Source organism: Pseudomonas aylmerensis (assembly GCF_001702265.1).
GTDB classification, from domain to species: Bacteria; Pseudomonadota; Gammaproteobacteria; order Pseudomonadales; family Pseudomonadaceae; genus Aquipseudomonas; species Aquipseudomonas aylmerensis.
Window position 1 is genome coordinate 623,891 of the sequence record NZ_MAUE01000045.1, and the last position, 113,677, is coordinate 737,567.

Genomic DNA, 113,677 nt, shown 5'->3' on the forward strand with positions numbered 1-113,677 from the left:
GTTGCAGCAGGGGCTGATCTGGTACAGCGACGGGCAAGTGCTGTACGTCTATGACGCTGGCGAGGCCAAAAGCTCCGCGGTGACGTTACGGCACATTTCCATCGACAGGCTGCGCGCCCTGATGCGCCGCTCGGGTCTCGACGAGTCACGCTATCCGCTGCGCGCGAGTGGTGGGCGGACATTCTATGTGTCCGGACCACCGAGCTATGTCGACCAGGTGCTGCACCTGGCCCGGATGATGGATCGGCAAAGGGCTGACCTGCGTGTGGGGACCCAGGCATTCGGCGTGGTCCAGGTGCTCAACAGTGCGGTGGCGGACCGGCAGTACGGCTCCAGCGACCGGCCCGTCACCGTGCCGGGGATGGCGTCGATGATCGAGTCCGTGCTGTCCAGTGAACTGAAGGGGGCACTGGCAGACAAGAGCCTTGCCGTCATCGCGTACCCGGATACCAACAGCCTGCTGATCAAGGGCAAGCCTGCGCAGGTGAGCTTCATCCAGGCACTGGTGGCGGAACTGGACCTGCCCAAGCGGTCGATCGAGGTTTCGCTGTGGCTGGTGGACGTCGACCAGGATGAATTGAAAAAGCTCGGCCTGGCCGGGGATGACAACGCCAGGCCAATGACCACTCAACTCCTGAAGCCTTCGGATGATAACCGCTTGATGGCGCACATCGCGGCGCTGGAGCGTAAACGACGGGCGAGGGTGGTGACGTTGCCGGTGATGATGACCCAGGAGAATGTGCCGGCAGTGTTCCAGGACAACTACACGTTCTACCTGCCGGCCCCCGGTGAGGAAGAGGCGAGCTGGAAACCGGTGCGTTACGCCACCCAGGTCAGTGTCTTGCCACGTTTTGCCGAGGCCAACCAGATCGAGATGCTCATCGACATTGAGGACGGCCGCCCGATGACCGAAGCCGGACGGCACGCCAGGCCCACTGCGGTCGGGCAAGTGGGCGTGGGCAGTGTGGTGCGTGTCGAGCCAGGCAAACGGTTGTGGCTGGGCGTGTTTCGCCGCGATACCAGGGAGCAGGGGCGTGGTACGGGGCCGATGCGCAGGGCCGAAGTACGCCTGTTTGTCATTCAGGCGCAGGCCGTGGGCAGCGAGGTGAAGACGCTGGCAGGGGGTGTCGGGCCACCTCCGTTGACGGCGTCGCAATACGAGCGTGTGCGACGTGCTTTTGTGCGCCCGGGTCGTGATATCTCACCATGAATAAGGCGTTACCCCATGCATCTGGAAATCCTACTGCAGGAACAACTGATCAGCCGCAGGCGCCTGGCAGCGTTCGCCCCAGGGAAGGTGTTGCCCTTGGCGCCCGAGATCATTCACTGCGTGGAAGTACGGGTTAACGGCCAGTTACTGGCCTTGGGCGAATTGGTGCAATTGGAGGACAGGTTGGGGGTGGAGCTGCATGAGGTGTACCAGGAATGGGCGCCTGGTTGGACGGGATAGAGAAATGTCTGACGTGGAGGTTAGGAAAATCGCGGAATGTACGGGCTTTTTCCTAGCGTTAGCCATGAGGCAGGTTTTTATAGTCGTGCCGTGGGCGTAGGCGCCATTACTGGAAATAGGGACTTGAATGTCAGCTGTTGAATGCCGAGGTAGGTATGGCCGTCGTGGGTAATCAATTGACGAGGACTCCCCTGGTTTTCGCTCAATGGACCCTGCACGGCGATGGTCGTCTGACTGGCGAGCACGCGGATGTTCAGTTGCCGCCAAAGGAGTGGCACGTTTTGCGCCTGCTGCTGGCTTCCGGCGGCGTGTTGATGACCAAGGATCGCTTGTTGGAACTGGCATGGCCCCAGGGAGAGGTGGCCGAGGAGTCGCTGACCCGCTGCATTTATTCACTGCGCAAATACCTGGGGGCCGACAAGGGATTCATCAAGACGATCTACGGTCGCGGGTACCGCTTCACCTGTCCGGTCAGGCTTGAGGCGCAAGCTCCAGGCGGGATGGAGCAGGTGTGCTCGGCCTGCGGTCAAGTCAGCCCTGTGCAGTCAGGGCATGAGCGGATAAAACATGCTTAGGTTGTGCATCAAGGGCTTGCTGCTCGGCCTGTTGATGAGCAGCCATCGGGCCCTCGCCTATTGCTGGGAAGAAACGGCCAGTCGTTATGGTATCGAGCCGGAATTGCTGCAGGCTATCGCCGACGTGGAATCGGGTTACCGTGCGGACGTGATCAGCCCTGCCAACCGTAATGGCACTCGGGATATCGGGCTGATGCAGATCAACAGCATCCATTTGCCTCGCTTGCTCAAACAGGGGATTACCGAGGAGCGCTTGTTGAGTGAGCCATGCCTGTCAGTCGAGGTGGGGGCTTCGATTCTTGCCGAGTTCATCCAGCGCTTTGGCTACAACTGGACAGCCGTGGGTTCCTACAACGTGGGACCCGGGCCGGGGCCGCAGCGCGAGGCATTGCGCCTGCGCTATGCGGAAAAAATCTGGACGCGTTATGAAGCCCTGGTCACGCAGCGCTATTGATGTTTGGGCGGCATGCCTCGCGCGTAGCCCGTCACCCCGGCTATAATCGGCGCCACCTTTCGCCGCCATCCGAGTCTAGCCCGCCCATGTATACCCTGGCCCGCCAGCTGTTGTTCAAACTCTCCCCGGAAACCTCCCACGATCTGTCGCTGGACTTGATCGGTGCCGGTGGGCGTCTGGGGCTCAATGGCCTGGTATGCAAGGCTCCGGCGAAAATGCCGGTCTCGGTGATGGGCCTGGAGTTCCCCAACCCGGTCGGCTTGGCTGCTGGCCTGGACAAGAACGGCGCCGCCATCGATGGCTTTGCGCAGTTGGGTTTCGGCTTTGTCGAAATCGGCACTGTGACCCCACGGCCTCAGCCAGGTAACCCCAAGCCCCGAATTTTCCGCCTGCCGGAAGCCGAGGCGATCATCAACCGCATGGGCTTCAACAACCTCGGTGTCGATCATCTGCTGTCGCGAGTTCAAGCGGCGAAGTACAAGGGCATCCTGGGGATCAATATCGGCAAGAACTTCGATACCCCGGTAGAACGCGCGGTCGATGATTACCTGATCTGCCTGGACAAGGTCTACGCCCACGCCAGCTATGTCACCGTCAACGTCAGCTCGCCCAACACCCCGGGCCTGCGCAGCCTGCAGTTCGGCGACTCGCTCAAGCAATTGCTCGAAGCCCTGCGTCAGCGCCAGGAAGACCTGGCCGTGCGTCATGGCAAGCGCGTGCCGTTGGCAATCAAGATTGCCCCGGACATGAGCGATGAAGAAACCGTGCTGGTGGCCCAGGCCCTGGTTGATTCAGGCATGGACGCGGTAATCGCGACCAACACCACCTTGAGCCGTGTCGGTGTCGAAGGCCTGGCCCATGGGGATGAGGCGGGCGGCTTGTCGGGTGCGCCGGTGCGTGACAAGAGCACGCACATCGTCAAGGTGCTGGCTGCCGAGCTGGCCGGGCGCCTGCCGATCATCGCGGTAGGCGGTATTACCGAAGGCAAACACGCGGCCGAGAAAATCGCCGCTGGCGCAAGCCTGGTGCAACTCTACTCGGGCTTCATCTATAAAGGCCCGGCGCTGATCCGTGAGTCGGTGGACGCCATTGTGGCGAGCGGGCTTGCCCCGCGTTGGGCCGCGCAGCAGCCCCAATAAGCACAGAGATGCAGCGCCCGGTGTCCGGGCCTGCCGCGCAACCCAACACGCGGAAAGCCTGTTCGCGAGAATAAAAAAGGGCTCCTCAAAAGGAGCCCCCTGGGCCGAAGCCCGCCGCCTGGATAGGGCGTGCGTGGTTAAGTCGTTGCGTATTCGTGGTGATGTCGGAATTAAAAGCCCCTGATTAGCCGACGGCGTGAAGTTCGTTGAGTCTGTGGATGCCCGCAGTGCCAGTCATACCGTCCCAGTTGTCGCCACGTCCTTCTCGCCAGCCGTTGATCCAGGCTTGGCGTACCGACGGTAGAGTAAATGGGCAAAGCTCACGGGATTTGCCATGAACGCCATATTGATATCCGCGTAAAAATGCTCTTTCCAACGGATCACGCTTAAGTCTTCTCATAGGGTGTTTCCCTCACTTGTTGACTGTCTAGATATCCTTCGGCCTCGTCCGAGGCCGGGCAGAGTTTTTCTGCCGTTGGTGGGCTCGCTGCCGGCGTGGCGAGCCTATGTGTCGGCGTCGTTACGGCGCCAACCTGTGTTGAGTTCTAACCAATAGGTCACATGGATTCAATGATCGTTTTGTCATAAGCACGTAACGATAACGATGCTATAGCCATAAGCTGGGCTGGCTTTTCGCCCCATTTATTCGGCAAAGCCAGCTATGATGCACCCTGCAAAGAGGACAGGTTTAATCCTTTAGTGAGAATGCCCGGCCGTTGCAGTCGGTTATTATTCGACGAAGGGTCGGAATATTTCGTTTTGTTACTGCTTTGTTGTTTGGAAACTTCTCTCTGCCCCGTCGATAAAGGCTCAAGCGCCCGTCAGACGGGGTGGGACGGCACATTCGTGCCACGCGAGCACTCTTCAAGAAAAGTGCTTGATTGAAAACCGAACCGGCGATGCGTCGCCCGTTCATTTATTGCTGAAAAGCCTGGAATGCCCATGTCGGACCGTTTTGAACTCTTCCTCACTTGCCCCAAGGGCCTCGAAGGCCTGCTGATCGAGGAAGCCGTCGGGCTTGGCCTTGAGGAAGCCCGCGAGCACACCTCGGCCGTGCGCGGCATGGCCGACATGGAGACCGCCTACCGCCTGTGCCTCTGGTCGCGCCTCGCTAACCGCGTGCTGCTGGTGCTCAAGCGCTTCCCGATGAAGGACGCCGAAGACCTCTACCACGGCGTGCTGGATATCGAATGGGCCGACCACATGGTCCCGGACGGCACCCTGGCCGTGGAGTTCAGCGGTCACGGCTCGGGTATCGACAACACGCACTTCGGCGCCCTCAAGGTCAAGGATGCGATCGTCGACAAGCTGCGCACCCCGACCGGCGAGCGTCCCTCCATCGACAAGATCAACCCGGACCTGCGCATCCACCTGCGCCTGGACCGTGGCGAAGCCATCCTGTCCCTCGACCTCTCCGGCCACAGCTTGCACCAGCGCGGCTATCGCCTGCAGCAGGGCGCCGCGCCGTTGAAGGAAAACCTGGCCGCTGCGATCCTGATCCGTGCAGGCTGGCCGCGTATTGCTGCCGAAGGCGGCGCGTTGACGGACCCGATGTGCGGCGTGGGTACCTTCCTGGTGGAAGGCGCAATGATCGCCGCCGACATGGCGCCCAACCTGAACCGCGAGCTGTGGGGTTTCACCACCTGGCTCGGTCACGTCCCGGCGCTGTGGAAAAAACTGCACGCCGAAGCTGCCGAACGTGCGGCCATCGGCATGAACAAGCCGCCGTTGTGGGTGCGTGGCTATGAAGCCGATCCACGCCTGATCCAGCCTGCGCGCAACAACATCGAGCGCGCCGGGCTCAGCCACTGGATCAAGGTGTACCAGGGCGAAGTCGGTACCTTCGAGCCGCGTCCGGACCAGCACCAGAAAGGCCTGGTGATCTGCAACCCGCCGTACGGCGAGCGCCTGGGTGACGAAGCCAGCCTGCTGTACCTCTACCAGAACCTCGGCGAGCGTCTGCGCCAGGCGTGCATGGGGTGGGAGGCGGCAGTGTTCACCGGCGCGCCGGACCTCGGCAAGCGCATGGGCATCCGCAGCCACAAGCAGTACTCGTTCTGGAACGGCGCCTTGCCGTGCAAATTGCTGCTGATCAAAGTCAATCCGGATCAGTTCGTCACTGGCGAGCGCCGTACGCCAGAACAGCGCCAGGCCGAGCGTGAGCAAGCCGCCTACGACCAGGCCCCGGCCGAGCCGCAAGAGCGCCAGTACAACAAGAACGGTAACCCGATCAAGCCGGCCCCGGCCCCCGTGGTCGAGCAGGCGCGCCTGAGCGAAGGCGGGCAGATGTTCGCCAACCGCCTGCAGAAAAACCTCAAGCTGCTGGGCAAGTGGGCCAAGCGTGAAGGCGTGGATTGCTATCGGGTGTACGACGCCGACATGCCGGAATACTCGATGGCCATCGACCTGTACCACGATTGGGTGCACGTGCAGGAATACGCCGCGCCGAAGTCCATCGACCCGGAAAAAGCCTCGGCGCGCATGTTCGATGCCCTGGCCGCGATTCCCCAGGCGCTGAACATCGACAAGAGCCGCGTGGTGGTCAAGCGTCGCGAGCGTCAGAGCGGCACCAAGCAGTACGAGCGCCAAAGCGCCCAGGGCAAGTTCACCGAGGTCAGCGAAGGCGGCGTGAAGCTGCTGGTCAACCTCACCGACTACCTGGACACTGGCCTGTTCCTCGACCACCGCCCGATGCGCATGCGTATCCAGAAGGAAGCGGCCGGCAAGCGCTTCCTCAATCTGTACTGCTACACCGCCACCGCCAGTGTGCACGCCGCCAAGGGCGGCGCGCGCAGCACCACCAGCGTCGACCTGTCCAAGACCTACCTGGATTGGGCTCGTCGCAATTTCTCGCTCAACGGTTTCTCCGACAAGAACCGCCTGGAGCAGGGTGATGTGATGGCGTGGCTGGAGGCCAGCCGCGATGAGTTCGACCTGATCTTCATCGACCCGCCGACCTTCTCCAACTCCAAGCGCATGGAAGGCATCTTCGACGTGCAGCGTGACCACGTGCAGTTGCTCGACCTGGCCATGGCCCGCCTGGCACCGGGTGGCGTGCTGTACTTCTCGAACAACTTCCGCAAGTTCCAGCTCGAGGACAACCTCAGCGAACGCTACGCGGTCGAGGAAATCAGCGACAAGACCATCGACCCGGATTTTGCGCGTAATGCGAAGATCCATCGGGCGTGGAAAATCACCGCTCGCTGATGGTTGCACCAAAAAGCCGCAAGCCTTGAATATTCGGGACTTGCGGCTTTTTTATGCTGGTCAAATACCGGTCCCGTAGCTATAACTTAACGCCTAGCCAAAGTGACACCCCCGCACACTGGCGTTGTGAGTGTTGCCTATGCCGTTGAACGCCGTCCGCCCGAAAATCCTAGGCTTTATCAGTGAGCAGGCATCGGCTTGGCTGGTGGCATTGGTGGTGTTATTGGCAGGGTTCGCGCTGACCGCAATCGTCGCCTGGGCGGCTTCCGATCTCTATCAGCAACAGGTGCGCCAGCGCTTTCAGTTGCTGGTCAACGAACGGTATACCCGTCTGCAGGAGCGCTTCGAAGACCAGGAGCAGCGCCTGAACAGCCTGCGGCGTTTCTTCGTCAATTCCGATGATGTGTCGCGCGATGAGTTCGACGGTTTTGCCCAGCCCTTGTTGTTGCGCGCCCGTGCCTATTCCTGGGCGCCGCGGGTATTTCGCAAGCAGCGCCGGCAATTTGAACAAGAGGTGTCGCGCCTGCGCGGTACCCCGTTTGTTATCCGTGAGTTGAATTCGGCCGGCGAGTTGGCCCCGGCGCCCGAGCGCGACGAATACGTGCCGGTGCTCTACAGCCAGACTCAAAGCCTGTTGGGCGCACCGTTGGGTTTTGACCTGCTGGCCCAACCGCTGCGGCGCTCGGCGCTTGAGCGTGCGCAGTCGAGTGGCAAGCTGGCAGTGTCGCAACCGATGCAGTTGGTCGGTGTAGAACCGGGCTACTCAACCGGGGTATTGCTGGTGGCGCCGGTCAGCACCCCGGCGACTTCCGGGCAGTCGCAGAATGAGCCCTACGGCTACGTGATGGCGGTGATCAGCATGCGCCAGCTGGTCGCCGATGGGTTGCCCAAGCCGGACCGCGACAATCTGGTGATGCAGATTGTCGATACCTCCGATGTGCAAAAGCGCGTGCTTTTCGAGTCCGAGAATGCCGTGGGCGGCAGCGACCTCATCGGCGCGCGCCGCCTGACCCTGGGCGATCACGTGTACGCCTTGAGCCTGCGCCCGAGCCAGGTGTTCGACCAGGCCAACCATTCTTCACTGACCACGATCCTGAGTATGGGCGGCTTGCTCAGCCTGCTGCTCAGCAGCCTGCTCTATGTACTGGTGAGCCAGCGCCAGCGCGCGTTGAAACTGGTGGAGCAACGTACCGTGCAGTTGCGCCAGCGCGAGCAGGAACTGCGCGGGGCCCACGGTCAATTGCGCAGCGTGCTGAATGCCGCCACCCAGGTTGCGATCATCGCCACCGACCTGCGCGGGGTGATCAACACCTTTAACGCCGGGGCCGAGCAGATGCTGGGGTTCAAGGCCGACCAGGTCATGGGCACGCACACCCTCGAAAGCCTGCACCTGGCCTCGGAACTGGAAGCGCGCGCCAGCAGTTTGAGCGTGATGTTGGGCAAGCGCATCCCGGCGAGCCAGGCGATGCTGGTGGAAAGCCCCGACAACCTGCACGAAGCCCGCGAGTGGACATTGCTGCGCGAGGACGGCAGCCCATTGACCGTGAACATGTTGGCCACCGTGCTGCTGGATGACCATGGCCTGTGGATCGGTCACCTGGCCATTTACCTCGACGTGACCGAGCAGAAGCGCGCCTATGAGGCACTCGCTGCGCGCGACCGGCTGCTCAAGAAGCTCAGCGCGCATGTGCCCGGCGGCATCTTCCAGTTCACCCTGGAGCCGCAGGACAATTGGAAATTCATCTACGCCAGCGACGGCATGCGCGACATCTATGAGATCGAGCCTGGCGTGTTGCAACAGGATGCGACGAAGGTCTTCGAGCGGATCCATCCGCTGGATGCGGAGCGCGTGCGCACCTCGATTCGCCTGTCGGCGTTGCAGTTGAGCCATTGGCGCGAAGAGTACCGGGTGCTGTTGCCACAACGCGGCCTGCGCTGGATTCGCGGCGAAGCCACGCCAGAAGAATTACCCAGCGGCGGTACGCTGTGGCATGGCTACGTGTCGGATATTTCCGATCTCAAGCGAGTAGAAGAGGAACTGCGCGCGCTGTCCATCACCGATTCCCTCACCGGGATTCACAACCGACGCTACTTCCAGGATCGCCTCAAGGCCGAGATGGTCAGGCTCAACCGCGCTTCAGGGGCGTTGTCGGTGATCATGCTCGATGTCGACCACTTCAAGCGCATCAACGATCAGCATGGGCATGCGGTGGGCGACGGGGTGTTGCAGGAGTTGTGCAAACGCATCAGCCAGCGCCTGCGCCGTAGCGATGTGTTCTGCCGCCTGGGGGGCGAGGAGTTCATGGTGCTGTGCCCCAACACCCAGGGCGAGCAGGCTTACAGCCTGGCGCTGGAGCTGTGGCAATCGCTGCGCAATGCGCCGATGGCGCCGGTGGGCATCGTCACCGCCAGTTTTGGCGTGGCCAGCTGGCGGGTCGATGAAGGTATTGATGGGCTGCTGTTGCGTGCCGACTCGGCGGTGTATGTGGCCAAGCAGGCCGGCAGGGATCGAGTCGAAACGTGTGGCAGCGGGCTCGCCCGCGACAGCGGTCTATCAGCCACCGGGTACAGCGACTGATAGTGCCGAGCGCGGGCAAGCGCGCTTGTTGCGCGGTCTAGAGCACCGGTGCGGGCGCCGCCAGTTTCGGCTGGCGATACAGGTCCAGCAGCACTTGATCCAGCACCGACGAAGCGCCCCATGGTTTCGGATCGTTGAGGATCGCCACCACTGCCCAGGTGTTGCCGTTGTTGTCGCGGCTGAAGCCGGCGATGGCCCGCACGGTGTTCAGGGTGCCGGTCTTGACGTGGGCTTCGCCGCGCATGGCGGTGGTCTTCAAGCGTTTACGCATGGTGCCGTCGGTGCCGGCAATCGGCAGCGAGCTGATGTACTCCGCGGCGTAGGGGCTTTTCCACGCGGCTTGCAGCATGGCGGCCATCTCGCGGGCGCTGACGCGTTCGGCCCGTGACAGGCCGGAACCGTTCTCCATCACCAGGTGCGGCGCGGTGATGCCTTTCTTCGCCAGCCATTGGCGCACGACGCGTTGCGCGGCCTTGGCATCGTCGCCGTCGGCGTCGTTGCGAAACTGCGCGCCCAGGCTCAGGAACAACTGCTGGGCCATGGTGTTGTTACTGTATTTGTTGATGTCGCGGATGATCTCCGCCAGGTCCGGCGAAAACGCACGGGCGAGGACCTTGGCATCCTTGGGCACGGGTGCCTGGATGTCACGGCCCTGAATGGTGCCGCCCAGTTCCTGCCAGATCGCCCGCACCGCGCCGGCGGTGTAGGTCGCGTGGTCCAGCAATGACAGGTAGGTCTGCGAGCTGCAGCCGTCGGCCAGTTGGCCGCTGACGGTGACCGTCACGCTGCCATCTGCGGCGGTAACCGGGTTGTAGCGCACGTCGCCGGTGCACTGCTTGGCGTTGGACACCTTGACCTGGTTGTCGATGCGGATGCTGGCAATCGGCGGCTCGACCGACACCAGTACCCGGCCGGAATCGTTGCGGGTCACGAAGCGCAGGGCCTTGAGGTTGACCAGCAGGGCGTCGGGCTTGACCAGGAACGGCTTGTTCTCGTCGTTGCCATCATCATTGAATTCGGGCAATTGCGGCTGGTTGAAGAAGCTGCGGTCCAGCACCAGGTCGCCGGTGACTTGCTGCACGCCATTGGCGCGCAGGTCGCGCATCAGCAGCCAGAGCTTTTCCATGTTCAGCTTGGGGTCGCCACCGCCCTTGAGGTACAGGTTGCCGTGCAGCACGCCACCGCTGAGGGTGCCGTCGGTGTAGAACTCGGTCTTCCATTGATGGTTGGGACCGAGCATTTCCAGGGCCGCGTAGGTGGTGACCAGCTTCATGGTGGAGGCCGGGTTCACCGAGACATCGGCGTTGAAGACCGTGGGGGTGCCCGGGCCGTTCAGGGGGATCATCACCAGGGACAGCGCGGTGTTTTGCAGCTTGGCCTTGGCGAGTGCCTGCTGGACATTCGGGGGCAGGGTGTTGGTGGTCTGGGCAGCGGAGGTGGAAAAGGCCAGTGGCAGAAGAAAACCGGCAAGCACTACTGAACGCAACGATTTGATCATAAGAAATAAAACCCTACTGCTGAGGAGGGTGAAAAAGGCGAGGGGTAAATAAGAAAAATCCCTCAATGGTCATGAAAGTGTCGGCATTATGCCCCAAGGTGGATCCAGTTGTAGCTGAACGATAGCTGGTAATCGGCGTTTTTTTCACCGGCAATTTGCCGCCTGTCCCAGAGAGTCGGGCAATCGTCACCTTAAACTGCTAAAGTGCCGCCCGTTATTACTTATGAGGATTGTTCCAATGGCGACTAACCGTTCCCGGCGTCTGCGCAAAAAACTGTGCGTTGATGAATTTCAAGAGCTGGGTTTCGAACTGAACCTGGATTTCAAAGAAGGTTTGGATGATGAAGCGGTTGACGCGTTCCTCGAAGCATTCCTGACCGAAGCGATGGACGGCAATGGCCTGGACTACGTCGGCGGCGATGACTTCGGTCTGGTGTGCAAAGCCACTCGTGGTTCGGTCACCGAAGAGCAACGTGCAATCGTTGAAGCGTGGCTCAAGGCCCGCCCAGAGCTGACTCGCGTTGAAGTAAGCGCGCTGTTGGACGCCTGGCATCCAGAAAAGCCGATCAACCCGGCGGTCTGATGTCATGAAAAAAGCGACCCTGCGGGGTCGCTTTTTTGTTCCTGGCGTTTAAGCAATCAGGCCTTGCGCCAATTCAGGATCAGCAGCGTCAACACCCCCGCGACAATCCCCCAGAACGCCGAACCGATCGAAAACAACGTCAGCCCCGACGCGGTGACCATAAAGGTGATCAGCGCCGCTTCGCGTTCCTTCGGCTCATTCATGGCGATGCTCAAGCCGTTGATGATCGAGCCAAACAGCGCCAGGGCCGCAATCGACAGCACCAGCTCCTTGGGCAAGGCTGCAAACAATGCCGCCAGCGTCGCGCCGAATACCCCGGCAATCCCGTAGAACACACCACACCAAACCGCCGCCGTATAGCGCTTGTTGCGGTCTTCGTGGGCATGCGGCCCGGTGCAGATCGCCGCGCTGATCGCCGCCAGGTTGATGCCGTGGGAACCGAACGGTGCCAGCACCAGCGAGGCCAGGCCGGTTGCGGTGATCAGCGGCGAGGCCGGCACGTTGTAGCCGTCGGCGCGCAACACGGCGACGCCGGGCATGTTCTGCGAGGTCATCGCCACCACGAACAGCGGGATGCCGATACTGATCGTCGCCGCCAACGAGAAGTGCGGCGGGGTCCATACCGGCGTTGCCACTTCGAGATGAAAGCCGCTGAAATCCAGAAGTCCCATCAACCCGGAAAGCACGCTGCCGATCACCAGCGCGGCCAGCACCGCATAGCGTGGCGACAGGCGCTTGATGACCAGGTACGTGAAAAACATCCCCAATACCAGGCCGGTGCGGTGCTGCGCGGCGACGAAGATCTCGCTGCCGATCTTGAACAGGATGCCGGCGAGCAGGGCCGCTGCGAGTGACGCCGGGATGCGCTTGACGAGCTTTTCGAAGCTGCCCGTCAGCCCGCAGAGCGTCACCAGCACCGCGCAGGTGATGTAGGCACCGATGGCTTCGCCATAACTCACGCCGCCCAGGCTGGTGATCAGCAGCGCGGCGCCGGGGGTGGACCAGGCGATGGTGATCGGTGTGCGATAGCGCAGCGACAAGCCGATGCTGCACACCGCCATGCCAATGGAAATCGCCCATATCCACGAAGAAATCTGCGCCGTGGTCAAGCCGGCGGCCTGGCCGGCCTGGAACATCAGGACCAGGGAGCTGGTGTAGCCGGTCATCATGGCGATGAAGCCGGCGACGACGGCCGACGCAGAAGTGTCGGCCAGCGGGCGCAAAGGCGCTTGGGTGGCGTCGTTCATGGAAAGGTGATCCTTTTACCTGGGTTTTGCCGGTAACGGCACGGTTTCAAGCCTAAACTCAAACGTAATGTTTCATTGCAATACAGCCGCGACCGCAAACAGCCGTACAGTGTGTTGGCGCTGTGGGTTGTGTACAATGTGCCCTGTTTTTAGGTGATACTTGCCAGCGACCCGCTGTTGCCGTATTACCCTTAATTCGCCGCCGTTCTCCAAACCCGAGTGCCCATGAACGAACAGTTGCAACCTCTCAAGAAACAACCGCGAGCCGGCAAGGCCGGTCGCAGCGGAACCCAGGACGATATCGTCTACGCGCATATCTTCGAAGCGATCCTCGAACAACGCCTGGCGCCCGGAACCAAGTTGAGTGAAGAGGCACTGGGCGAAATCTTCGGCGTCAGCCGCACCATCATTCGCCGTGCACTCTCGCGCCTGGCCCATGAAGGCGTGGTGTTGCTGCGGCCCAATCGGGGTGCGGTGGTGGCCAGCCCCAGTGTCGAAGAAGCGCGCCAGGTGTTCCTGGCCCGGCGCCTGGTGGAGCGGGCGATTACCGAGCTGGCAGTGCAGCACGCCACGGCCGAACAATTGGCCGAGCTGCGTCAGATGGTCAACGACGAGCGCGACAGCTTCTCTCGTGGCGATCGCGGTGCCGGCATCCGCCTCTCCGGCGAATTCCACCTCAAGCTGGCCGAAGCGGCGAAGAATGCGCCACTGATCAGCTTCCAGCGCAGCCTGGTGTCCCAGACCTCGTTGATCATCGCCCAGTACGAAAGCGGCAACCGCTCGCACTGTTCCTATGATGAGCACACGCAGTTGATCGACGCGATCGAAGCGCGCGATGCAGGGTTGGCAGTGAATTTGATGATGCACCACATGGACCACATCGACAGCAAGCTCAACCTCGATGAGGAAAGCGCGTCGGATGATTTGCATGCGGTGTTTTCGCATTTGTTGCAGACCAAGAAGCCGGGGCGCTCTTCGGTCAAGCTCTGATGTGCCAAGCTCACCACTAACAAAATGTGGGAGCGGGCTTGCTCGCGAAAGCGGTGGATCAGTCAGCCTATCCAGGGACTGACACTCCGCCTTCGCGAGCAAGCCCGCTCCCACATTTGTTTTGCGGTGTGGTTAAGATCAGCGCTGATGCACCAGTTTGCCCGCCGCATACGTCTGCAACACCGTCCGATCGTCCCCCAGCGTCATCAGCACAAATAACGTCTCGGCAATGTTCTGGGCCTGCTTCAGGCGATAGCTGAGCAGCGGTGTGGCGTTGTAATCCAGCACCAGGAAATCCGCATCGGTGCCGGGCTGCAACGTGCCGATCTTGTCTTCCAGGCGCAGTGCCTTCGCGCCACCCAACGTGGCCAGGTACAGCGACTTGAACGGGCTCAAGCGTGCGCCTTGCAACTGCATGACCTTGTACGCTTCGTTCAAGGTCTGCAGCAGCGAGAAGCTGGTGCCGCCGCCCACGTCCGTGCCCAGGCCCACATTCAGGTTGTGCTTCTCCGCCATCGGCAGGTTGAACAGGCCGCTGCCGAGGAAGAAGTTCGAGGTCGGGCAGAACGCGACCGCCGAGCCCGTCTCCGCCAGCCGCGCACACTCGTCGTCACACAAGTGCACGCCGTGGGCAAACACCGAGCGCTCGCCGAGCAACTTGTAATGGTCGTACACATCCAGGTAGCCGTTGCGCTCCGGGAACAGCGCCTTCACCCACTCGATTTCCTGCTTGTTCTCACTGATGTGAGTCTGCATGTAGAGGTCCGGGTATTCGCTCAGCAACTGCCCTGCGAGGGTCAGCTGTTGCGGTGTACTGGTCGGTGCGAAACGTGGCGTCACTGCGTAGTGCAAACGGCCCTTGCCATGCCAGCGCTCGATCAGCGCCTTGCTTTCCTGGTAACCGGACTCGGCGGTGTCGGTCAGGTAGTCCGGGGCGTTGCGGTCCATCATCACCTTGCCGGCGATCATGCGCAGGTCGAGTTTCTCGGCGGCTTCGAAAAACGCATTCACTGACTGCGGGTGCACACTGCCGAACACCAGCGCGGTGGTGGTGCCGTTGCGCAGCAATTCCTTGATAAAGATATCCGCGACTTCTTCGGCGTGGGCCTTGTCGGCGAACTGGCTTTCGCACGGGAACGTGTAGGTGTTGAGCCAGTCGAGCAATTGCTCGCCATAGGCGCCGACCATGCCGGTCTGCGGCAGGTGGATATGGGTGTCGATCAGGCCCGGGGTGATCAGCGCGTCCTGGTAATGAGTGATTTCGATATCGGCGGGCAATGTCGGCAGCACGTCGCTGGCATGGCCAACTGCACTGATCCGACCGTTTTCAATCACCAGCAGGCCATCCTCGAAATACTCGTAGGAGGCTTCGATCCCAACGATAGCGGGGTCGGCGAGGCTGTGCAGAATGGCGGCACGGTAGGCTTTGCGAGTCAAAGGCATGGTCATCTCAATTCTTGGCAAAAGAAGTCAAAGCTTGGCTGCGGCGCGAGGCCGGCAGCAGTTTGGCAATCGGTTCGGCGCTCGCAGTGTGCTGGCCGAAGTTGGCGTTATAGGTGGCGATGATTTCGCCGGCGATGGAGATCGCGATCTCCACTGGCAATTTACCCTTCACCTCGGTGAGGCCCATCGGGCAATGCATACGCTGCAGTTGCGCGGTATCAAAACCGCGATCACGCAGGCGGTGTTCGAACTTGACGCGTTTGGTCTTCGAACCGATCAGGCCGAAGTAGGTGAAGTCATTGCGCTTGAGCAGGGCGGCGGTCAGTTCCAGGTCCAGCGCGTGATTGTGGGTCATGACGATGCAATAACTGCCCACCGGCAGGTCGGCAATTTCGTCGACCGGCTCTTCGCTGACGATTTTACGCACGCCTTCGGGGATATGTTCCGGAAACTCCTGGTCACGGGAGTCGATCCAGCGCACCCGGCACGGCAGGCTCGCCAGCAGGGGCACCAGCGCGCGGCCGACGTGGCCGGCGCCGAACACGGCGATCTGCGCCTGCACCTGGCCCATGGGTTCGAACAGCAGCACGGTCACGCCACCGCAGCACTGGCCGAGGCTTGCACCCAGACTGAAGCGTTCCAGATGGGTGTTCTGCTGGCCACGTACGAGCATGTCGCGGGCGATCTGCATCGCCTTGTATTCCAGGTGGCCGCCGCCGATGGTGTCGAAGGTCTGCGCGGCGCTGATGACCATCTTCGAGCCGGCATTGCGCGGCGTGGAGCCGAGCTCTTCGATGATGGTCACCAGTACGCAGGGTTCACCGCGGTTCTGCAGGTCGGCGAGGGCGCTGATCCAGTAGTTCATGATTACCTCAACATCTCTGTTGTCAGTCCGACCGCTATCGCGGGCAAGCCAGCTCCCACATTTGATTGGGTTCACACATCAACATGTGGGAGCCGGGCTTGCCCGCGATGGCAGCGCCTGGGTCTAAAGCGAAGCCAGCTCGGTTTGCGTTTCCACAGCTTTTGCAGCAGTCAATTGGCGCATTTGCTCACACCCCCACAACACGCGCTCCGGCGTCGCCGGCGCATCGATCTGCGGCTGATGGCGATAGTCACCCAGGCTCGCCACGGCGTCCTTGATCGCACACCACGAAGCAATCCCGAGCATGAACGGCGGCTCGCCCACGGCCTTGGAATGGAACACCGTGTCTTCCGGGTTCTTGCGGTTTTCCACCAGCTTCACGCGCAGGTCCAGCGGCATGTCGGCGACGGCCGGGATCTTGTAGCTGGCCGGGCCGTTGGTCATCAGCTTGCCCTTGTTGTTCCACACCAGCTCCTCCATGGTCAGCCAGCCCATGCCCTGGATAAAGCCGCCTTCGACCTGGCCGATGTCGATGGCCGGGTTCAGCGAGGCGCCCACGTCGTGGAGGATGTCGGTGCGCAGCATCTTGTACTCGCCGGTCAGGGTGTCGACGATCACTTCGCAACAGGCCGCGCCGAACGCGAAGTAGTAGAACGGCCGACCGCGCGCCTGGCTGCGGTCGTAGAAGATTTTCGGGGTCTTGTAGAAGCCCGTGCTCGACAGCGACACCTGGGCGAAATACGCCTGTTGGATCAGCGCCTCAAAGGTCAGGATCTGGTCACGCACGCGCACATGGCCGTTGTGGAATTCCACGTCCGCTTCGCTCACGTCGTACTTGCGCGCGGCGAATTCCACCAGGCGTTGCTTGATGGTTTCGGCGGCGTTCTGCGCAGCCTTGCCGTTCAGGTCGGCACCGCTGGAGGCGGCGGTCGGCGAGGTGTTGGGCACTTTGTCGGTGTTGGTGGCGGTGATCTGCACACGGTCGATTTCGACCTGGAACACTTCGGCCACCACTTGCGCGACCTTGGTGTTCAAGCCCTGGCCCATCTCGGTGCCGCCGTGGTTGAGGTGGATGCTGCCGTCGGTGTAGATATGGATCAACGCGCCGGCCTGGTTGAGGAAGCTTGCGGTAAACGAAATACCGAACTTGACCGGGGTCAGCGCCAGGCCTTTTTTCAGGATCGGGCTGTGGGCGTTGTACAGGCGAATCGCTTCGCGGCGCTCGGCGTATTGGCTGCTGGCTTCAAGCTCGGCGGTCATCTCTTCGAGCATGTTGTGCTCGACGGTCTGGTAGTAATGCGTGACGTTGCGCTCGGTCTTGCCGTAGTAGTTGGCCTTGCGCACGGCCAGCGGGTCCAGCGCCAGGTGACGGGCGATGGCGTCCATCACTTCCTCGATGGCGACCATCCCTTGCGGGCCGCCGAAACCGCGATAGGCGGTGTTGGACGCGGTGTTGGTCTTGCAGCGATGGCCGTTGACCGTGGCATCGCCCAGGTAGTACGAGTTGTCGGCGTGGAACATCGCGCGGTCGACGATCGAGTTCGACAGGTCCGGCGAGCAACCGCAGTTACCTGCCAGTTCCAGGTTGATCCCGTGCAGGCGTCCGCTGTCGTCGAAGCCCACGTCGTATTCGATATAGAACGGGTGGCGCTTGCCGGTCATCAGCATGTCTTCGACGCGCGGCAGGCGCATCTTGGTCGGCTGGCCGGTGAGGCGCGCGACTACGGCACACAGGCATGCCGGGCTGGCGGCCTGGGTTTCCTTGCCGCCGAAACCGCCACCCATGCGACGCATGTCGACGACGATTTTGTTCATCGACACGTCGAGTACTTCGGCCACCAGTTTCTGCACTTCGGTGGGGTTCTGCGTGGAGCAGTAGACGATCATGCCGCCGTCTTCGGTGGGCATCACCGAGGAGATCTGGGTTTCCAGGTAGAAGTGCTCCTGGCCGCCGATATGCAGGGTGCCCTGGATGCGGTTTTTGGCGGTCGCCAGGGCGCCCGTCGAATCACCGCGCTGGTGGGTGTGGCTGTCGAGCACGAAATGTTTTTTGCGAAAGGCTTCGACCACGTCCAGCACCGGTTCGAGGTCCTCGTATTCGATCACCGCCGCCATCGCCGCCTGGCGGGCGGTCTCCAGGTCACGCGCGGCCACGGCGAGTACCACCTGGCCGACGAACTGCACGGTGTCGATGGCCAGCAACGGGTCGCCGGGCATCAGCGGGCCGATGTCCTTCAGGCCGGGCACGTCTTCATGGGTGATGACTATGCGCACGCCGTCGAAGGCGTAGCAGGGCGCTGTATCGATGCTGACGATGCGGGCGTGGGCGCGGTCGGACATGCGTGCATACAGGTGCAACTGGTTGGGGAATTCCAGGCGGTCATCGATGTACTGCGCTTCACCGCTGACGTGCTTGGCGGCGCTGTCATGCTTGACGCTGCGGCCGACCCCGGAGGTGAGGTCCTGGGCAAACAGCTCGGCGAGTTCGGCCTGGGTTTTGACCACGACGTGATGGTTAGACATAAGCGGTCACCCGAGTCTCGATATGCGGCGTTTGCAGTTCGATGAAGTATTTGCGCAGCAGGTTCTGGGCGCTGAGCAGGCGGTATTCCTTGCTGGCGCGAAAGTCCGACAGCGGGGTGAAATCCTCGGCCAGGGCGGCGCAGGCTTTCTCCACCGTGGCGGCATTCCAGGTCGCGCCGACCAGCGCGGCTTCGCAGCTTTTCGCGCGTTTGGGCGTGGCGGCCATGCCCCCGAAGGCGGCACGTGCTTCGCTGATCACGCCGTTGTCGATCTTCAGATTGAAGGCGGCGCAGACGGCGGAAATATCATCGTCCAGGCGCTTGGACACCTTGTACGCGCGAAACAGTGCGTGGCCCTTGGGCACGATGATTTTCTCGATGAACTCACTGTCCTGGCGGGCAGTGACGCGGTAGTCGATGAAATAATCTTCCAGCGCCAGCGTGCGGCGCACATCGCCTTTGCACAACACGATCTGCGCGCCCAGCGCGATCAGCAGCGGCGGCGAATCACCAATTGGCGAGGCGTTGCCGATATTGCCGCCGAGGGTGCCCTGGTTGCGGATCTGCAACGAGGCGAAGCGGTGCAGCAGGTCGCCGAAATCCGGGTATTCGTGGTGCAGCGCGGTGTAGCAGTCGGAGAGGGCGGTGGCGGCGCCGATTTCCAGGCGATCGTCGAAGTCTTCGATACGCTTCATCTCTTCGATGTTGCCAACGTAGATCATCACCGGCAGCGTGCGGTGGAACTGCGTGACTTCCAGCGCCAGGTCGGTGCCGCCAGCCAGCAGGCGGGCTTGCGGGTAGGCGTCGTAGAGGTCGGCCAGGTCGGCGACGGTCAAAGGCACCAGGCAGCGTTTGTCGCCGCTGTTGAGTTCGCCGGTCTGCGTCGGCGCGATGGCTTTGAGGCGGGCGATGGTCTCGGCCTGGCGGCTGTCGAACTGGTCCACCGGCTTGTTGCAGCAGGCCTGTTCGGCGGCGGCCAGAATCGGCCGATAACCGGTGCAGCGGCACAGATTGCCGGCCAGCGCTTCATGGGCTTTCTGGCTGTCGGGTGCGTCGCTGTTTTTTTGCAGCGCGAACAGCGACATCACAAAGCCCGGGGTGCAAAAGCCGCATTGCGAACCGTGGCACTCCACCATGGCTTTTTGCACGCTGTGCAGTTGGCCTTGATGCTTGAGGTCTTCGACGCTGATCAGTTGTTTGCCGTGCAGCGACGAGACAAAGGTCAGGCACGAGTTGAGGCTGCGATAGCGGATCTGCTCGGCACCCTGGGCATCGCGGTGCAACTCGCCGACCACCACCGTGCACGCACCGCAGTCGCCGCTGGCGCAGCCTTCCTTGGTGCCGGATTTGCCCAGGTGCTCACGCAAGTAGTTGAGCACGGTCAGGTTGGGGTCCAGGGCGTGCTCGCTACGGAGTTCCTGGTTAAGTAAAAACTGGATCACGGAAGGCCTCGCAGACTCATTATTGTTGTTAACCGCTTTGCGCCGAATCTAGTCATGTCTGACTTTTCGGTCAACGATTTTCTGACCAGAAGGTCAAGAAATTGCGATCACAACACTTTCAATTATGGTCCAGTCTTCTGAAACCGGCGTTTTATGGGGCTTTTGCCTTTTCAGCGCTGCTTATTTCGTGCCAAATTCGCGCTTGTGGGCCCAGCGCCATCAGCCAGCATTTGCGCTACACTGCCGCGCTTGTACCGATAGAAGATTTTGAAGGGAAAACATGACGTTCAAGGCGCCGGACAGTCTCGCCGAGCAAATCGCTCACCACCTCGCCGAACGTATCATTCGCGGCGATCTCAAGCCTGGGGAACGGATCCAGGAACAGAAAGTCACGCTGGCGCTCAATGTCAGCCGTGGTTCCGTGCGTGAAGCCCTGCTGATCCTCGAGCGTCGCCACCTGATCGCGATCCTGCCGCGCCGGGGCGCCCACGTCACTGAACTCACTGCACACAAGGTCCAGAGCCTGTGCACGCTGATGGGCGAGCTGTACATCCTGCTCGGCAATGCAGTGGCCCAGGGCTGGCAGGTGCAGGCCGACATGGCGCCGTTCCTGCAGATCCAGCAACGCCTGATCTCCAGCTTCGAGCGCCAGGACATCCGCGCCTTCGTCGAAGAAAGCTTCAACGTGATGCGCGCCGCGTACCCCTTTGCCAACAACCCGTATCTGCAGGAAACCGTCGAGAACCTGCAGCCGGCGATGAACCGCGCCTATTACCTGGCGCTGGATCAACGCAAGGCCTCCATGAGTGAATACCTCGTGCTGTTCGAGCAACTGCTCGCCGCCGTGCTCGCCCGTGACCTGGCGCAGATTCGCCTGGTGCTGTCGGCCTACGGCCAGCGCAGTTGCTCGTTGGTCATCGCTGCGTTGGCGGACGCCTAAGCGTGCGGCTCAAGTGCATCAAACTGGCGGGGTTCAAATCCTTCGTCGACCCGACCACGGTGAACTTCCCCAGTAACATGGCGGCGGTGGTCGGGCCCAATGGCTGCGGCAAGTCGAACATCATCGACGCCGTACGCTGGGTGATGGGCGAGAGCTCGGCCAAGAACCTGCGTGGCGAGTCGATGACCGACGTCATCTTCAACGGCTCCACCAGCCGCAAGCCGGTGAGCCAGGCCAGCATCGAACTGGTGTTCGATAACTCCGATGGCACCCTGATCGGCGAGTACGCGGCCTACGCGGAAATCTCGATCCGCCGCAAAGTGACGCGCGACAGCCAGAACAGCTACTTCCTCAACGGCACCAAGTGCCGTCGCCGCGACATTACCGACATCTTCCTCGGCACCGGCCTGGGCCCGCGCAGCTACTCGATCATCGAGCAGGGCATGATCTCCAAGCTGATCGAAGCCAAGCCCGAAGACCTGCGCAACTTTATCGAAGAGGCGGCCGGCATCTCCAAGTACAAGGAGCGCCGCCGCGAGACCGAAAACCGCATCCGCCGCACCCACGAAAACCTCGCCCGCCTGACCGACCTGCGCGAAGAGCTGGAGCGCCAGTTGGAGCGCCTGCACCGCCAGGCCCAGGCGGCCGAGAAGTATCAGGAATACAAGGGCGAGGAGCGTCAGCTCAAGGCGCAACTCTCGGCCCTGCGTTGGCAGGCGCTGAATGATCAGGTCGGCCAGCGCGAAGCGATCATCGGCACCCAGGAAATCAGCTTCGAAGCGCTGGTGGCCGAGCAGCGCAATGCCGATGCGAGCATCGAGCGCCTGCGCGATGGCCACCATGACTTGTCCGAGCGCTTCAATCTGGTGCAGGGGCGCTTCTACTCGGTGGGGGGCGACATTGCACGCGTCGAGCAGAGCATCCAGCACGGCCAGCAGCGTCTGCGCCAGTTGCAGGACGATCTGAAGGAAGCCGAACGCGCGCGCCTGGAAACCGAATCGCACCTGGGTCATGACCGCACGTTGCTGCTGACCCTCGGCGAAGAGCTGGACATGCTCACCCCCGAGCAGGAAATCACCAACGCCGCCGCCGAAGAAGCTGCCGCCGCGCTGGAAGACTCCGAAACCACCATGCACGGCTGGCAGGAGCAGTGGGACACGTTCAACCTGCAATCCGCCGAGCCGCGCCGCCAGGCAGAGGTGCAGCAGTCGCGCATCCAGCAGCTGGAAACCAGCATGGAGCGCCTGGCCGAGCGCCAGCGTCGCCTGCAGGAAGAGCGCGTGCTGCTCGCCGCCGATCCGGAAGACGCGGCGATCATGGAGCTCAGCGAGCAACTCGCCGAAAGCGAGATGACCCTCGAAGAGCTGGAAGCCAGCGAAGAGCAACAAGTGGAGCGCCTGGAGCAATTGCGTCAGCAACTGCAACAGGCGACCCAGGCCCAGCAGCAGGCCCAGGGCGATTTGCAGCGGCTCAACGGCCGGCTCGCCTCGCTCGAAGCCTTGCAGCAGGCCGCGCTGGACCCAGGCACCGGCACCGCCGAGTGGCTGCGCGACCAGCATCTGGCCGAGCGCCCGCGCCTGGCCGAAGGCTTGAAGGTCGAAGCCGGTTGGGAGCTGGCGGTGGAAACCGTGCTCGGTGCCGACCTGCAGGCGGTGCTGGTAGATGATTTTGGCGGTTTCGACCTGGCCGGGTTTGCCCAGGGTGATCTGCGCCTGCTCAGCCCCGCCGCCGATGGCACACGGGTGCCAGGCAGTTTGCTGGATAAGGTCGAGGCGGCGATTGATCTGTCGCCGTGGCTGGGGCAGGTCAAGCCGGTTGAATCCCTTGAGCAGGCCTTGGCGCAGCGCGGTCAACTGGCGGCCGGCGAAAGCCTGATCAGCCGCGACGGCTATTGGGTTGGCCGGCATTTTTTGCGTGTGCGCCGCGCCAGTGAAGCGGAAAGCGGCGTATTGGCCCGTGGCCAGGAAATCGTCAACCTGATCGCCGAGCGTGAAGAGCGCGAGGCCACCCTGGAAAGCCTCGAGACCGAACTGCAAACCCTGCGCGCCACCCAGCGCCAGCAAGAGACCGGCCGCGAACACCTGCGCCGGCTGTTGCAGGACGAAGCGCGCCAGCAGGGCGAATTGAAAGCCCAGCTGTCGGCGAGCAAGGCCAAGGTCGAACAACTGACCCTGCGCCGCACCCGTCTTGACGAAGAAGTCGCCGAGATGGGCGAGCAGCGCGCCCTCGAACACGAACAGATCGGCGAAGCGCGCCTGCAACTGCAGGAAGCCCTCGACAGCATGGCGCTGGACACCGAACAGCGCGAACTGCTGCTGGCCCAGCGCGACAGCCTGCGCGAGCGCCTCGACCGCGTACGCCAGGAAGCCCGGCAGCACAAGGATCACGCGCATCAATTGGCGGTGCGCCTCGGCTCGCTGCGCGCCCAGCACGCGTCGACGGCCCAGGCCCTTGAGCGCCTGGAGATGCAGTCCGAACGCCTCACCGAAAAGCGCGAGCAACTGAGCCTCAACCTCGAAGAGGGCGAAGCGCCGCTGGAAGAGTTGCGGCTCAAGCTGGAAGAGTTGCTCGACAAGCGCATGACCGTCGACGAAGAGCTCAAGACCGCGCAGATCGCCCTCGAGGACGCCGACCGCGAACTGCGCGACGCCGAAAAGCGCCGGACTCAGGCCGAGCAGCAATCCCAGCTGATTCGCGGCCAACTCGAACAACAGCGCATGGAATGGCAAGCCCTGACCGTGCGCCGCAAGACCCTGCAAGACCAATTGCTCGAAGACGGCTATGACCTGCACGGCGTGCTCAACACCCTGACCGCCCAGGCCAACGAAAAAGAAGCCGAAGAGGAACTTGAACGCATTGCCGCGCGTATCCAGCGACTCGGCGCGATCAACCTCGCGGCCATCGACGAATACCAGCAACAGTCCGAGCGCAAACGTTATCTGGATGCCCAGGACGCCGACCTGGTCGAAGCCCTGGACACTCTGGAAAACGTGATCCGCAAGATCGACAAGGAAACCCGAAATCGATTCAAAGATACCTTTGATCAGATTAATGGCGGTTTACAGGCGTTATTCCCGAAAGTTTTCGGTGGTGGCAGCGCTTACTTGGAACTGACGGGCGAAGATCTACTCGATACAGGGGTAACGATCATGGCGCGGCCACCGGGCAAGAAGAACAGCACCATCCATTTGTTGTCCGGCGGCGAGAAAGCCCTGACCGCATTGGCCCTGGTATTTGCCATCTTCAAGTTGAATCCGGCGCCGTTCTGCATGCTCGATGAAGTTGACGCCCCGCTGGATGACGCTAACGTTGGACGTTACGCACGACTGGTCAAGGAAATGTCCCAGACGGTGCAGTTCATCTATATCACCCACAACAAGATCGCCATGGAAATGGCCGATCAGTTGATGGGCGTGACGATGCACGAACCCGGTTGTTCGCGATTGGTCGCGGTGGATGTGGAAGAGGCGATGGCGATGGTGGACGCCTAGCGGCGAGTTGCTAGTTGTCAGCGGCTGGCGGCAAGTACTTGAGGCTTGAGGCTTGAGGCTTGAGGCTTATAGCGTGCAGCTTGTAGCTCACAGTTGGCGGCGGGTGTAAGAGGTCGATCGGCGTGTCGAAAGATGGCAAATCGACACATTTCGCGCCAACTGTGTAAAGTTATCTTTGGTCGTGCTAGTTTAATGTCAATTTTTCGTATGCGTGGGCAAAACGTCAGTCAGAACATAGAGTTGGCGCCACGTTTTAAAGCGGTTTGCACGGTGCTAAACCCCTTATTTTTCAGCATTTTTTATTAGAGGCACGGGATTACATGGAAATCGGTCTGCGCGAGTGGCTGATCGTCATCGGCATTATTGTCATTGCCGGTATTCTTTTTGATGGCTGGCGCCGCATGCGCGGTGGCAAGGGCAAGCTCAAATTCCGTCTGGATCGCAACCTGTCCAACTTGCCCGACGACGACGGCGGCGCCGAGCTGCTGGGGCCGCCCCGTGTGCTGGATACCCATAAAGAACCGCAACTGGACGAGCATGACTTGCCGTCGATGAGCGCGCCGGTGCGTGAAGCCCGCGAGCCGTCCTCCAAGCGTGGCAAGCGCGCCAACCCTGCCGTGGCCGAGCCACATCAGGGCGACCTCAACCTGGATGTGGACGAAGGCCCGAGCTTCAGCAGCCGCGACGACGACTTCCCGGACGAAAACGTGGGCAAGAATGCCCCGCGCCAATCGGTCAACGATCAGCCGGCCGCCGAAGAAGTGCTGGTGATCAGCGTGATCTGCCGCGACGCCGCTGGCTTCAAGGGGCCGGCGCTGCTGCAGAACATCCTCGAAAGCGGCCTGCGTTTCGGCGAGATGGACATCTTCCACCGTCACGAAAGCATGGCCGGTAACGGCGAAGTGCTGTTCTCCATGGCCAATGCGGTCAAGCCGGGCACCTTCGACCTGGATGATATCGACCTGTTCAGCACGCCGGCCGTGAGCTTCTTCCTCGGCCTGCCGGGTCCGCGTCACCCTAAACAGGCGTTCGATGTGATGGTGGCCGCCGCCCGCAAGCTGTCCCAGGAACTCAACGGCGAGCTCAAGGACGACCAGCGCAGCGTCCTGACCGCCCAGACCATCGAACACTACCGTCAGCGCATCGTCGAGTTCGAGCGTCGTGCACTGACACAGAAACGCTGAGGATTGGTCCTCAGCGTTGTCAGTAGAATAAGCGCACTAACATATTGAGCAGCTTCGGCTGCTCTTTTGCTTTCTGAGAGAACACCCATGACCGCCGCCCCTACCCGCATCCTCGAACTGCGCGCTGAACTGGATCAGCACAACTACCGTTACCACGTCCTCGACGAGCCGAGCATTCCGGACGCCGAATACGACCGGCTGTTCCACGAGCTCAAGGCCCTGGAGGCCGAGCACCCGGAGCTGGTCACGCGTGATTCGCCGACGCAGCGGGTCGGCAGCGCGGCACTCTCGGCCTTTACCCAGGTGCGCCACGAAATTCCGATGCTCAGCCTGGGCAACGCCTTCGATGAAACCACCATGCTCGAATTCGATCGGCGGGTCACCGAAGGGCTCGACCTGCCGGTGGGCGATCTGTTTGGGGGCGGCGCGGCGGTGGAGTACAGCTGCGAGCCGAAGCTGGACGGGCTGGCGGTCAGCCTGCTGTACCAGGATGGCGAGTTGGTGCGCGGCGCCACGCGCGGCGACGGTACGACCGGCGAGGACATCAGCGTCAACGTGCGCACCGTGCGCAATATCCCGCTGAAACTGCACGGCAGCGGCTGGCCGGCGACGCTCGAAGTGCGCGGTGAAGTGTTCATGTCCAAGGCCGGTTTCGAACGGCTCAATGCCTCGCAGCTGGAAGTCGGCGGCAAGACCTTCGCCAACCCGCGCAACGCCGCGGCCGGCAGCCTGCGCCAGCTGGATTCGAAGATTACCGCCAGCCGCCCGCTGGAATTCTGCTGCTATGGCATTGGCCAGGTGACGGCGGATATCAGCGACACCCATATCGGCAACCTCAAGCAGTTGCAGAAATGGGGCATGCCCATCAGCCATGAGTTGAAACTGGCCAAGGGCATCCAGGAATGCCTGGCGTACTACCACGACATTGGTGAGCGGCGTAACAGCCTGGCGTACGAAATCGACGGTGTGGTGTTCAAGGTCAACAGCATTGCTGCCCAGCGTGAACTGGGCTTTCGCGCGCGTGAGCCGCGATGGGCGATCGCGCATAAATTCCCGGCCATGGAAGAGCTGACCGAGTTGCTCGATGTGGAATTCCAGGTCGGTCGCACCGGCGCCGTGACCCCGGTGGCGCGCTTGAAGCCGGTCAAGGTTGCGGGCGTCACTGTGTCGAACGCCACTCTGCACAACATGGACGAGGTTGCGCGCCTGGGCCTGATGATCGGTGACACGGTGATCATCCGCCGTGCCGGTGACGTGATTCCGCAGGTGGTCTCGGTGGTGCCCGAGCGCCGCCCGGAAAACGCCCGCGCGGTGCAGATCCCCGAAAGCTGTCCGGTGTGTGGCTCGCATGTGGAGCGCACGCAGCTGGTCAAGCGCAGCAAAGGCAAGGAAACCGTCAGCGAAGGCGCGGTGTACCGCTGCGTCGGGCGCCTGGCCTGCGGGGCGCAGCTCAAGCAGGCGATTATCCATTTTGTCTCGCGCCGCGCCATGGACATCGACGGTCTGGGCGACAAGACCATCGAGCAATTGGTGGATGAAAAACTGATCGGTTCGCCGGCCGACCTCTACAAGCTCAAATACGAGCAGATCATCGACCTGGAAGGCTTTGCCGATATCTCCAGCAAGAAGCTGATCACCGCCATCGAAAACAGCAAGTCGCCGACCCTGGCGCGCTTTATCTACGCGCTGGGCATTCCCGACGTGGGCGAGGAGACCGCCAAGGTGCTGGCACGCTCGCTGGCGTCCCTTGAGCGGGTGCAGAAGGCCTTGCCGGAAGTGCTGACGTACTTGCCGGACGTCGGCCTGGAAGTGGCGCACGAGATCCACAGCTTCTTCGAGGACAGCCACAACCAGGATGTCATCGGCGCGCTGCTGTCGCCGGATGAATGCGGCCTGCAACTGCAGGATCAAGGCGAGCTGAGCGCCGAGTTCGCCGCCAGCACCACGCTGGGTGGTCTGCTCGACAAGCTGCATGTGCCGAGTGTGGGCCCGGGCGCCGCGCAGAAACTCGCGGACAAGTTCGGCAGCCTCGAAGGCGTGATCAAGGCCGACTGGCTCGACATGCGCCAGGCGCTGCCCGAGAAGCAGGCCAAGGCGGTGCGCGAGTTCTTCGACAACGAAGACAACGCCAAACGCGCCCTGGCCATCGAGCAGCAGCTCAAGGACTTCGGCATGCACTGGCAGAGCGAGAAAAAGGTAGTCGAAGGCTTGCCAGAAGCCGGTCACACCTGGGTGCTCACCGGCTCCCTGGAGCTGATGAGCCGTGACGTGGCCAAGGACAAGCTCGAAAGCCTGGGCGCCAAGGTCGCCGGTTCCGTGTCGGCGAAAACCCACTGCGTGGTGGCAGGGCCGGGCGCCGGATCGAAACTGGCCAAGGCCAGCGAGCTGGGCCTGAAGGTCCTGGACGAAGAGGCCTTTGTAGCCTTCCTGGCCAAGCACAACATCACTGTCGACTGACACCCCTCCACTGCAGGAGCCCGGCTTGCCGGCGATAGCGCCTTCACGTGCGCCATCGCCGGCAAGCCGAGCTCCTGCAGGATATGGTTATATTTTCGGAACGTTCTTCGGCGCGAATTGATCTAGTCTTCGTCACCCAGGGAGAGACCGCCATGTTCCGCTACTTCGAGCAACTCAGTTCGCGCATCGCCGCGCCGTTCATGCCGGGCTCATCGCGCGATAGCAAGGTGTGGCAATGCCGTTGCGGGCAATCGCTGTTCTTTCGCAACAGCCAATGCCTGGCCTGCCAGGCCGTGCTCGGTTACCAGCCGCAGCAAAGCCGCTTGTCCTCCCTGCAACCCGGCCCCGTCGCCGGCACGTGGCTGCAGGATGACAACCTTGACGCCGGCGCCTTCCGCCGCTGCGCCAACCTCGACACGCCGGCTGCCTGCAACTGGCTGATCCCTGCTCACAGCACCGCGCCACTGTGCGTGGCCTGCAGCCTCAACCGCACCATCCCGGACCTTTCTGTCGCGGAAAATCCCGAGCGCTGGCGCAAGGTCGAGACCGCCAAGCGCCGCCTGGTGGCGCAATTGATCAGCCTCGGCCTGCGCGTGGTGCCCAAGAGTGAGGATGAGGACAACGGCCTGGCCTTCGACTTCGTCGGCATCGACCTGGAAGGCAATGCGCCGATGACCGGCCATGCCAACGGCCTGATCACCCTCGACATCAAGGAGGCCGACGACGCCCACCGCGAGAAAATCCGCGTGCAGATGCGTGAACCGTATCGCACGCTGCTCGGTCATTTTCGCCACGAGGTCGGCCATTATTATTGGGATCGCCTGATCGCCAATAGCCACTGGCTTGAGCCTTTTCGCCACCTGTTCGGCGACGAACGCGCCAGTTACGCGGATGCCCTCGACCAGCACTACCAGAACGGCCCGCGCCCCGACTGGCAGCAAACCTGCGTCAGTGCCTACGCCACCATGCACCCCTGGGAAGACTGGGCCGAAACCTGGGCTCACTACCTGCACATGATGGACGCCGTCGACACCGCCCTGGGCTTCGGCATGAGCGCCCGCGAGATGGACCTGGATTATCAGCCATTCCCGCTCTCCACCCTGTACGACCCCGAGCATCCCGGCGGCGTGGCGTTCCTGTCGTTCGTCAACGCCTGGATCGAACTGGCCGGCATGCTCAACGAACTGTCGCGCAGCATGGGGCAGCCGGATTTCTATCCCTTCGTGCTACCCCCCGCGGTGATCGCCAAGCTGCACTTCATTCACCTGGTCATCCAGGAAGAGGGCGGCCGCGCTGACGACGCGGTGATCCTGTAGGCGCCGGCAAGCCAGCTCCTACGGGTGGACACAAGTGCTTGAACCATCGAATATTTTTAATCCGGCACCAACGGTTGTAACTTCCGATGAGATCGGTACAATGGCGCGGCTTGCCGAGAGGCAAGCGTCGTTATGGTGACCCCATCGGTCCCCCCGCAACGATTACCCGTGAACCTGGTCAGAGCCGGAAGGCAGCAGCCACAGCGGGAACATTGTGTGCCGGGGTGTGGCTGGTGGGGTTGCCTCCATAACGCTCTTCCGCAACACCCCTCAAAAATCCTTTCAGTTCCAATCGCCATTGGCGAATCGATGTCTGCTGCGCGCTTTATGGCCGATACAGTGGAAAGGCCTTGAACGTCGGCACCAATTCCGCGCCCATCTTTTGCGTGCTCTCTACCGGGTCATCCGGTGTGGGAATATTCCGGGCGAAGTGAAAGATGATGATCTGGTCGGTGGCGCTGTCCTTGTAGTACTTGAAGAAGCTGATTTCAGAGAACTGCCCATCCTTGCGCAGTGACTTGGGGAAGAACAGCATCAGGTACAAGACCCCGGTCCTGTTGTCCGTCGTCAGGATCGCCGGCATGTTCGGGTTTTCCTGCTGGTGGAGTTGCACGGTGCGTTTGCCCAGGTCGAGCGGCTCGAAGCGGTTCTGATCGCGTGGGACGACGGTGAAGTCGAGCATTTCACTCCAGGCATCGACGCTTTCCTGCGGCGGGAAAAACTCCCACAGCCCCGGTTTGCGGAATTTGAGTACAAACGTCTTGCCGGCGAACTGCACCGACTGCGTGTCGGCGATGGAGGGGCGTGACAGGTCGGGCGTCGGTGTGGAGGCGCAGCCGGCCAGCAGGGCTACGAGCGACACGATAAGCAGGGTGGCTTTCATTTCAATCCTTGAATGTTTTCAGGTACGAGCCTCATGCGCCCGTGACAGTAGCCGAATGCGCCGGCAAATACCTCGCTTAATGGTCATTGCACGGTTTAACGGCACCCTGGTGAGGGCTCTTTCACAGGTTTTAATACTCACTCTGGACAACCCAAAACCACCTTGCTAGTTTGCGCCGGCTACTTGTTTCAGATTATGACAAGAGCACGCAATGATATTGAAGTGCTATCACTTCTTTAACTCACAAGGATGTCTGTGATGAAAAGCCTGCAAGGGTTGCCCCGTCTTATCAGTGCTTCGGTAGGTGCTCCCGGTAAAGCCCGTAACTTGCCCGCCGATGTTCAGTGCATCCAGTATCTATTCAACTTGATCATTCCCAAGATGGGCTTTCCACTGGCCGAAAATGGCAAGTGTGACGGCCAGTTGGTGCAGTGCATCAGCCAGTATCAGTTTCGCCACCTTAAATATGCCCACCCCGATGGCGTGATCGACCCCACCGGCCGGACCTTCAACAGTCTGATCGAAGAGGCGGTGAAGGTGCCGGTCAAAGCCTTCCCGACCCTGCGCATCCCCAGCTTCTTGAATGCGTTCGGCAATAACCAGGGCGATGCCGTGCAGGCGACGGTCAATGTGTACCTGGACCGCGTTCGCGCGACGATCGAGGCCGAGCGGCGTAACCGGCAACTGATGATGCAGGCCACGTGCGACGGGGGCATGACGCTCAGCGATACAGACTTCCAGAACGCCGCCACGCAGTTGGGCAACGGTATTTCGGTGAATGTGATCAAGGCTTTCGCGACCATCGAGTCTGGCGGGCGCTTTGGGTTCGGGCCGGCCAAGTTGCCGATCATCGCCTTCGAAGGCCACCACTTTCGCAAGTACACCAATCATATCTACGACCAGGCGCACCCGCTGCTGTCTTACCGCTACAAGAGAAAAGCCGGGCCCCAGTGGCAGGTCAACAACAAGGACCAGGTCAAGGCCTGGGAAACCATGGCGACCGCCTTCGCCCTCGATCAGGAAGCGGCGTTGATGTCGGCGTCCTGGGGGATGTTTCAGGTCATGGGCTTCAACTTCGGATCGTGCGGTTACAAGACCGTGTTTGAATTCGTCGCGGCATTAAAGGTGAATGCCGGCAACCAACTTAAAGCGTACTTGAGTTTTTGCAGCAAGAGCCCGGCGCTGATGAAGGCAATGAAGGCCAAGGATTTTACCGCCATGGCCTACAACTATAACGGCGAGGACTACGGCAACTATGACGTCCTTATGAAAAAAGCCTACGAAGAATTTGAAAGGAAGAAATAAGATGATCCGTTTTCTTGCTGTTGGTGTGTTGTCATTGTGCGCGGTTGCCCCTGCGTTTGCTGGCACCCCTGCGTTGCATTCGGGCAAGTACGAGGGCCTGATGTTGGCAGTGACGCCTGACCATCAAGTCGAAGGTTTCTACGCCGAGGAACTGGGCGAGGGCGTGACCCGCAGTTGCGCGTTTTACCTGCAAGGCCAGCCCGGCGCACTGACCACCTGGCACGACGAAGCCTACCCCGGCAGCGTGGCCCCGTCGTCCGACGGCGTTACCCTGACGGTGGAGCAGGGCCGCCAGCATCCCGGCTGCATGAACGTGCTGATGCCGGAGATTGCCACCGGCCTGGAGCTGACCCGGACCGCCAGCAAAAACTGGATCGGCCTGGTCACGGTGGCCGCCGACAAGGCGTATTTGCAGAAAACCCCTGGCGCCAAGGCCGCCAAGCGCCCGTATATCGTCAAGGGTGATGTGGTGGGCGTGCTGGCCGTCAAGGATGGCTGGGCCCAGGTCGAGTTCATCACTGCCCAGGACCGTTCGTTCAGCGGCTGGATCAGCCAGGGCCAATACAGCCGTCTCGCGCCGCCGCGCTGAGACCTCCCGAACGCCGCTGCGTGCCTGGCACGCAGCGGCGTTTTTGTGTCCGGGTTTCAGGCCTTGTTGCGGTTGAACAGCTTGCGCACACCGGCGAGCAGCGCCACGACGCCGATCACCAGAAACTTCTTCGCCGCCAGCAGGAAGATGCCGATCTTGGCGAACAAGCCGGCCTTGGCGGCAATCCCGCCGGCTACCAATGCCGCGAGGCCGTAAGTGGCCAGCTTGTCGGTTTTCGGGTTGAAGTCGGTGTAGAGGTTGCCGTCGGTGAAGTTGGTGAAGGCCAGGACCTTGGGCATTTCCTGCTTGATCGTGGACAGGTCGGCCATCGCGGCGACGGCGTTGAGTTCCAGCACGCCTTCACGGCCCAGCACACGGATGCTGTAGTTGAGGGTGGTTTGCTCGGCGTCGTCGGCCTTCAGTTCGCGGGCCCAGTACATCTTGTGGGTGGTGTCGTCGTAGCGCGGCGGCTCGGCCCAGCCCAGCAGGTGCAGGCCCGCGTAGCCTTGTTTCTGGCGTTCCTGGTTCTCGGCTTCGTCTTCTTCCTGCATTTGCTTGAGCAGGTCGGCGTAGTCGATTTTCGCGGCATCCTCGTCGGAAATGTGCCCGTCGGCCTTGTAGCTGACGATCACGCCCCAGCCGCGCTCCGACAGCGGGCTGACGGCTTTCGGCACGATCATGCCCAGGGTCTTGAAGCCCGGCGGGTTGCCCCAGCCATCGGTCAGCAGACGCTCGGTGTCGGCCGGGTCGAGGTAGTAGAACTCGTCGTTAAGCTTGAGCGTGGCGATGCCACTGGGCAGGCTGATGGTGCCGGTCTTCTGCTTGAGTGATGCAAGAAAGTGCTCAGCCGTTTCCGCGGGGGCGCTGGCTTCTACGGGGGCAGGTGGGGCGGCTGCGAAAGCGGGGGCGACAGGCAGGCTCAGGGCGGCCGCCGCCAGCAACAGGCGGAAGTAATTCATGGTAGTCCCTTACATTTTGAATTAATTTCGCGGGAGGATAATACGAAATAGCTGCTACGGGTTAGCCAAACGTCTCGCGCAGCAGCCCGGCGAAGGCGTCCCGTGCCAGGTGCCGCTGGGTGTCCTTATGCCAGAACAGCAGGTTGTCCACGGCCTGCAGTTCCTCGAACCGGTACGATGCCAACTGGTTGGCCTGCTCATAGCGGGCCAGGATGCCTTCGGGCGCGAGTGCCACACCAATCCCGGCGCTGACGCAGCCGATAATCGTGCCCCAGCTGGCGTAACTGGCGATGGTCGGCTTGAAGTCATGGGGCTTGACCCAATTTTCGAGTGCCGCGCGGTAGGGGCAGCCGGGTGGCCAGACCAGCAAGGTGCGGCCGGCCAGGTCCTGGGCACTCTGGATGGGGGCGCTGGAGGCACTGGCGATCAGCACCAGGCGCTCGCTGTAGACCACGCTGTGTTCCAGCTTCGCGCGTTTATTGCCCGAGGCCACCAGTGCCACGTCCAGGCGGTGGTGCTGCAGGTCATCGAGCAGCTGGCCCCAGGCACCGGTCACCAGTTCCAGGCTGACCTCCGGGTAGCGTCGATGATATTCCGCCAGCAGCGGCGGCAAGCGGCCGCTGGCGCTGGACTCCACCGCCCCGATCCGCAAGGTCCCACGCGGGATGGCATTCGCATCCACGGCGCGTTTGGACTCATCCACCAGGGCGAGGATGCGCTCGCAGTAATCGAGGAAGATCTCACCGGCCGCGCTGATCGCCAGCCCACGCCCGGCGCGGATGAACAGCGGGGTGCCCAGCTCGCTCTCCAGTTGCTTGATGCGCGTGGTGATATTGGACGGCACGCAGTGCAATTGCAGGGCGGCCTGGGCCACGCTGCCGGTTTGCGCCACGGCTCGCACCATTTTCAGTTGGGCCAGTTCCATCGCTCAGTTCCAGTGATTTCAGAAGTCAGAAACGGTTAATTGTCCTGCGCCTTGGCCGGGCCAAGACTGACGGCATTCCTTCTCAGTCCGGACGCCGTCGATGAATACCCCGTCACCCGTAAAGCTTACGCTAGTCATCGCCAGCGTCATCCTCTGTTGGGCCTATTCGCCGATTGGCGTGCACATGGGGCTGCACAGCTACAGCCCCGGCCAGTTGGCGCTGCTGCGGTTCTTGATTGCCTCGGTGTTCATGGGCGCTGTAGCCCTGGTGCTGGGCATCGGCCGGCCGCGCCTGCGGGATGTGCCGTGGTTGCTGGTGCTGGGGTTCTTCGGGGTGTTCCTGCACCACACTAGCCTCAATTATGGGCAGCAATGGGTGACGGCGGCAGCCTCCAGTGTGCTGGCGCAGTCGGCGCCATTGTTCAGCGTGCTGATCGCGTTTGTCTGTCTCAAGGAGCGGGTCAGCCTGTGGCGTTGGAGCTGCGTCTTGCTGGGATTGCTCGGCGTGCTGGTGGTGATCTGGGGTGACCAGGGCGTGAGCGATATCGACCCGCGAGGCTTGCTGATACTGCTCGCTGCAGTGTCGTGGAGCGTGTATTTCGCCATCCAGAAACACTATGCCCACCGCTACAGCCCGTTGACCATGGCGTGCTACATGGTGTGGGCCGGCACGCTGATGCTCTGCGTGAACCTGCCGGGCCTGCCCGCCGCCGTGGCGCAGGCACCGTTGGCGGAAAACCTGGCGGTGCTGGTCCTGGGTATCTTCCCCAGCGCCCTGGCCTACCTGGCCTGGGGCTACGTGTTGAAGCATGTCGAGGTCAGCCGTGCGTCGGTGGCGATGTACCTGATTCCACCGGTCGCCATGGTGCTGGCCGCGACGCTGCTGGGCGAGCACATTGCCGTGCAAGTGATGCTCGGCGCGGTGATCGTGCTGGCCAGTGTCGCGGCCATCAGCCTGGAAGGGCGCTGGCGCTCAGTCGTTCAGGCTGAACGCACGCAGGCGGTGGCCGTCGAGGTCCTGGGCGACAAAGGTGTAGCCGAAATCCACGGCGGTCGGTGATTGAATGATCGTCGCGCCACGTTCGACCCACACGTCGTGCAACGCGTCCACGGCGCCGGTGTCGGGCAACGAGAAGCCCACTTCACCACCGCCGCCGGTCAACTGCGCTGCCGGCGCCACGGTATGACGCGACCACAGCCCAAGTTTCACGCCGTTGCCCAGAATGAACAGGGCAAACGTCGGGTTGAGCTCCACCGGCGGCTGGTCCAGCAGGCGGCTATAGAAGTTGGCGCTGGTGGCCGGGCTGTCAACGTACAGCAGGAAGTAATGAGCGACGGTGTGCATGCTGGCTCCTTGAGGACGGGCGTTTGAGTGGGGCCAGTCTATAAGGCGGTACTGTCAGTTCCTGTCAGGAGTGTGCAGGGGCTGCGCGCCTTCCCCGGTGTACAGCTGGATGATGTCATCGATCTCGCCCGACATCTTCATCCGCAGCAGCGTGCGCAGGATGCGCTGCACCGGCACGTCCGGGTCATTGCGCACGGTGCAGCCGAGGTTCTGCTCATCGATCACCGCGACCTTGTGCAGCTTTTGGCCGATCGGCATGCGCTGGTTGAACCGGTCGAGAATCCATTCGTTGATCACCGCGAACTTGAAGCGCCCGGCCACCAGTTTGTGCAGCACCTGTTCTTCGCTGCGCGCATCGTCGCGGGTGAGTTGGCCGCTGGCAAACAGCGGGTCGAGCGTGGCATAGCGATAGTTGAGCACCGTGCCGATCGATTGCGCCGGCAATTGCTTCACATGGACCGGTTGCGCGGGCACCTGGGTGCTGACCAGCAGGTTGCGCTGCACCATCAGCGGGATGCTCCAGGTGTAATCACCGGACAGGTTGTCGAACCAGGCCTGGGTGACATAACAGCGCACGTCGATCTCGCCGTGTTCCATGGCCGCCGAGATACGCGCCCGTGCCAGCACATGGAATTGCGCCGGCCGACCGACCTGGGTGGCCAGGCTCAACATCAAGTCATACAAAATCCCCTGGGTGGGCCGGCCGTCCTCCAGTTGCACCATGGGCATCGCCCAGCTGTCGGAAACCGAGAAGCGCAGCGGTGCGGGCGCCGCCAGGCTGGCCGAGGCAATCATCCATAAAGCGCCCAGGACTACGCGCATAGACTCTCCGGGTTCAGGCCTTTTCGGGGCCAATCAGCAGAGCTTAGTCAGATTAGACGAGCGTGCCGGATGCAATTTCCCCCTTGCTCCGCTAGCATTACCGGCTCCCGCTTCCCAGTTGCGACGGTTTTCGATGAGTTATCAGGTTCTTGCACGTAAATGGCGTCCGCGCTCGTTCCGCGAAATGGTCGGCCAGACCCATGTGCTCAAGGCTCTGATCAATGCCTTGGACAGCCAACGGCTGCACCACGCCTACCTGTTCACCGGTACTCGCGGGGTGGGCAAGACCACCATTGCGCGCATCATCGCCAAATGCCTGAACTGTGAAACCGGTATCACTTCCACGCCCTGTGGCACGTGTTCGGTGTGCCGGGAAATCGACGAAGGGCGTTTTGTCGACCTGATCGAGATCGACGCCGCGAGCCGCACCAAGGTCGAAGACACCCGCGAGCTGCTCGACAACGTGCAGTACGCGCCGAGCCGTGGTCGCTTCAAGGTCTACCTGATCGACGAAGTGCACATGCTTTCCAGCCACTCTTTCAACGCCCTGTTGAAGACGCTGGAAGAGCCGCCGCCCTACGTCAAGTTCATCCTGGCCACCACCGATCCGCAGAAACTCCCTGCAACGATTCTGTCGCGGTGCCTGCAGTTCTCCCTGAAAAACATGACCCCCGAGCGCGTGGTCGAGCATCTGACCCACGTGCTGGGCGTCGAGAACGTGCCGTTCGAAGACGACGCACTGTGGCTGCTCGGCCGTGCGGCGGACGGTTCGATGCGCGACGCCATGAGCCTCACCGACCAGGCCATCGCCTTTGGTGAAGGCAAGGTCATGGCCGCCGATGTTCGCGCCATGCTCGGTACCCTGGATCACGGCCAGGTGTTCGACGTGCTGCACGCGCTGATCGAAGGCGACGCCAAGGCGTTGCTCGAAGCCGTGCGCCACTTGTCGGAGCAAGGCCCGGACTGGAACGGCGTGCTCTCGGAAATCCTCAATGTGTTGCACCGCGTCGCCATCGCCCAGGCGTTGCCGGAAGGTGTCGACAACGGCCATGGCGACCGCGACCGCGTGTTGGCCCTGGCCCAGGCGCTGCCGGCCGAAGACGTGCAGTTCTACTACCAGATGGGCCTGATCGGGCGCCGCGACCTGCCGCTGGCGCCGGACCCGCGAGGGGGCTTCGAGATGGTCATGCTGCGAATGCTGGCCTTCCGGCCCGCTGACTCGGCGGACGCACCGAGACAGCCGCTAAAGCCAGTGGGGATCAGCCAGGCCACAGTTGATTCCGCCAAACCAGTGGCTGGCGCGGCGGTGGTTGCGCCAGTGGTTGCCGCACCTGTTGCGCCGGCGCCTGAGCCTGCGCCCGTCGTGGCAGCGCCGGTGGTTACGCCGCCTCCGGTGGTCGAGCCCGAGCCTGCGCCTGTTGTCGACCTGCCCTGGAATGATCCGGTAGAGCCTGAAGTCGAGCCCGAACTGCAGCCTGCGGTGGAGCCCGTGCTGGAAACGGCCGGCGAGCAGCCGGAACTGACGCCGATGCCCACGCCGACCCCTGACAGCGTGGTGCCGGATGCGCCGGAGTGGGTCGCCGCGCCTGTGCCGGAACCGACCGTCGCTCAGGTCGAGGCCGCCGTTCCAGGGATCGACCTGGATGACGAGCCGCCGCTGGACGAAGACTATATCGAGCCGGACATGGATTCGGCCTACAGCTACCTGGACGACCTGGCCAGCGAGCACACCGCCGAGCCGGCCCCGGAGCCCGAGGCCGAGCCTGCTGCGGCGCCGGCCACCGGCCTGGCCCTGCAATGGCTGGAGCTGTTCCCGAAGTTGCCGATCTCCGGCATGACCGGCAGTATTGCCGCCAACTGCACCCTGATTTCCATCGAGGGCGACCACTGGCTGTTGCACCTGGACCCGGCACACAGCGCCCTGTTCAACGCGACCCAGCAACGTCGCCTCAACGATGCCCTGAACCAGTACCATGAGCGCACGCTGACCGTCGCCATCGAGCTGATCAAGCCTGAGCAGGAAACCCCGGCCCAGGCCGCGACCCGCCGGCGCATCAACCGCCAGCGCGAAGCCGAGGACTCGATCCAGGCTGATCCGCTCATCCAGCAAATGATGCAACAGTTCGGCGCCGTCGTTCGCCACGATACAATTGAACCTGTCGAAGCCCCGGTGCCCCAAGCGTCCTGATACCGGGCTACTAAATTGATCCACGTACTTTGAGGTGATTCCCATGATGAAAGGTGGCATGGCCGGCCTGATGAAGCAGGCGCAGCAGATGCAGGAAAAGATGGCCAAGATGCAGGAAGAACTGGCCAACGCCGAAGTCACCGGTAAAGCCGGTGGCGATATGGTCAGCGTGGTGATGACCGGTCGTCACGACATCAAGCGCGTGAGCATCGACCCAAGCGTGTTGCCAGGCGTGGGCGAAGATGACCTGGAAATGCTCGAGGCGCTGTTCGCCGCGGCCGTCAACGACGCCGTGCGCAAGATCGAAGCCAACAGCCAGGACAAAATGTCCGGCGTGACCGCTGGCATGCAATTGCCACCGGGCATGAAGCTGCCGTTCTGATCGGCGAGCTTTAGCTAGACTCCAGTGCCAGGCCTCGTGCCTGGCATTTTTTTTGGGTGTGACGTCGGTTTGCCACGCCGCTGCGATGCACACGCGACGGGGCGATAGACGAAACATCGAACCGCAAGCGCTCTATCATGGTCTGCACCCTATACCGATGAATTCGATAAAGGAGCCCCCTGATGCCTCAAGAACCGATTCTTAACCAGCGCATCGTCCTGGTCTCACGCCCGCAGGGCGCCCCGACCCCGGAAAATTTCCGCCTGGAACGCGTGAACCTGCCGGAGTTGGCAGATGGCCAGGTTCTCCTGAAAACCCTGTACCTGTCCCTCGACCCCTACATGCGTGGTCGCATGAGCGATGCACCGTCCTACGCCGCGCCGGTGGAAATCGACGAGGTGATGACCGGTGGCGCTGTCAGCCGTGTCGAGCAGTCGCGTAATCCGAAATTTGAAGTGGGCGACCTCGTCGTCGGTTCCACCGGCTGGCAGAGCCACAGCATTTCCGATGGCCGCAACCTGATGCCGGTGCCCAAGGGCCTGGCCAGCCCGTCCATGGCCCTTGGGGTACTGGGCATGCCGGGCATGACCGCGTACATGGGCCTCACGGACATCGGCCAGCCACAGGCCGGCGAAACCCTGGTGGTGGCGGCAGCGTCCGGCGCCGTGGGCTCGGTGGTGGGGCAGGTGGCCAAGCTCAAGGGCTTGCGTGTGGTGGGTGTGGCGGGAGGCGCGGACAAGTGCCGCTACGTGGTCGAAGAGTTGGGCTTTGATGCCTGCATTGACCACAAGAGCGCGGATTTTGCCAACGAGTTGGCCCTGGCGTGCTTCAAAGGCGTGGACATCTATTTCGAGAACGTCGGCGGCAAGGTGTTTGACGCGGTCGTGCCGCTGCTCAACCCCAAGGCGCGGATTCCGCTGTGTGGGCTGATTGCCGGTTATAACGCGCATGAACTGCCGAGTGGTCCTGACCGTCTGCCGGCGCTGCAGCGGACCTTGCTGACCAAGCGGGTGCGTATCCAGGGCTTTATCGTGTTCGACGACTACGGTGATCGCCATCCGGAGTTCATCAGTGCCATGGCGCCATGGGTGCGCGAGGGCAAAGTGAAATTTCGCGAAGACGTGGTCGATGGCCTGGAGCAGGCGCCCGAAGCGTTTATCGGTTTGCTGGAGGGACGCAACTTCGGCAAGTTGGTGGTACGTGTCGCGCAGGATTGAGGATTTGACGCTCATCCGGGGCGCGGGTATAAACCGCGTCTCGTTGTTTTGTCGGACCATTGCCCCATGAGCTTCAGCCCTCTGATTCGCCAACTGATCGACGCCTTGCGCACATTGCCAGGCGTTGGCCAGAAAACCGCCCAACGCATGGCGCTGCAGCTGCTGGAGCGTGACCGCAGCGGCGGCACCCGGCTGGCCCAGGCCCTGAGCCAGGCCATGACTGGCGTGGGCCATTGCCGCCAGTGCCGCACCCTCACCGAAGAAGAACTTTGCCCGCAATGCGCCGACCCGCGCCGCGACGACACCCTGCTGTGCGTGGTGGAAGGGCCGATGGATGTGTACGCGGTGGAACAGACCGGCTATCGCGGGCGCTACTTTGTGCTCAAGGGCCATCTGTCGCCGCTGGACGGCCTGGGCCCGGAGGCCATCGGCATTCCGCAACTGGTGGCGCGCATTGAAGAGCAGGGCACCTTTACCGAGGTGATCCTGGCCACCAACCCTACGGTGGAAGGTGAAGCGACGGCGCATTACATCGCGCAGCTGTTGACCAACAAAGGCCTGATCACCTCGCGCATCGCCCACGGCGTGCCGCTGGGTGGCGAGCTGGAGCTGGTGGATGGCGGGACGCTGGCTCACTCGTTCGCAGGTCGCAAGCCGATCGCGCTGTAAAAAACACCGCAGCTCAAAATGTGGGAGCGGGCTTGCTCGCGAAAGCCGTCTGTCAGTGCCAAATGCACTGACTGTTCCACTGCTTTCGCGAGCAAGCCCGCTCCCACATTGGTTTTGTATTGTCAGCAGAATGTGCGCATAACTTGATAACCAAGCAAGCGCTTGGTAAGTTCGCTCCACCTCACCGTGGAGCTTGCCGATGTCTGCCTACCAGGACTACTTCGACCCCAGCCACCAAATGGTCCGCGACAGCGTGCGCCGTTTTGTCGAGCGCGAAATGCTGTCGGACATCGAGCAATGGGAGGAGGCCCACAGCTTTCCCCGTGAGCTGTACCTCAAGGCCGGTGCGGCGGGAATCCTGGGGATTGGTTATCCCGAGGGCCTCGGCGGTAGCCATGAAGGAGACCTGTTCGCCAAGGTGGCCGCCAGTGAGGAGCTGATGCGCTGCGGTTCCGGCGGGGTAGTGGCGGGCTTGGGGTCGTTGGATATCGGCTTGCCGCCGATAGTCAAATGGGCGCTGCCATCGGTGCGCGACCGGGTGGCACCCCAGGTGCTGTCGGGCGAGAAGATCATCGCCCTGGCGGTGACCGAGCCGGGCGGCGGCTCCGATGTGGCCAGCCTGCAGACCCGCGCCATTCGGGAGGGCGAGCATTACCGCGTCAGCGGCAGCAAGACCTTTATCACCAGCGGCAGCCGTGCCGACTTCTACACCGTTGCCGTGCGCACCGGCGGGCCGGGCTTTGCCGGTATCAGCCTGCTGCTGATCGAGAAAAACACCGCCGGTTTCACCGTTGGCCAGCCCCTGAAGAAAATGGGCTGGTGGGCGTCGGACACCGCTGAATTATTCTTCGACGATTGCCGCGTGCCCGTAGGCAACCTGATTGGCGCTGAGAACATGGGCTTCGCCTGCATCATGGGCAACTTTCAGAGCGAACGCCTGGCGCTGGCATTGATGGCCAACATGACTGCGCAGATGGCGCTGGAGGAAAGCCTCAAGTGGGCTTCCCAGCGCGAAGCATTCGGCAAACCCATCGGCAAGTTCCAGGTGCTCAAGCATCGCCTGGCGGAAATGGCTACCGCTGTGGAGGTGTCCCGCGAGTTCACCTACCGCCAGGCAGCGAAGATGGCGGACGGCAAAAGTGTGATCAAGGAAATCTCCATGGCCAAGAACCTCGCCACCGACACCGCCGACCGCGTCACCTATGACGCTGTGCAAATCCTCGGCGGCCAGGGCTACATGCGCGGCAACCTGGTGGAACGGCTGTACCGCGACAACCGCATCCTGTCCATCGGCGGGGGCACCCGCGAGGTGATGAATGAGATCATCAGCAAGCAGATGGGGTTGTGATCATGGGTGCTCTTTCGAGCGCTATCGCTGGCAAGCCAGCGCCTACGGGTAGGCGCATGCCAACGTGGGAGCCGGGCTTGCCCGCGATGGGGCCGGTGCAGGCAGCGATTAACGTTCGTTCAACGCGAACTGCGTCAGGCAGAAGGTCGGGATACCCATGTCTTCCAGACGTTGCGACCCACCCAGCTCCGGCAGGTCGATGATCGCCGCCGCTTCGAAGATCTTCGCCCCCATGCGCCGCACCAGGTTGGCCGCCGCAATCAGGGTGCCACCGGTGGCGATCAGGTCATCGAACATCAGTACCGAGTCGCCCTCGCAGAGGCTGTCGGCGTGGACTTCCAGGAAGGCTTCGCCGTATTCCGTCTGGTAACCCTCGGCCAGGACGTCAGCCGGCAGCTTGCCCTGCTTGCGGAACAGGATCAGCGGTTTGTTCAGTTGATAGGCGATGATCGAACCGATCAGGAAGCCCCGCGCATCCATCGCGCCGATATGGCTGAAGTCGGCCTCGACATAACGGTGTGCAAAGGTGTCAGCCACCAGGCGCAGGGCCTTGGGCGATTGGAACAAGGGCGTGATGTCACGAAAGATCACCCCAGGCTTGGGGAAGTCGATGACGGGACGGATCAGGGATTTGATGTCGAACGAATCGAAGGTCATCGGCGCAGAGTCCTGGGCGTGGAAAACGGACGCCAAGTATACCTGCGGCCTTGCCAATTGGCGCGGCCGCAGGCGTCTGCCTCAGGTCTCCAGGGAGCCACCGGCGAGTGCGCACAGCTGGATCGGATCGAGGATATGCACTTCCTTGCCTTCGGCGGCGATCAGCTCGTTCTGCTGGAAGCGGGTAAACACGCGGGACACGGTTTCCACGGCGAGACCCAGGTAGTTGCCGATTTCATTGCGCGACATGCTCAGGCGGAACTGGTTGGCCGAGAAACCCCTGGCGCGAAAACGTGCCGACAGGTTGACCAGGAACGTGGCGATACGCTCGTCGGCGGTTTTCTTCGACAACAGCAGCATCATTTGCTGGTCGTCGCGAATCTCGCGGCTCATCACGCGCATCAGCTGGCGGCGCAGTTGCGGCAACTGCAGGGCCAGTTCGTCGAGGCGTTCGAAGGGAATTTCGCACACCGACGTCGTCTCCAGCGCCTGGGCCGACACCGGGTGGATCTCGGTGTCCATGCCCGACAAACCGACCAGTTCGCTGGGCAGGTGGAAACCGGTGATCTGTTCCTCGCCGCCGTCGCTCAGGCTGAACGTCTTCAGGGCGCCCGACCGTACTGCATAGACGGAGTCGAACTTGTCGCCCTGGCGAAACAGAAACTCGCCTTTTTTCAGTGGGCGACCGCGTTTAACGATCTCGTCCAGCGCATCCATGTCTTCCAGATTCAGCGAAAGTGGCAGGCAGAGGGGGGCCAGGCTGCAATCCTTGCAATGAGCCTGGCTGTGAGCGCGCAGTTTAACTGGCTCGGACATTTCTTAAATCCTTGTGGGAAAACACACATAAGACGTAAGGGTAACGCACTGGGGGGCGCCGAGGCCAGCCTGTACAAAAAACCGGCAGCGGTATAAAGGTTTTTGTAACAGGGTCGATACAGTGGTGTACCTCCATGAGCCGGAGCTCAGAACATGTCCGTTATCGCTGCCAACAACCCTGCCATCCGCCTGCCGATCGTGCCGGATACGAAACCTGCCGCAGTGGTCGATGAAAAGGCCGAAGCCCCCGCGCCTGCTGCTGAAACCAAGGCGGTCGAGGGTGTGGCGGTGAAGATTTCCAGTGCCGGTTTCCAGGCTGCCAAAGCCGATTCCAACAAGGACATCGACGACAGCAACCTGAAGGACAGCATCAAGCAACTGCTGAAAATGATTCGTGAGCTGAAGAAGCAAATTGCCGACAAGATGGCCGAAATCGCGGCAGCTTCGGCGGATAACTCCTTGACCCCCGAGGCGCGCCAGGCGCGGGTGGGTAACCTGCAGGCCTCGCTGGCGGCCTTGCAAAGCGGCCTGACAATGGCCCAGATGCAACTGGGCAAGGCCTTGAAGGACGAGCCAGCCGACGCGCAGATGCAAGCCATGAGCCTGGCATCGAAGTAGCGCCCGCTCAGATCACCCGCGAAAATCGCTGCCTGTTCTGATGTTCCAGATAGGCATCGAACACCATGCACACTGAGCGTACCAACAGCCTGCCAGCCGGCAGCACGCGGATGCCCTGCGCGTCCAGTTCGATCAGGCCGTCCTGCGCCATGGTCTCGAGTTGGGGCCAGACGTCGTCAAAATACCCGCGAAAATCAATGTTGAAAGCCTGCTCGACCCGATCAAAGGCCAGGCTGAAATTGCAGATCAATTGCTGAATCACCTCGCGTCGCAGCCGATCATCGGTGGTGCACAGCAAGCCACGGCTGGTGGCCAGTTGAGCGCCGGCGAGGGTGTTTTGGTAGCCATTGAGGTCGCTGGTGTTCTGGCAGTACAGGTCACCGATCTGGCTGATGGCGGACACGCCGAGCCCGATCAGGTCGCAGTGCCCATGGGTGGTGTAGCCCTGGAAGTTGCGCTGCAGGGTGCCTTCTTCCTGGGCGACGGCGAGTTCGTCGTCCGGCAGGGCGAAGTGGTCCATGCCGATGTAGCGATAGCCGGCCTGGGTCAGTTGTTCGATGGTGGTTTGCAGCATCAGCAACTTGGACGCCGGTGACGGCAGTTCGTCGGTGTTGATCCGCCGCTGGGGCATGAAGCGCTCAGGCAGGTGGGCATAGTTGAATACCGACAGGCGGTCCGGTTGCAGCCTGATCACTTCCTCCACGGTGCGCGCGAAATTGATCGGCGTCTGCTTGGGCAGGCCGTAGATCAGGTCGATATTGATCGAGCGAAACTGCAGGGTGCGCGCCGCATCGATCACCGCGCGGGTCTCTTCCAGGCTTTGCAGGCGGTTGACCGCGCGCTGCACGTCCGGGTCGAGGTCCTGCACGCCGATGCTGACGCGGTTGAAGCCCAGTTCGCGCAGCAGGCCCATGGTCGCCCAGTCGGCCTCGCGCGGGTCAATCTCGATGCCGTAGTCGCCGGAGTCATCGTCAAGCAGATTGAAGTGCTGGCGCAGGCTGCCCATGACCTGGCGCAGTTCGTCGTGGCTGAGAAAGGTCGGCGTGCCGCCGCCCAGGTGCAGTTGTTCCACCGGCTGCTTGGGGTCGAGGTGGCAGGCCACCAGTTGGATCTCCTGTTCCAGGCGCTGCAGGTACGCCTGGGCGCGGCCACGGTCCTTGGTGATCACCTTGTTGCAGGCGCAGTAGTAGCAAATGTTCGCGCAGAACGGCACATGCACATACAGCGACAGCGGGCGCACAGCCTTGCGGCTGTCGCGCAGGGCGTGGAGCAGGTCGAAAGTGCCGACCTGGCTGTCGAATTGTACGGCGGTGGGGTAGGACGTGTAGCGCGGTCCCGCCAGGTCGTAGCGGTGAATCAGATCGGTGTCCCAACGAATGGCGTCGAGCATGCGGGCGTTCCCCCGGATAGGCTAGTGGGCCGAGTCTAGGGGTGTGACCTGGAGGGCATGTTGATTTGCATCAACGGGGAGCGGCGCTATGCCACATGGCCTTTTAATGGCCCATTAGCCAGTGCTGATGCGGACCGGGCAATGTCCAGACGCCGAAGAGGATCACCATCAAGCCGCCGGCCACGCGCACACTGCGTTTGCGCAATAACGCCGTGACCCGCTCCGCTGCCAGGCCGGTGGCCAGCAGCACTGGCCAGGTGCCCAAGCCGAATGCCAGCATCAGCGACGCGCTGTCCAGCGCATTGCCCTGGCTCGCCGCCCACAGCAGGGTGCTGTAGACCAACCCGCAGGGCAACCAGCCCCACAGCGCGCCCAGCAGCAATGCGCGGGGCAGGCTGGACACCGGCAGCAAACGGTTCGCCACCGGCTGTATATAGCGCCACAGGCCGCGTCCGAGGCTTTCGATGCGCGTCAGGCCGCTCCACCAGCCGGCCAGGTACAACCCCATGCTGATCAACAGTAACCCGGCGATTACACGCATGAACATCGCCGCCGGGCTGTTGGCCACGGCCCAGCCGGCCAGACCGATCAACAACCCCGCCGTGGCATAGCTGAGGATGCGCCCCAGGTTGTACGCCAGCAGCAGGCGAAAGCGGCGGCTGCGTTGCTCCTTGGGAATCGCCAGGGTCAGCGCGCCCATCAGCCCGCCGCACATGCCCAGGCAGTGGCCGCCGCCCAGCAGGCCGAGAATCAGCGCGGAGACCAGCAGCGGCGCGAGTTCAAGCATGGGGCGGATCTTTGGGCGCGGGCGGCTGCTCGGGGCCGTTGGCCTCGTCGATGGCGGCCAGGTGGTTGGGGTCCTGATCGTCGAACAGCACGCTGTGGGCCGGGCCGTCGAGGTCATCGTACTGGCCGCTGTCCACCGCCCAGAAGAAGATGTAGATAGCGACACCGACTAACAGCAGCGCCGCCGGAATCATCACGTATAGAGCTGGCATCTGCACTCCATGCCCGCGCGGCTCAAGCCGGCAGCGGGCGGGTTACTGAAGGGGCGCTGTGGGCCGGCGCGCTCGGCAGGCGAGTCAGGCGCAGGGCGTTGAGCACCACGGTCAACGAACTGAGGGACATGCCGATCGCCGCCCAGATCGGGGTGATCCAACCGAGGGCGGCAAACGGCAGCATCAGGCCATTGTACAGCCCGGCCCACAGCAGGTTCTCAATGATTACCCGGCGGGTGCGCCGCGCCAGGCTGAAGGCTTGCACCAGCGCGTCGAGGCGGTTGGACAGCAGCACCGCATCGGCGCTGGTCTTGGCCAGATCAGTGGCCGAGCCCATGGCCACGCTGATATCGGCAGCGGCGAGTACCGGCACATCGTTGACGCCATCGCCGAGCATCAACACCGTGCGGCCTTGCTGGTGCAAGCGTTGCAACACCTGCAGTTTGTCGTCGGGGCGCAGGCCGCCGTGGGCTTCGTCGATGCCCAGCTCAGCGGCGACACTCGCGACCATCGGCGAGGTGTCCCCCGACAGCAGCAGCGTGCGCCAGCCACGCGCCTTGCACGCGGCCAGCAACGCGGGTGCGTCGCTGCGCAGGCGGTCGTCCAGCACGAACCAGGCGAGGGCGCCGTCACGGTCACCGAGCAGCAGCCATTGGCCGGCTTCGTTCGGCGAGGCCGGCATCGGGCAGCCACTGAGTTCGCAGACAAACCCCGGCTGGCCGATGCGCAGCAGGCGTTCACCGACGCGGCCTTCCAGGCCGAGCCCGGGGAAACTCAGCACTTCATCGGCGGCCATGGGCGCGCGGCCAAACGCGCGGGCAATCGGGTGTTCGGAGCGATTTTCGAGGGCGGCGGCGAGGGCCAGGCACAAGTCGCTGCTGGTGGCGCCCAAGGTGCGGATGGCTTTGAGTGCCAGGCGGCCTTCAGTGAGGGTGCCGGTCTTGTCGAAAATCACCGTGTCGATCTGGTTCAAGCCTTCGAGCACGTGGCCCCGGGTCAGCAGCAGGCCGAGTTTGTGCAGGGTGCCGGTGGCGGCGGTGAGGGCGGTCGGCGTGGCCAGGGACAGCGCGCACGGGCAGGTCGCAACCAGCATCGCCAGCACGATCCAGAACGCCCGCGACGCATCCAGCTCCCACCACACCAGGCCGATCACCGCCGCGGCGATCAGCGAGCACAACAGGAACCACTGCGCGGCGCGGTCGGCGATCTGCGCCAGGCGCGGTTTCTCGGCCTGGGCCCGCTCCAGCAGGCGCACGATGGCGGACAGGCGCGTGTCATGGCCCAAGGCCCGCACCTCGACCTTCAGGGCGCCCTCGACATTCAGGGTGCCGGCAGTCACCGCATCGCCCGCGCGCCGCGGTTGCGGCAGGTATTCGCCGGTGAGCAGCGATTCATCGATGCTCGATTGACCGTCGAGGATCACCCCGTCCGCAGGCAGTACCGCGCCGGGATGCACCAGCACCCGGTCGCCCACCGCCAGTTCGCTCAAGAGGATGCGCTCGCTCTGGCCATCCCCCTTCAGGCGCAGGCACGAGGCCGGCAGCAGGTTGACCAATTGCGCGGTGGCCGCCGCCGTCCGCTCGCGTGCGCGGCGCTCCAGGTAACGGCCGGCGAGCAGGAACAGGGCGAACATGCCGACGGCGTCGAAGTACAACTCGCCGACCCCGGTAATCGCCGTCCAGATACCGGCCAGATAGGCCCCGCCAATCGCCAGGGATACCGACACATCCATGGTCAGGTGGCGGGTGCGCAGATCGCGCAGGGCGCCTTTGAAAAACGGCGCACAGCTGTAGAACACGATGGGTGTTGTCAGAAACATCGCCACCCAACGCAGGATCACGTGCAGCTCGGGGCTCAGGTCGATATTGAATTCCGGCCAGGTGGCCATGGTCGCCATCATCGCCTGGAACCACAGCAAGCCGGCCACGCCCAATTGGCGCAGGGCCAGGCGGTTTTCGCTGGCCAATTGCTCGGCGGCACGGTCGGCCTGATACGGGTGCGCGGCGTAGCCGATGTGGCGCAGTTCGCTGAGCAGTTGGCTCAACGGCAACTGGCCATCGGCCCAGCGCACCTGCAGGCGATGGTTGGACAGGTTCAACCGCGCCTCGGCGACGGCGGGCAGGCTGCGCAGGTGTTTTTCGATCAGCCAGCCACAGGCCGCGCAGCTGATGCCTTCCATCAGCAGTGTCGCTTCGGCGAGATCGCCGTCGTGGCGCACGAAGGGTTTTTGCACGTCGGCGCGGTCATACAGCGCCAGTTCGTCGACCAGTTGCACGGGCAGCGCCTCGGGGTTGGCCGAGGCTTCGCTGCGGTGCTGGTAATAGCTTTCCAGGCCCCCGGCCACGATGGCTTCGGCCACGGCCTGGCAGCCGGGGCAGCACAGCTCGCGGCGCTCGCCGAGGATCACCGCCGTGAAGCGGCTGCCGGGCGGGACGGGGAGGGCGCAGTGGTAGCAGGGGGTTGGGCTGGTCATGGGTAGGGATTCTAGCCGGCTGGGAGGGCCGCATCGCCGGCAAGCCGGCTCCTGCAGGGTAACGCGTCAGGCCTGCAGGCGCCGGCTTGCCGACGATGCGCGAAGCGCAGGTGGATTATTTTTTCAGGTCTTCGGCACCCTGCAGTGGCTCATCACCCAGCAGCAAGTCCTTGTCGTGGCTGACCTGTTCTTCTTCGAACATGCGCCAGGTGCGGTCACCTTCCACGCCGAGCAACTCGACGAAACGACGGCCTTCGACTTTGTCGGTGACCTGGCCGATGTAGCGGCCGGCTTCGCTGTCGCTGCGGGCCAGGTTGATTCTGCGATCCTTTTCCGGCTGGGTCGGGGAGATCAGGTTCAGTTCCAGGGTCGCCGGGTTGCTGTTGCCGGTCAGGTGCACGTCGACTTCGCCGGTCAGTTCGTCCAGGTGCACCTTGGCGCGCAGTTGCAGGGTCTGGGCCAGCAGTTCGCGGTCCAGAGAGCGGTTGATGCCTTTGCCGGCCTCGTAGTAGTTGTCGTTGACCAGGTTGTCCGGGTTGTTCACCGCGATGGTCACCATGGACAAGGTCAAGGTCACCGAGCAGGCCAGGATCCCAATGATGATCCAGGGCCAGAGGTGCTTGTACCAGGGGCTTGCGGCAGTAGCTACGGACATTCTCATGCTCTCTGTTTAACGGACTTGTGGGCCGATGAATCGGCTCTTGGCTTCGATCTGGACGCTGGTGTCATCGGCATCGCGCAGGATGAAGGTCACCTCGTTGGTGCTCGACGGCAACTGCTCCGGCGCACTCGACAGCTCCACCGGCATGCTGACGATATCGCCGGCGGCCACCTTGATTTCGCGCCGGCCCTGCAGCTTGAGATCCGGCAGGCCGGCGGCGTCGAGCACGTAGGTGTGGTCGCGCTGGTCCTTGTTCATGATCTTCAGGCTGTAGACGTTTTCGATCCGGCCCTCGGCGTTTTCGCGGTACAGCACGCGATCTTTGCTGACGTCGAAACCCACCAGCGAGCGCATGAAAAATGCCCCGACCAGCAGCCCTATCATCGCCAGCAACACCAGCGCGTAACCAATCAGGCGCGGGCGCAATTTGTGGGTCTTCTGCCCGGACAGGTTGTGCTCGGTGGTGTAGCTGATCAGGCCGCGCGGGTACTCCATCTTGTCCATGATGTTGTCGCAGGCATCGATGCAGGCGGCGCAACCGATGCACTCGATTTGCAGGCCGTCGCGGATGTCGATGCCGGTGGGGCAGACCTGCACGCACATCGTGCAGTCGATGCAATCGCCGAGGCCCTGGGCCTTGTAGTCGACACCCTTTTTACGCGGGCCACGCACTTCGCCACGGCGGGGGTCATAGGAGACGATCAGGGTGTCCTTGTCGAACATCACGCTCTGGAAGCGCGCATACGGGCACATGTAGATACACACCTGTTCGCGCAGCCAGCCGGCATTGCCGTAGGTGGCGAGGGTGAAGAACCCGACCCAGAAATACGACCAGCCGTCGGCCTGGCCGGTGAAGAAGTCGAACACCAGTTCGCGGATCGGCGAGAAGTAGCCGACAAAGGTCATGCCCGTGACAAACCCGATCAACAGCCACAGGGTGTGCTTGCTGAATTTGCGCAGGAACTTGTTGATGCCCATGGGCGCTTTATCGAGCTTGATGCGCTGGTTGCGGTCGCCTTCGGTGACTTTTTCGCACCACATGAAGATCCACGTCCACACGCTTTGCGGGCAGGTATACCCACACCACACGCGGCCGGCGTACACCGTGATGAAGAACAGGCCAAACGCCGCCACGATGAGGATGCCCGAGAGCAGGATGAAGTCCTGGGGCCAGAAGGTTGCGCCAAAAATGAAGAACTTGCGCTCCGGCAGGTTCCACCACACTGCCTGGTGTCCGCCCCAGTTCAGCCACACCGTGCCGAAGTAGAGCAGGAACAGGCCGGCGCCACCGAGCATGCGCAAGTTGCGGAACAGGCCGGTGAAGGCGCGGGTGTAGATTTTCTCTCGCGACGCATAAAGGTCGACGGATTGACTGGCGTTTTTGGCAGGCGGGGTAACGTCATGTACCGGTATCTGGTTGCTCATCATTGCATCCCACGGCGGTGGAGATTTGCCTCGGCCAGTACGTGCCAACCGGGGTCAAATTAAGGGTGTTGCAGTGGCCTAATGATACGCCCCCGACAGTGCGCAAAGGGTGCGACCTTTGGTCGCGTTGGGGGAAATCAATTGATGGTGTACGTGACCTGGATCAATTGACTTGAGAAGTATGGACGGTTTTTGCCGGTGAGCAGGTCATTCGTCCCACGGATTTATCAGGGCAACACCACTGGACTTGAAGTCGCTGATGTTACGCGTCACCACGGTGAGCCCATGCACCAGCGCAGTTGCGGCAATCAAGGCGTCACTTTCGTTAGCTTGGTCCGGCACCTGTAAATGGGCACAGCGCAGCGCAACGGCGGCATCAACCGGCAATATTCTGGCATCGAACGCTGGCATTACATGACGTTTGAGCCACGTACGCAGCACTTTCCCCTGGGCCGGGTCTCGGCGCTCCATCCGCAGTACGCCGGTTTCCAGTTCTTTCAGCGTAATTGCTGAGATAAACATGCGCGGGGCGATAACGCTTTTTGCCCAGGCGACCACTCTTGCGTCAGCCTGAGGTTTACGAAGTTCAGAGATTACGTTGGTGTCGAGTAGGTACATTCAAGAGAAGTCCACGGGGCGGTGAGTGACCACGGCACGTTCGGTTTCAAAGTCGATTTCGGCCGCTTCCGGCATCACCAACAGGTCAACGATGTCGACATTCAGACCTGTCAGTTTCTGGTAGTCCTCAATGCTTAGCAGTACATGGGCTGGCTTGCCGCGATCAGTGATAAAAACCGGCCCCTGACGGGCGGCTTTTTTGGCACCGCTTGTGTCTTGGTTGAATTCCCGACTGGAAATGGTGGTGATAGTCATGGGCATCCCCCCTTCGGTAGATTTAATGTAGTTACGTTACTACTTTGTGGCGGTGGGCGACAAGCTCGATATTACGAGCGGTTGAGCATTCGGCCGTTGAAATGGCAGCAGCCAGAAACGACAAAGCCCCGTGATTCGGGGCTTTGTCATGACTAAGGCTTACTGCTCTTCAGTCTTCTTGTCCCCATGGGACAAGCTGTACACATACGCCGCGAGCAGGTGCACCTTGTCGTTGCCCTGCAGTTGCTCCTGCGCAGGCATCTGGCCCTGGCGGCCCCAGCGGATGGTCTGCTGCAGTTGCGCGAAGCTCGAGCCGTAGATGAACGCGCCCGGGTGAGTCAGGTCGGGTGCGCCCATGGCGGGGGTGCCTTTGCCGGCCGGGCCATGGCAGGCCACGCAGTTGGCGGCGAAGAGTTTCTCGCCGTTGGCCACGTCAGCCTTGGTACCTTCCGGCAGCTTGCGCCCATCGAGGTTGGTGACGACGAAGGCAGCCACATCGGCCACGCCCTGTTCCTTGAGGATATCAAGCCAGGCCGGCATCACTGCATGGCGGCCCTTCATGATGGTTTCCTTGATGGTGGCCGGCTCGCCACCCCAGCGCCAGTCGGCGTCGGTCAGGTTGGGGAAGCCATAGGCACCCTTGGCGTCGGAGCCGTGGCAGACCGAGCAGTTGGAGGCGAACAGGCGGCCACCCATCTTCAGGGCCTGTGGGTCCTTGGCGACTTCCTCAATTGGCATCGACGCGAATTTGGCGAAGATCGGCCCGAACTTGGCGTCCGACCTGGCCATTTCCTTTTCCCATTCGTGCACGCCGGTCCAGCCGGTCTGGCCGTTGGCGAAGGGGGTTTGCTTGTCGTTGTCGAGGTAGTTGTAGCCCGGCAGCAGGCCTTTCCAGTTGCCCAGGCCGGGGTAGAGCGCCAGGTAACCGAGGGCGAAAATGATGGTGCCGACGAACAGCATGAACCACCACTTGGGCAGCGGGTTGTCGTACTCCTCGATGCCGTCGAACGAGTGGCCGACGGTCTCGTCGGTCTGCTCGGCGCGCTGGCCCTTGCGGGTCGACAGCAGCAGCCAGGTCAGGGCGAAAATGGTACCCAGACTGAGGACTGTGACGTACAGACTCCAGAACGTAGTCATTCTTTGTTACTCCTAGAAGCTTGCTCGACGTGCTTGATGGCTTCGGGATCATCCGCAAAGGGCAGCATGGTCGCGTCGTCAAACTCCGACTTGCGTCGCGGGCTGAACACCCACAGCGCCAGGCCGACAAAGGCCACCATCACTACAACGGTGCCCAGGCCTCGAATCATCCCGATATCCATGTAGGTCACCGTTTGCTTTTGATGATGGTGCCAAGGCCTTGCAGGTAGGCCACCAATGCGTCCATTTCAGTCTTGCCCTTCACGGCTGCAGCGGCACCGGCGATGTCTTCGTCGGTGTAGGGCACGCCCAGGGTGCGCAAGACTTCCATCTTCTTCGCGGTGTCCTTGCCGTCGAGCTTGTTTTCCACGAGGAACGGGTACGCCGGCATTTTCGACTCAGGCACCACGTTGCGCGGGTTGTACAAGTGCGCACGTTGCCAGTCATCGGAGTAACGCCCGCCGACACGGGCCAGGTCCGGGCCGGTGCGCTTGGAACCCCACAGGAACGGGTGGTCCCACACGCTTTCGCCGGCAACCGAGTAGTGGCCGTAGCGTTCGGTCTCGGCGCGGAACGGGCGGATCATCTGCGAGTGGCAGCCGACACAGCCGTTGGCGATGTAGACGTCGCGGCCTTCCAGTTCAAGTGCGGTGCGCGGCTTCATGCCTTCGACCGGCTTGTTGGTCACGTCCTGGAAAAACAGCGGGACGATCTGGGTCAGGCCGCCGATGCTCACGGCGATGACCATGAAGAAGGCCAGCAGGCCGATATTCTTCTCGACTACTTCATGCTTCATCAGTGGGCTCCCACAACGGCGATCTTGGCGGCGGCTTCGGCTTCTGCAGGGTCGGAGGCGCGCACGGTGCGCCAGACGTTGTAGGCCATGAACAGCATGCCGGCGGCAAAGAACGTACCGCCCAGGGCGCGGACGATGTAGCCCGGGTGGCTGGCTTGCAGCGCTTCGACGAAGGAGTAGGTGAGGGTGCCGTCATCGTTGATCGCACGCCACATCAGGCCCTGGGTGATGCCGTTGACCCACATCGAGGCGATGTAGAGCACGGTGCCGATGGTGGCCAGCCAGAAGTGCGTGTTGATCAGCCCGACGCTGTGCATCTGCGCACGGCCGAACAGTTTCGGGATCATGTGGTACAGCGCGCCGATGGAGATCATCGCCACCCAGCCGAGGGCGCCGGCATGAACGTGGCCGATGGTCCAGTCGGTGTAGTGGGAGAGCGAGTTGACGGTCTTGATCGCCATCATCGGCCCTTCGAAGGTCGACATGCCGTAGAACGCCAGCGAGACCACGAGAAAACGCAGGATCGGGTCGGTGCGCAACTTATGCCAGGCGCCCGACAGGGTCATCATGCCGTTGATCATGCCGCCCCAGCTCGGAGCCAGGAGGATGATCGACATTGCCATGCCCAGCGACTGCGCCCAGTCCGGCAGCGCGGTGTAGTGCAGGTGGTGCGGGCCGGCCCAGATGTACAGGGTGATCAGTGCCCAGAAGTGCACGATGGACAGGCGGTACGAGTAAATAGGACGTTCGGCCTGTTTCGGCACGAAGTAGTACATCATCCCGAGGAAACCGGTGGTCAGGAAGAAACCCACGGCGTTGTGGCCGTACCACCACTGGATCATCGCATCCGTCGCCCCGGCGTAGGCCGAGTAGGACTTGAACAGGTTCACCGGCAACGAAGCGTGGTTGACGATGTGCAGCATCGCCGTGACCAGGATGAAGGCACCGTAGAACCAGTTACCGACATAGATGTGCTTGGTCTTGCGCTTGACGATGGTGCCGAAGAACACCACCGCATAGGTCACCCAGACGATGGCGAGCAGGATCGCGATCGGCCATTCCAGCTCGGCGTATTCCTTGGTGGTGGTGTAGCCCAGCGGCAGGGTGACGATGGCGCTGACGATGACCGCTTGCCAACCCCAGAAGGTGAAGGCCGCGAGACTGTCGGAGATCAGTCGCGTCTGGCAGGTGCGCTGCACGACATAGTAGGAGGTGGCAAACAATGCACATCCGCCGAAGGCGAAAATCACCAGGTTGGTGTGCAGCGGGCGCAGGCGGCCGAAGGTCGTCCAGGGCAAGCCGAAATTCAATTCCGGCCAGACCAGTTGCGAGGCGATGAACACCCCGAGCCCCATGCCAAGGATCCCCCAGACCACCGTCATGATGGCGAACTGGCGGACTACCTTATAGTTATAAGCAGTCGGACTGATTGCTGTGCTCATTCTAAGGTTCCACGGTTTAGGTTTTTTTATAGGTAAAATCGGCCGCAAGTATGTAGAAAGCGAGGGGCCATTGCAACGCAATGACTGACCTGTATCAATGCGTTCCACGCCAGATTCTGCGCCCTTTCCATGTTTTGCGTAGGGACAAAATCCGAAATCGAAAGCTGATCGAGTGGACAAGAATTTTCACAGGCCGCAGCGGGCAACGCCGTGCGCTCTGAACCGGTCCACTGTGCAAGGAAGCGTAGACCCGATTGGCAGGGGGGGAAAGTGGTGCTTTGGAAGGGTGTGACGAACTGACGCAGAGCGGCAGCCATAAGTGGCAAGTTGCATGCCGCAGGAAAAAACGGCTGCAAGATCCAAGTTGGGAACTCTTCTCTTGCAGCCTGACACTTGAAGCCTGAAGCCTGAAGCCTGAAGCCTGAAGCCTGAAGCCTGAAGCTTGAAGCTTGAAGCTTGAAGCTTGAAGCTTAAAACTTCCCGCTCACCGGCTGCTATTGATGGGACAGGCTATACACGTATGCCGCCAGCAGGTGCACCTTGTCATTGCCCTGCAGCACTTCCTGTGCCGGCATCTGGCCCTGACGGCCGTGACGGATGGTCTGCTGCAACTGCGCGAGGCTGGTGCCGTAGATATAGCCGGCCGGTTTGGTCAGGTCAGGCGCGCCCATCGCTTCCATGCCGTGGCCTTGCGGTCCGTGGCAGGCGACACAGGTGGTGTTGAACGCGGTTTGGCCTGCGGCGAGGTCGGCGCTGCTGTCGGCCGGCAAAGGCAGCTTGGCCAGGTCGTGACGCACATAGGCGGCGACGTTTTTAACCCCCTCGTCACCCAGCATGTCGCCCCAGGCCGGCATCGCCGCGTGGCGGCCGTTGAGGATGGTGGTCTTGATCGCCTCGGCCGAACCGCCCCAGCGCCAGATGTTGTCGGCCAGGTTCGGGAAGCCGAACGCGCCCTTGGCATCCGAGCCGTGGCACACCGCGCAGTTGGAGGCGAACAGGCGTGCGCCCATCTTCAGCGCCTGCGGGTCCTTGGCGACCTCTTCCAGCGGCATGGCCGAGAATTTGGCGAAGATCGGCCCGAACTTGGCGTCGGCCCTGGCCATTTCCTTGTCCCATTCCTTAGTCTGGGTCCAGCCGTCTTCATAGCCCGGCAGCACACCTTTCCAGTTGCCCAGGCCCGGGTAGAGGATCAGGTAGCCGACGGCAAACACCAGGGTGCCGGCGAACAGCATGAACCACCACTGGGGCAGCGGGTTGTCGTATTCCTCGATGCCATCGAAGGCGTGGCCCATCGTCTGGTCGACGCTGCCCTTGGTTTCGCCCTTGCGGGTGCCGATCAACAGCCAGGTCAGGCCGATCAGGCTGCCGAGGGTCAGTACGCAGATCCATGTACTCCAGAATAGGGTCATGGCCGGTTGCTCCTTGTTGCAGGCTCTTCTTGAGCGTCGGATGGAGTGGGTTCATCGGCGAAGGGCAGCAGGCGCGCCTGCTCGAATTCCGCATTGCGCCGGTTGTTGAACACCCACAGCGACAAGCCGATAAAGGCGATGGCGACCACCAGCGTGCCGAGGCCGCGGATGGTGCCTGCATCGAATTCAAATCCCATGGCTCACCTCTTGCTCTTGATGGCGGTGCCGAGCACTTGCAGGTACGCCACCAGGGCGTCCATCTCGGTCTTGCCCTTGAGGCTGGCGACCGCACCACTGATGTCGTCGTCGGTGTACGGCACGCCGAGGGTGCGCATCACTTTCAACTTGGTCTCGGTGTGGCTACTGTCGACGGGAGCGGTGACCAGCCACGGATAGGCCGGCATCTTCGACTCGGGCACCACGTTGCGCGGGTTGTACAAGTGCGCGCGGTGCCAGTCGTCGGAGTAGCGTGCGCCGACGCGCGCCAGGTCCGGGCCGGTGCGCTTGGAGCCCCACAGGAACGGGTGGTCCCACACGCTTTCGCCGGCGACCGAGTAGTGGCCGTAGCGTTCGGTCTCGGCGCGGAACGGGCGGATCATCTGCGAGTGGCACTGTACGCAGCCTTCGCGGATGTAGATGTCGCGGCCTTCCAGTTGCAGCGCGGTATAGGGTTTCATGCCCTCGACCGGCTTGTTGGTCACGTCCTGGAAGAACAGCGGGACGATCTGGGTCAGGCCACCGATGCTCACGGCGAGCACCATGAGCAGCATCAACAGGCCGACGTTCTTTTCAATCGTTTCGTGTTTCATCACAGACTCCTCAGGCCAGCTGCGCAGTGGTGGCGGCTTCGGCGGGTTGCGCCGAGCGCACGGTGCGCCATGTGTTGTAAGCCATCAGGAACATGCCGCTGAGGAACACCGCACCGCCTACCAGCCGCACGATGAAGCCAGGGTGGCTGGCCACCAGGGTTTCGACGAAGGAGTAGGTCAGGGTGCCGTCTTCGTTGACCGCACGCCACATCAGGCCCTGGGCGATGCCGTTGACCCACATCGAGGCGATGTAGAGCACGGTGCCGATGGTGGCCAGCCAGAAGTGCGCGTTGATCAGGCCGAGGCTGTACATCTGCTCGCGACCGAAGATTTTCGGGATCATGTGGTACAGCGCGCCGATGGAGATCATCGCCACCCAGCCGAGGGCGCCGGCGTGTACGTGGCCGATGGTCCAGTCGGTGTAGTGGGAGAGGGCGTTGACGGTCTTGATCGCCATCATCGGGCCTTCGAAGGTCGACATGCCGTAGAACGCCAGGGAGACCACCAGGAAGCGCAGGATCGGGTCGCTGCGCAACTTATGCCAGGCGCCCGACAGGGTCATCATGCCGTTGATCATGCCGCCCCAGCTCGGTGCCAGCAGGACCAGCGACATCACCATGCCCAACGACTGTGCCCAGTCCGGCAGCGCGGTGTAGTGCAGGTGGTGCGGGCCGGCCCAGATGTACAGGGTGATCAGCGCCCAGAAGTGCACGATGGACAGGCGATAGGAGTACACCGGACGCTCGGCCTGCTTGGGCACGAAGTAGTACATCATCCCCAGGAAGCCCGCAGTGAGGAAAAAGCCTACCGCGTTGTGTCCGTACCACCACTGCACCATGGCATCCGTCGCACCGCCGTACAGCGAGTAGGACTTGGTCAGGCTGACCGGGATTTCCAGGTTGTTGACAATGTGCAGGATGGCCACGGTGATGATGAACGCACCGAAGAACCAGTTGCCGACGTAGATGTGCTTGGTGTTGCGCTTCATCACCGTGCCGAAAAACACGATGGCGTAGGCCACCCAGACGATGGTGATGAGGATGTCGATCGGCCATTCCAGCTCGGCGTATTCCTTGGAACTGGTGTAGCCCAGCGGCAAGGTGATCGCGGCCAGCAGGATCACCAATTGCCAGCCCCAGAAGCAGAACGCGGCGATTTTCGGCGCGAACAGCTGCGTCTGGCAGGTGCGTTGCACCGAGTAGAAGGAGCTGGCGAACAGCGCACAGCCGCCGAAGGCGAAGATCACCGCGTTGGTGTGCAGCGGGCGCAGGCGGCCGAAGCTGGTCCAGGGCAGGTCGAAGTTGAGCGCAGGCCAAACCAATTGGGCAGCGAGAAAAACCCCGAGCCCCATGCCGACGATGCCCCACACCACCGTCATAATGGCGAATTGGCGGACCACCTTGTAGTTATAGGCGGTACTTAAAGTAGTGTTCATGGTTCCCCATCCACGGTTCAACCCAAGCAGATGCGGCACTTGGGCTGGAGTTATAGGCAGACTAAAAAGCGAGGCAAGCATGGGCAAAGAGCACAAGGCCAGTATTGACGGGGATCAATGGGCGCACTGTGTGCGCGAACGCGGCTGGCTGTGGGATGTCGCGGCGGGCGAGGCGTCGGGGGCACCTGTCACGTTGATCCTGGCCCACGGCGCCGGCGCACCGATGGACTCATCGTTCATGAACGACATGGCTGCACGCCTTGCCGGGCACGGCGTGAACGTGTTGCGCTTCGAGTTTGCGTACATGGCCCAGCGCCGGGTGGACGGCGTTAAACGCCCGCCGAACCCGGCGCCGAAACTGCTGGAGGCGTGGCGCGAGGTGCATGCCGAGGTGCGACGTCATGTCGCTGGGAAACTGGCGATTGGCGGCAAATCCATGGGCGGGCGGATGGCCAGTTTAGTCGCGGATGAACTGGGCGCCGATGGGCTGGTGTGCCTGGGCTATCCGTTTTATGCGGTGGGCAAGCCAGAGAAGCCACGGGTCGAGCACTTGGCCGGGCTGAAGACGCCGACCCTGATCGTGCAGGGCGAGCGCGATGCGTTGGGCAATCGGGCGGCGGTGGAGGGGTATGGCTTGTCGCCGAGCATCGAGGTGATGTGGCTGGTGGCGGGGGATCATGACTTGAAGCCGTTGAAGGCATCGGGGTTCAGTCATGAGCAGCATCTGGAGGCAGCGGCGGTGAAGGTCTCAAGCTTTCTTGCTGGCCTTTAGGGCCTCATCGCAGGTAAGCCAGCTCCCACATTTTGATGTGTGAACACCGTCGAATGTGGGAGCTGGCTTGCCTGCGATAGCGATCTATCGGTTAAACCGCTCTACCAGCGAGTACTGGGTATTGGCGGTATGCGTCAGCTCTTCACTCAACTGCGCCGAGTTCAACGCCTGCTCCGAGGTCTGGTCCGCCAGCAGCGCAATGGTGCTGATATTGCGGCTGATCTCTTCGGCCACCGAGCTTTGCTCTTCGGTCGCGGCGGCGATCTGGGTGGTCATGTCGGTGATGTGCGCCACGGCTTCGCTGATGCCAACCAGCGCCTGGTCCGCTTCCATCACCCGTGCCACACCTTCTTCGGCCTGGCGGTGCCCGGCGTCCATGGTTTGCACGGCGGCCGCGGCGGTTTGCTGCAGCTTGGCGATCAGGGCATGGATCTGCCCGGTGGATTCGGCGGTGCGTTGCGCCAACTGACGGACTTCATCCGCCACGACCGCAAAACCACGGCCCATCTCACCGGCGCGGGCCGCTTCGATGGCGGCGTTCAGCGCCAGCAGGTTGGTCTGGTCGGCGATGCCTTTGATCACGTCGACCACGCCGCCGATTTCATCGCTGTCCTTGGCCAGTTGGGTGACGGTCACGCCGGTCTCGCCCACGGCCACCGACAGGCGCTGGATCGCCTCGCGGGTTTCGCCGGCGATATCGCGGCCACGGCCGGTCAGGCGATTGGCTTCCTGGGTGGCATCGGCGGTGCGCTGCACGTGGCTGGCGACTTCCTGGGTGGTCGCGGCCATCTGGTTGACTGCCGTAGCCACCTGCTCGGTTTCCACGCGCTGGCGCTCCAGGCCGGAAGAGCTGTTATGCGCCAGGGTGTTGGACTGTGCAGCCTGGTCGTTGAGGTGCTCGGCCGTGTCCTGCAAGCGCGTGAGGCAGGTCTTCAGACGCGCCTCCTGGCTGAGGATCGACATTTCCAGGCGCGCCTGGGCACCCCGGCTGTCGGTGTACATCTGCGCGATCAGCGGGTCGGACGTGGTCTGCTCGGCCAGGCGCAGCAGGCGCTTGAGGCCGCGTTGTTGCCAGCTCAGGCCCAGCAGGCCCAATGGCACCGACAGCCCGGCCGCCAAGGCGAAGCCCCAGTGGGAGTTGAGCGAGGCGCCGATCATGAAGCTCAGCTGGCTCACCAGGATAAACGGCAGCCAGTCCTGCAGCACCGGCAGCCACTTGTCGCGCTGGGGAATGGCCGACTTGCCCTGGTTGATGCGTTGATAGAGCGCTTCGGCACGGCGGATCTGCTCGGAGGTGGGCTTGATGCGCACCGATTCGTAGCCGACCACCTGGTTGCCTTCGAAGACCGGCGTCACATAGGCGTTGACCCAGTAGTGATCGCCGCTCTTGCAGCGGTTCTTGACGATGCCCATCCATGGCAAGCCTTGTTTGAGCGTGGACCACATGTGCGCGAACACCGCTGCCGGTACATCCGGGTGACGCACCAGGTTGTGCGGCGCGCGAAGCAGCTCTTCGCGGGTGAACCCACTGATCTCGACAAACGCGTCGTTACAGTAGGTGATCACACCCTTGGCATCCGTGGTGGAGATCAACCGTTGCTGAGCGGGGAAGGTACGTTCGCGCTGGGTAACGGGTTGGTTATTACGCATGATTGTTCAATCCGCAAGGCTTTCAGGGGGTATCGGCCATGGCGGGCATTTATTTAACTTATTTTTGCAACAATCATCCCGCCAGCATCGGGTAGGTAAACAACCCGAAGTGAAGCAGGTTCAAGCCAAAGTGCGTGGCAATCGCTGCACCCAGGCCACCGAAGCGATAGGCCAGGCCATAACCGACCCCGGCAATGCTCGCCAGCAACACCCAGTGCCAGCCCGCGCCCAGGTGCACCAGGCCGAACAGCAGTGAAGCCAGCAACAGCGCCAGGTTCTCGCCGTAAGGCAGATGCTGGAAGCGCTGGCGCAGGCCGCCCTGGATGTAGCCACGAAACAGTGCCTCTTCCACCAGGGTCACCAGCAGCAGGTTGTTGAGCACCCACAGCCAGGCCTGTTCCGGCCATTTCGGCGCCCAACTGATCACCCCCAGCAAGGCGGCGCCACCGAGTGCAGCAATGGCCGTGAGGGTCAGGGCCAGGGCCGTGACACACAGCGACAGGCGCAGGCTGCGCCGCGCCACAATCCACGGGCAGGCCAGCAGCAGCCAGAAGCCGATCAGCGGTTTGTCCTGGTTCAGGTACATCGAGAAGGGCACTGCGTCGGGGGTGAATTGCTGCGAGCCGATGCCGCGCCCGTTGTAGAACCCCGGCAGCCAGTGCATGGCCAGGCTCACGGCGAGGACGATAAACAAACCATGACCGAGGTAACGGGCCCACGGCGTGCGCTGCTGGCGTACCGCGTACCCGGCGATCAGCAGCAGGGCTACGGACACCAGCGCCAGCGCGCCGAGTTGCCCGTAGGCCAGGGCCATCACATAGCCAATGGAAAGAAGCGCCAGGTACAGCCAGGGCAATGCGAGCATGGGAAATCCTTGGAAAAAAATCGGGCGCATTATAGCGACGCCCCCACGCCATCACTGTGAAAACTGCGCCACGCAAAAACGCGTTGGCCAAGTCATTGCCATACCTGTCGCCGGCTGGGTATAGTCGGCGCGTCTTTATCCCTTCAAAAAGATCAGCACATGCCAGCTTCCTTGCGCATAGCGGTAGTCGATTCAGCGGTCAACGCTGCGGTCGTGCCGTGCGAGGACAAGCAGCCTGCGCAGATCAGCCACTACCCCCCACCTGTCAGTAGCACGCCGGTGTACGCAGTCGTATCACCGCCGGGTGTTGGCATTTCGGGCTGATCAGCGATTCGCTGTGCCCCTCTGCCTGCCTGAAAAAAACCTACTGAGTTTCAGCTTCAGCTGAATTGGCTTTTTTGCCTGATTACAGGTGGTAACCATGTCTGTCATTTCGAAACAATCCGTGGCCGCGGCGGCCTCGACGAGCCTGTTCGTCCTGCTCTGGAGCAGTGGGGCGATCTTCTCCAAGCTGGGCCTGGCCCATGCTTCGCCCTTTGCGTTTTTGCTCATCCGTTTTGCCATCGCCCTGGTGGGCCTGGTGTTCCTGGTGCCGATCCTCAAGTTGCAATTGCCGCGCCCCGGCAAGCCGATGCTGTACGCGGCGGCGACCGGGCTGGTGTTGTTGGGGGCGTACCAGATTTTCTACCTGCTGGCCCTGGACCTCAAAGTCACGCCCGGAATGATGGCCACCATCATGGGCGTGCAGCCGATCCTCACGGTGGTGCTGATGGAGCGCCAGCGTTCCTGGCGGCGGCTGTTCGGCCTCGGGCTGGGCCTGGCGGGGTTGATCATGGTGGTCTACCAGGGCATCGGGCTGGCGGGCATGTCCCTGGCGGGGATGCTGTTCGGGCTGCTGGCCCTGGCGAGCATGACCTTTGGCTCGATCATGCAAAAGCGCATCACCGACAACCCATTGGGCACGCTGCCCGTGCAGTACCTGGCGGGCTTGCTGCTGTGTTCGGTGTTTGTGCCGTTCCAGCCGTTCCATTTTGAACACAACGCCGGCTTTTACCTGCCGGTACTGTGGATGGGCGTGGTGGTGTCGTTATTGGCGACACTTTTGCTGTACCGCTTGATCGCCCGCGGCAACCTGGTGAATGTCACCAGCCTGTTCTACCTGGTGCCGGCGGTAACGGCGGTGATGGACTACCTGATCTTCGGCAACCGGCTCGCGCTGCTGAGCCTGCTGGGGATGGGATTGATCATCATCGGCCTGGTGTTCGTCTTCCGTAAGGCCTGACACCACCCCGTCCTGTAGGCGCCCGGCTTGCCGGCGATGAACGCCATCGTCGGCAAGCCGGGTTCCTACAGGATTTTTTTCGGCCGCAAGACCAGCCACAACGCCCCCGCGATCAACACCCCGCCATACACGTGCGCCATCGACAACGGCTCATCCAGCAGCAACGCGCCCCACAGCACGCCGAATGGCGGAATCATGAAGGTCACGGTCATCGACTTGACCGGCCCGATGGATGACAGCAGGCGGAAATAAAGGATGTAGGCAAGTGCCGTGCACACCAGTCCCAACCCCAGCAGCGACAACCACACCTGCCACCCACCCCAACTGGCGGGCGGCTGGCTGATCGCGCTGTAGGCAAAGAACGGCAACAGGAACAGGGTGGCGCCGAGCATGCTGCCCAGGGCCGACAGGCGACTGTCCAGGCCACCGCGCTGGTCCAGCCAGCGCCGTGCCAGGAACCCGGCAAACCCATAACAGGTCGTCGCCAGCAGGCAGGCCAGCGCGCCCATCAACAACTCCAGGTCGAACGCCACCGGCCCCGCGCGGGTCAGCACGCCCACGCCCAGCAGGCCCAGGCACACCCCGGCGACTTTCGAAGGCGTGAGGCGCTCGCTGAAGAACAGCCCGCCAATCAGCACGCCCATCAGCGGCGTGGTGGCATTGAAGATCGCCGAGTAACCCGCCGGCAGCACCTGGGCCGCCACCGAGTACATGGTCGCCGGGATCCCGGAGTTGATCACCCCCAGCAGCAGGACCGTCTTGAACTTGCCCTGGAAATCCCAGCTCACCCGCATCAGCGCCAGGATGACCAGCAACCCGGCGGCGGCAATCGACACGCGGAAAAACGCGGTCGGCACGCTGCCGATCTCCGGCGCGATGATGCGCATGAACAGAAAGCTCGCGCCCCAGATGGCGGCGAGCCCGAGCAAATACAGGGTGTCGACAGGTCTCACGGAAAACTCCTACGCGAACAAGGCCGCGAGTGTGCCCAGTGACTTGGCCCTGCACAATCACTGTTTAAAGGATAAACCGCGTCACCATGCCATTGAGGTCCACCGCCAGGCGCGACAGTTCCTGGCTGGCCGCCGAGGTCTGCGTGGCACCGGCGGCGGTCTGGGTGGACAGGTCGCGAATGTTCACCAGGCTGCGGTCCACATCGCGCGCCACCAGCGCCTGCTGCTCGGCGGCGCTGGCAATGACCAGGTTGCGCTCGCTGATCTGCGAAATCGCCGCGGTGATTTTTTCCAGCGCGCTGCCGGCACTATTGGCCCGCTGCAGCGTCTGGCCGGCGTGTTCGGCACTGCTGTTGAGCGCGTCGACGGTGTCCTGGGTGCCTTGCTGGATGCCGGTGATCATCTGCTCGATTTCTTCGGTGGAATCCTGGGTGCGCTGCGCCAGCGAGCGCACTTCATCGGCGACCACCGCAAAACCACGCCCGGCCTCGCCCGCACGGGCGGCTTCGATGGCGGCGTTGAGCGCCAGCAGGTTGGTTTGCCCAGCGATGCCACGAATCACTTCCAGCACTTTGCTGATGTCCTGGGCCTGCACGGCCAGGCCTTCGGCCTTGTTCGACGCGCCGAGCACTTCATCCACCAGGTTCTGGATCGAACTGATGGTTTCGCTGATCTGGTAGTGGCCGTGCTTGCTGTCTTCATCGGAAGCCTTGGAGGCTTCGGCGCTGGACACTGCGTTGCCGGCCACCTCGTCCACTGCCGAACTCATTTCGGTCACGGCCGTCGCGGCCTGCTCGATCTCGTCGTTCTGTGCCTGCAGGCCACGGGTGCTCTGCTCCATCACCGAGCTCATCTCTTCGGCGGCGGAAGCCAGTTGTTGGGCGGATTCACTGATGCCACGAATGGTGCTTTGCAACTGTTCCTGCATGGTCGCCAGGGCGCCCAGCAGTTGCGCCGGCTCGTCATGGCCGTGCACCACGATCGGCTGGCTGAGGTCGCCGCCGGCGATGGTACGCGCCACGATCAACGCCTGGCCGAGCGGCGCGGTGATGCTGCGGGTCAGCAGCCACGCCAGCAGCAGGGTGGCGATCAGCGCGACCACGATGATCAGCCCGACAATCCACTGCGCGCTCGAGTAGGTCTCGGCAGCCGCGTCGGCTGCCGCTTCGACACCTTTCTGGTTGAACGCGATCAGGTCTTCCAGGTTCTGGTTGAGGGCCATGCCCTGGGGCGCCAGGCGCACGTTCAGCAGGTCGATGGCGTCTTGTTGCTGGTCCTTGTCGACCAGGGCAACCATCTGGCCGACGGTGCCCAGGTAGGTCGCCACATTGCTTTTTGCCTGCTGGAGCATTTCACGCTCTGCATCGTTGTTCAGCAGGCTTTCGTGACGCTCCAGCAGCGCTTGCAATTCACTGGTGTTGCGCGTGATCAAGGCCCTGCTGGTGTCGCGTATCCGCGATTCGTCGGTGGTGACCAGGCGCAGGCCTTCCAGGCGAATGTTGGCGACGTAGGCGGCGATGTCGTGGGCGTTCTCGATGCTCGGCATCCAGGCGTCTTCGATGACCAGCGCGCTCTCGCGCAGCTTGGCCATCTGGCCCAGGCCAAACAGGCCGACAATTACCAGCAGACTGGCCAATACCCCAAAGCTCAATCCGGCACGCAGTCCGATTTTCATATTCCTCAATGACATCTCAATGCTCCTTGGGCAATTAAAACCTGATCCCGGATCGGTCTTTGGACCTTGTTAGGGTGGGAAAGGGCGCGCTATATATCAAAGTGCCATCAAGGTGGTAATCAGGGTTTCCCTTAGTTGGATCCAAAGCATTGCTAGGGGGATGTACCCTCGAGGCGCCGCGCGATTTTCCTGGTTCACGCTGGCAGGCCACGTCGATGAAGGCCTGGGGTGAAAACGGCGTGCGACTTTTGGGTGCGTTTATTGACCGTACAGTCGAAATAAATAAATTGAAAATAAATGTACAAAGTGAACGAAGTTGTACAACAGGGCGCTGAAAGTGGCCCTTCTCCTGTCTCCCTACACTGGCTAAGCTCAGGGCTTCCCGATGCCCGTTCGAGGTTTCCCGCATGTCGCTCACCACGCCCGCACTCGCCATTGCCCGCACGATCCTTGAAGGGTTCGACGACTACCGTGAGCACTTTCGCCAGATCACCGACGGTGCCCGCGAGCGTTTCGAAAAGGCCCAGTGGCAATTGGGGCAGGCGGCCTCGGCGGCGCGTATCAACCTGTATGAAGAGAAGGTCGGCGAGGTGACCGCACGCCTGCGGGCAAATTTTGCCGACGCGGCATTGCTCGATATCGAGGTGTGGCCGTTGGTGAAAAGCGCCTACATCGGCCTGATCGACCTGCGTTTCGACGATGAGCTGTCCGAGACCTGGTACAACTCGATTTTCTGCGGCCTTTTCAGCCATGACCTGATCAGCGATGGCTGCATGTTTATCCACACCACCCGGCCCAGCCTGCGCCGGGCACGGGCGGCGCAGACGCGCACGTATACGCCGGGCGGCCAGATCGCCGAGATGCTGGCGCAGATCTTCGCCGATTACCGTTTCAGCGAACCCTACGCGGACCTCGCCGCCGACCTGCGCCGCCTCGAAGTGCAACTGCGCGAAAACCTGCCGGACTGGGTATGCAAGGACCCGGACCTCAACGTCGAGCTGTTTTCCTCGGTGCTTTACCGCAACAAAGGCGCCTACCTTGTAGGACGTATCTACACCCGCGACGAGCAGTGGCCGTTGGTGATCCCGCTGCTGCACCGTGAAGGGCAGGGCATCCAGATTGATGCACTGATCACCGACGAAGCCGATGTGTCGATCATCTTTTCGTTTACCCGTTCCTACTTCATGGTCGACGTGCCGGTGCCGGCGGAATTCATCGGTTTTCTCAAGCGCATCCTGCCGGGCAAGCACATTGCCGAGCTGTACACCTCCATCGGCTTCTACAAGCACGGCAAATCCGAGTTCTACCGCGCGCTGATCAACCACCTGGCGACCACCGACGACCGCTTTATCATGGCCCCCGGCGTGCGTGGCATGGTCATGAGCGTGTTTACGCTGCCCGGCTTCAACACCGTGTTCAAGATCATCAAGGACCGCTTTTCGCCGTCGAAAAACGTCAACCGCGCCACGGTGATCGAGAAGTACCGCCTGGTCAAAAGCGTCGACCGCGTCGGGCGCATGGCCGACACCCAGGAATTCGCCGACTTCCGCTTCCCCTTGAGCAAATTCGAGCCGGAGTGCCTGGCCGAGCTGCTCGAAGTCGCCGCCGGCACCGTCGAAGTCGAAGGCGACACCGTGCTGATTCGCCACTGCTGGACCGAACGGCGCATGACCCCGCTCAACCTTTATCTCGACAACGCCAACGACGCCCAGGTGCGCGAAGCCCTGGAAGACTACGGCCTGGCGATCAAGCAACTGGCGGCGGCGAATATCTTCCCCGGCGACATGCTGCTGAAGAACTTCGGCGTCACCCGCCACGGCCGCGTGGTGTTCTACGACTACGACGAAATCTGCTTTCTCACCGAAGCCAACTTCCGCCATATCCCTGCGCCGCGCACGCCCGAGGACGAAATGGCCTCTGAACCCTGGTACTCCATCGGCCCACTGGACGTGTTCCCGGAAGAATTTCCGCCGTTCCTGTTCGCCGATGCGGGCCAGCGCAAGTTGTTCAATGAACTGCATGGCGAGTTGTACAACGCCGATTACTGGAAAGGTTTGCAGGACGCGATTCGCGCGGGGAAGGTGATTGATGTGTTTCCGTATCGGCGTAAAGAACGCACTCACTCCTGAGGAGTGAGTGCGCCTGTGGACGAAAACAGCAGCGTTCCTGGTGTCGTTATTTAAATTTCGACCGGGCAGGACATTATGTTTTGCGGTTTTCCTTGCGTATTTCGCCAAACCAAGGCGTGCCGCGACCCATCAGCGTTAAGGCCTCGAGGGCTATCTCCCCATCTGCTCCGTTGACTTTTGCTTCTGACTGTTTGAATCCGTTTTTTTCCCATTCAGGAATTCGTTCAGTCTTAAAAGCGCCCTTTTCCGCTTGTCTATATAAGCCCATCATTGACTTATTGTATTCGGCGTCAAGTTGTTTGTGTGCGTGTGAATTAGTTATTCTTTTCAGTGGATTTTTACTTTCCGGCGTGTCTTCACTTTTTCTGATGATTTGTTCCAGTAAATTGGTCGGCTTCTGGAAAAGCTCCTTAGGTAGATCCGGGCGCGAGTACTTATTCGCCATTCCCTCCAGCGTTTCTTTGGTCTTCTTTAATTGATCAAGTTCTTTTTGCTTGGCCGGACTCATTGCTGAGAGTGGCTGTTTGGCGATGAGAGGGGTCCACGAGCTGCTACTGGTAGCGGGGGTGTCCTGCTCCCAGGAGCTTTTTCGTCTGTAGGTTTCAGGCGCGATACTTTGGTGTTTAGTGGCGTATCGTCCAGCGTAGTCGCTGGGGCTGTAGCTATAACGACCGGAGTCAATGGGCATACTAAGGTCCTTTAACGAGCGAGCTCGATATGTCTAGTGGTGCATCACCGTGAATCGCTCGGCTATAGAGCGAACATGAAATTTATTTCTCGATTTGCCTGGCTCGGGGTCATAGTCATTAAATAGCCTTTAAATGAAATAGGGGGCACCTCTGTGTTTTCTTGTGTGGATCTGCGCTGCTCATCCGAGCCGTCATTTTAAACGCGAGACAATAAGCTCATCAGTCCGTTCGTAACGCTGTTTGCGATTCGATTCGCCGTCAGGTTGGTGGCCGGCGCGGATGGATCATGGCTATTACGGGGCGAAGACTGAATGCCTGTTGCTTGCGCAGGTTCATAGGGCGGCGGGCTCTCAGGGCGCATTACTCCAGCGTTAGAGGGTGTGCCAGTTGCTTGCGCATAGCTCGCAAGATGTTCATAGGGCGGCGGGCTCTCAGGGCGCATTGCTTCAGCGTAAGAGGGCGGGTTATCTGGGCGCGTAGTGGTCGGCGGGATCAGCATGGAAGCTCCGGTTCACGTTAAAAAATAGAAGCTGTTGTCTGGAAGTCTCATTTAACCTTCCCTATGCCCTCCATCCCATCGGACTTCTGCTGTTGAAAACACAGAATGATCCACTCAGTGTTGTAGTAAATGTCGCCGTGGGCGAAGACTGAAGCTGGCGCGTGAGTGGCGCGTCAGCCTGCCGTCAAGGGAGCAAGAGTCGTGACTTCAAACATCACATGCTGTAATTGGCCCGCCCCCTTGTGTTCAGGGCAACGTTCAAGCAAGCGACTTCACGTTCTTCGTTCGTTTAGAACTCTCATGAAGTCCATTCCTCGATTGGTCCGGCTTGTGGAGTGGAACTCCGCGATTCTATTCTGCGTCAGGTTGGTTGGGCGCTCCGATGAGGCTTGGCGGCTGGCGGATGTTGATGACGGCTTTTCGGTATAGGCCGGAGGGAATTCATAGCTTGGCGGTGGCTCGGTTTTTGCCGAGCGTGGTTGGGCATCGATAGATTCCTGGTAACTCGGCAGGCGCGGCGTGACAGAATCGATTGGCATATTAAGCTCCGTTTTGAATGGGGAATATTTTGATTTGCTTGAGGTTTCCGGCGATTCATTGAAGCCTGCGTATCTCACCCATCAAATCGGACTTTCTCTTTTTAACAGTGTGAAGGGCGCTCAAAGCCTTGTAGTAAAAGTCGTTACTGGGGGCGGGACAGGGACCATTGCAAAGTGATGGAGCGTCTCCTGCCGTGGCGAAATCTGCGACAATCCCCTCCATACCATTGATTAATGCTGCGCAGGCCTCACCTGCCTCACCCAAAAGACCCTTGCCGCCCTGATGACTGACCAAGCGCCCGCTATCGACCAACTGCTGAAAAACCTCGATCACGCCATGCTCGCCGACCGCCACCGCTTGCGGCGGCAGTTGCTCGAGCTGCGCAAGAAACCCGACGAGGAGAAGTTGGCGCAGTGGGTGACGCGCATGCAGGCGTCCTGTGCCCAGGTGACGGCGCGGCGCGCCAGCCTGCCGGTGATTCGTTACGACGATAGCCTGCCGATTGCGGCCAAGCGTGACGAGATCAAGGATGCGCTGAACAAGCATCAGGTGCTGATCATTGCCGGTGAAACCGGCTCGGGTAAAACCACCCAGTTGCCGAAGATCTGCCTGGAGATCGGCCGCGGCCAGTACGGCCTGATCGGCCACACTCAGCCGCGCCGGATTGCCGCGCGCAGCGTTGCCAGCCGGGTTGCCGAAGAGTTGGCGACGCCGTTGGGCGCGCTGGTCGGTTATCAGGTGCGCTTTGAAGACCAGAGCGATTCAAACACCCTGATCAAGCTGATGACCGATGGCATCCTGCTCGCCGAAACCCAGAACGACCGGTATCTGGAACGCTACGACACGATCATCGTCGACGAAGCCCACGAACGCAGCCTCAATATCGACTTCCTGCTGGGTTACCTGAAAACCCTGCTGCCGCGTCGCCCCGACCTGAAAGTCATCATCACGTCGGCGACCATCGACCTGGAGCGTTTCTCCAAACATTTCGACGATGCACCGATTGTCGAAGTGTCGGGCCGCACCTTCCCGGTCGATACCTGGTACCGCCCGCTGACCCTGGAGCAGGACGAGGAGGGCAACCGCGTCGAGGACGACTTGACGGTCGACCAGGCGATCCTCGCCACCCTCGATGAAATTGCCGCCTATGAGCGTAGCGAGCGCCGCAGCCCCGGCGACGTGTTGGTGTTTTTGCCCGGCGAGCGCGAGATCCGTGACGCCGCCGAGATGCTGCGCAAGGCCCAACTCAAGCACACCGAAATTTTGCCGTTGTACGCGCGGCTGTCGCCGGCCGAACAGCAGCGGATTTTCCAGTCCCACCCTGGACGGCGCGTGGTACTGGCGACCAACGTCGCCGAAACCTCGCTGACCGTGCCGGGCATCCGCTATGTCATCGACAGCGGCACCGCGCGCATCAGCCGCTACAGCTACCGCGCCAAAGTGCAGCGCCTGCCGATCGAGGCGATTTCCCAGGCCAGTGCCAACCAGCGTAAAGGCCGGTGCGGGCGGGTTGAGCCGGGCATCTGCGTGCGCTTGTACAGCGAAGAGGATTTTATCGCCCGTCCGGAATTCACCGACCCGGAGATCCTGCGTACCAACCTCGCCGCCGTGATCCTGCAGATGCTGCACCTGCGTCTGGGCGAAATCACTGATTTCCCGTTTATCGAACCGCCGGATGGCAAGGCCATCAGCGACGGTTTCAATTTGCTGCAAGAACTCTCGGCGGTAGACCGCAACAGCCAGTTGACGCCGCTGGGCCGCCAACTGGCGCGCCTGCCGGTGGACCCGCGCATGGGCCGCATGCTGCTGGAGGCGGCCAAGCTCGGCAGCCTGCAGGAAGTGTTGATTGTCGCCAGCGCCATGTCGATCCAGGACCCGCGCGAGCGTCCGCCGGAACGCCAGCAAGCCGCCGACCAGGCGCACGCCCAGTGGAAAGACGCCGACTCGGACTTCGCCGGGTTGGTCAATCTGTGGCGCGGCTTTGAAGAGCAGCGCCAGGCATTGACCGCCAGCCCGCTGCGCAACTGGTGCCGCAAGAACTTCCTGAATTATCTGCGCCTGCGCGAGTGGCGCGATTCCCACCGCCAGTTGAGCCTGATCTGCCGCGACATGCAGCTGACCGTCAATAAAGAACCGGCGGACTTCCCGAAACTGCACAAGGCGGTGCTGTCCGGCCTGCTCAGCCAGATCGGCCAGAAGACTGAAGAAGGCGATTACCTCGGTGCACGCCAGCGACGCTTCTGGATTCACCCGTCCTCGGGCATCGGCAAGAAGCGCCCGCAATGGCTGATGACCGCCGAACTGGTGGAAACCACCAAGCTCTACGCGCGCATGGTGGCGAAGATCGATGCCGACTGGATCGAGCCGCTGGCCGGGCACCTGATCAAGAAAAACCACTTCGAACCGCATTGGGAAAAGAAGCGCGGCCAGGTCGTCGCCTTTGAACAGATCACCCTGTTCGGGCTGATCGTGGTCGGGCGTCGTCCGGTGCATTACGGGCCGATTGACCCGGTGGTGTCGCGCGAGCTGTTTATCCGCGAAGGCCTGGTGCGTGGCGAAATTCAGTCGCGGGCCAAGTGCCTCACGGCCAATCAGCAACTGCTTGAACAGCTCGATGAGCTGGAGGCCAAGGCGCGCCGGCGCGACATCCTCGCCGACGAAGAAACCCTGTACGCCTTCTACGATGCGCGCCTGCCGGCGGAGATCCACCAGACCGCCACGTTCGACAGCTGGTACAAGGTCAACAGCCAGAAAGACCCGCAACTGCTGATCATGCGCGAAGAAGACGTGCTGGCCCGCGAGGCCAGCGAGGTCACCGCCGCGCATTATCCGGACACCCTGCACCTGGGCGACCTGGCGCTGGCCTTGAGTTACCACTTCGAGCCCAATCATCCACGCGACGGCGTAACCCTGCGCGTCCCCGCACCGCTGCTGCCGGCGTTGCCGCCGGAGCGCCTGGAATGGCTGGTGCCCGGGGTGATCGAAGCCAAATGTATCGCGCTGGTGCGCAACTTGCCGAAGGCGTTGCGCAAGAACTTCGTACCGGTGCCGGATTTCGTCAAGGCGGCGTTGCAGCGCATTGAATTCGGCCAGGGCTCGCTGCCGCAGGCCCTGGGCCGGGAACTGCTGCGCATGACCGGCGCACGGGTCAGCGATGAAGCCTGGGCCGAGGCCGCGCAGCAGGTGGACAGCCACCTGAAGATGAACCTGGAAGTGGTCGATGGCGAGGGTAAGTTCCTCGGCGAAGGCCGCGACCTGGCCGAGCTGACGGCACGTTTTGCGCAAGCCAGCCAAGCGGCCTTGGCGGTACCGCAGACGGCGAAGAGCCAGCAGCCGGTGGAGGCCAAGGTGTTCGCCGCGGTGGCCGAGAAGACCCAGCAGAACATCGCCGGCCTGTCGATGACCGTCTACCCGGCGCTCGTGGAGGAAAACGGCACGGTCAAGGAAGGGCGTTTCTCCACCGCTGCCGAAGCCGAGTTCCAGCATCGCCGCGCGTTGCAGCGCCTGCTGATGCAGCAACTGGCGGAACCGGCGAAATTCCTGCGCGGCAAATTGCCCGGCCTCACTGAATTGGGCCTGATGTACCGCGAACTGGGGCGCATCGACGCGCTGGTCGAAGACATCCTGCTGGCCAGCCTCGACAGCTGCGTGCTGGAAGGCGAAGCCAGCTTGCCGCGTGACGGCGCCGGCCTCGCCGCGTTGGCCGAACGCAAGCGTGGCAGCTGGACCGAACATGCCGAACGCCTGGCACGCTTGACCCTGGAGGTGTTGAAACTCTGGCACGGCCTTCAAAAGCGCTTCAAGGGCAAGATCGACCTGGCCCAGGCGGTGGCCCTCAACGACATCAAGCAACAATTGAGTAACCTGGTGTATCCCGGTTTTGTGCGCGAAACCCCGGCGCAGTGGTTCAAGGAGCTGCCGCGATTCCTCAAGGCCATCGAATTGCGTCTGGAGAAACTGCCGAGCCAGGTGCAAAAGGATCGGGTGTGGAGCACCGAACTGGGCGGCCTGTGGGCGCAATACCAGAACCGCCTGAACAAACACACCCAGGAAGGCAAGCGCGACCCGCAACTGGAGCTCTATCGCTGGTGGCTGGAGGAATATCGGGTGTCGTTGTTTGCCCAGCAGCTCGGCACCAAAGTGCCGATTTCCGACAAGCGCCTGAGCAAGCAATGGAGCCTGGTCGAGGCTTGAAATTGTGGTGAGCGGGCTTGCTAAGACAGGTGGGCTTGTCGTGGCAGATGGGTTTTCTTGGTGGTGAGTGGCCTTTTTGTGGTGAGCAGGCTTGTTGGGGTGAGCAGGCCTGTGTGGTGAGTAGGCTTGTTGTGGCTGGCGGGCTTTTTGTGGTGAGCAGGCTTGCCCTGCGTTGGGCTGCGCAGCAGCCCCAAAAACAGCTCACCGGATCTATCTGGCAGACCGAGGAGGTTGGACTGGGGCTGCTGCGCAGCCCAACGCAGGGCAAGCCTGCTCACCACAAAAAGTCTGCTCACCACAAAAAGTCTGCTTGCCACCACAGGCTCGCCAGCCACAATAAGGCCGCTCATCAAGACAAGCCTGCTTGCCACAGGGCCAACACCACTGCACAGCAGGTTTATCGGGCACATGGCGCCAAATCCCAGGGTTTGTGGCAAACTTCGCGGTTATAAATGCCGGGATCGTCGGGATGGGCTGGCGTACAGCCACGGCGCGATGGAATAAAGCGTTGCCAGTTTGATGCCGCTGGACGGAATCGAACGACTTACAGTTTGGTACGACGGTACCAATATCTTCTGCCTGACAGATTTAGAGGAACGACCGTGCATAACGTCGTCATCAGCGGCACTGGCCTGTATACCCCGGCCAACAGCATCTCCAACGAAGAGCTGGTGCAGTCTTTCAATACCTACGTGCAGCAGTTCAACGCCGACAACGCCGCCGCCATCGAGCGTGGTGACGTTCAGCCGCTGACCGAATCCAGCGCCGCCTTTATCGAAAAAGCCTCGGGCATCAAGAGCCGCTTTGTCATGGACAAGGACGGCATTCTCGACCCGCAGCGCATGGCCCCGCGTCTTCCCGAGCGCAGCAATGACGAGTGGTCGGTGCTTTGCCAGATGGCCGTCGGCGCTGCCGAACAGGCCCTGCAGCGCGCCGGCAAGACCGCCGCCGACATCGACGGCGTGATCGTCGCCTGCTCCAACCTGCAGCGCGCCTACCCGGCCATTGCCATCGAAGTCCAGGAAGCCCTGGGCATCGAAGGGTTCGGTTTCGACATGAACGTGGCGTGTTCCTCGGCGACCTTTGGCATCCAGAACGCCGCCAACAGCATCCAGCTGGGCCAGGCGCGGGCGATCCTGATGGTCAACCCGGAAGTCTGCACCGGCCACCTGAATTTCCGTGACCGCGACAGCCACTTCATCTTCGGCGACGCGGCCACCGCAGTGATCCTCGAGCGTGCCGACCTGGCCACCTCCGAGCACCAGTTCGACGTGGTCAGCACCAAGCTGCTGACCAAGTTCTCGAACAACATACGCAACAATTTCGGCTTCCTCAACCGCGCGGCGGAAGAGGGCATCGGCGCGCCCGACAAGCTGTTCGTGCAGGAAGGCCGCAAAGTGTTCCGCGATGTCTGCCCGATGGTCGCCGAGCTGATCGGTGTGCATCTGGAAGAAAACCAGTTGAACGTGGCAGACGTGAAGCGCTTCTGGCTGCACCAGGCCAACCTGAGCATGAACCACCTGATTGTGAAGAAACTGCTGGGCCGCGAAGCCTCGGTGGAAGAAGCGCCGGTGATCCTCGATACTTACGCCAACACCAGCTCGGCCGGCTCGGTGATTGCGTTCCACACCTACCAGGACGACCTGCCCAAGGGCGCCGTCGCGGTACTCAGTTCGTTTGGCGCAGGCTATTCGATCGGTAGCGTAATCCTGCGCAAGCGCTGATCTACCGGGGTAACGCCGTCCCTGTAGGCGACGGCTTGCCAGCGATCGCATCAGCGCGGTGCGGCTGAATCACCCAGGTGCCTGCATCGCTGGCAAGCCAGTTCCTACCAGGGCCTGGTTGCTGCAGTAGCGGGTTTGCACAGTGGAATCGAGGTAGACATGGCAGCAGCGGACGACGCGCACCTGCTTGAACGTTTGCTCAAGGGTGAGCAGCGGGCCTACAAGGAATTGGTCACCACCTATCAAAGCGCGATGCGCGCGGTGGCCTATGCCATTGTCGGGCAGCGCCATGCCGATGAGGTGGTGCAGGACGCCTGGCTGTCGGTGGTACGCAACCTAGCCCGGTTCGAGGGGCGCTCCAGCCTCAAGACCTGGCTGCTGACCATCACGGCCAACGCCGCCAAGGGTCGCTATAAGCAGAATCGCCGGGAAGTGCTGCTCGACGACCTGCCTTCGCCCCATGGCACCATTGGCGACGACCGTTTTACCCCCGATGATGGCCACTGGGCTGTCGCGCCCTACGCCTGGCACCAGGACACCCCGGAAGCCCTGCTGACCGAGGATGAACTGCGCAAGTGCCTGGAGCACACGTTGCTGAACCTGTCCGATTTGCAAAGCAGCGTGCTGGTATTGCGCGAACGCCAGGGCCTGGAGTTGGAAGAGATCTGTAATCTTCTGACACTCTCGCTCTCCAATGTCCGTGTGCTGTTGCATCGAGCACGGCTTAAAGTCTTCGCCACGGTGGAGCATTTTGAGGAAACGGGCGAATGTTGACCTGTAAAGAGCAAGTGGCGCGGTCCAGTGACTATCTCGATGGGCAATTGACCTTTCGCGAGCGTCTGCTGGTGCGTCATCACTTGATGTTCTGCCCGAACTGCCGACGGTTCATCCGTCAGATGCGCCTGATGCAGGCGACGCTGAAGATCATGCCGCAAGCGCCGGTAAAGGATGTGGATGCCTTGGCGCAGCGCCTCGCTGACGAGCGACTCAAGGATCAGAAAGGCGGGGAATAGGCAGGCTCGCGTGGGTGGGGCGAACGGATGATGGGGATCTCCCCGCCCACGCAAGACTGTTACAGCCACCTCGGGCCGTCCTGGCCCAAGGCGTTCAACGTTGACACTTAGAACTTGGCTTCTGCATCCAGCTGCAGGGTGTTGGCGTTCGCGTCGCGGTAGCCCGGGGCGCTGGCGTAATCGGCCTTGGTCAGGAAGTACGTGGCGCCGATGGCGAAGTTCTTGTCGATGTCGTAGCCGACCTTGAACTTGTGACCGCGCGCACCGGTGAAGCCGCCGGCGAAGTCGGAGTCGGTGAAGGCGCCGACCACTGCGTAGCGCTGTACGTCGCGGTAGTTGTAGTCCAGGTTGAAGCCGAACACCTTGGACTTGGCACCCAGCAACCAGGCAGTGTCCTGATCTTTTTGAGTGGCTTCGTTGTTCTTCACGTATTGACCGTAGAACGACAACGGTACGGCCAGGCCGCCGATATCGACTTGGCTGAAGCCTTCATACAAACGGTATTCGCTGGCATTGCCGGCTGCGGTGTTGGCAATGGTTTCGGCCGGCGTCAGGCATTGAGTCGAGCCAGCGGTGGGGCAGCGGCTGTCCTGGTCGTTCTGAAAGGCGTAGACGCTGCCACCCAGGGTGACTTTCAGGTTGTCGGTGAGGGAGAAACGCGAGCCCAACTGGCCGGCCGTCATGCGCAGGTCATTGCGAAATTGCACGCCTTCGCCGTTGACGTTGTCCTTGAGGGTGTAGTTACCCAGGCTGCCGAACAGCTCGGCGCTGGTGCCCAATGGGTATTTGTAGGTCACCGCCAGGCCTTCCGGGTTGACATCGCTGTCCCAGATCACGTCGCCCATGCTGACCCAGGGTTGCAGCATCTTGCCGCCAATCACGTGCAGGTTCTTGATCTGGTCCGGGTGATAGTCGATGTAGCCGAGGTCCAGCCACAGCGACTTCTTGTTGAAGTAGCTGTCCAGGTCCTGGTTGGTGGAGCGCGCGTCTTCGCTGTTGCCGGTGGCGATACGGATACCGGTGTCGACCTGCGAGTTGATTTCGGTATAGGCGCCCAGGCGGGCACGGATGCGCTGGCGATCCTTGTCCTTGCCACCGTTGTTGGGGGTGCCGTCGATCTTGACGGTTTCCTGGCGGAAACGCACATCACCCTTGAGCTGGGTCTTCGCGGCCCAGGCCAGCTTCTGGTCGAACACGCTGAGGTCGTTGGTTTTTTTCGCGGTGGCCGCGATCTGTTCGTTGGTCTCTTGTTGAGCTTGCTGTGCGATCTGCTTTTCTTTCTGATCCTTGGCCAGTTCCGCTTGCAGCTCGGTGTACTGCGCCGCAGTGATCTGGCCATTGGCCTTGAGCATGTCGAGCAATTTAGCGTCGACTGCAGCGCTGGCCGGAACGCTCAGGGCCAGTAACAGGCCGCCGCACAGGACCGCCGCAGTTTTAGTGGAAGCAAGACGCATATCAATCTCCGAAAGTGAGGAGGGATGGCAAACCATCCAGGACACAACCGACCGATGACGGACGGAAAAATAACCACCTGTTAGAACCAGGCGCTCTAAAAACAGGCGTCAGTATCACGATCGTTTATGACGCAACAGTGGCGAAGTGATGTCATCTAGATGACAAATTATTTAAGAATGGAACTATCGGTTTAGAGCCTTGTCCGGCGATTTGAGGGTGTGCTGGGCTCGGCGATAAGCGATACTCGCGAGGCTTTCACGCCATGACGTAGTGAGGATGCCGATGCCGTTGCAACGCCTGGACAGCCTGTCCGAAATCGCCCCGCAGGTTTGGGATGCACTGGTGCCGCAGGCCCAACCTTTCGTGCGACACGCCTTCCTCAGCGCGCTGGAAGACAGCGCCAGCCTGGGCCCCCAATCGGGCTGGCAACCGGAGCACCTGTTGCACTGGGAGGGCGATCGGCTGGTGGCGGCCTTGCCCAGTTATCGCAAGTGGCATTCCTACGGCGAGTACGTGTTCGACCACGGCTGGGCGGATGCCTGTGAGCGGGCGGGCATCGACTATTACCCCAAGCTGTTGACGGCCGTGCCGTTCAGTCCGGTCAGCGGGCCGCGCCTGCTGGCGGCCAATGCCGAGGACGGGTTCGAGCTGCTCAACAGCCTGCCGGGCTATCTGGAAATCGAGGGCCTCTCCAGCGCCCATATCAACTTCACCGACGCGTTGGCCGATGATGCGCTGGCCCGCCAACCCGGCTGGTTGCAGCGCCTGGGGTGCCAGTTTCACTGGCAGAACCGTGGCTACCGCGACTTCCAGGATTTCCTCGACGCGCTCAGTTCGCGCAAGCGCAAACAGATGCGCAAAGAACGCGAACAGGTGGCGGGGCAGGGCATCGACTTCGAGTGGCTGCAAGGCCATGAGCTGAGCGAAGCGCAATGGGATTTTGTCTACGCCTGCTACGCCAATACCTACGCGGTACGCCGCCAATCGCCCTACCTGACCCGCGCGTTTTTCAGCCTGCTGGCCGAACGCATGCCCGAGGCGATCCGAGTGGTGCTGGCCAAGCAAGGTAGTCGCCCGGTGGCCATGGCCTTCAGCCTGATCGGTGGCGACAGCTTCTACGGCCGCTACTGGGGCTGCCTGGCCGAGTTTGATCGACTGCATTTCGAAACCTGTTTCTACCAGGGCATGGACTACGCCATTGCCCACGGTCTGCAACGCTTCGACGCCGGCGCCCAGGGCGAGCACAAGCTGATTCGCGGGTTCGAGCCGGTGATTACCCGCTCATGGCACTACTTGCGTCATCCGGGGTTGAAGAATGCGGTTGAGGACTTCCTGGCACGCGAACAGGTGGGGATCCTGGCGTATGCCGAAGAAGCGCGGGCAGCCCTACCGTATCGGCAGGGCTGACCGGTTTGCCTTAAGCCGGCTCCTCCTTGCCCAGCCATCGATAGGCCACGCCGGCTATCGCCGCACCCAGCAATGGCGCGAGCCAGAACATCCACAACTGCTGGATCGCCCACCCGCCCACGATCAGCGCCGGGCCCGTACTGCGGGCCGGGTTGACCGAGGTGTTGGTCACGGGGATGGAGATCAGGTGGATCAAGGTCAAGGCCAGGCCAATGGCGATGGGCGCGAGGCCCTTGGGCGCGCGGTGGTCGGTGGCGCCGAGGATGATCAGCAGGAACATGGCTGTCATCACCAGCTCACAGACAAACCCCGCTGCCATTGAATAGCCGCCCGGCGAGTGCTCGCCATAGCCATTGGAGGCCAGGCCCGACGCGAGTTCAAACCCCGGTTTGCCGCTGGCAATGAAATACAGCAAGGCGGCGGCGAGTGTGCCGCCAATGACTTGAGCCACGATGTACGCCGGTAACTCCCTGGCCGGAAATCTTCCGCCCACGACCAGCCCCACCGAGACCGCCGGGTTGAGGTGACAACCACTGATGTGCCCGATGGCGACTGCCATGGTCAGCACCGTGAGCCCGAACGCCAGGGCCACCCCCAACAATCCGATCCCGACTGCAGGAAACGCTGCGGCCAACACCGCACTCCCGCAACCGCCCAACACCAGCCAAAACGTACCTAACCCCTCTGTGACTGAACGCTTGAACAAAGACATGCAACCCGTCCTTGATAGATCGCTCTACCCAATCCGTAAATCAGTGATGCTCCCTGCAGATTTACTTCAGCGCCCGTCTGGGCACTGCTCTGAAGTACAGCACGGATACGGCACAAATCCAGGCGCAAAAAAAAGCGCCAGCCCTTTGAAACAGAGGGCTGGCGCCGTTTTAACCTGGAGTCGGCTTGCCGGTGATGGCGCCCAAACACCTCGGTGATCTTTTAGGCTTCATCGCCGGTAAGCCGGCTCCTACGGGGAGTTAGCGGTGTTGTCTCAGTCGATGCCGACAAAACCGCCGGTCTGGTGCTGCCACAACCGCGCATACAAGCCGCCATGGGCCAGCAGTTCGGCATGGCTGCCACTTTCGGCAATCTGGCCTTTCTCCAGCACCACCAGGCGGTCCATGCGCGCGATGGTCGACAACCGGTGCGCAATCGCAATCACCGTCTTGCCCTGCATCAGGGTCTCCAGGCTTTCCTGGATCGCCGCTTCCACTTCCGAGTCGAGCGCTGAGGTGGCTTCGTCCATGATCAGAATCGGCGCATCCTTGAGCAACACGCGCGCAATCGCAATGCGTTGGCGTTGTCCGCCCGAGAGTTTGACCCCGCGCTCACCCACATGTGCATCCAGCCCGGTGCGGCCTTCGGAGTCGGACAGCAGCGGGATGAATTCATCGGCCCGCGCCTTGCGCACGGCGGCCCAGAGTTCTTCATCGGTGGCGTCCGGCTTGCCATACCGCAGGTTGTCGCGGATCGAGCGGTGCAGCAGCGAGGTGTCCTGGGTGATCATGCCGATCTGTTCGCGCAGGGTTTCCTGGGCCACCTCGGCGATGTCCTGGCCATCGATCAGGATGCGCCCGCCTTGCAGGTCGTACAGGCGCAGCAGCAAGTTGACCAGGGTCGATTTGCCCGCGCCGGAAGGGCCGATCAAGCCGATTTTCTCCCCGGCCTTGATGGTCAGGTTCAGGCCGCCAATGATCCCGCTCTTCTTGCCGTAGTGGAAATCCACCTGCTCGAAGCGCACTTCGCCGTGCGGCACGCTCAGGCGTGGGGCCTGGTCACGGTCGATTACGGCGAGCGGTTGGGCGATGGTCTTCAGGCCGTCCTGCACCATGCCGATGTTTTCGAAAATACCGTTGACCACCCACATGATCCAACCGGACATGTTGACGATCCGAATCACCAGGCCGGTGGCCAGGGCGATGGCGCCCACGGAGATCAGCGACTGCGTCCACAGCCACAGGGCCAGGCCGGTGGTGGTGACGATCAGCAGGCCGTTCATGGTGGTGATCACCACGTCCATGCTGGTGACCACGCGGCTGGCCAGCTGGGTTTTTTCGGTCTGCTCGATGATCGCTTCCTTGGCGTATTCCTGCTCGTATTGAGTGTGTGCGAACAGCTTCAAGGTGGTGATGTTGGTGTAGCCGTCGACGATGCGGCCCATCAGCTTGGAACGCGCCTCGGACGAGATCACCGAGCGTTCCTTCACCCGTGGCACGAAGTAGCGCAGCGCCAGGCTGTAGCCGATGATCCACGTCACCAGCGGGATCATCAGGCGCCAGTCGGCCTCGGCAAACAGCACCAGGGAGCTGATGGCGTAGATCGCCACGTGCCAGATCGCATCGACCGCCGCCACGGCGGAGTCGCGCAGGGAATTGCCGGTCTGCATGATGCGCTGGGCGATGCGCCCGGCGAAGTCGTTCTGGAAGAAATTCAGGCTCTGCTTGAGCACATAGCTGTGGTTCTGCCAGCGAATCAGGCTGGTCATGCCCGGGCTGATGGTCTGGTGTACCAGCAGGTCATGCAGGGCGCCGAAGATCGGGCGCAGCAGCAGGGCGACCACGGCCATCCAGATCAGCTCGGTGCTGTGCAGCTGGAAGAAGTTCGCCGGCGGCGTGCCTTGGGCCAGGTCGATGATGCGGCTCAGGTAGCTGAACAGCGCGACTTCGATCAGCGCACCGATCAGGCCCACCACCAGCAATGCGGCAAAACTTGGCCACACCTGGCGCAGGTAGTAGAGGTAGAAGGGCAGGACTTTATCGGGAGGGGCGGCGCTGGGCGCGTCGCGGAAAATATCGATCAGCTTTTCAAAACGACGATAGAGCATTAGGTTGACGCCCGCCTGGCGGGCTCTCCTGTTCAAATGCGCGCGCCGCCTCGTGGGCCGCGCGCGGAACTACCTGCAGACCTCAGTCGATGCGCTTGGCCGACTTGATCAGGACAGGATCGATTGGCACGTTCTGCATGCCTTGTTTGGTGGTGGTCTGCGAGTTGACGATGATGTCGACTACGTCCATGCCCTTGACCACTTTGGCGAATACGGCATAACCGGCATCGCGGCCTGGGTCGAGGAAGGCATTGTCGGCCACGTTGATGAAGAACTGGCTGGTGGCCGAGTTCGGGTCATTGGTACGCGCCATGGACAAGGTGCCACGCACGTTATGCAGGCCGTTGCTGGCTTCGTTCTTGATCGGTGCTTCGGTCGGCTTCTGCGACATCGACTGTGTAAAGCCGCCACCCTGGACCATGAAGCCCGGGATCACACGGTGGAAAATCGTGTTGGTGTAGAAGCCCTTGTCGACATAGGCCAGGAAGTTCTTGGTACTGATCGGCGCCTTGACCGGGTCCAGTTCGATTTCAATCTCGCCGTTGGTGGTGGTGATCAGCACGTGAGGTGCCTTGGCGGGCTCGGCGGCCATCAGGTTGGCAGCGAACAGAACGGAACCGGCAAAGAAGGCGATTTTTTTCAGCATGGGTCAGTGATCCTGGGTAGTGGTTTCGACTGTCTCTAGAAAATCGAGCAGGGTGGTATTAAAGACTTCGGGTTGATCCAAGGGCGTGGCATGGCGTGAATCTTCGATCATCACCAGCCGCGCATCGGGCAGCAGTTTTACATAGTTTTCTTTGTGCGCCACGGGGGTGTAGTCGTGGTCGGCGCTGATGACCAGGGTTGGACAGGTAATTCTCGAAAGTCGTTCCTGTACGCCCCAGCCCACAATCGCATCGAAGCTGGCGAGATAAGCACGTTTGTCGTTTTTTGCCCAGCGTTCGGCCATCTTGCGCCGCAGGTCGGCCTGTTCCGGCTTGGGGAACAACCGGTCGCCGAGGGCCTTGCCGATGGTCGCGAGGCTGAGCACCCGGGCGAGCGTCCAGCGCTTGGCCCACCACCCGTATTCCTGGAGACTGCGCACCTTGACCTCGGGCGCGCTGTTGACGATGCACAGGCTCTTGACCCGTGCGGGTTCGTCCACCGCAAGTTGAAACGCGATCATGCCACCCATGGACAGCCCCACCACGTGCGCGGCGGGCAGGTCCAGATGCTCGATGAGCGCGAGCAGGTCGTTGGTGAAGCCCTGGATGCTGTAGCGCTCGCGGGGTTTGTCCGAACGGCCGTGGCCACGTACATCCACCACGATCAGCCGATAGTGACGGGCCAGCACCGGGACCTGCAGCTCCCAATCCTGGCTGCTGGAGCCCAGGCCGTGGATCAGGACCAGCGGGCTGCCGCGACCGTATTGCGCGTAGTGCAGGTTGCATCCTTCATGTTCGAACCAGGCCATGGGTGAACTCCGTTTCAGGCTTGCTGGGGGGCCGCGAACGGTGCGTCCAGCGGCGCAGTGTCAAAGGTGCGCAGCAGTTCCACGAGGATCTGCGTGGCCGGGCCCAAGGGTTTGTCTTTGTTCGAGTAGAGATAGAACGTCGGGTTGCGGCTCCCGCCCTTTTCCAGCGGCAGTTGCTTGAGCAAGCCCTCCTTGAGCTCGCGCTCGATCAGGTGGCGGGGCAACCAGGCAAAGCCCAGGCCGCTGCTGACGAACGTGGCGGCGGTGGCCAGGCTGCCGACGGTCCAGCGCTGTTCGGCGCCGAGCCAACCTACATCCCGCGGTTGCTGGCGGCCGGAATCGCGGATCACCACCTGCATCTGGCTTTCGAGGTCCTGGAAGCTCAGTTCGCGGTTGAGCCGATGCAGGGGGTGATCGGGGTGAGCCACGGCGATGAATTCCACGTCGCTCATTTCCGTGCCCAGGTAACCCGGGATGATGAACCCACTGATGGCCAGGTCGGCCATGCCATCGAGCAACAGTTCTTCAACGCCCGACAGTACTTCTTCGCGCAGTCGCACGCGGCAACCGCGACTCTGCGGCATAAAGGCGGTGAGGGCACGCACCAGGCGCGCGTTGGGGTAGGCAGCGTCCACCACCAGGCGGACCTCGGCCTCCCAGCCCTGTTCCATATGGTGGGCGAGGTCTTCCAATTGGCTGGCGTTTTTCACCAGTTGCCGGGAGCGGCGCAACAGCACTTCTCCGGCGTCGGTGAGCACCGCCTTGCGCCCATCGATGCGCAGCAAGGGCACGCCGAGCTGGTCTTGCATGCGGGCCACGGTGTAGCTCACCGAGGACTGCGAACGGTGCAGCGCTTCAGCCGCCTGGGCGAAGCCGCCGTGGTCGACCACGGCTTGCAGCGTGCGCCATTGATCGAGGGTAACGCGGGGCGCTTTCAAGATGGGCTCCTCTTGTCCTAAGCTGACAGTCCTTATTGGAGACTGCCGAATGAGAAAATTCTGTTGCGTGTTGCTGGCACTGCTGCCGATGACCGCGTTTGCCTACCCCATCGACGTGACTAAAAAGATCAATGGGGTACAAATCGATTACACCGCTTCCGATGTGGACGGCGACATCAGCTCGATCCAGCTCAATAACTACGGCACCCAGGATGCCGTGTGTTCGGTAACCTTCACCAACGGTCCGGAGTCCCCACGTCGCCGTACGGTGACGGTGCCCGCCGGCAAAAGCACCAACACCACGGTCAAGTTCAACCGCGCCATCATCAAGATGCGAATCGCCTTGGACTGTGCGCCGAAATAAAGCAGCAGAGCAGGTCGACAGGAACACTGCACATATAAACAAATTTATAGATGGGTTATAGCAGTTTTTTGCGCTTTTTAATCGAATGAGCCCTGGTTAACCTTTTCTCCATCGCCTTACAGCATTTACAGATGGAGCCTACGAAGCCATGTCCAATGTTCTGATCATCGAAAGCAGCGCTCGCCAGCAGGATTCGATTTCCCGCCAACTGACCCGCCAGTTCATCAGCCAATGGCAGGCCGCCCATCCGGCAGACCAGATCACCGTGCGCGACGTGGCCCTCAACCCGGTTCCGCACCTGGACGCCAACCTGCTCGGCGGCTGGATGAAGCCTGCCGAGCAGCGCAACGACGATGAGCAGGTGTCGCTCGACCGCTCCGATGAATTGACCCACGAATTACTCGCCGCCGATGTGCTGGTGATGGCTGCGCCGATGTACAACTTCGCCATCCCAAGCACCCTCAAGGCCTGGTTGGACCACGTGTTGCGCGCCGGTGTGACCTTCAAGTACACCGCTACCGGCCCGCAGGGTTTGCTCACCGGCAAGCGCGCGATAGTGTTGACCGCTCGCGGCGGCATCCACACCGGCGCCAGCTCCGATCACCAGGAACCGTACCTGCGCCAGGTCATGGCGTTTATCGGGATTCACGACGTGACCTTCATCCACGCCGAAGGAGTGAACCTGAGCGGGGACTTCCAGGAAAAGGGCATCAACCACGCCAAGGCCTTGTTGGCACAGGTGGCCTGATCCGTTAATCGCCAGATAATCGCGCGGTGTTTATCTAGTGCCACGCAAACCCTTCAAGTACGCGTAACGAACCTCCCTTTGCACTTTTGCTCCTGAGTGCTCCTGCCCGACTGACGCTTTAGCGAGGTCGGGTTTTTTTTGCCTCGAGTTTCGTCAATCGCCGAAAACCTTTAATGTCCCGCCCATTCGAAACGAGGCGCGCATGGGCTATCTACTGGTTGTCACCCTGATTCAGGCTTTTTCCTTCAGCTTGATCGGCGAATACCTCGCCGGTCACGTCGACAGCTACTTCGCGGTGCTGGTGCGCGTGGTGCTTGCCGGGCTGGTGTTTATCCCACTGACCCGCTGGCGCTCGGTGGCGCCGGCCTTCATGCGCGGCATGCTGTTGATCGGCGCCTTGCAGTTTGGCGTGACCTACGTGTGCCTGTACCTGAGCTTTCGCGTGCTGACGGTGCCGGAGGTGCTGTTGTTCACCATCCTTACGCCGCTGCATGTGACCCTGATCGAAGACGCCCTCAACCGCCGCTTCAATCCCTGGGCGCTGATCGCCGCGCTGGTCGCGGTAGCGGGCGCGGCGGTGATTCGTTTCGACCAGATCACGCCGCACTTCCTCATGGGCTTTTTGCTGCTGCAATTGGCCAACTTCACCTACGCCGCCGGGCAGGTGATGTACAAGCACCTGGTGGCGCGTTATCCGAGCGATCTGCCGCACTACCGACGTTTCGGTTATTTCTACGTGGGGGCGCTGCTGGTAGTGCTGCCGGCATTCCTGCTGTTCGGCAAAGCCGACTTCCTGCCCGACGCGCCGCTGCAGTGGGGCGTGCTGGTGTTCCTCGGGTTGGTCAGCACTGCGCTGGGCATGTACTGGTGGAACAAGGGCGCCTGCCTGGTGCAGGGCGGCACCTTGGCGGTGATGAACAACCTCCACGTGCCGGTGGGCCTGCTGCTGAATTTGCTGATCTGGAACCAGCATGAGCCGCTGGGACGGCTGGCGTTGGGCGGGCTGGTGATCGTGGGGGCGGTGTGGATCAGTCGGTTGGGCGTAAAGCCGCCCAACCGCTCCGTGGCTTAAATCGCGCGACTTTCCGGGGTCGGCAAATGGCTGGCCCCCAGCACCGCTGGCAACATCCCCGCGCGCAAATCACTGCCACTCGGCTGTTGATACAGGCTCAAGCCAAACTCCGGCAACACGGCCAGCAGGTAATCGAAGATATCCCCCTGGATCCGCTCGTAATCCGCCCACGCGGTGGTGCGGGTAAAGCAGTAGATCTCCAGCGGCACGCCCTGGGCGGTGGTCTGCATCTGGCGAACCATGCAGGTCATGTTCGGCTGGATGTCGGGGTGGCTTTTCAGATAGGCCAGGGCGTAGGCGCGAAAGGTGCCGAGGTTAGTCATGCGGCGGCGGTTGGCCGACAGTTGCGCGCTGTTGCCCTGGGCTTCGTTCCAGGCCTTGAGTTCAGCCTGCTTGCGCCCGATGTAGTCGGTGAGCAGGTGCACCTGGGTCATGCGCAGTTCCTCATCGTCACGCAGGAAGCGCACGCCGCTGGCGTCGATAAACAAGCTGCGCTTGATCCGCCGCCCGCCGGAAGCCTGCATGCCGCGCCAGTTCTTGAACGACTCGGACATCAGGCGCCAGGTGGGAATCGAGACGATGGTCTTGTCGAAGTTCTGCACCTTGACCGTGTGCAGGGTGATGTCCACCACGTCACCGTCGGCGCCGACCTGAGGCATTTCGATCCAGTCGCCGACGCGCAGCATGTCGTTGCTGGTCAGTTGCACGCTGGCGACGAACGACAGCAGCGTGTCCTTGTACACCAACAGGATCACCGCCGACATCGCACCCAGGCCCGACAGCAGCAACAGCGGCGAGCGGTCGATCAGGGTGGCGACGATGATGATTGCGCCGAACACGAACAGCACCATTTTCGCCAGTTGCACGTAGCCCTTGATCGAGCGGGTGCGTGCGTGTTCGGTGCGCGCGTAGATGTCCAGCAGTGCACTGAGCAGCGCGCTGATCGCCAGCACCATGAACAGGATGGTCAGCGCCAGGGCCACGTTGCCGATGAACAGGATGGCGGTCTTGCTCAGGTCCGGCACCAGGTACAGGCCGAACTGGATCACCAGCGACGGCGTCATCTGCGCCAGGCGGTGGAAGACTTTGTTGTGCCGCAGGTCATTGAGCCAGTGCAGCGCCGGCTGCCGGCCGAGCAATTTGACGGCGTGGAGGATGAGGTAGCGCGCCACCCGTCCGAGCAGCAGCGCCACTACCAGCAACACCAGCAAGCCCAGGCTGGCGTGCAGCAGCGGGTGTTGATCGAGGGCGCCCCAGAGGTCCTGGGCGTTGAGCCAGAGCTGTTTGATATCCATGGGTGAAACCGATTCTTCTGTAAGACAAGACGAGGCGATTAGAGCATTTAAGTGCAACAAAGTTGATGTTCCGGACAAATGCCCTGACAAAAAAGCAGCTGATTAGCACCGTTCGCGTAAAGACACTCGGTTTGGACGCCCGAAACCGGTACCCTATGCAGCTGATTTTTTGTATTTCTTCGAGGTAGCACCCGTGTTTTCCCAATTCGCCCTGCACGAACGCCTGCTCAAAGCCGTGGCCGAGCTTAAATTTGTCGAGCCTACGCCTGTGCAAGCAGCGGCCATCCCGCTCGCGCTCGAAGGGCGTGACCTGCGGGTGACGGCTCAAACCGGGAGTGGCAAGACCGCCGCTTTCGTCCTGCCGATTCTTCACCGTCTGATCGGCCCGGCCAAAGTCCGCGTCAGCATCAAGACCCTGATCCTGCTGCCAACCCGCGAGCTGGCCCAGCAGACCTTGAAGGAAGTGGAACGCTTCTCGCAGTTCACCTTCATCAAGTCCGGCCTGATCACCGGTGGCGAAGACTTCAAGGTCCAGGCCGCCATGCTGCGCAAGGTGCCGGACATCCTGATCGGCACCCCGGGCCGCATGATCGAGCAACTGAATGCCGGCAACCTCGACCTCAAGGAAGTCGAAGTGCTGGTACTCGACGAAGCCGACCGCATGCTCGACATGGGCTTTGCCGACGACGTGCAGCGTCTGGTCGGCGAATGCGTCAACCGCCAGCAGACCATGCTGTTCTCCGCCACCACCGGCGGTTCGACCCTGCGCGACATGGTCGCCAAGGTCCTGAACAATCCTGAGCATCTGCAAGTCAACAACGTCAGTGACCTGAACGCGACCACGCGCCAGCAGATCGTCACCGCCGACCACAATGTGCACAAAGAGCAGATTCTCAACTGGCTGCTGGCCAACGAGACCTACCAGAAAGCCATTGTGTTCACCAACACCCGTGCAGCGGCCGACCGTATCTACGGTCGCCTGGTGGCCCAGGATTACAAAGCGTTCGTGCTGCACGGCGAAAAAGACCAGAAAGACCGCAAGCTGGCCATCGACCGCCTGAAGGCCGGTGGCGTGAAGATCCTGGTGGCCACCGATGTCGCCGCTCGCGGCCTGGACGTGGACGGCCTGGACATGGTCATCAACTTCGACATGCCCCGCAGCGGCGACGAGTACGTGCACCGTATTGGCCGTACCGGGCGTGCCGGCAACGATGGCCTGGCGATCTCGCTGATCTGCCACGGCGACTGGAACCTGATGTCGAGCATCGAGCGCTACCTCAAGCAGTCGTTCGAGCGCCGTACTATCAAGGAAGTCAAAGGCACCTACACCGGGCCGAAGAAGGTCAAGGCGTCGGGCAAGGCCGTGGGGGTGAAGAAGAAAAAGACCGACGCCAAGGGCGACAAGAAAAAGGCCGGTGCCAAGTCGCCGACCAAGCGCAAGATTGCCAACCGCCCGAAGACCGACAACCTGTCGTTGGTCAGCAAGGACGGCATGGCACCCCTCAAGCGCCGCAAGCCAGAAGCACCGGCTGCTGAGTGATTCAGGGCTGATATGAAAAAACCGGACAATGTCCGGTTTTTTTATGCCTTCAGTTTTTCGCCTTGGCGGCGGCTTCTTTCAATTCTTTCAAGCGGGCGTCGATCAACTGGCACTTGTCGGGGAATTCCGCGCTTTCCGTGTCCAGGTTCATTTTCTGCAATTCATCATTCATTTCCTTGGCCTTGGTCGGGTTCTGCTCGGTGAGCTTGGCCACTTCCTGGGCGAGTTGCTCGCGCTTGGCGGTGGCCTCCTCGGGCGTGCAGGCCCAGGCGGGCAGGGCGGTCAGGAGCGTGGCGGCGATGGCCAGGTTCATAAGGGTTTTCATGGGGGACCTCCTTGGCGGTTATGCTCAGTTGAGGGTGCGAACGTCTGGAAAGTTCAGAGAAATCACGCCCGTCCGGTCGGCTGAACGGCGAGTGGCGTGGCGTGTCACACCTTTAGACGGGCTACTTTCCTTAGGCCTGCAGGAGGAATCAGGATGACGACTTACAACTGGGATTTGATCGAACGTCTGCTGCATGAAGTGCAGAACGGCGAAGGCAGCTTTGCCCCTCGCAAATATGCCGAGCAGGAAGCCGCCGAGAAGGCCACGGCGGGCGAATCCACGGGCAATCTGGACGCGCTGAAAAAGACCGCTGCCGATTACGAAGCGCTGCTGTTCAAGCGAGGGTTTATTGAGTCGCGGCCTGAGGAGGAGGGCGGCAATGGTGAGAATTTCATCCTGACCGCGCTCGGCGCGCAACTGCTGGCGCTGATCGACAGCTCGATACCCGGCAATGATCACCCGCGCCAGGTGCTCGATGAGCAAGCGGATGCGCTGGACCCGGCAACGTTTGCCGAGGTGGCGTCGAAGGCCCAGATTGCCTGAGCGGCCAACGTGCGGATTTGTCCTCGAAAGAGGTGTGTCAGTCAGCGAATATGCTGGCTGATCCACCGCCTTCGCGGGCAAGCCCGCTCCCACATTTTTCATCGCGGTGAAGCCTGGGGTTTGGCCGCGTGGCTGGAATAGTCGGGCCTTGCACCGCAGGCGTGGACAACGCCTCTCTCCCTGTGGGAGCGGGCTTGCTCGCGAATACGGTGTGTCAGCCAACGAATATGCTGGCTGATCCACCGCCTTCGCGGGCAAGCCCGCTCCCACATTTTTGATCGCGGTGAAGCCGGGGGGTTGGCGCCGTGGCTGATATAGTCGGGCCTTGCACCGCAGGCGTGGACAACGCCTCTCTCCCTGTGGGAGCGGGCTTGCTCGCGAATGCGGTGTGTCAGTCAACGAAGATGCTCGCTGATCCACCGCCTTCGCGAGCAAACCCACTGCCACATTTCTAGCTCGCAGCACCCTTCAGGCATTTGAGCGCCTTGAAGTCACTGCGCACGCCGTCGATTTTTTGCCTCAGCTTCAGTCGCTGCTGCACGGTGCTCTCAGCCATCAGGTCGACGATCAAACTGCGCGCAGCCGCTTCGGTCTGGGCATAGGCCGTGCGGTATTGCGGGGTCCACAGACTTTCGCGATCTATCAGCAGTTGCTGCATTTTCTGCGGGAAGTCGGGGCTCTGGCGCTGCTTCACCGCTTCGATAAATTGTGCCTGCCAATGCGCGCGGTTGCCGATCCATTCCTGGTTTTGTTCACCCAGGGCGATGGACCAGGCGGTCACGCGATTCTGCTGGCTGGCACTCAGCGGGCCCATCCAGGCGTCCAGGCGCTTGCTCATGCGTTGGGCGCGTTCCTTGATCTGCTGCTCAAGCGGCGGCTTGAGGTACTCGTCCTGACGCTTGCGCAGGTCTTTGGCCAGCGCATCGTTCATGTCCTTGACCTGTTGGTCGTCCAGCCCCTTGAGCAGTTCGATGGCCGACGGGGTAATCTCGCGGGCGACATCGGCAATGGCCTGTTTGGCTTCGGCGGTACGCGTCTGTAAAGCAGCGTCGGTGACCTGGTTGGTGTCGACCATCTGCTGCAGGCGGTCCAGCCAATCCAGGTAGCCCGGCAGTTGCGTGGTGCAGTGCCAGGCCAGGTGTTCCTTGAGTTTGTCGTTGAACCAGCTCTTCTGCCCGGCATTCATGTCCAGGTAGTCGTTGAGGGTCCACGGGATGATGACGTCGAGGTTGCGATAGGCCAGGCCCACGCGATTGCAGCCGGCGAGCACCAGGCTCAGGGTCAGCAATACCACCAGTAGTTTGAGCCGACGCAGCATGGGCGGGTCCTTGCGCTGAGGGGGTTAGTGCATGTGAACCCGCGGCAGGCGCGACAGTTCAGCCCGTCAATAAAACGACCGCGCGGCCTTCAAGGTCAACAGGCCGTCGCATTGCGAGTTGTGTCCGGAGTACGCCGAGCAGTCGCCGCCGCTGAGGCTGGAGTCGCTGTAGATCAGGTTCAGGTCCACGCCCATCCACTGGCGGGAGAACTGCACCGACCAGTCGCTGAACGTGCTGATGGAGCCGCCCTCCACCGAGACCGGGGTGCCCAACTGATGGGTGGTGTATTTCATGCTCACACCGATGCCGAACGGCTGCGTGCCGCCGAGGTCGGCGAACAGCGTGCTGTCCTGGCGGTCCGGATCATTGCTGAACGACGCACCGAAGCGGTTGCCCAGCAGGTTGAGGCCACCGTAGAACTCCTGGCTGTCGAGAGGGCTGAGCTTGGGATAGCTGTAATGGATCAGGCCCACTTCATAACCCAGGGTCTGGTCGAAGGGGTGTTTGAAGCCCATGTACGAGTCGACCTCAAGATTGCTGGTCGAGGACAGTCCCATGTTCGGCGAAAACTGGCCGACATACAGGCCGCTGTCGTGGCTCAGGTCCAGCCCGCCGTGGAACGAGTCGCTGCCGGGAGAAGTCGGCTTGACCAGGCCCTGCGCCATGCTGCGGGTAGGTGTAGTGCCCAATTTGAGGTCGAAGTCGCCCAATTCGCGCTGGAAGATCTGCGCTTCGGCGAGGGGGCTGGCGGCCAGGGCTGCGACCAGGAAAATGCAGGGTTTGAACATGCTTCACTCCGTGAAAAGCGAGGAGCAGTGACGAAGAAAGTCGGGGAGATGCCCGTGCTAGACGTGTGCAAGCATACCGGCGAATGCCAGGAGCTGAGCCCCGTTCGTCGATTGGCGCGAGATTGAGTGTGTTTAAGAGGGTATTTGCGGCTCTAGTCCTAGCGCCTTGATGGCAAGGCGCTTAGGGACCAGGTGTGTTGCGCGGTGTTACTTTTTACCCAGGCTGATCTGCTTGGACGGGCCGAAAGTCTGGCCGCTGACGCCCTTGGCAATTTGCTGGATTTCGCCACCGGACTTGAGGAAAGCAGCAATCTGGCTGTTGATCGATTCGCTGGTTTCAACGGCGGGAGCTGGCTTTGCTTTGCTGTTGGATGCTTTTACGCGCATGGCGGCCACTAACCTGTAGAAAATTAACTTGGCCAGGCATCGTACAGGAAATACTTGACAATTGCTTGGCAAATATCCCCCGGGAATAAGTCGTGAGGCGGGAAATGCGCAAACTTGGTTTTTGAATTAAGCCCCTAACTTACTGTTTTAACTGGAAACCAGTGGGCTGTGAGGCGTGACGGGCGCGCCGAAATTCAGCCGAATGATCGGACGAGCGGGGGGGTGCCAGTAGAACGCCACGCACGCCGCGATTTTTCAGGCGCGCGCGCGTGGCGAGCGCAACTCGGGTAGAATGCCGCCCACGCAATGAGGGTATTTGGAAATGGCTTTAGTCGGGCGCTACAACAGCTTGCAAGTGGTTAAACACACGAACTTCGGTTTGTACCTGGACGGTGCGCAAGACGGTGAAATCCTCTTGCCTAATCGGTACATCCCCAAAGATATTCCCAGTGAAGATGAAGACTGGCTTAACGTTTTCATTTATCTGGACAGCGATGACAAACTTATCGCCACGACCGAAAAACCCAAAGTTCAAGTTGGCGAGTTTGCCAGTTTGAAAGTTGTTGAAGTCAACAGTATCGGCGTGTTCCTCGACTGGGGCTTGCCCAAGGATCTGTTGCTGCCGTATTCGGAAGAAAAACGCCAGTTGAGCGCCGGTGAATACTGCGTGGTGCATGTTTATCTCGACAAGCACACCAAGCGCATTACCGCCACCGCGCGGCTTGATCGCTACCTCGACAAGACGCCTGCCAACTACCAGGTGGGCCAGGAAGTCGACCTGCTGGTCGCAGAAGCCACCGACATGGGCTTCAAGGCGATCATCAACAACAAGCATTGGGGCCTGATCCACAAGAACGAAGTGTTCAAGTTCCTGCGCCCGGGCAAGGAAGAGAAAGGCTTTATCAAAGAGATCCGCGCCGATGGCAACATCAGCCTGAGCCTGCAGCCGGTCGGCCAGGAAGCGGCCTCCAGCCTCAACTCCAAGATCCTCGCCAAGTTGCGTGAAAACAATGGCACCCTGCCGGTCAGCGACAAGAGCGACCCGGCGGTGATCAGCAACTTGTTCGGCGTGAGCAAGGGCAACTTCAAGAAAGCCATCGGTGCGCTCTACAAGCAGGGCCAGATCGTGATTCATGCGGATCGCATTGAACTAAGCTGAGTGCGATTTGCTCTCCTGTAGGCGCCGGCTTGCCGGCGATGAGGCCAGTGGCCTTTAAGGTGTTTCCTCACACGCCGTCGCTGGCCAGCCAGCGCCTACAGAAGGTCACTGCAATGTCCAAACGATCGCTGTTCGCCTACCTCGGCACGTTGCTCGCGTTTCTCGTCCTTGACGGCCTTTGGCTCGGCGTCCTGATGGGCCCGACCTACAAATCCTTGCTGGGCCCGCTGATGCTTGATCAGCCGCGCCTGTTGCCCGCGGTGCTGTTTTACCTCCTTTATGCCCTCGGTTGTGTCGTCTTCGTGGTCTTGCCCAGCGCCAGCTGGCAACGCGCCGCGCGCCTTGGCGCCTTGCTTGGGCTGGTCGCCTACGGCACCTATGACCTGAGCAATTGGGCCACGCTGCACGGCTGGTCGGCTGCTCTTGCGATCATGGACATGGCGTGGGGCACCTTCCTGACGGCGGCCTGTTGCACCGTGGGATACCTGTGTGCACATCGAGTGCACCAATGATTGTGTACAGGATTTACGTGCACCGTTACTGAGCGAAACCCAGTAGCTAACCGCTGATAAACCCCTTTGGAACGCCGTTACACAGGGATTGTGTGCCATTGGCATGTATTCTGCTGAATACCTCGTATACAAACCATGCCGCCTTCCGTATGCACCCGCTACGGTAGCGCAGGCAGGTATTTCGAGGAGCCCAGCGATGACCGAACACTTGCCCAAAGGCTACAGCCCGCGCCTGTACAACCAGGACCTGGGGCCGCTGCCGCAGAAGTGGACCTGGTACAACATTTTTGCCTTCTGGATGAGCGACGTGCACAGCGTCGGCGGCTACGTGTTCGCCGCCAGCCTGTTCGCGTTGGGGCTGGCCAGTTGGCAGGTCTTGATTGCCTTGCTCGCCGGCATCTGCATCGTGCAATTGATCGCCAACCTGGTGGCCAAACCGAGCCAGCAAGCGGCAGTGCCTTATCCAGTGATCTGCCGGCTGGCCTTTGGCGTATTCGGAGCAAATATTCCCGCGGTGATTCGCGGCCTGATCGCCGTGGCCTGGTATGGGATTCAGACGTACCTGGCGTCGAGTGCCTTGATCATCGTGGTGCTGCGCTTTTTCCCCCAGATGGCGGTGTATGCAGAGCCGCATTTCGCAGGCTTGTCGTACTTGGGCTGGTTTGGTTTCCTCAGCCTGTGGGTGCTGCAGGCGGCGGTCTTCTGGGCCGGCATGGAGTCGATTCGCCGCTTCATCGACTGGGCCGGTCCGGTGGTCTACGCGGTGATGTTTGCCTTGGCTGGATGGATTGTGTGGAAGGCCGGCTGGGCGAATATCAGCTTCACCCTGGCAGAAAAGTCGCTGTCGGGCTGGCAGGCGTTTGGTCAGGTGATCGTGGCGACGGCGCTGGTGGTGTCGTACTTTTCCGGGCCGACCCTGAATTTTGGCGACTTCAGCCGTTACTGCCGCAGCATGCGCGACGTGCGGCGCGGCAACTTCTGGGGGCTGCCGGTGAATTTCCTGGCGTTTTCCCTGGTCACCGTGGTGATCGTCTCAGGCACTTTGCCGGTGTTTGGTGAAATGCTCCATGACCCGATCGCGACGGTTTCGCGCATCGATAACAGCATGGCGGTGTTGCTGGGCGCGTTTGCCTTTGTTACGGCGACCATCGGCATCAATATCGTCGCCAACTTCGTCTCCCCGGCGTTTGACTTCGCCAACGTCGCACCGAGCAAAATCAGCTGGCGCGCCGGCGGGATGATCGCGGCCGTGGCATCGATCTTCATCACCCCCTGGAACCTGTTCAACAACCCGCTGATGATTCACTACACCCTGGACATCCTCGCCGCCTTCATCGGGCCGTTGTTCGGGATTCTGTTGGTGGATTTCTACCTGATCAAAAAGCAGAAGATCGATGTCGATGCGCTGTTCGATGACAGCCCAGGCGGGCGCTATTACTTCGACGGCGGCGTGAATTGGACGGCGGTCAAGGCGCTGGTGCCGGCGACGCTGGTGGGCGTCGCGATCACCTTCACCCCGGCGTTGCAGGGCATGGCCAATTTTGCCTGGTTTACCGGATGCTTCCTGGGTGGGCTGTTTTTCCTGGTGTTGTCGCGGCGCGAACAGGTGCGAGTGCCTGCACCGATGGTTGCCGGCTGACCAACACCCCGCCCGCTACCAGCAGGCCCGCACCGGCGACTACCAGCGCCGGTTGCAGGCCGCCGCTGAGTTGGCTGCTGACCGACGCCAGCAATGGACCGCTCAGTTGGCCGATCGCAAAGCTCGCGGTCAACAGCCCGGTGCTGCGCTGGTAGCCGTGGGGGGCGACTTCGCGCAAGCGCGCCATCACCAACTGCATGCACGCCAGGAACGGCCCTCCGCACAGCAGCACGCCCAGCGCCAACCCCCAGCCATTGCCCAGCAGGCAGGCGAACACCCCGGCCGCTTGCAACCACAGGGTCGCCATCAACCAGCGACGGGTGGTGTGCGGGTCCTTGCGGCGCAGGCTCGCGGCGACCACGCCAATCGCCGCGGCCAGGCCAAAGCAGGGCCAGAACAGATCGGCCTGCCAGGCGCCCTTGAATTGCGCGCTGGCCATCTGTGACAGAAACGTCGCCGGAATGATGTAGCCCAGGCCGTACAGCACGTAGATCCAGCACAGGTGCGTGATGCTGCCATTACTGGCCACCTCGGTGTGGCTGGAAACGGGCGCGCTGGCGGCCGAAGGCTTGGGCAAAAACGGCAGGATCGCCAGCAGCATCACCAATGCCACCCCACCATACACCAGCCACAGCGTTGCGGAGTTTTGGCCCAGCAGGTTCGAGCCCAGCGCCAGTAACCCGGTCAGCAGAATCCCCAGCCCCGGCCCGGCAAACACCAGGGCCCCGAGGCGTGGGCGGCCGGCGGCAATCGCCAGCGGCTGGCTCAGGATGGTGATCATCACCAGCGCCCAGGCGCTTGCCACACCCGTGCCGAAACGCAGCAGCAGGTGCGGCCAGAACCCGTGGGCCCAGTACGACGCCAGCGTCAGCAGCACACACAGCCACAGCCCGCCGTACAAGCGACCGCGTACGTGGTGATGGCTGCGCGCGAAGATCGAATCCACCGCGCCGACAAAGTAGCCCAGGTAATTCGCGGCAGCGATCAGTCCGGCGCCGGTCAAGTCGATCTGCCCCTCGCTGAGCAGATGCGGCATTTGCGGGGTGAGGGCGAAGCGGCCGATGCCCATCGCCATCATCAAGGCGACAAAGCTGGCAAGTAAGCGGATCAAAGGGGACATGGTCAGGTTTCCTGCGGGTCAGCGAATACCCTCAGGCTAAAGCGGATTGACTTTCTGTAAAAATGAATAATAGTGAGTAACTTGTTCAGTTTTGGAGAAAGGTATGGAGTTCAGTCAATTACGCATCTTCCAGGCCGTGGCGGAAGAGGGCTCCATCACGCGGGCGGCTGACCGGTTGCACCGGGTGCCGTCAAACCTGTCTACGCGCCTCAAGCAAATGGAGGAGCAGCTCGGCGTAGAGCTGTTCGTGCGCGAGCGCCAGCGTTTGCAGCTTTCTCCTGCAGGTAAGGTGTTGTTGGACTACAGCACGCGCCTGCTGGCTCTGCACGACGAAGCCCACGGCGCCGTGCAAGGCGGGCAACCGGCGGGTGATTTTGTACTCGGCAGCATGTACAGCACGGCAGCCGTGCATTTGCCGAAGCTGCTCGCGCGTTATCACAAGGCTTACCCGATGGTGAACCTGCAGGTGCAATCGGCGCCCAGTGGCGAGTTGCTTGAAGGTCTGATTACCGGTCGCCTGGATGCTGCATTTGTGGACGGCCCGATCACGATCGCCACGCTGGACGGCGTGGCCTTGTGTGAAGAGCGCCTGGTGCTGATTTGCGAAGCCGACCATCCGCCAGTGCGCGGGCCGCAGGACGTCGCCGGCCGCGCAGTGTTCACCTTCCGACGCAGTTGCGCCTACCGGGCACGGTTGGAAACCTGGTTTTCCCACGAGCGCGTGGCCATGGGCCGGGCGATTGAGATCGAATCCTATCAAGGCATGCTCGCGTGCGTGATCGCAGGCTCCGGCGTGGCGCTGATGTCTGAATCCATGCTCGACAGCCTGCCGGGCAAGGACAGCGTGTCCGTTCATCCGCTGACAGGGCCTTTCGCCACTGCTACCACTTGGCTGATGTGGCGAAAGGGTATGCTCGGCGCTAACCTCAATGCGTGGATCGACCTGCAGCAAGAGGGCAAGGCCGAGTTCCTGCCGGACACGCGCGCAATCGCTTGAACGATCTGTCAGGATTTTGATCAATCCAGTAATAGTTCGTTGTGGTTTCGTTCAAGCAATACGTAGGACTTCGGGCTACTATCAGTGTAGGAAAGGGCGACAGAACTTGCGCCTACCAGCATTACCCTCAAAGGGGGCAACCATGAAAGAGAAAATCCAGAACTGGCTCCACGACCTCGGTGTTGCACTGGGCTTGATCGAGCCGCCACTGCAGCCGGTGCCGATCCGCACCGACGATGAGCAGCGTCGTCCACGTCGCAGGTAAGTCTTGAGGCGCTCACGGGATTCAATCGCGCGAGCGCCGACGCCGTCAGTCGTTCTTCAGGGCGTCACCGGTTCCCTGTAATCCGAGTGCACGTTTCGTACTATCCGCACCGCTTGATTGTCTGATGAGGCGCGCCTCAATGTCGGACCCTTCTGCTTGTTACGTCATCCCTGCCTTTTCCTTATTTGCTCTCCTATATTTTTGTCTTTACAGGGATGAAAAGGCATTGAAATGTCGAGTGTTGATAGCGAAGGAATGTTGATTTCCGAAAGAGTCGAGCATCGTCGGTTTCGAACGATCGAACACGGCGATTTGCGCAGTGTGCGTGCTTTAGTGGTCCACCAGACCGACGCGCCCACGGCGCAGCACACCTTTAATGGCTACCTTGCCAAAGGCAGCGGTGCGCACTTTCTCATCGAAAAAAATGGCGTTATCTACCAGACGGCCAGCCTGAAAAAACGCTGTTATCACGTTGGGCGCTACCTTCGTTCCAAGTGCCTGGCCGTTGATAAGACGACGTGCGATACCCCCCAGATCCAAACTATCCAAGCACTCACCTGGACGTTGCAGATTCGGGCATTGGACAGGTATGAGCGTACCAAGGACTATCCTGAGCGATACCCCATGAATGCTGATTCCCTGGGTATCGAACTGGTTGGCAAGCATCTGGATGCTGCACGTTATGAGGAGGTGACCGCTATGCAGAATGAGTCCCTGCGGTGGCTTGTGTCTGAGTTGTATGGGCATTTTCGTCTGACACCGGCTGACGTCTACACACACCCGCAAATCTCATATAAGCATCCAGGTGAAGCCAGCAGTGCGGTATGGCAATGAATTTAAGGCCATTGTCTTTCGGCGTGTGTGTATTACTTGCCGGATGTTCGTCCTCCCATGCGGTTATCGAGGACATTCTCATCTCTGACTTCCATTCCGACGAGCCTGAACGGTGCCGACCCAGTGACGTTGCACTGGATGAGCGGCAGGTGGCGTCCTTTTTTAAACGCGCCGAGCCTATCGACGGCCGCACACTGCATGACCAGTTTGATTGGGCGCCTTGTTACCTTGAAGGCACGCTGAAATATCAGGGAAACGCCTGTATTTGGCGGGTTAGGGCAGGCGCTACGGGTGAGGTCGAATGCTCGGCATCCGCGCAATATTTTGGCTGCAAGGACTGCGAGAATTTGTTTAAAGCGCTCAAGCAGTAGCCTGGCGTGGGTCAGGCTTTGGCGTGCAACTGTCGGAATTGGACTACCTGTTCGTCAGAAATGGCTGGCTTATCTAATTCCAAGAATCGGCATAGGTTGAAGCTCAAGCGCCGCTCCGTAGCGCCCCAACTTTATTGAGTTCCTCACTTCGAGGTATCAGTAATTCAGAATTGTTGGAGACAAAGCCATGTTGCTCTCTTCAGTTCCGCCCGTCGCCGCGTCGCTCATTGCCACGACCGAAAATATTCTGCATATCGCACCGGCCTCGAAGAGTTGGAAGGCGCAGGCGCCCGGTAACGTAGTGTTTCTTCCCCCGACAATAGCCAAGCAGGCCCTGCTCATACAGATCGGACTCCTGCGTCCCTCGACGATTATTCTCGGGGACCAAGCCGTCGATGCAGATGTCATTGAGCAATGGCGTATCTCTCATCCGTTTGGAGACCTTCATTTAATCCGCAGAGGCACAAGCCTGGATAACGTGCGGCTGGATCTATGCGAGTCCAATGGCATTCGAGTGGCCAACACGCTGGGGGTCGACGCCCCGCATGTCGCGGTCTATATCGCGCACTGGTTGAAACGGGCCGATGGCTCACTACCGCCCGATATCTGTGTGTTGGGATACGGCAATGTGGGTAAAGAGCTTGTCAAACTGTTACTTGATCGAGATCCGAATGTGCGGGTCAAAGTGTTGGACAGACACGGCCGAGCAACGGGCAATATCGACAGTCGAGTGTCATTTGTTAAGGATTGGTCCGAGGCGCTAAAGGGAGCCTCTGCTGTCGCCCTGTGCTTATCCCTGAATGATGACTTCGCTCATCGTATCGACGGGGCCCTCATCCAGCGTATGCACACACTCGCTCGCCTGGTCTGTATCGCCAACCCGGATGTCTTCAGTGATGACGCGTTGCGGACCCTGGCAACCGCTGAACACACCCAGCTCGTATTGGACTCCGATCCCGGGATATTGCATGCATTTCGGATGCGCACAGAAGCGCTCGGTTGCAGTCTCTCCACCTGGTGCAAACCCGCGACGCTGACGACGCAGGCGGCCAGCACCGACGCCTGCCAATGCGACCTTGACTACGCGGTTTCAGTCCAACTGAGCGTCAAGGCCTTGCACTGCATTGCCAGGCGCAAGCGTGCACAATCATTGGTGATCCCCTCCCTGCACGCCTATGCCGATGCGCCACGCGTCTCGATCATCGGTCGAGGTGTCAACGGCTTGTTGCAAGCCATGATGTTCCGGTTGGTAAATTATCGAGTCACCGTATACGGCGCAAATCAGCCCGGCGAGGGAGCCCTTCGCAGGCCTGTGATGACGACTGTCAAACCGCTGCATAACGATTATCTACTGCTCGCGAATCAGTATTTGAATGACGAGTTAAATCGCGTCGGCATCGAGCTGTTTGAAAAGCTCCTGGCGGACAATCCTTCGATTGACGCATCAATTGAAGGTCTGCAATCCAGCCGTTTTAGGGAAGGGGTTTCGGCGTTGTTGCTGCAGTCTGGGGTCCAGTTCCGTCCCCGGCCTCTAAGCCCGGTGCAAATTGCAGAGTTGAGCAAAGAGCAGTTTGTCGTTACTGCGCTGGGGGAAGGCGAACTGGATGGGCTTTCGATAGTGTATTGCGCTGCATACAACCAGATTGTGTCCGAAGCAACCTATTCTGATTGCACCGCACATGGGTTGATTTGGGCCTGCCTGGTCCAGGAAATCATCCAGGCTAGAGCGCCCTCGGGTTCGGCAATGCACTGATAAAAAAACGGGCGCGACATCCGACGTCGCGCCCGCTGAAGAAACCGCTCTAAATCCCGCTGTATCTCAAACCGCGCTGGCTGTCACACCCGCTGGCCGGCGCGACAACAAACTCACCAGCACAAAGCTCACCAGTCCTACCGCCAGGCTGTAGTAGATCGGCGTGTTGGCATCCAAGCCATCCTTGATCATGAACAGCAGCGCTGTCACAAAGCCCAGGGTCATGGACGTAATCGCCCCCGAGGTGGTCGCGCGTTTCCAGAAGATCGCCCCGATCAGCGGGATCAGCATGCCGCCCACCAACAGGTTGTAGGCCAGGGTCAGGGCGCTGATCACGTCGCTCACCACCAGCGCGATACCCAGCACGGCAATGCCGGTCAGCATCGTGAAGAGGCGGTTGATGCTCAGGCTCGACTGCTTGCCACCGCGCAGGCGCGGCAGCAGGTCTTCGGTCAGCACGGTAGAGGCGGCCAGCAGGCCGGCGCTGGCGGTGGACATCATCGCTGCCAGTGCAGCGGCGATCACCAGGCCACGAATGCCGTCCGGCAGCGACATTTTGACGATGGCCGCAAAGGCGTTGTTGACGTTGTCCAGGTCCGGAATCAGCACGTGGGCGGCCATGCCGATCAGTGCACAGGCCAGGCCGTAGAGGATGCAGTAGAAGCCGGCGAACGTACCTGCGTACTTGGCGACCTTTTCGTCACGGGCGGTGAATACTCGTTGCCAGATGTCCTGGCCGATCAGGATGCCGAAGAAGTAGATCATGAAGTAGGTAATGATCGTGTCCCAGCCGATCGCGGTGAAGCTGAAGCTGGATGCCGGCAGCTTGGCCACCAGTTCATCCCAGCCGCCCACGCGGTAGAGGCAGATCGGCAGCAGGATAAACATCAGGCCGACGGTCTTGATCACGAATTGCACGATGTCGGTCAGGGTCAGCGACCACATGCCGCCGATGGTCGAGTACACCACCACCACGCCACCACCAAGCAGCACCGAGATCCAGAACGGCAGGCCAAACAGCACCTGCAGCACCGTGCCGATAGCCAGGATCGAGGTCACGCCGATCATCAGCGCGTAGGCCAGCATGATCACCGCACTGGCCTGGCGGGCCATGGGGTTGTAGCGTTTTTCCAGGACCTGGGTGACGGTGAAGATCTTCAGCTTCAGCAGCGGCTTGGCCAGGAACAGGTTCAGCGCAATGATGCCCATGCCCAGCGCGGCACACAGCCAGAAGCCGGAGATGCCGTGCACGTAACCCAGGCGCACGGTGCCGACGGTGGACGCCCCGCCCAACACCGTGGCGGCCATGGTGCCCATGTACAGCGACGGGCCCAGGTTGCGTCCAGCCACCAGGTAGTCTTCGTGGGTCTTGGCGCGGCGCATGCCGTAATAGCCGAGCACGAGCATGCCGGCGGCGTAGATGAGTACGACGAATAAATCCAAAGCCATGACGGCGGTTCTCCGATTATTTTTTTAGGCTATTGAGGCGCTTTTTGTGGCGGGGGAGCTTGCTCCCGTGGGGCTGTGCAGCAGCTCCCTGGGGCCATAAACGGCCGCTGGTTCCGGGAACACACGCAGCAAGGTCAGGTACACCACCGAAGCCAGTCCCAGCGTCACCGGCAGGCTGATATCAATCCCGTCGGCCAGGTTGCCCAGCGGCCCGACAAACTGCCCAGGCAGGTTGACGAAGCACAGACCGACCAGCGCGCTCGGGATCCAGGCCCCCAGCCCGCGCCAGTTCCAGCCATGGCTGAACCAGTAGCGGCCGCCGGTTTCACCGCGGGTGAAGACCTGCAGGTCATCCGGGCAGTAGAAGCCGCGACGCACGATCAGGCCGATGATCATCATCACCATCCACGGCGTGGTGCAGGTGATGATCAGCACGGCGAAGGTCGACACGCTCTGCACCAGGTTGGCGGCGAAACGTCCGATAAAGATGAAGGCAATCGACATCACCCCGATCAGCAGCGTGGCCTTGACCCGCGACAGCAGGCGCGGGAACACGCTGGACATGTCCAGCCCCGTGCCATACAGCGAGGTGGTGCCGGTGGACATGCCGCCGATCACCGCGATCAGGCACACCGGCAGGAAGAACCAGCTGGGCGCAACCGCCAACAGGCCGCCGACGTAGTTGTTGGCCGCGATGTAGTCCGGTGCCTTGACCGCCACGATGGTCGCGGTAGCCAGGCCGAACAGGAACGGGATCAGCGTGGCGATCTGCGCGAGGACCACCGCCAGCATGATGCGCATTTTCGGCGTTTCACGCGGGATGTAGCGCGACCAGTCGCCGAGGAATGCACCGAAGGAAATCGGGTTGCTCATGGCTACCAGCGCGGCGCCGATGAAGGCCGCCCAGAACCCGGCCTGGCCCATGGCGACGCTGCCGGCGAAGTGACTGTCGAAGGCCGGCGCGAAGGCGAAGATCCCCAGCAGGAACAACAGGCTCGCCGCCCACACCGCGATGCGGTTGACCCACAGCATGAAGCGAAAGCCGTAGATGCAGACGGTGAGGACGAGCAGCGCAAACAGCCCGTAGGCCAGGCCCAGGGTCAGGTCAGTTTCAGGCAAGCCCACCAGGCGTTTCGCACCGCCTACCAGCGCATCGCCTGAACTCCACACCGACAGTGAGAAGAACGCAATCGCGGTCAGCAGCGACAGGAACGAGCCGACAATCCGCCCGTGCACACCAAAGTGCGCACCGGAAGACACGGCGTTGTTGGTGCCATTGATCGGCCCGAACAGACCCATCGGCGCCAGGATCAGCGCACCCACCAGCACGCCCAGCACGATCGCCCAGACGCCGGCCTGGAACGACAAGCCGAACAACACCGGAAAGGCACCCAGCACGGCGGTGGCAAAGGTATTGGCACCGCCGAAGATCAGTCGAAACAGATCCTTGGGGCCGGCGGTACGCTCGTGGTCCGGGATCTGTTCGACCCCGTTGGTTTCTATTTTGCGAATACTGTTTTCGTTGTTTTTATTATTCATGATCTGCTCCGATCACATTGGCTAATGGGGCGGCAGCCCTTCCGGCATAGCGGACAAATGTTCGTGACAGGCCAGCCACAGGCCTTGTTGTTCTGCGCCAGACCCTTGCCGTTTGAAGACAATGGTCTCGCGTTCCTGGCTATGAAATTGCTCCCCGTTCATGCGCAACTCGGTGGCCACGTCATGAATAAATATCGCCACGTCACCCTGCAGGCTGACGAAGGCATTGCTCGAGGTGCAGGACAGCACCTCGAATCCCTCGTCCCGACGCCAGCTGTCCCACAACGCCTGGTAGGCATCGCGACTGAGCAGCGGCTGGGGGAGGGTGTAGAACACAAAGCTGGCATCGTGGGTGAACGCGCCGAAATAGGCCTCGCGATCATTGCGCGCGAAGGCCGCCACCAGATCGGCAGCGGCACGCAGCACCTCGGCTTGCGCGTTCATCAGCGGTGCGCCACGCCGGGCAGTACGCAGAGCATCTCGTACAGCAGGTTGGCGCCCAGCAACGAGGTGTTGCCGGTGGTGTCGTAGGGCGGCGAAACTTCTACCAGATCGCAACCAATCAGGTCGAGGCCCTGGCAGCCACGGATGATCTCGATGGCCTGGATGGTGGTCAGCCCGCCGATTTCCGGGGTGCCGGTGCCGGGCGCCCAGGCCGGGTCGATGCCGTCGATATCGAAGCTCAGGTACACCGGGCCGCCGCCGACTTTCTCACGCACTTCGGCCATCAATGGCGCGAGGGAGTGGTGCCAGCATTCTTCGGCCTGGACCACACGGAAGCCCTGTTTGCGGCTCCAGTTGAAGTCTTCGGCGGTGTAGCCCTGGGCACGCAGGCCGATCTGCACCACGCGGTCGCAATCGAGCAGGCCTTCTTCCACGGCGCGGCGGAAAGTGGTGCCGTGGGCGATTTTTTCGCCGAACATATGGTCGTTGACGTCGGCGTGGGCATCGATGTGCACCAGCCCGACCTTGCCGTGTTTCTTGTGGATCGCCCGCAGGATCGGCAAGGTGATGGTGTGGTCGCCGCCCAGCGTCAGCGGAATCACGTCGTGCTCGAGGATCTCATCGTAGGCTTCTTCGATGATGCGCACGGCGTCGAGCAGGTTGAAGGTGTTGATCGCCACATCACCGATATCCGCCACCGACAGCGAGTCGAACGGTGCGGCGCCGGTGGCCATGTTGTACGGGCGGATCATCACGGACTCGGCGCGGATTTCACGCGGCCCGAAGCGGGTGCCGGCGCGCAGCGAGGTGCCGATGTCCAGGGGCACGCCAACGAAGGCGGCATCCAGGCCCTTGGCCGTTTGCAGGTGGGGAAGACGCATCATGGTGGCGATGCCGGCGAAGCGCGGCATTTCGTTGCCGCCCAGTGGTTGGTGGAAAATCTTGTCCACGGGATTGCCTCATCGTTGTTTTGTTTATTAGGGGCCGATTCTGCGAAAAGCCCGGGACGGGAAGAATCGGCAGGGGCAAATACTTAGTTCAGATTTTTCTAAACTAATGCCAGCAGGTAGACTGTGATGAGCAGGTTCTCTGTGATGAGCGGGGGTTCTGTTGTGAGCAGGCTTTCTGTGGTGATCAGGTTTTCTGTGGTGAGCAGGCTTGTTGTGGTGAGCAGGCTTGCCCTGCGTTGGGGTGCGAAGCAGCCCCCAGAACACACTGCGGTTTTCCAGAAGTAATGAGTCGTCAGGTTTCGGGGCCGCTGCGCGGCCCAACGCAGGGCAAGCCTGCTCGCCACAATAAGCTTGTGCAACACAACAAGCCTCTGCAACCAGCAGGCTTGCGCAACACAACAAGCCTCTGCAACACGACAAGCCTGTGCACCACAACTAGCCCGCTTGCCACGAGACACCCGGAGACCCGATGGCCAACGCCTTGCCCGACCTGAAACTCCTGCGCATCTTTGTCAGCGTCGTGCGCCACCAGGGGTTTGCCAACGCGCAGCACGAACTCAACCTGTCCACCTCGGCCATCTCGACGTATATGAGCCAGTTGGAAAGCGCACTGGGCCTGGTGCTGTGCCATCGCGGCCGGGGCGGGTTCAGCCTGACCAGCAAGGGCGAGTTGTTTCATCAGGAAACCTTGCGTCTATTGGGCGAGCTGGAAGGCTTCGAGCAATACGCCGCCGCGCTCAAGGGCGAGCTGCGCGGTACCCTCAAGCTGGGCGTGCTCGACTCCACCGTCAGCGACAAGGCCTTGCCGTTCGCCGAAGTGATCGGCGCCTACAGCCTCGAGCACCCGGCGGTGCACCTGCACCTGTCGGTGATGAGCCCATACGAACTGCAACTCGGCGTGCAGGACAACCGCCTGGACCTGGCCATCGGCGCCTTTTCCAACCGCATGAGCGGGCTGATCTACATGCCGCTGTACCGTGAGCAGCACTGGTTGTATTGCAGTACCCGGCATCCGCTGTTCAACGAGCGACGCATCCCCGAACAGGTGATCACCCAGCAACGCATGGTCGGACGCGGCTACTGGAGCCAGGCCGAGCTGGCGCGCCATGGCTTCAAGCACAGCGCGGCGACCGTGGAAAGTATGGAGGCGCAACTGATCCTGGTGCTGTCCGGTGCCTACATCGGCTACCTGCCCGAGCACTACGCCCAGGCCTGGGCCGACAAGGGCGACCTGCGCGTCCTGTTGCCGGCAACCTTCGGCTACCAGGCGCCGTTCTCGATGATCATGCGCCGCGGTCGCAGCCGCGAACCGCTGATCCAGACCTTCCGCGATCTGCTCAAAGCTCAGCTCAACCAGGCCTGATAATCATGTCCAGACCCCAATGCCCCCGCTGCCTGAGGCCCGTCACTCACTGCCTGTGCGCGCTGATCCCGAGCCTCGACAGCCGCACGCGGGTGTTGCTGCTGCAGCATCCGAGTGAGGTCAACCATGCGCTGAATACTGCGCGGCTGGCGGCGTTGGGGTTGAACAACGCGCAGTTGATAGTGGGTGAGGTATTCGACGACCTGTCGACATTATTGAACCCGCCCGGCTATCAGGCGCGGCTGCTGTTTCCGGCTGACGATGCCCAGCCGTTGCACGCCTACGCGTCTGGGGATCAACCGCTGTTGCTGGTAGTCCCCGACGGCACGTGGCGCAAGGCGCGCAAGCTGCTGCACCTCAATCCGTTGCTGGCGGCGTTGCCACGGGTGACGCTGGTCGAAGGCGCGGTTTCCCGCTACCGATTGCGCAAGGCGCCGGGGCCGGGTGCGCTGTCGACGGTGGAGGCGATTGTGCAGGCGTTGCAGGTGCTGGAGGCGCCGACTTCCTTCGAGCCGTTGCTCAAACCTTTTGAAGCATTGATCGAGGGGCAGATTGCGGCGATGGGGGAGGAGGTGTTTCGCAAGAATCATGGCGACGGACAGGTCGGGTAGGCTATTGACCGGGGCGCGGCCATCGCCGGCAAGCCCGCACATTTCCTGTAGGCGCGCGTCCACACAGTGCGTGCTTATTCCTTTACGCCATAAGCACCGCACTTTGCGTGATATGGCCCGCCAGCCTTTCCCGGTATGATGTTCGCCCCCGCAGTCTGGATTGCGAATACGCCATGACCTTGCAGTACCCTACAATCGCCGATTGCGTCGGCAACACGCCCCTGGTCCGCTTGCAACGCATGGCGGGTGAAACCAGCAATACCCTGTTGCTCAAGCTCGAAGGCAACAACCCGGCCGGGTCGGTAAAAGACCGCCCGGCGCTGTCGATGATCACCCGCGCCGAGTTGCGTGGGCAGATCCAGCCCGGCGACACCCTGATCGAAGCCACTTCCGGCAACACCGGGATCGCCTTGGCCATGGCCGCCGCGATCAAGGGCTACAAGATGGTCCTGATCATGCCCGACAACGGCAGCGCGGAGCGCAAGGCAGCGATGACCGCCTATGGCGCCGAGCTGATCCTGGTCACCCAGGAAGAAGGAATGGAAGGCGCGCGTGACCTCGCCGAGCGCATGGCCGCAGAAGGCCGTGGCCTGGTGCTGGACCAGTTTGCCAACGGCGATAACCCCGAGGCGCACTACACCTCCACCGGTCCGGAAATCTGGCGCCAGACCCAGGGCACCATCACCCATTTCGTCAGTTCGATGGGCACCACCGGCACCATCATGGGCAATTCGCGCTACCTCAAGGAGCAGAACCCCGACATCCAGATCATCGGCCTGCAACCGATGGAAGGCTCGGCCATCCCCGGCATCCGCCGCTGGCCCGAAGAGTACCTGCCGAAGATCTACAACTCGACGCGCGTGGATCGCATCATCGACATGGCCCAGCGTGAAGCCGAAGACACCACCCGCCGCCTGGCGCGTGAAGAAGGCATCTTCTGCGGCGTGTCCTCCGGTGGCGCAGTGGCGGGCATGTTGCGCCTGTCCAGGGAAGTGGAAAACGCGGTGATCGTCGCGATCATCTGTGACCGAGGCGACCGCTACCTGTCGACCGGCATCTTCGACGCGCCCAACTGATGGCCAAGCACGAGAGAGGCCTGCGCTTCCAACCGACGGGCGGCAGCCGGGCCCCACAGATTCCCGTGGGCAAGAAACAGCGCCTGACCATCGAGCGCCTGGCCAACGATGGCCGTGGCATCGTGTTCTTTGAAGGTCGCACCTGGTTCGTCAACGGCGCGCTCGCCGGCGAAGAGGTTGAAGCGCGGGTGTTGGGCGCCCATGGCAAAGTGGTCGAGGCGCGCACCGAAAGAGTCTTCAAGGCCAGCGAGCTACGCCGCCCGGCGCCGTGCGCGCACTTTGGCCGCTGCGGCGGCTGCAGCGTGCAGCACTTGCCCCATGACGAACAACTTGCCCTGAAACAGCGCATGCTCGCCGAGCAGCTGTCCCGCGTGGCGGCGGTCGAACCGCTGGAGTGGGCAGCCCCGTTGAGCGGGCCGGAGTTCGGCTACCGGCGCCGCGCCCGCGTGGCTGTGCGCTGGGATGCCAAGGCGAAAAAACTCGAAGTGGGTTTCCGCGCCGTGGCCAGCCAGGACATCATTGCCATCGATGATTGCCCGGTGCTGGTACAGGCCTTGCAACCGATCATGCAGCGCCTGCCCAACATGCTGCGCCGCCTGAGCAAGCCACAGGCCCTCGGCCATGTGGAGCTGTTCAGTGGCTCGTCCGTCGCCGTGCTGCTGCGGCATATGGCGCCGTTGTCGGATGCGGATCTGCTGATCCTGAAGGAATTCTGCGCGTTCCATGAAGCCCAATTGTGGCTGCATGGCGAGGGCCAGCCGGAACCCGTCGAGGCTGATCAGCCACTAGGTTTTCGACTCGACGCATGGGACTTGGAGCTGGCGTACCGGCCAGGGGATTTTGTCCAGGTCAACGCCGGCGTCAACGAGGCGATGGTCGCCCAGGCCCTGGAATGGCTGGCGCCACAACCCGACGAGCGGGTGCTGGATCTGTTTTGTGGCCTGGGCAACTTCGCCCTGCCACTGGCGCGCCAGGTGCGTGAAGTGGTGGCGGTGGAAGGCGTGCAGACCATGGTGGACCACGCGGCACTCAACGCCGTCAGCAACAATTTGCATAATGTGCAGTTTTTTCAGGCCGATTTGTCCCAGCCTTTGACTGACGCGGAATGGGCCAAACAGGGCTTTTCTGCGGTACTCTTGGACCCACCCCGTGACGGTGCCCTGGAGGTTGTGCGCAAGCTCGCCACCCTCGGGGCCAAGCGCCTGGTGTATGTGTCCTGCAACCCGGCCACGCTGGCGCGGGACACGGTTGAGTTGGTCAAGCAAGGCTACCGGCTAAAACGTGCCGGGATCCTCGACATGTTTCCGCAAACAGCGCATGTCGAGGCCATGGCGTTATTTGAAGCGGGCTAGGATGCCCGTTTAATCCGACTGGCCTGCATTCTCCAAGGCCTGTGATCTGCCAGGGAGTCTGCAGTAAAAGGTCGGCGATGATATTGGCGCACCGAAGGTGCGTCGTAGGGAAGGTAAGCAAGATGGTACAGGTGAGAGCACACCAGCCGATCAACACCGACGGCAGTATCAATCTCGAGGCATGGCTGGATCATGCCATCAGTGTCGACCCGGCACTGGACCGTGAAGCCTTGAAAGCAGCCTGCGAGTTCGCTCGTGAGTCTGAACAGCAAGACAATGCGGCCAAGAACCTGTGGGCCGAAGGCACTTCAAGCTTTCGCACCGGGTTGGAAATCGCCGAGATCCTCGCCGATCTCAAGCTGGACCAGGATTCGCTGATCGCCGCCGTGCTCTATCGCGGCGTGCGTGAAGGGCACATTCCGTTGCCGACGGTCAGCCAGCGCTTCGGCGCGGTGGTGGCCAAACTGATCGACGGCGTGCTGCGCATGGCTGCCATCAGTGCCAGCCTGAGCCCGCGCCAGTCGATGGTGCTGGGCACCCAGGGCCAGGTCGAAAACCTGCGCAAGATGCTGGTGGCGATGGTCGACGACGTGCGCGTCGCCCTGATCAAGCTGGCCGAACGCACCTGCGCGATCCGTGCGGTAAAGACCGCTGACGACGAAAAGCGCAACCGCGTGGCCCGCGAGGTGTTCGACATCTACGCGCCACTGGCGCACCGCCTGGGCATCGGCCATATCAAGTGGGAGCTGGAGGACCTGTCCTTCCGCTACCTCGAACCCGATCAATACAAACAGATCGCCACCCTGCTGCACGAGCGGCGCCTCGACCGTGAGCGCTTCATCACTGACGTGATGGGCCAGCTGCGTTCCGAGCTGCAGGCCACCGGTGTGGATGCCGACATCAGCGGCCGCGCCAAACACATCTATTCCATCTGGCGCAAAATGCAGCGCAAGGGCCTGGCCTTCAGCCAGATCTACGACGTGCGTGCGGTGCGCGTGCTGGTGCCGGAAATGCGCGATTGCTACACCGCGCTCGGCATCGTCCACACCTTGTGGCGGCACATCCCCAAGGAATTCGACGACTACATCGCCAACCCCAAGGAAAACGGCTATCGCTCGCTGCACACGGCGGTGATCGGCCCCGAGGGCAAGGTGCTGGAAGTGCAGATCCGCACCCACGCCATGCACGAAGAGGCGGAGCTGGGGGTGTGCGCGCACTGGCGCTACAAGGGCACCGACGTCAAGGCCGGGTCCAACCAGTACGAAGAGAAAATCTCCTGGCTGCGCCAGGTGCTGGAATGGCACGAAGAGCTTGGCGACATCGGCGGCCTGGCGGAACAGCTGCGGGTGGATATTGAGCCGGACCGGGTCTACATCTTCACGCCCGACGGCCACGCCATCGACCTGCCCAAGGGCGCCACGCCGCTGGACTTTGCGTACCGCGTACACACCGAGATCGGCCACAACTGCCGTGGCGCCAAGATCAACGGGCGTATCGTGCCGCTCAACTACAGCCTGCAGACCGGCGAACAGGTCGAGATCATCACCAGCAAGCACGGCACGCCGAGCCGCGACTGGTTGAACCCGAACCTGGGCTACATCACCACGTCGCGGGCGCGGGCGAAGATTGTCCACTGGTTCAAGCTGCAGGCGCGCGACCAGAACGTCGCCGCCGGCAAGACCCTGCTCGAACGCGAACTGGCGCGCCTGGGCCTGCCGCAGGTGGACTTCGACAAGTTGGCCGAAAAAGCCAACATGAAGATCGCCGAAGACATGTTCGCCGCCCTCGGTGCCGGCGACCTGCGCCTGGCGCAGCTGGTCAACCTGGCCCAGCAACTGGTCGAGCCGGAACGCGGCAACGAGCAGCTGGAGCTGATCCCGCGCAAGGCCACGGGCTACAAGCCGGGCAAGCGCGGCGATATCCAGATCCAGGGCGTGGGCAACCTGCTGACCCAGATGGCCGGCTGCTGCCAGCCTCTGCCGGGCGATGCCATTGTCGGCTACATCACCCAGGGCCGTGGCGTGAGCATTCACCGCCAGGACTGCGCCTCGGTGCTGCAGTTGGGCGGGCGCGAGCCGGAGCGGATCATCCAGGTCAGCTGGGGCCCGGTGCCGGTGCTCACCTACCCGGTGGACATCGTCATCCGCGCCTACGACCGGTCCGGTCTGCTGCGTGACGTCTCGCAAGTGCTGCTCAACGAGCGGATCAACGTATTGGCCGTCAACACCCGCTCGAATAAAGAGGACAACACCGCGTTGATGTCCCTGACCATCGAGATCCCGGGACTGGATGCGCTGGGGCGGTTGCTGGGGCGGATTTCCCAGTTGCCGAACATCATTGAAACCCGGCGTAATCGCACCCCGTGATGCGGTCTGAAAATGTATAAGGGCTGCTTTCTGTGGGAGCCGGGCTTGCCCGCGATGCAGGCGACTCGGTCTGTCTGACAGACCGAGTGGAGGCCATCGCAGGCAAGCCAGCTCCCACAGTAGATTTTCAGCGGTTCCAGACAATGGGCAGAGATTGACTGATGTATTCACTTGAAGACCTGCTGCACCTCATGAAGCGCCTGCGGGACCCGCAATACGGCTGCCCGTGGGACCTCAAGCAAACCTACGCGACCATCGTCCCGCACACCCTGGAAGAAGCCTACGAAGTCGCCGACGCCATCGAGCGCGGGGATTTCGATCACCTGCAGGGTGAGCTGGGCGACCTGTTGTTCCAGGTGGTGTATTACAGCCAGCTGGCGCGCGAAGAAGGGCGCTTCGAATTTGCCGGGGTGATCGACAGCATCACCCGCAAGTTGATCCGTCGCCATCCGCATGTGTTCCCGACCGGTGATTTGTACGCGCCGCTG

At 61.6% G+C, this 113,677-nt stretch carries 102 protein-coding genes and 1 other RNA gene (2 of these 103 cut by a window edge); 51 read left to right on the plus strand and 52 right to left on the minus strand.

Features of this window, described 5'->3' with window-relative positions:
• The 5 genes from sctC to BBG20_RS28740 form a co-directional block, all read left to right on the plus strand.
• Positions 1-1,210, plus strand: the 3' portion of a protein-coding gene (gene sctC / locus BBG20_RS28720) for a type III secretion system outer membrane ring subunit SctC (RefSeq protein WP_404940355.1). 254 nt of this gene lie to the left of the window's left edge; 1,210 of the gene's 1,464 nt are visible here — the last part of the coding sequence; the start codon falls outside the window, past its left edge; it ends in the stop codon at positions 1,208-1,210.
• Positions 1,211-1,225: 15 nt separating this feature from the next.
• Entirely contained in the window at positions 1,226-1,450 is a 225-nt protein-coding gene (locus BBG20_RS28725; protein WP_065909536.1) for a FliM/FliN family flagellar motor switch protein, read from the plus strand.
• A gap of 155 nt (positions 1,451-1,605) precedes the next feature.
• A complete protein-coding gene (locus BBG20_RS28730; RefSeq protein ID WP_065909538.1) occupies positions 1,606-2,025 on the plus strand; it encodes a winged helix-turn-helix domain-containing protein in 420 nt (139 codons plus the stop codon).
• Complete coding sequence (locus BBG20_RS28735) at positions 2,018-2,479, plus strand: transglycosylase SLT domain-containing protein (RefSeq protein ID WP_065909539.1); 462 nt, start codon at positions 2,018-2,020, stop codon at positions 2,477-2,479. The genes BBG20_RS28730 and BBG20_RS28735 overlap by 8 nt, the downstream gene beginning before the upstream one ends.
• Before the next feature lie 86 nt (positions 2,480-2,565).
• Positions 2,566-3,618 (plus strand): quinone-dependent dihydroorotate dehydrogenase, encoded by a 1,053-nt coding sequence (locus BBG20_RS28740; protein ID WP_065909540.1) that lies wholly within the window; start codon positions 2,566-2,568, stop codon positions 3,616-3,618.
• A 184-nt stretch (positions 3,619-3,802) separates the two neighbouring features.
• On the opposite strand, the gene rmf is transcribed toward BBG20_RS28740, so the two are convergent.
• Positions 3,803-4,018, minus strand: coding sequence for a ribosome modulation factor (gene rmf / locus BBG20_RS32160; RefSeq protein WP_002553055.1), 216 nt, complete (start codon positions 4,016-4,018; stop codon positions 3,803-3,805).
• Between the two features lie 542 nt (positions 4,019-4,560).
• Here rmf and rlmKL point away from each other — a divergent pair.
• Positions 4,561-6,825: a bifunctional 23S rRNA (guanine(2069)-N(7))-methyltransferase RlmK/23S rRNA (guanine(2445)-N(2))-methyltransferase RlmL gene (rlmKL, locus tag BBG20_RS28745; protein WP_065909542.1), complete on the plus strand. Its 2,265-nt coding sequence runs from the start codon at positions 4,561-4,563 to the stop codon at positions 6,823-6,825.
• 139 nt (positions 6,826-6,964) lie between these two features.
• Entirely contained in the window at positions 6,965-9,403 is a 2,439-nt protein-coding gene (locus BBG20_RS28750) for a sensor domain-containing diguanylate cyclase (protein ID WP_065909543.1), read from the plus strand.
• A 37-nt stretch (positions 9,404-9,440) separates the two neighbouring features.
• Here BBG20_RS28750 and dacB read toward each other — a convergent pair whose 3' ends face one another.
• A complete protein-coding gene (dacB, locus tag BBG20_RS28755; RefSeq protein ID WP_065909544.1) occupies positions 9,441-10,901 on the minus strand; it encodes a D-alanyl-D-alanine carboxypeptidase/D-alanyl-D-alanine endopeptidase in 1,461 nt (486 codons plus the stop codon).
• Between the two features lie 238 nt (positions 10,902-11,139).
• Between dacB and BBG20_RS28760 the strand changes: the two genes are divergently transcribed.
• Positions 11,140-11,484: a YggL family protein gene (locus tag BBG20_RS28760; protein WP_065909546.1), complete on the plus strand. Its 345-nt coding sequence runs from the start codon at positions 11,140-11,142 to the stop codon at positions 11,482-11,484.
• Between the two features lie 56 nt (positions 11,485-11,540).
• Here BBG20_RS28760 and BBG20_RS28765 read toward each other — a convergent pair whose 3' ends face one another.
• Positions 11,541-12,731 carry a benzoate/H(+) symporter BenE family transporter gene (locus BBG20_RS28765; protein ID WP_065909548.1) on the minus strand — a complete coding sequence of 397 codons (1,191 nt, stop codon included), beginning with the start codon at positions 12,729-12,731 and terminating at the stop codon, positions 11,541-11,543.
• A gap of 225 nt (positions 12,732-12,956) precedes the next feature.
• On the opposite strand from BBG20_RS28765, the gene BBG20_RS28770 reads away from it, so the two are divergent.
• Positions 12,957-13,721, plus strand: coding sequence for a GntR family transcriptional regulator (locus BBG20_RS28770; protein WP_017477154.1), 765 nt, complete (start codon positions 12,957-12,959; stop codon positions 13,719-13,721).
• Between the two features lie 138 nt (positions 13,722-13,859).
• Here the strand turns inward: BBG20_RS28770 and guaD are convergent, their stop codons facing one another.
• The 4 genes from guaD to xdhA form a co-directional block, all read right to left on the minus strand.
• The gene (gene guaD / locus BBG20_RS28775; RefSeq protein WP_065909873.1) at positions 13,860-15,164 is read right to left on the minus strand and encodes a guanine deaminase; all 1,305 of its coding nucleotides are present in this window, start codon (positions 15,162-15,164) and stop codon (positions 13,860-13,862) included.
• 7 nt (positions 15,165-15,171) lie between these two features.
• Positions 15,172-16,029 carry a xanthine dehydrogenase accessory protein XdhC gene (gene xdhC / locus BBG20_RS28780; protein ID WP_065909550.1) on the minus strand — a complete coding sequence of 286 codons (858 nt, stop codon included), beginning with the start codon at positions 16,027-16,029 and terminating at the stop codon, positions 15,172-15,174.
• Positions 16,030-16,152: 123 nt separating this feature from the next.
• Positions 16,153-18,552: a xanthine dehydrogenase molybdopterin binding subunit gene (xdhB, locus tag BBG20_RS28785; RefSeq protein ID WP_065909552.1), complete on the minus strand. Its 2,400-nt coding sequence runs from the start codon at positions 18,550-18,552 to the stop codon at positions 16,153-16,155.
• Positions 18,545-19,993, minus strand: a complete 1,449-nt coding sequence (gene xdhA, locus BBG20_RS28790; RefSeq protein ID WP_065909554.1) for a xanthine dehydrogenase small subunit — start codon at positions 19,991-19,993, stop codon at positions 18,545-18,547. The genes xdhB and xdhA overlap by 8 nt, the downstream gene beginning before the upstream one ends.
• Before the next feature lie 280 nt (positions 19,994-20,273).
• Between xdhA and BBG20_RS28795 the strand changes: the two genes are divergently transcribed.
• From BBG20_RS28795 to ffs, 6 genes are all read left to right on the plus strand, one after another.
• A complete protein-coding gene (locus BBG20_RS28795; RefSeq protein WP_065909555.1) occupies positions 20,274-20,933 on the plus strand; it encodes a GntR family transcriptional regulator in 660 nt (219 codons plus the stop codon).
• 2 nt (positions 20,934-20,935) lie between these two features.
• A complete protein-coding gene (gene smc, locus BBG20_RS28800; protein ID WP_065909557.1) occupies positions 20,936-24,424 on the plus strand; it encodes a chromosome segregation protein SMC in 3,489 nt (1,162 codons plus the stop codon).
• Positions 24,425-24,744: 320 nt separating this feature from the next.
• Positions 24,745-25,608, plus strand: a complete 864-nt coding sequence (gene zipA, locus BBG20_RS28805) for a cell division protein ZipA (protein WP_065909559.1) — start codon at positions 24,745-24,747, stop codon at positions 25,606-25,608.
• Positions 25,609-25,695: 87 nt separating this feature from the next.
• The gene (ligA, locus tag BBG20_RS28810; protein ID WP_065909562.1) at positions 25,696-28,065 is read left to right on the plus strand and encodes an NAD-dependent DNA ligase LigA; all 2,370 of its coding nucleotides are present in this window, start codon (positions 25,696-25,698) and stop codon (positions 28,063-28,065) included.
• A gap of 152 nt (positions 28,066-28,217) precedes the next feature.
• Positions 28,218-29,381, plus strand: a complete 1,164-nt coding sequence (locus BBG20_RS28815) for a zinc-binding metallopeptidase family protein (protein WP_065909563.1) — start codon at positions 28,218-28,220, stop codon at positions 29,379-29,381.
• 142 nt (positions 29,382-29,523) lie between these two features.
• Positions 29,524-29,620: signal recognition particle sRNA small type (gene ffs / locus BBG20_RS28820), an RNA gene on the plus strand.
• A gap of 86 nt (positions 29,621-29,706) precedes the next feature.
• Here the strand turns inward: ffs and BBG20_RS28825 are convergent.
• Positions 29,707-30,264: a putative periplasmic lipoprotein gene (locus BBG20_RS28825; RefSeq protein ID WP_065909565.1), complete on the minus strand. Its 558-nt coding sequence runs from the start codon at positions 30,262-30,264 to the stop codon at positions 29,707-29,709.
• Between the two features lie 258 nt (positions 30,265-30,522).
• On the opposite strand from BBG20_RS28825, the gene BBG20_RS28830 reads away from it, so the two are divergent.
• Both BBG20_RS28830 and BBG20_RS28835 read left to right on the plus strand, forming a co-directional pair.
• Entirely contained in the window at positions 30,523-31,569 is a 1,047-nt protein-coding gene (locus BBG20_RS28830; RefSeq protein ID WP_065909567.1) for an N-acetylmuramidase family protein, read from the plus strand.
• 1 nt (position 31,570) lies between these two features.
• Complete coding sequence (locus BBG20_RS28835; RefSeq protein WP_065909569.1) at positions 31,571-32,158, plus strand: SH3 domain-containing protein; 588 nt, start codon at positions 31,571-31,573, stop codon at positions 32,156-32,158.
• Between the two features lie 56 nt (positions 32,159-32,214).
• Here BBG20_RS28835 and BBG20_RS28840 read toward each other — a convergent pair whose 3' ends face one another.
• Together BBG20_RS28840 and BBG20_RS28845 are read right to left on the minus strand one after the other, a co-directional pair.
• Positions 32,215-33,117 carry a DUF2167 domain-containing protein gene (locus tag BBG20_RS28840; RefSeq protein ID WP_065909570.1) on the minus strand — a complete coding sequence of 301 codons (903 nt, stop codon included), beginning with the start codon at positions 33,115-33,117 and terminating at the stop codon, positions 32,215-32,217.
• Between the two features lie 61 nt (positions 33,118-33,178).
• Positions 33,179-34,042 carry a LysR family transcriptional regulator gene (locus BBG20_RS28845; RefSeq protein ID WP_065909572.1) on the minus strand — a complete coding sequence of 288 codons (864 nt, stop codon included), beginning with the start codon at positions 34,040-34,042 and terminating at the stop codon, positions 33,179-33,181.
• A 100-nt stretch (positions 34,043-34,142) separates the two neighbouring features.
• Between BBG20_RS28845 and BBG20_RS28850 the strand changes: the two genes are divergently transcribed.
• Complete coding sequence (locus BBG20_RS28850) at positions 34,143-35,102, plus strand: DMT family transporter (protein WP_065909574.1); 960 nt, start codon at positions 34,143-34,145, stop codon at positions 35,100-35,102.
• Here BBG20_RS28850 and BBG20_RS28855 read toward each other — a convergent pair.
• Both BBG20_RS28855 and BBG20_RS28860 read right to left on the minus strand, forming a co-directional pair.
• Entirely contained in the window at positions 35,016-35,387 is a 372-nt protein-coding gene (locus tag BBG20_RS28855; RefSeq protein ID WP_065909579.1) for a VOC family protein, read from the minus strand. The genes BBG20_RS28850 and BBG20_RS28855 overlap by 87 nt on opposite strands.
• A gap of 54 nt (positions 35,388-35,441) precedes the next feature.
• Complete coding sequence (locus BBG20_RS28860) at positions 35,442-36,209, minus strand: substrate-binding periplasmic protein (protein ID WP_065909580.1); 768 nt, start codon at positions 36,207-36,209, stop codon at positions 35,442-35,444.
• A gap of 133 nt (positions 36,210-36,342) precedes the next feature.
• On the opposite strand from BBG20_RS28860, the gene dnaX reads away from it, so the two are divergent.
• The 5 genes from dnaX (at position 36,343) to BBG20_RS28885 (ending at position 42,013) form a co-directional block, all read left to right on the plus strand.
• Positions 36,343-38,397: a DNA polymerase III subunit gamma/tau gene (dnaX, locus tag BBG20_RS28865; RefSeq protein WP_065909581.1), complete on the plus strand. Its 2,055-nt coding sequence runs from the start codon at positions 36,343-36,345 to the stop codon at positions 38,395-38,397.
• Positions 38,398-38,440: 43 nt separating this feature from the next.
• The gene (locus tag BBG20_RS28870; RefSeq protein WP_003193199.1) at positions 38,441-38,779 is read left to right on the plus strand and encodes a YbaB/EbfC family nucleoid-associated protein; all 339 of its coding nucleotides are present in this window, start codon (positions 38,441-38,443) and stop codon (positions 38,777-38,779) included.
• Between the two features lie 182 nt (positions 38,780-38,961).
• On the plus strand, positions 38,962-39,996 hold the full coding sequence (locus BBG20_RS28875) for an NADP-dependent oxidoreductase (RefSeq protein ID WP_065909583.1): 1,035 nt from the start codon (positions 38,962-38,964) through the stop codon (positions 39,994-39,996).
• A 66-nt stretch (positions 39,997-40,062) separates the two neighbouring features.
• On the plus strand, positions 40,063-40,665 hold the full coding sequence (gene recR, locus BBG20_RS28880; protein ID WP_015885312.1) for a recombination mediator RecR: 603 nt from the start codon (positions 40,063-40,065) through the stop codon (positions 40,663-40,665).
• A 199-nt stretch (positions 40,666-40,864) separates the two neighbouring features.
• Positions 40,865-42,013 carry an acyl-CoA dehydrogenase family protein gene (locus BBG20_RS28885; RefSeq protein ID WP_065909584.1) on the plus strand — a complete coding sequence of 383 codons (1,149 nt, stop codon included), beginning with the start codon at positions 40,865-40,867 and terminating at the stop codon, positions 42,011-42,013.
• 108 nt (positions 42,014-42,121) lie between these two features.
• On the opposite strand, the gene BBG20_RS28890 is transcribed toward BBG20_RS28885, so the two are convergent.
• Both BBG20_RS28890 and fnr read right to left on the minus strand, forming a co-directional pair.
• Positions 42,122-42,670: an adenine phosphoribosyltransferase gene (locus BBG20_RS28890; protein ID WP_065909587.1), complete on the minus strand. Its 549-nt coding sequence runs from the start codon at positions 42,668-42,670 to the stop codon at positions 42,122-42,124.
• 81 nt (positions 42,671-42,751) lie between these two features.
• The gene (fnr, locus tag BBG20_RS28895; RefSeq protein WP_065909589.1) at positions 42,752-43,486 is read right to left on the minus strand and encodes a fumarate/nitrate reduction transcriptional regulator Fnr; all 735 of its coding nucleotides are present in this window, start codon (positions 43,484-43,486) and stop codon (positions 42,752-42,754) included.
• A gap of 153 nt (positions 43,487-43,639) precedes the next feature.
• Here fnr and BBG20_RS28900 point away from each other — a divergent pair, with 153 nt between their 5' ends.
• Positions 43,640-44,104 carry a hypothetical protein gene (locus BBG20_RS28900; protein ID WP_065909591.1) on the plus strand — a complete coding sequence of 155 codons (465 nt, stop codon included), beginning with the start codon at positions 43,640-43,642 and terminating at the stop codon, positions 44,102-44,104.
• Positions 44,105-44,111: 7 nt separating this feature from the next.
• Here the strand turns inward: BBG20_RS28900 and hemN are convergent, their stop codons facing one another.
• From hemN to ccoN (BBG20_RS28980), 16 genes are all read right to left on the minus strand, one after another.
• The gene (gene hemN / locus BBG20_RS28905; protein WP_065909593.1) at positions 44,112-45,494 is read right to left on the minus strand and encodes an oxygen-independent coproporphyrinogen III oxidase; all 1,383 of its coding nucleotides are present in this window, start codon (positions 45,492-45,494) and stop codon (positions 44,112-44,114) included.
• A gap of 103 nt (positions 45,495-45,597) precedes the next feature.
• Positions 45,598-46,281 carry a sulfite exporter TauE/SafE family protein gene (locus tag BBG20_RS28910; RefSeq protein WP_065909595.1) on the minus strand — a complete coding sequence of 228 codons (684 nt, stop codon included), beginning with the start codon at positions 46,279-46,281 and terminating at the stop codon, positions 45,598-45,600.
• Positions 46,274-46,492: a cbb3-type cytochrome oxidase assembly protein CcoS gene (ccoS, locus tag BBG20_RS28915; RefSeq protein WP_065909596.1), complete on the minus strand. Its 219-nt coding sequence runs from the start codon at positions 46,490-46,492 to the stop codon at positions 46,274-46,276. Before ccoS ends, BBG20_RS28910 begins: the two co-directional genes overlap by 8 nt.
• A gap of 22 nt (positions 46,493-46,514) precedes the next feature.
• Positions 46,515-48,965 carry a heavy metal translocating P-type ATPase gene (locus tag BBG20_RS28920; RefSeq protein WP_065909597.1) on the minus strand — a complete coding sequence of 817 codons (2,451 nt, stop codon included), beginning with the start codon at positions 48,963-48,965 and terminating at the stop codon, positions 46,515-46,517.
• Between the two features lie 115 nt (positions 48,966-49,080).
• On the minus strand, positions 49,081-49,620 hold the full coding sequence (locus BBG20_RS28925; protein ID WP_065909599.1) for a FixH family protein: 540 nt from the start codon (positions 49,618-49,620) through the stop codon (positions 49,081-49,083).
• 15 nt (positions 49,621-49,635) lie between these two features.
• Positions 49,636-51,051, minus strand: coding sequence for a cytochrome c oxidase accessory protein CcoG (ccoG, locus tag BBG20_RS28930; RefSeq protein WP_065909601.1), 1,416 nt, complete (start codon positions 51,049-51,051; stop codon positions 49,636-49,638).
• Positions 51,052-51,258: 207 nt separating this feature from the next.
• Positions 51,259-51,669 (minus strand): type II toxin-antitoxin system VapC family toxin, encoded by a 411-nt coding sequence (locus tag BBG20_RS28935; protein ID WP_065909602.1) that lies wholly within the window; start codon positions 51,667-51,669, stop codon positions 51,259-51,261.
• Positions 51,670-51,924, minus strand: coding sequence for a type II toxin-antitoxin system Phd/YefM family antitoxin (locus tag BBG20_RS28940; RefSeq protein WP_065909603.1), 255 nt, complete (start codon positions 51,922-51,924; stop codon positions 51,670-51,672). It abuts the gene before it with no gap.
• Positions 51,925-52,083: 159 nt separating this feature from the next.
• Complete coding sequence (ccoP, locus tag BBG20_RS28945; RefSeq protein WP_065909604.1) at positions 52,084-53,061, minus strand: cytochrome-c oxidase, cbb3-type subunit III; 978 nt, start codon at positions 53,059-53,061, stop codon at positions 52,084-52,086.
• Positions 53,058-53,243, minus strand: a complete 186-nt coding sequence (locus BBG20_RS28950; RefSeq protein WP_005790274.1) for a CcoQ/FixQ family Cbb3-type cytochrome c oxidase assembly chaperone — start codon at positions 53,241-53,243, stop codon at positions 53,058-53,060. The genes ccoP (BBG20_RS28945) and BBG20_RS28950 overlap by 4 nt, the downstream gene beginning before the upstream one ends.
• A gap of 5 nt (positions 53,244-53,248) precedes the next feature.
• On the minus strand, positions 53,249-53,857 hold the full coding sequence (ccoO, locus tag BBG20_RS28955) for a cytochrome-c oxidase, cbb3-type subunit II (RefSeq protein WP_003193167.1): 609 nt from the start codon (positions 53,855-53,857) through the stop codon (positions 53,249-53,251).
• The gene (gene ccoN / locus BBG20_RS28960; RefSeq protein WP_065909606.1) at positions 53,857-55,299 is read right to left on the minus strand and encodes a cytochrome-c oxidase, cbb3-type subunit I; all 1,443 of its coding nucleotides are present in this window, start codon (positions 55,297-55,299) and stop codon (positions 53,857-53,859) included. The genes ccoO (BBG20_RS28955) and ccoN (BBG20_RS28960) overlap by 1 nt, the downstream gene beginning before the upstream one ends.
• A gap of 494 nt (positions 55,300-55,793) precedes the next feature.
• Positions 55,794-56,708 (minus strand): cytochrome-c oxidase, cbb3-type subunit III, encoded by a 915-nt coding sequence (gene ccoP / locus BBG20_RS28965; protein WP_065909608.1) that lies wholly within the window; start codon positions 56,706-56,708, stop codon positions 55,794-55,796.
• The gene (locus BBG20_RS28970) at positions 56,705-56,905 is read right to left on the minus strand and encodes a cbb3-type cytochrome oxidase subunit 3 (RefSeq protein WP_065909612.1); all 201 of its coding nucleotides are present in this window, start codon (positions 56,903-56,905) and stop codon (positions 56,705-56,707) included. The genes ccoP (BBG20_RS28965) and BBG20_RS28970 overlap by 4 nt, the downstream gene beginning before the upstream one ends.
• 3 nt (positions 56,906-56,908) lie before the next feature.
• Positions 56,909-57,517, minus strand: coding sequence for a cytochrome-c oxidase, cbb3-type subunit II (gene ccoO / locus BBG20_RS28975; RefSeq protein WP_065909614.1), 609 nt, complete (start codon positions 57,515-57,517; stop codon positions 56,909-56,911).
• A 10-nt stretch (positions 57,518-57,527) separates the two neighbouring features.
• On the minus strand, positions 57,528-58,952 hold the full coding sequence (ccoN, locus tag BBG20_RS28980; RefSeq protein ID WP_065909616.1) for a cytochrome-c oxidase, cbb3-type subunit I: 1,425 nt from the start codon (positions 58,950-58,952) through the stop codon (positions 57,528-57,530).
• 79 nt (positions 58,953-59,031) lie between these two features.
• Between ccoN (BBG20_RS28980) and BBG20_RS28985 the strand changes: the two genes are divergently transcribed.
• The gene (locus BBG20_RS28985; protein WP_065909618.1) at positions 59,032-59,724 is read left to right on the plus strand and encodes an alpha/beta family hydrolase; all 693 of its coding nucleotides are present in this window, start codon (positions 59,032-59,034) and stop codon (positions 59,722-59,724) included.
• A gap of 84 nt (positions 59,725-59,808) precedes the next feature.
• On the opposite strand, the gene BBG20_RS28990 is transcribed toward BBG20_RS28985, so the two are convergent.
• A complete protein-coding gene (locus BBG20_RS28990; protein ID WP_065909619.1) occupies positions 59,809-61,374 on the minus strand; it encodes a methyl-accepting chemotaxis protein in 1,566 nt (521 codons plus the stop codon).
• Between the two features lie 73 nt (positions 61,375-61,447).
• Complete coding sequence (locus BBG20_RS28995) at positions 61,448-62,239, minus strand: CPBP family intramembrane glutamic endopeptidase (RefSeq protein WP_065909622.1); 792 nt, start codon at positions 62,237-62,239, stop codon at positions 61,448-61,450.
• A 421-nt stretch (positions 62,240-62,660) separates the two neighbouring features.
• Here BBG20_RS28995 and BBG20_RS29000 point away from each other — a divergent pair, with 421 nt between their 5' ends.
• Positions 62,661-63,521: a DMT family transporter gene (locus BBG20_RS29000; protein WP_065909624.1), complete on the plus strand. Its 861-nt coding sequence runs from the start codon at positions 62,661-62,663 to the stop codon at positions 63,519-63,521.
• A gap of 65 nt (positions 63,522-63,586) precedes the next feature.
• Here the strand turns inward: BBG20_RS29000 and BBG20_RS29005 are convergent, their stop codons facing one another.
• On the minus strand, positions 63,587-64,474 hold the full coding sequence (locus BBG20_RS29005; RefSeq protein WP_065909626.1) for a DMT family transporter: 888 nt from the start codon (positions 64,472-64,474) through the stop codon (positions 63,587-63,589).
• Between the two features lie 64 nt (positions 64,475-64,538).
• Positions 64,539-66,164 (minus strand): methyl-accepting chemotaxis protein, encoded by a 1,626-nt coding sequence (locus BBG20_RS29010; RefSeq protein WP_065909628.1) that lies wholly within the window; start codon positions 66,162-66,164, stop codon positions 64,539-64,541.
• A gap of 392 nt (positions 66,165-66,556) precedes the next feature.
• Between BBG20_RS29010 and aceK the strand changes: the two genes are divergently transcribed.
• The gene (aceK, locus tag BBG20_RS29015; protein WP_065909630.1) at positions 66,557-68,278 is read left to right on the plus strand and encodes a bifunctional isocitrate dehydrogenase kinase/phosphatase; all 1,722 of its coding nucleotides are present in this window, start codon (positions 66,557-66,559) and stop codon (positions 68,276-68,278) included.
• 73 nt (positions 68,279-68,351) lie between these two features.
• Here the strand turns inward: aceK and BBG20_RS29020 are convergent, their stop codons facing one another.
• Positions 68,352-68,966 carry a hypothetical protein gene (locus BBG20_RS29020; protein ID WP_065909632.1) on the minus strand — a complete coding sequence of 205 codons (615 nt, stop codon included), beginning with the start codon at positions 68,964-68,966 and terminating at the stop codon, positions 68,352-68,354.
• 1,322 nt (positions 68,967-70,288) lie between these two features.
• Here BBG20_RS29020 and hrpA point away from each other — a divergent pair.
• On the plus strand, positions 70,289-74,200 hold the full coding sequence (gene hrpA / locus BBG20_RS29025) for an ATP-dependent RNA helicase HrpA (protein WP_065909634.1): 3,912 nt from the start codon (positions 70,289-70,291) through the stop codon (positions 74,198-74,200).
• A 20-nt stretch (positions 74,201-74,220) separates the two neighbouring features.
• On the opposite strand, the gene BBG20_RS32815 is transcribed toward hrpA, so the two are convergent.
• On the minus strand, positions 74,221-74,550 hold the full coding sequence (locus BBG20_RS32815) for a hypothetical protein (RefSeq protein ID WP_141697326.1): 330 nt from the start codon (positions 74,548-74,550) through the stop codon (positions 74,221-74,223).
• Between the two features lie 252 nt (positions 74,551-74,802).
• Here BBG20_RS32815 and BBG20_RS29030 point away from each other — a divergent pair, with 252 nt between their 5' ends.
• The 3 genes from BBG20_RS29030 to BBG20_RS29040 all read left to right on the plus strand — a co-directional run bounded on the left by BBG20_RS29030 (position 74,803) and on the right by BBG20_RS29040 (position 76,937).
• Positions 74,803-75,924 carry a beta-ketoacyl-ACP synthase III gene (locus BBG20_RS29030; RefSeq protein ID WP_065909636.1) on the plus strand — a complete coding sequence of 374 codons (1,122 nt, stop codon included), beginning with the start codon at positions 74,803-74,805 and terminating at the stop codon, positions 75,922-75,924.
• 159 nt (positions 75,925-76,083) lie between these two features.
• Complete coding sequence (locus tag BBG20_RS29035) at positions 76,084-76,698, plus strand: RNA polymerase sigma factor (RefSeq protein WP_065909639.1); 615 nt, start codon at positions 76,084-76,086, stop codon at positions 76,696-76,698.
• The gene (locus BBG20_RS29040) at positions 76,692-76,937 is read left to right on the plus strand and encodes a zf-HC2 domain-containing protein (protein WP_065909641.1); all 246 of its coding nucleotides are present in this window, start codon (positions 76,692-76,694) and stop codon (positions 76,935-76,937) included. The genes BBG20_RS29035 and BBG20_RS29040 overlap by 7 nt, the downstream gene beginning before the upstream one ends.
• Before the next feature lie 107 nt (positions 76,938-77,044).
• Here BBG20_RS29040 and BBG20_RS29045 read toward each other — a convergent pair whose 3' ends face one another.
• The gene (locus tag BBG20_RS29045; protein ID WP_065909643.1) at positions 77,045-78,391 is read right to left on the minus strand and encodes a putative porin; all 1,347 of its coding nucleotides are present in this window, start codon (positions 78,389-78,391) and stop codon (positions 77,045-77,047) included.
• Between the two features lie 283 nt (positions 78,392-78,674).
• Here BBG20_RS29045 and BBG20_RS29050 point away from each other — a divergent pair, with 283 nt between their 5' ends.
• Entirely contained in the window at positions 78,675-79,799 is a 1,125-nt protein-coding gene (locus BBG20_RS29050) for a GNAT family N-acetyltransferase (protein WP_065909875.1), read from the plus strand.
• Positions 79,800-79,809: 10 nt separating this feature from the next.
• Here the strand turns inward: BBG20_RS29050 and aqpZ are convergent, their stop codons facing one another.
• The 5 genes from aqpZ to BBG20_RS29075 all read right to left on the minus strand — a co-directional run bounded on the left by aqpZ (position 79,810) and on the right by BBG20_RS29075 (position 85,008).
• Entirely contained in the window at positions 79,810-80,511 is a 702-nt protein-coding gene (gene aqpZ, locus BBG20_RS29055) for an aquaporin Z (RefSeq protein ID WP_065909644.1), read from the minus strand.
• Between the two features lie 273 nt (positions 80,512-80,784).
• The gene (locus tag BBG20_RS29060; protein ID WP_065909647.1) at positions 80,785-82,617 is read right to left on the minus strand and encodes an ABC transporter ATP-binding protein; all 1,833 of its coding nucleotides are present in this window, start codon (positions 82,615-82,617) and stop codon (positions 80,785-80,787) included.
• 82 nt (positions 82,618-82,699) lie between these two features.
• The gene (locus BBG20_RS29065) at positions 82,700-83,263 is read right to left on the minus strand and encodes a peptidylprolyl isomerase (RefSeq protein ID WP_065909649.1); all 564 of its coding nucleotides are present in this window, start codon (positions 83,261-83,263) and stop codon (positions 82,700-82,702) included.
• Between the two features lie 3 nt (positions 83,264-83,266).
• The gene (locus tag BBG20_RS29070; RefSeq protein WP_065909651.1) at positions 83,267-84,070 is read right to left on the minus strand and encodes an alpha/beta fold hydrolase; all 804 of its coding nucleotides are present in this window, start codon (positions 84,068-84,070) and stop codon (positions 83,267-83,269) included.
• A gap of 14 nt (positions 84,071-84,084) precedes the next feature.
• A complete protein-coding gene (locus BBG20_RS29075; RefSeq protein WP_065909653.1) occupies positions 84,085-85,008 on the minus strand; it encodes a LysR family transcriptional regulator in 924 nt (307 codons plus the stop codon).
• 49 nt (positions 85,009-85,057) lie between these two features.
• Here BBG20_RS29075 and BBG20_RS29080 point away from each other — a divergent pair, with 49 nt between their 5' ends.
• From BBG20_RS29080 to BBG20_RS29090, 3 genes are all read left to right on the plus strand, one after another.
• Positions 85,058-85,372 carry a 3-phosphoglycerate kinase gene (locus tag BBG20_RS29080; protein WP_065909655.1) on the plus strand — a complete coding sequence of 105 codons (315 nt, stop codon included), beginning with the start codon at positions 85,058-85,060 and terminating at the stop codon, positions 85,370-85,372.
• 148 nt (positions 85,373-85,520) lie between these two features.
• A complete protein-coding gene (locus BBG20_RS29085) occupies positions 85,521-86,120 on the plus strand; it encodes an FMN-dependent NADH-azoreductase (protein WP_065909657.1) in 600 nt (199 codons plus the stop codon).
• Between the two features lie 202 nt (positions 86,121-86,322).
• The gene (locus BBG20_RS29090; protein ID WP_065909659.1) at positions 86,323-87,192 is read left to right on the plus strand and encodes a carboxylate/amino acid/amine transporter; all 870 of its coding nucleotides are present in this window, start codon (positions 86,323-86,325) and stop codon (positions 87,190-87,192) included.
• Here BBG20_RS29090 and BBG20_RS29095 read toward each other — a convergent pair.
• Positions 87,189-88,487 (minus strand): mechanosensitive ion channel family protein, encoded by a 1,299-nt coding sequence (locus tag BBG20_RS29095; RefSeq protein ID WP_065909661.1) that lies wholly within the window; start codon positions 88,485-88,487, stop codon positions 87,189-87,191. The genes BBG20_RS29090 and BBG20_RS29095 overlap by 4 nt on opposite strands.
• Positions 88,488-88,680: 193 nt before the next feature.
• Here BBG20_RS29095 and BBG20_RS29100 point away from each other — a divergent pair, with 193 nt between their 5' ends.
• Positions 88,681-90,027 carry a DEAD/DEAH box helicase gene (locus BBG20_RS29100; RefSeq protein ID WP_065909664.1) on the plus strand — a complete coding sequence of 449 codons (1,347 nt, stop codon included), beginning with the start codon at positions 88,681-88,683 and terminating at the stop codon, positions 90,025-90,027.
• 49 nt (positions 90,028-90,076) lie between these two features.
• On the opposite strand, the gene BBG20_RS29105 is transcribed toward BBG20_RS29100, so the two are convergent.
• Entirely contained in the window at positions 90,077-90,352 is a 276-nt protein-coding gene (locus BBG20_RS29105; RefSeq protein WP_065909667.1) for a hypothetical protein, read from the minus strand.
• Between the two features lie 153 nt (positions 90,353-90,505).
• Between BBG20_RS29105 and BBG20_RS29110 the strand changes: the two genes are divergently transcribed.
• Positions 90,506-90,895, plus strand: a complete 390-nt coding sequence (locus BBG20_RS29110) for a hypothetical protein (protein ID WP_017134854.1) — start codon at positions 90,506-90,508, stop codon at positions 90,893-90,895.
• 451 nt (positions 90,896-91,346) lie between these two features.
• Here the strand turns inward: BBG20_RS29110 and BBG20_RS29115 are convergent, their stop codons facing one another.
• The 3 genes from BBG20_RS29115 to BBG20_RS29125 all read right to left on the minus strand — a co-directional run bounded on the left by BBG20_RS29115 (position 91,347) and on the right by BBG20_RS29125 (position 93,389).
• Entirely contained in the window at positions 91,347-92,213 is an 867-nt protein-coding gene (locus tag BBG20_RS29115) for a DUF6279 family lipoprotein (protein WP_065909669.1), read from the minus strand.
• Positions 92,214-92,279: 66 nt separating this feature from the next.
• On the minus strand, positions 92,280-93,002 hold the full coding sequence (locus BBG20_RS29120) for a TorF family putative porin (protein WP_065909672.1): 723 nt from the start codon (positions 93,000-93,002) through the stop codon (positions 92,280-92,282).
• 207 nt (positions 93,003-93,209) lie between these two features.
• Entirely contained in the window at positions 93,210-93,389 is a 180-nt protein-coding gene (locus BBG20_RS29125; protein WP_003193095.1) for a hypothetical protein, read from the minus strand.
• A 322-nt stretch (positions 93,390-93,711) separates the two neighbouring features.
• On the opposite strand from BBG20_RS29125, the gene BBG20_RS29130 reads away from it, so the two are divergent.
• The 3 genes from BBG20_RS29130 to BBG20_RS29140 all read left to right on the plus strand — a co-directional run bounded on the left by BBG20_RS29130 (position 93,712) and on the right by BBG20_RS29140 (position 96,699).
• Positions 93,712-94,548: a CvfB family protein gene (locus tag BBG20_RS29130; RefSeq protein WP_034099624.1), complete on the plus strand. Its 837-nt coding sequence runs from the start codon at positions 93,712-93,714 to the stop codon at positions 94,546-94,548.
• Between the two features lie 113 nt (positions 94,549-94,661).
• A complete protein-coding gene (locus tag BBG20_RS29135; protein ID WP_065909674.1) occupies positions 94,662-95,060 on the plus strand; it encodes a DUF2177 family protein in 399 nt (132 codons plus the stop codon).
• 196 nt (positions 95,061-95,256) lie between these two features.
• Complete coding sequence (locus BBG20_RS29140; protein ID WP_065909676.1) at positions 95,257-96,699, plus strand: NCS1 family nucleobase:cation symporter-1; 1,443 nt, start codon at positions 95,257-95,259, stop codon at positions 96,697-96,699.
• Here BBG20_RS29140 and BBG20_RS29145 read toward each other — a convergent pair.
• Positions 96,611-97,819, minus strand: coding sequence for an MFS transporter (locus BBG20_RS29145; protein ID WP_065909678.1), 1,209 nt, complete (start codon positions 97,817-97,819; stop codon positions 96,611-96,613). The genes BBG20_RS29140 and BBG20_RS29145 overlap by 89 nt on opposite strands.
• Positions 97,820-97,922: 103 nt before the next feature.
• Between BBG20_RS29145 and ptrR the strand changes: the two genes are divergently transcribed.
• The 5 genes from ptrR to BBG20_RS29165 all read left to right on the plus strand — a co-directional run bounded on the left by ptrR (position 97,923) and on the right by BBG20_RS29165 (position 102,039).
• Positions 97,923-98,816 carry a putrescine utilization regulator PtrR gene (gene ptrR, locus BBG20_RS29150; protein WP_065909679.1) on the plus strand — a complete coding sequence of 298 codons (894 nt, stop codon included), beginning with the start codon at positions 97,923-97,925 and terminating at the stop codon, positions 98,814-98,816.
• A gap of 142 nt (positions 98,817-98,958) precedes the next feature.
• Positions 98,959-99,081 (plus strand): PA1414 family protein, encoded by a 123-nt coding sequence (locus tag BBG20_RS33360; RefSeq protein ID WP_003193089.1) that lies wholly within the window; start codon positions 98,959-98,961, stop codon positions 99,079-99,081.
• A 231-nt stretch (positions 99,082-99,312) separates the two neighbouring features.
• The gene (locus BBG20_RS29155) at positions 99,313-99,915 is read left to right on the plus strand and encodes a peptidoglycan recognition protein family protein (protein WP_065909680.1); all 603 of its coding nucleotides are present in this window, start codon (positions 99,313-99,315) and stop codon (positions 99,913-99,915) included.
• Positions 99,906-100,286 (plus strand): hypothetical protein, encoded by a 381-nt coding sequence (locus tag BBG20_RS29160; protein ID WP_065909681.1) that lies wholly within the window; start codon positions 99,906-99,908, stop codon positions 100,284-100,286. The genes BBG20_RS29155 and BBG20_RS29160 overlap by 10 nt, the downstream gene beginning before the upstream one ends.
• 187 nt (positions 100,287-100,473) lie before the next feature.
• Positions 100,474-102,039 (plus strand): NAD(P)-dependent oxidoreductase, encoded by a 1,566-nt coding sequence (locus tag BBG20_RS29165; RefSeq protein WP_065909682.1) that lies wholly within the window; start codon positions 100,474-100,476, stop codon positions 102,037-102,039.
• Positions 102,040-102,105: 66 nt separating this feature from the next.
• Here BBG20_RS29165 and BBG20_RS29170 read toward each other — a convergent pair whose 3' ends face one another.
• The 4 genes from BBG20_RS29170 to speB are packed head-to-tail and all read right to left on the minus strand — an operon-like array spanning position 102,106 to position 106,421.
• Complete coding sequence (locus tag BBG20_RS29170; RefSeq protein WP_065909684.1) at positions 102,106-103,488, minus strand: sodium:solute symporter; 1,383 nt, start codon at positions 103,486-103,488, stop codon at positions 102,106-102,108.
• 24 nt (positions 103,489-103,512) lie between these two features.
• Complete coding sequence (locus BBG20_RS29175; RefSeq protein ID WP_065909686.1) at positions 103,513-105,027, minus strand: purine-cytosine permease family protein; 1,515 nt, start codon at positions 105,025-105,027, stop codon at positions 103,513-103,515.
• A 21-nt stretch (positions 105,028-105,048) separates the two neighbouring features.
• Positions 105,049-105,471 carry a YybH family protein gene (locus tag BBG20_RS29180; RefSeq protein WP_065909688.1) on the minus strand — a complete coding sequence of 141 codons (423 nt, stop codon included), beginning with the start codon at positions 105,469-105,471 and terminating at the stop codon, positions 105,049-105,051.
• Complete coding sequence (gene speB, locus BBG20_RS29185) at positions 105,471-106,421, minus strand: agmatinase (protein WP_065909690.1); 951 nt, start codon at positions 106,419-106,421, stop codon at positions 105,471-105,473. The genes BBG20_RS29180 and speB overlap by 1 nt, the downstream gene beginning before the upstream one ends.
• A gap of 469 nt (positions 106,422-106,890) precedes the next feature.
• On the opposite strand from speB, the gene BBG20_RS29190 reads away from it, so the two are divergent.
• From BBG20_RS29190 to mazG, 6 genes are all read left to right on the plus strand, one after another.
• Positions 106,891-107,784, plus strand: coding sequence for a LysR family transcriptional regulator (locus tag BBG20_RS29190; RefSeq protein ID WP_017134867.1), 894 nt, complete (start codon positions 106,891-106,893; stop codon positions 107,782-107,784).
• A gap of 5 nt (positions 107,785-107,789) precedes the next feature.
• On the plus strand, positions 107,790-108,395 hold the full coding sequence (locus BBG20_RS29195; protein WP_065909691.1) for a tRNA-uridine aminocarboxypropyltransferase: 606 nt from the start codon (positions 107,790-107,792) through the stop codon (positions 108,393-108,395).
• A 173-nt stretch (positions 108,396-108,568) separates the two neighbouring features.
• Complete coding sequence (gene cysM / locus BBG20_RS29200) at positions 108,569-109,471, plus strand: cysteine synthase CysM (RefSeq protein ID WP_065909693.1); 903 nt, start codon at positions 108,569-108,571, stop codon at positions 109,469-109,471.
• Positions 109,471-110,823, plus strand: coding sequence for a 23S rRNA (uracil(1939)-C(5))-methyltransferase RlmD (gene rlmD / locus BBG20_RS29205; protein WP_065909695.1), 1,353 nt, complete (start codon positions 109,471-109,473; stop codon positions 110,821-110,823). The genes cysM and rlmD overlap by 1 nt, the downstream gene beginning before the upstream one ends.
• Before the next feature lie 122 nt (positions 110,824-110,945).
• The gene (gene relA, locus BBG20_RS29210) at positions 110,946-113,189 is read left to right on the plus strand and encodes a GTP diphosphokinase (protein ID WP_065909697.1); all 2,244 of its coding nucleotides are present in this window, start codon (positions 110,946-110,948) and stop codon (positions 113,187-113,189) included.
• Positions 113,190-113,350: 161 nt separating this feature from the next.
• On the plus strand, positions 113,351-113,677 hold the 5' portion of the coding sequence (gene mazG, locus BBG20_RS29215; protein ID WP_065909700.1) for a nucleoside triphosphate pyrophosphohydrolase. The gene runs 507 nt beyond the window's last position; only the first 327 of its 834 coding nucleotides appear in the window; it begins with the start codon at positions 113,351-113,353; the stop codon falls past the right edge of the window.

Bases quoted from the DNA above. Each gene is read 5' to 3' on its own strand.
- BBG20_RS28725 (WP_065909536.1), top strand. From the start codon at position 1,226: ATGCATCTGGAAATCCTACTGCAGGAACAACTGATCAGCCGCAGGCGC.
- BBG20_RS28730 (WP_065909538.1), top strand. From the start codon at position 1,606: ATGGCCGTCGTGGGTAATCAATTGACGAGGACTCCCCTGGTTTTCGCT.
- BBG20_RS28735 (WP_065909539.1), top strand. From the start codon at position 2,018: ATGCTTAGGTTGTGCATCAAGGGCTTGCTGCTCGGCCTGTTGATGAGC.
- BBG20_RS28740 (WP_065909540.1), top strand. From the start codon at position 2,566: ATGTATACCCTGGCCCGCCAGCTGTTGTTCAAACTCTCCCCGGAAACC.
- rmf (WP_002553055.1), bottom strand. From the start codon at position 4,018: ATGAGAAGACTTAAGCGTGATCCGTTGGAAAGAGCATTTTTACGCGGA.
- rlmKL (WP_065909542.1), top strand. From the start codon at position 4,561: ATGTCGGACCGTTTTGAACTCTTCCTCACTTGCCCCAAGGGCCTCGAA.
- BBG20_RS28750 (WP_065909543.1), top strand. From the start codon at position 6,965: ATGCCGTTGAACGCCGTCCGCCCGAAAATCCTAGGCTTTATCAGTGAG.
- dacB (WP_065909544.1), bottom strand. From the start codon at position 10,901: ATGATCAAATCGTTGCGTTCAGTAGTGCTTGCCGGTTTTCTTCTGCCA.
- BBG20_RS28760 (WP_065909546.1), top strand. From the start codon at position 11,140: ATGGCGACTAACCGTTCCCGGCGTCTGCGCAAAAAACTGTGCGTTGAT.
- BBG20_RS28765 (WP_065909548.1), bottom strand. From the start codon at position 12,731: ATGAACGACGCCACCCAAGCGCCTTTGCGCCCGCTGGCCGACACTTCT.
- BBG20_RS28770 (WP_017477154.1), top strand. From the start codon at position 12,957: ATGAACGAACAGTTGCAACCTCTCAAGAAACAACCGCGAGCCGGCAAG.
- guaD (WP_065909873.1), bottom strand. From the start codon at position 15,164: ATGCCTTTGACTCGCAAAGCCTACCGTGCCGCCATTCTGCACAGCCTC.
- xdhC (WP_065909550.1), bottom strand. From the start codon at position 16,029: ATGAACTACTGGATCAGCGCCCTCGCCGACCTGCAGAACCGCGGTGAA.
- xdhB (WP_065909552.1), bottom strand. From the start codon at position 18,552: ATGTCTAACCATCACGTCGTGGTCAAAACCCAGGCCGAACTCGCCGAG.
- BBG20_RS28795 (WP_065909555.1), top strand. From the start codon at position 20,274: ATGACGTTCAAGGCGCCGGACAGTCTCGCCGAGCAAATCGCTCACCAC.
- zipA (WP_065909559.1), top strand. From the start codon at position 24,745: ATGGAAATCGGTCTGCGCGAGTGGCTGATCGTCATCGGCATTATTGTC.
- ligA (WP_065909562.1), top strand. From the start codon at position 25,696: ATGACCGCCGCCCCTACCCGCATCCTCGAACTGCGCGCTGAACTGGAT.
- BBG20_RS28815 (WP_065909563.1), top strand. From the start codon at position 28,218: ATGTTCCGCTACTTCGAGCAACTCAGTTCGCGCATCGCCGCGCCGTTC.
- BBG20_RS28825 (WP_065909565.1), bottom strand. From the start codon at position 30,264: ATGAAAGCCACCCTGCTTATCGTGTCGCTCGTAGCCCTGCTGGCCGGC.
- BBG20_RS28830 (WP_065909567.1), top strand. From the start codon at position 30,523: ATGAAAAGCCTGCAAGGGTTGCCCCGTCTTATCAGTGCTTCGGTAGGT.
- BBG20_RS28835 (WP_065909569.1), top strand. From the start codon at position 31,571: ATGATCCGTTTTCTTGCTGTTGGTGTGTTGTCATTGTGCGCGGTTGCC.
- BBG20_RS28840 (WP_065909570.1), bottom strand. From the start codon at position 33,117: ATGAATTACTTCCGCCTGTTGCTGGCGGCGGCCGCCCTGAGCCTGCCT.
- BBG20_RS28845 (WP_065909572.1), bottom strand. From the start codon at position 34,042: ATGGAACTGGCCCAACTGAAAATGGTGCGAGCCGTGGCGCAAACCGGC.
- BBG20_RS28850 (WP_065909574.1), top strand. From the start codon at position 34,143: ATGAATACCCCGTCACCCGTAAAGCTTACGCTAGTCATCGCCAGCGTC.
- BBG20_RS28855 (WP_065909579.1), bottom strand. From the start codon at position 35,387: ATGCACACCGTCGCTCATTACTTCCTGCTGTACGTTGACAGCCCGGCC.
- BBG20_RS28860 (WP_065909580.1), bottom strand. From the start codon at position 36,209: ATGCGCGTAGTCCTGGGCGCTTTATGGATGATTGCCTCGGCCAGCCTG.
- dnaX (WP_065909581.1), top strand. From the start codon at position 36,343: ATGAGTTATCAGGTTCTTGCACGTAAATGGCGTCCGCGCTCGTTCCGC.
- BBG20_RS28870 (WP_003193199.1), top strand. From the start codon at position 38,441: ATGATGAAAGGTGGCATGGCCGGCCTGATGAAGCAGGCGCAGCAGATG.
- BBG20_RS28875 (WP_065909583.1), top strand. From the start codon at position 38,962: ATGCCTCAAGAACCGATTCTTAACCAGCGCATCGTCCTGGTCTCACGC.
- recR (WP_015885312.1), top strand. From the start codon at position 40,063: ATGAGCTTCAGCCCTCTGATTCGCCAACTGATCGACGCCTTGCGCACA.
- BBG20_RS28885 (WP_065909584.1), top strand. From the start codon at position 40,865: ATGTCTGCCTACCAGGACTACTTCGACCCCAGCCACCAAATGGTCCGC.
- BBG20_RS28890 (WP_065909587.1), bottom strand. From the start codon at position 42,670: ATGACCTTCGATTCGTTCGACATCAAATCCCTGATCCGTCCCGTCATC.
- fnr (WP_065909589.1), bottom strand. From the start codon at position 43,486: ATGTCCGAGCCAGTTAAACTGCGCGCTCACAGCCAGGCTCATTGCAAG.
- BBG20_RS28900 (WP_065909591.1), top strand. From the start codon at position 43,640: ATGTCCGTTATCGCTGCCAACAACCCTGCCATCCGCCTGCCGATCGTG.
- hemN (WP_065909593.1), bottom strand. From the start codon at position 45,494: ATGCTCGACGCCATTCGTTGGGACACCGATCTGATTCACCGCTACGAC.
- BBG20_RS28910 (WP_065909595.1), bottom strand. From the start codon at position 46,281: ATGCTTGAACTCGCGCCGCTGCTGGTCTCCGCGCTGATTCTCGGCCTG.
- ccoS (WP_065909596.1), bottom strand. From the start codon at position 46,492: ATGCCAGCTCTATACGTGATGATTCCGGCGGCGCTGCTGTTAGTCGGT.
- BBG20_RS28920 (WP_065909597.1), bottom strand. From the start codon at position 48,965: ATGACCAGCCCAACCCCCTGCTACCACTGCGCCCTCCCCGTCCCGCCC.
- BBG20_RS28925 (WP_065909599.1), bottom strand. From the start codon at position 49,620: ATGTCCGTAGCTACTGCCGCAAGCCCCTGGTACAAGCACCTCTGGCCC.
- ccoG (WP_065909601.1), bottom strand. From the start codon at position 51,051: ATGAGCAACCAGATACCGGTACATGACGTTACCCCGCCTGCCAAAAAC.
- BBG20_RS28935 (WP_065909602.1), bottom strand. From the start codon at position 51,669: ATGTACCTACTCGACACCAACGTAATCTCTGAACTTCGTAAACCTCAG.
- BBG20_RS28940 (WP_065909603.1), bottom strand. From the start codon at position 51,924: ATGACTATCACCACCATTTCCAGTCGGGAATTCAACCAAGACACAAGC.
- ccoP (WP_065909604.1), bottom strand. From the start codon at position 53,061: ATGACTACGTTCTGGAGTCTGTACGTCACAGTCCTCAGTCTGGGTACC.
- BBG20_RS28950 (WP_005790274.1), bottom strand. From the start codon at position 53,243: ATGGATATCGGGATGATTCGAGGCCTGGGCACCGTTGTAGTGATGGTG.
- ccoO (WP_003193167.1), bottom strand. From the start codon at position 53,857: ATGAAGCATGAAGTAGTCGAGAAGAATATCGGCCTGCTGGCCTTCTTC.
- ccoN (WP_065909606.1), bottom strand. From the start codon at position 55,299: ATGAGCACAGCAATCAGTCCGACTGCTTATAACTATAAGGTAGTCCGC.
- ccoP (WP_065909608.1), bottom strand. From the start codon at position 56,708: ATGACCCTATTCTGGAGTACATGGATCTGCGTACTGACCCTCGGCAGC.
- BBG20_RS28970 (WP_065909612.1), bottom strand. From the start codon at position 56,905: ATGGGATTTGAATTCGATGCAGGCACCATCCGCGGCCTCGGCACGCTG.
- ccoO (WP_065909614.1), bottom strand. From the start codon at position 57,517: ATGAAACACGAAACGATTGAAAAGAACGTCGGCCTGTTGATGCTGCTC.
- ccoN (WP_065909616.1), bottom strand. From the start codon at position 58,952: ATGAACACTACTTTAAGTACCGCCTATAACTACAAGGTGGTCCGCCAA.
- BBG20_RS28985 (WP_065909618.1), top strand. From the start codon at position 59,032: ATGGGCAAAGAGCACAAGGCCAGTATTGACGGGGATCAATGGGCGCAC.
- BBG20_RS28990 (WP_065909619.1), bottom strand. From the start codon at position 61,374: ATGCGTAATAACCAACCCGTTACCCAGCGCGAACGTACCTTCCCCGCT.
- BBG20_RS28995 (WP_065909622.1), bottom strand. From the start codon at position 62,239: ATGCTCGCATTGCCCTGGCTGTACCTGGCGCTTCTTTCCATTGGCTAT.
- BBG20_RS29000 (WP_065909624.1), top strand. From the start codon at position 62,661: ATGTCTGTCATTTCGAAACAATCCGTGGCCGCGGCGGCCTCGACGAGC.
- BBG20_RS29010 (WP_065909628.1), bottom strand. From the start codon at position 66,164: ATGTCATTGAGGAATATGAAAATCGGACTGCGTGCCGGATTGAGCTTT.
- aceK (WP_065909630.1), top strand. From the start codon at position 66,557: ATGTCGCTCACCACGCCCGCACTCGCCATTGCCCGCACGATCCTTGAA.
- BBG20_RS29020 (WP_065909632.1), bottom strand. From the start codon at position 68,966: ATGCCCATTGACTCCGGTCGTTATAGCTACAGCCCCAGCGACTACGCT.
- hrpA (WP_065909634.1), top strand. From the start codon at position 70,289: ATGACTGACCAAGCGCCCGCTATCGACCAACTGCTGAAAAACCTCGAT.
- BBG20_RS32815 (WP_141697326.1), bottom strand. From the start codon at position 74,550: ATGAGCGGCCTTATTGTGGCTGGCGAGCCTGTGGTGGCAAGCAGACTT.
- BBG20_RS29035 (WP_065909639.1), top strand. From the start codon at position 76,084: ATGGCAGCAGCGGACGACGCGCACCTGCTTGAACGTTTGCTCAAGGGT.
- BBG20_RS29040 (WP_065909641.1), top strand. From the start codon at position 76,692: ATGTTGACCTGTAAAGAGCAAGTGGCGCGGTCCAGTGACTATCTCGAT.
- BBG20_RS29045 (WP_065909643.1), bottom strand. From the start codon at position 78,391: ATGCGTCTTGCTTCCACTAAAACTGCGGCGGTCCTGTGCGGCGGCCTG.
- BBG20_RS29050 (WP_065909875.1), top strand. From the start codon at position 78,675: ATGCCGTTGCAACGCCTGGACAGCCTGTCCGAAATCGCCCCGCAGGTT.
- aqpZ (WP_065909644.1), bottom strand. From the start codon at position 80,511: ATGTCTTTGTTCAAGCGTTCAGTCACAGAGGGGTTAGGTACGTTTTGG.
- BBG20_RS29060 (WP_065909647.1), bottom strand. From the start codon at position 82,617: ATGCTCTATCGTCGTTTTGAAAAGCTGATCGATATTTTCCGCGACGCG.
- BBG20_RS29065 (WP_065909649.1), bottom strand. From the start codon at position 83,263: ATGCTGAAAAAAATCGCCTTCTTTGCCGGTTCCGTTCTGTTCGCTGCC.
- BBG20_RS29070 (WP_065909651.1), bottom strand. From the start codon at position 84,070: ATGGCCTGGTTCGAACATGAAGGATGCAACCTGCACTACGCGCAATAC.
- BBG20_RS29080 (WP_065909655.1), top strand. From the start codon at position 85,058: ATGAGAAAATTCTGTTGCGTGTTGCTGGCACTGCTGCCGATGACCGCG.
- BBG20_RS29085 (WP_065909657.1), top strand. From the start codon at position 85,521: ATGTCCAATGTTCTGATCATCGAAAGCAGCGCTCGCCAGCAGGATTCG.
- BBG20_RS29090 (WP_065909659.1), top strand. From the start codon at position 86,323: ATGGGCTATCTACTGGTTGTCACCCTGATTCAGGCTTTTTCCTTCAGC.
- BBG20_RS29095 (WP_065909661.1), bottom strand. From the start codon at position 88,487: ATGGATATCAAACAGCTCTGGCTCAACGCCCAGGACCTCTGGGGCGCC.
- BBG20_RS29105 (WP_065909667.1), bottom strand. From the start codon at position 90,352: ATGAAAACCCTTATGAACCTGGCCATCGCCGCCACGCTCCTGACCGCC.
- BBG20_RS29110 (WP_017134854.1), top strand. From the start codon at position 90,506: ATGACGACTTACAACTGGGATTTGATCGAACGTCTGCTGCATGAAGTG.
- BBG20_RS29115 (WP_065909669.1), bottom strand. From the start codon at position 92,213: ATGCTGCGTCGGCTCAAACTACTGGTGGTATTGCTGACCCTGAGCCTG.
- BBG20_RS29120 (WP_065909672.1), bottom strand. From the start codon at position 93,002: ATGTTCAAACCCTGCATTTTCCTGGTCGCAGCCCTGGCCGCCAGCCCC.
- BBG20_RS29125 (WP_003193095.1), bottom strand. From the start codon at position 93,389: ATGCGCGTAAAAGCATCCAACAGCAAAGCAAAGCCAGCTCCCGCCGTT.
- BBG20_RS29130 (WP_034099624.1), top strand. From the start codon at position 93,712: ATGGCTTTAGTCGGGCGCTACAACAGCTTGCAAGTGGTTAAACACACG.
- BBG20_RS29135 (WP_065909674.1), top strand. From the start codon at position 94,662: ATGTCCAAACGATCGCTGTTCGCCTACCTCGGCACGTTGCTCGCGTTT.
- BBG20_RS29140 (WP_065909676.1), top strand. From the start codon at position 95,257: ATGACCGAACACTTGCCCAAAGGCTACAGCCCGCGCCTGTACAACCAG.
- BBG20_RS29145 (WP_065909678.1), bottom strand. From the start codon at position 97,819: ATGTCCCCTTTGATCCGCTTACTTGCCAGCTTTGTCGCCTTGATGATG.
- ptrR (WP_065909679.1), top strand. From the start codon at position 97,923: ATGGAGTTCAGTCAATTACGCATCTTCCAGGCCGTGGCGGAAGAGGGC.
- BBG20_RS33360 (WP_003193089.1), top strand. From the start codon at position 98,959: ATGAAAGAGAAAATCCAGAACTGGCTCCACGACCTCGGTGTTGCACTG.
- BBG20_RS29155 (WP_065909680.1), top strand. From the start codon at position 99,313: ATGTCGAGTGTTGATAGCGAAGGAATGTTGATTTCCGAAAGAGTCGAG.
- BBG20_RS29160 (WP_065909681.1), top strand. From the start codon at position 99,906: ATGGCAATGAATTTAAGGCCATTGTCTTTCGGCGTGTGTGTATTACTT.
- BBG20_RS29165 (WP_065909682.1), top strand. From the start codon at position 100,474: ATGTTGCTCTCTTCAGTTCCGCCCGTCGCCGCGTCGCTCATTGCCACG.
- BBG20_RS29170 (WP_065909684.1), bottom strand. From the start codon at position 103,488: ATGGCTTTGGATTTATTCGTCGTACTCATCTACGCCGCCGGCATGCTC.
- BBG20_RS29175 (WP_065909686.1), bottom strand. From the start codon at position 105,027: ATGAATAATAAAAACAACGAAAACAGTATTCGCAAAATAGAAACCAAC.
- BBG20_RS29180 (WP_065909688.1), bottom strand. From the start codon at position 105,471: ATGAACGCGCAAGCCGAGGTGCTGCGTGCCGCTGCCGATCTGGTGGCG.
- BBG20_RS29190 (WP_017134867.1), top strand. From the start codon at position 106,891: ATGGCCAACGCCTTGCCCGACCTGAAACTCCTGCGCATCTTTGTCAGC.
- BBG20_RS29195 (WP_065909691.1), top strand. From the start codon at position 107,790: ATGTCCAGACCCCAATGCCCCCGCTGCCTGAGGCCCGTCACTCACTGC.
- cysM (WP_065909693.1), top strand. From the start codon at position 108,569: ATGACCTTGCAGTACCCTACAATCGCCGATTGCGTCGGCAACACGCCC.
- rlmD (WP_065909695.1), top strand. From the start codon at position 109,471: ATGGCCAAGCACGAGAGAGGCCTGCGCTTCCAACCGACGGGCGGCAGC.
- relA (WP_065909697.1), top strand. From the start codon at position 110,946: ATGGTACAGGTGAGAGCACACCAGCCGATCAACACCGACGGCAGTATC.